Genomic DNA, 115,343 nt, shown 5'->3' with positions numbered 1-115,343 from the left:
TAACGGCACATACAGTTTGGCGCCATCGCGCTCAAACAGCAGGTCGTCGTCAGCGGGTTCACGGGTGAGATCCAGCACATAGGCAAACCCGGCGCAGCCTGACTGCTTCACTCCGAGCTGTAGCCCCTTCACCTGCGGATCCTGCTGCATTAATTTAGTAATTTGTTGTACGGCATTATCACTGAGCAAAATGCCTTGCCAGACATTTTCGTCCAGAGAAAAGGTGCCGACATTTTCCGTTTGCATATGGCCTACCTCACACTCGTGTTTTTCCACAGCCAATCTGGGTTGCTACTATGTTAGTGATAACAATTATCACTTCAACCGTTTGTTTTGCGGGGGTATCCGCCAAAAACCCGGATTTTCGTTTCGGCATGCGGCAAGCGCGCGGGACAGTCAGCGACACAATCGCTGCAGGTCGGCAAGGGGATCAATTTATCCCTATGAATTTACAGCACATCCTGTACTACCTTCGCGCTTGCCTATTGGCTCGAACGCTTTACAGATCCGGATTTTTATTTTGCTTTAAACATTCATAGAAAATACCTATTTCTGAATTTTGTCTGTCTTAAAAATGCGTTTATCGACAATAAGGGACTTTTCCCACTCTTTCGCGCTTCACTGCAGGCAGACAATTCGCACGCTCTATGACTAAAGTTTAGTCGTTACTGACCATATTGGGTCGCCACGCGCTCAATGCACCCCCCTGCCGCGATAAAAATTTCAACAGAATGATTGATCGTAAACGCTCCTGTAAATATGATAATGATTATCATTCAATTACAAATTGAGCGCGGGCAAATGAATATCTCGATGAATGCGTGGCTGCTGGGCAAAATTGATGACTATAAGTTCAGCGTGCGTGACGCTACGGTAGATTTCTACATGGCAGAAGCGTCGCTCAAGCGGCCGGAATGCAATATCAACCACCTGAAACGCTACAACAACGTCAGCCTCAACATGGCCAATCTGTGCCTGGAAAACGGCGATGATGAAAGCTATCTGCACGCGTTGAGCAAGCTGCATAATCGGCTGATCGTGGAAATCAACAATCCGCAGCGCTGCCAGCTGTTTCGGGTTCAGAGCTACCATTTTGCCCGCCATACCCTGACCCTGATCTGCCAGAAATACGCGATGGAAGGCACCTGGGAGAAAGCCAACGCCTTCCAGAAGGACTTCGTCAAGCGGGTGCCGTTTCAGCTGTAACCCCGCCGACTGACAAGAAACCCGCAAGCCGGAATGCCTGCGGGGGAAAGAAACTTAATCGATCACTGCGGTGGTTAAACGCGAAGTGCAGCAAAGGCGGTCGCGCGAATCGAAGATTTCAATCTGCCACACCTGATGCCGACGGCCAACATGCAGTGCGCGACAAACCCCGCGTACCTGGCCTTCAAACACCGCTCGCAGGTGGTTGGCATTGATCTCCAGCCCTACTACTTTCTGATCGCCCTCGCTGCACAGGTAACCAGCCATCGATCCCATTGACTCCGCCAGCACCACCGAGGCCCCACCGTGCAACAAACCAAACGGCTGCCGCGTACGGTGATCCACAGGCATGGTAGCCTCAAGGTAATCCTCTTCCATTCGGGTAAACTGGATCCCCACATAGCTGACCATACAGCCTTCACCGGCCTGGTTTAATTGTTCCAGCGTCGTTTCTCGTTTCCACAGTTTCACTCAATCATCTCCAGAAGTGCCTGTAATGGGTGCCGTACACCGTTACCCTCAATGCGTTTGACCTGGCTGCGACAGGAGTAACCGGTCGCCAGACAACGTTGCCGCGGCAAACGTTGCAATGCCTGGTGCCATGATAGCTCATAAATGCCGAGCGAATTCTGCAGGTTCTTCACTTCATGCCCGTAAGTACCCGCCATGCCGCAGCAGCCTACGCTGACATTTTCCAGCCTGGCGCCGAAGCGAGCAAAGATCGACGTCCAGTGCTGACCGCTGGCCGGTAAGGCGGTGGTTTCAGTACAGTGACCGAACAGATACCAGGCCTCACCGGTAGCAGGCTGTTCAGCCCGCTCGGCCAGCAGTTGCTGCAACCATTCGTGTACCAGTTGCACCTGGAAGTCCCCGCGGGTTTCCCCCAGGATCTCGTTATATTCATCGCGATAACACAGCACCAGCGCCGGATCGACCCCCACCAGCGGCATGCCGAGTTTTGCCACCCGATTGAGGAAGTCGGCGGTTTTGCGCGCAGTACGAGCAAAGCGCGTCAGGAATCCTTTGATATGTTGGGCCTTGCCATTCGGAGAAAACGGCAGCAGCACCGGCCGGTAGCCGAGCTTTTCCACCAGCCGTACAAAGTCCGCCACCACTTTGGCATCGTAATAGCTGGTGAAGGGATCCTGCACGATCAAAACGTGCTGCTCACGCTGTTCGGCATTCAGCGCTTCCAGCTGTTCCAGCGTCATGGTCGTGGCACCATGGCCGGAAAGCTGTTGACGCAGCGTAGGGCTGGAGAGCATCGGCAAATCAACCATGCCGACAGTATTGCGGCTTAGCTCACGCACCCAGGGCTGACGGAAGAAGAAGTTGAACACCTTGGGCGCTTTCGCCATCAGCGGCGTATAGCTCTCTACCCCGGCTACCATATAGTCACGCGCCGGCCGCAGATAACGCGTGTGGTAAAGCTGCAGGAAACGCGAACGGAAGCCCGGCACGTCAATCTTGATCGGGCATTGGGTAGAACAGGCTTTGCAGGCCAGACAGCCGGACATCGCCTCTTTCACCTCGTGCGAGAAATCATATTCGCCTTTGCCGGCGTACCAGCTGTTACGGGTTTTCTCGATCAGCGTTCGGAAACTGAGCCGCTGCTGTGGCAGCTGTTTTTCCAACGCCACGGGATCGACGCCCTGCTCGGACAACAGACGCAGCCATTCACGCACCAGCGCGGCCCGGCCTTTTGGCGAATGGATACGATTGCCGGTGATTTTCATCGACGGGCACATCGGGCTACGCACGTCAAAGTTGAAGCACAGACCATTGCCGTTACACTCCATCGCCCCCCGGAATGAAGTACGTACCTCGACAGGAATGCGGCGATCGAGGGTACCGCGCTTGACGGCGTCCACTTTCATCATTGGTGCTTCGACGCCCAACGGCGAGCAAATTTTGCCGGGGTTGAGGCGGTTGTTCGGATCGAATGCGGCTTTGATGCGACGCAGTTCCAGATACAGCTGCTCGCCGAAAAACTCCGGGCTGTATTCGGCGCGGAAACCTTTACCGTGTTCACCCCACAGCAAGCCGCCGTATTTGGCGGTCAGTGCCACCACCTGATCGGAGAGCTGTTTCATCAGCACTTCCTGCTGGGGATCGCACATGTCTAACGCGGGACGCACATGCAGCACGCCGGCATCGACGTGACCGAACATGCCGTAGCTGAGGTTGTGGCTATCCAGCAACTGACGGAATTCGACGATGTAATCGGCCAGATGCTGAGGCGGCACGCAGGTGTCTTCGGCAAAGGGAATCGGTTTGGCCCGCCCTTTGGCGTTACCCAATAACCCGACCGCCTTTTTGCGCATGTTATAAATGCGCTCGATGCCCACCAAATCACCACAGATCTGATAGCCAATCACGCCGCCCTGCCTCTCGGAGATCAGTTCGTCCAATCGCAGGCACAGACTCTCCATCTGCTGGTCGATCAGGGCCTGGTCGTCACCGGCAAATTCGACGATGTTCAGGCCCAGCATCTCTTTATCCGGCACGTTGGTGATCAGTTCGCTCACCGAATGCCAGACGATATCCTCACGCGCCAGGTTCAACACCTTGGAATCGATGGTTTCTACCGACAACGCCTTGGCTTCAACCATAAAGGGCGCATTACGCAGCGCGGAATCAAAGGAGTCGTATTTAACGTTCACCAGGCGGCGCACCTTCGGCAGCGGCGTAATGTCCAACCGCGCTTCGGTAATAAAGGCCAGAGTTCCTTCGGCGCCGGTCAGGATACGCGTCAAATCGAAGGTTTGCAGATCGTCGCTAAACACGTGCCGCAGATCGTAGCCGGTCAGGAAGCGGTTTAGCTTGGGGAATTTCTCCAGGATCAGCGCGCGTTGGTCACGGCAACTGTTGAGTACCGTTCGGTAAATCTGCCCCTCAAGGGTTTCCTCACAGGCAATCGTTTCCGCCAGTGGCGTCGGCATGGCGCGAGTGTCGATCATGTCGCCGCCCAGCAAAACCGCCCGCAGGCCCAGTACGTGATCGGAGGTTTTACCGTACACCAGCGACCCCTGGCCGGAAGCGTCGGTATTGATCATGCCGCCCAGCGTGGCACGGTTACTGGTGGAAAGCTCCGGCGAGAAAAAATAACCCAAGGGCCGCAAGTACTGGTTAAGCTGGTCTTTGATCACCCCAGCCTCCACCTTGACCCACCCCTGCTCGACGTTGATGTCCAGAATACGGTTCATGTGGCGCGACATGTCCACCACGATGCCGCTGTTAAGCGACTGTCCGTTGGTGCCGGTTCCGCCGCCGCGGGGGCTAAAGGTCAGCGCGTTGAAACGCTCTTCAGCCGCCAGGCGTGCAATCAGCGCCACGTCTGCGGTGGAGCGGGGAAACACTACCGCGTCGGGCAGCAACTGATAGATACTGTTGTCGGTCGCCATCGTCAGCCGGTCGGCGTAACTGGTGGCAATATCGCCATTGAATCCGTTTTGCTTTAAGGCTTCCAAAAAGTCGAGCACCCGTTGAACGAGGCCGGGTGCCTGAGAAATCTGTGGGATCATTCGCTTTTTGACCCTGTCTGTCTATTTTTTATGCGCTTATGCACGCTGAATCAGGCCTTTATTCAGACCCACCCTACTTTTTATTAGGCATAAAAACTAACATACTCGTTTAGTGAAGGCATGCACATTATTAGGTCGTCAGACGACGCGCAATAAAAGGTGCGGCGCATGATGAAAAGTGACGAAAATGCACCATGCTTAATCTAAACAAAGGAATTAACTTACCAGGATGAGAACCCATTCATGACAATCCCCCAGTCCCGATACGATTTGCCACGGATTATTTTTGGCGTGCTGTTTATCGCCATTATGATCGTCGCCTGTTTTTGGGTCATTCAACCGTTCATTCTCGGCTTCGCCTGGGCCGGCATGGTGGTTATCGCCACCTGGCCGCTGCTGATCAAGCTGCAAAAAATACTTTGGGGCCGCCGCTCGCTGGCCGTGTTGGTCATGACGTTGCTGTTGATCCTGCTGTTCATCCTGCCGATTTCTCTGCTGGTCAGCAGCGTGGTAGACAACAGCGCGCCCGTGGTTGCCTGGGCCAGTACCCCCGGCAAGCTGCATATTCCCGATCTGGCGTGGCTGCAATCGATCCCGATGATCGGCGATAAGATTTATAACAGCTACCATACGCTGGTAAGTGCCGGCGGCACCGCCCTGGTGGCGAAAGTGCAACCCTACTTCGGCCAAACCGCCACCTGGTTTGTGGCGCAGGCGGCGCATATTGGTCGCCTGTTGTTACATTGCACGCTGATGCTTTTGTTTAGCGTATTGCTCTATGCCCGTGGTGAGCAGGTTGCCCTGGGCATTCGCCACTTCGCAACGCGTCTTGGCGCCGAACGAGGCGATGCTGCCGTCGTGCTGGGTGGTCAGGCAATCCGTGCGGTGGCTTTGGGCGTGGTGGTGACGGCGCTGGTACAATCGGTATTGGGCGGTATTGGCCTGGCGGTGACTGGCATTCCAGCCGCCACCCTGCTGACGGTGCTGATCTTTATCTGCTGTGTCGCGCAATTGGGGCCGCTGTTGGTGCTGGTGCCGGCTATTATCTGGCTGTACTGGAGCGGTGATACCACCTGGGGCACCGTGCTGCTGGTCTGGAGCTGCGTGGTGGCTACGCTGGATAACGTATTGAGGCCTGTGCTGATCCGCATGGGTGCCGATCTGCCGATGCTGCTGATCTTGTCCGGTGTTATCGGCGGCCTATTGGCTTTCGGCATGATTGGCCTGTTTATCGGCCCTGTGGTACTGGCGGTGTCTTATCGCTTGCTCACCGCCTGGATGAACGAAGCGCCGGAACCGACGACCGATCTGGAAGAAGTCGCCAAAGACCTGGAACAGATGTAATCCGGATCTCTGCCCGGCTCCCCGGGCAGAATCCTTTCTTTATCCATATCCATTCTCATTGACTTCAATCCGTCGCGGCGATAATTAATAAAGTCCCTCTGAATGCCGGGCTAACGTGCATTAATTAAACATACCGAATGAATACATCTTTTTAGCCTGAAGATAAAATTGAGCAAGGTTTAAAATAAATGGGAACCTGGATCTTGATTAGGATGATTCTTAATGACTAATTTCGTTTAAATATCTAGTATTATTGCCATCTATTGCTTCAAACATCTGATTTAAAGCAAGATTTCCAAACAATGTAATGCCATACATGTGAATTGCTGTGTGTAGTCTTTGCCCGTCTCCTATGATGGGCTTTTTTTTATTCTTTTTTTGGCCAGGGTTAATGCCGAAATCCATTCTATTTACATTCGGAAATAATAAAGCCGTAACCTGAGCTACGGCTTTAGAGTTAATGCGGAATCTTATGTCGAAGAATTACTTTTTCTTCGACAGATTGACCCAGGTTTGCACCACGGTATCCGGGTTGAGCGACAGGCTGTCAATGCCCTGCTCCATCAACCACTCGGCGAAGTCCTCATGATCGGAAGGGCCCTGCCCGCAAATACCGACGTATTTGCCATGGCGTTTAGCCGCTTGAATCGCCATCGACAGCAGCGCTTTAACCGCCTCGTTACGCTCGTCAAACAGTTCAGACACCACGCCCGAATCGCGATCCAGGCCCAGCGTCAGCTGGGTCATGTCGTTGGAGCCGATAGAGAAGCCATCGAAGTGTTCCAGGAACTGATCGGCCAGCAGGGCATTGGACGGAATTTCGCACATCATGATCACTTTCAGGCCGTTTTCGCCACGCTTCAGACCCTGGCGCGCCAATTCGGCGACCACCGCTTCCGCCTGCGCTACGGTACGCACGAAAGGCACCATGATTTCGACGTTGGTCAGGCCCATTTCATTACGCACGCGTTTTACCGCGTCGCATTCCATCGCGAAGCAATCGCGGAAGCTGTCGGCGACGTAACGGCCAGCGCCACGGAAGCCCAACATCGGGTTCTCTTCATGCGGCTCGTATTTCTCACCGCCCACCAGGTTGGCATATTCATTGGATTTGAAGTCAGACAGGCGCACAATCACTCGCTTCGGCCAGAATGCCGCCCCCAGCGTGGCAATCCCTTCCGTCAGGCGGCCCACATAGAACTCGACCGGATGGTCGTAGCCTTGCATCAGCGCCTTGATTTCCTGCTGCAGTTCTGGAGTCTGTTGATCAAACTCCAGCAACGCCCTCGGATGCACGCCAATCATGCGGTTGATGATAAATTCCAGCCGGGCCAGGCCCACGCCTTCGTTCGGCAAGCGCGCAAAGTCAAAGGCGCGGTCGGGGTTACCGACGTTCATCATGATTTTCAGCGGCAGCGACGGCAGCTCGGTCACTTCGGAACTTTGCACGCTGAAGTCGAGCATATCGCTGTACACAAAGCCGGTATCGCCTTCCGCACAAGAGACGGTGACCTTCTGGCCGGCCTTCAGCAGATCGGTAGCGTTACCGCAGCCGACCACGGCAGGAATGCCGAGCTCGCGCGCGATGATCGCCGCGTGGCAGGTACGGCCGCCACGGTTGGTGACGATTGCCGCGGCCTTTTTCATGATCGGTTCCCAGTCCGGGTCGGTCATGTCCGTCACCAGCACGTCGCCTGGCTCGATCAGGTCCATTTCGCTGATATTATGGATGACTTTTACCGGGCCTGCGCCAATGCGGTGGCCGATGGCGCGCCCTTCCACCAGCACCGGGCTGCTGCCGTTAAGCTGGTAACGCTCCATCGTCTGTTCGTTGGAACGCACGGTTTCCGGACGGGCCTGAACAATCAGCAGCTTGCCGGTATGGCCGTCTTTGGCCCACTCGATATCCATCGGACGACCGTAGTGTTTTTCGATCAGCAGTGCCTGATGCGCCAGGCCCTGTACTTCTTCGTCGGTCAGAGAGAAACGATTGCGTTGCTGCTCTGGCACGTCTTCAATTTGTACCTGCTTGCCGTGATCCTGCGAAGGTGCGTACACCATGCGGATTTTCTTCGACCCGAGGTTACGACGCACGATAGCCGGCTTGCCTTTCAGCAGCGTCGGTTTATGCACGTAGAATTCGTCAGGGTTTACCGCGCCCTGCACCACCATTTCACCCAAGCCGAAGGCGGAAGTGATAAACACCACCTGGTCAAAACCGGATTCGGTATCGATGGTGAACATCACGCCTGAAGACGCCAGGTCAGAGCGAACCATGCGCTGCACGCCGGCCGACAAAGCCACGCCGCGGTGATCGTAACCCTGATGCACGCGGTAAGAGATGGCACGGTCGTTAAACAATGAGGCATATACGTGCTTGATCGCCACCATTACGGCGTCGATGCCCTGCACGTTGAGGAAGGTTTCCTGCTGGCCGGCAAAGGAAGCGTCCGGCATGTCTTCTGCGGTGGCGGAAGAACGCACGGCAAAAGAGGCTTCCGGCTCGCCGTCGGCCAGTTGCTGGTAAGCCAGGTTTATTTCGCGCTCGAACTCTGCATGGAACGGCGTGTCGATGATCCATTGACGGATTTGCGCGCCGGCCTTGGTCAGTTGGGCAATGTCGTCAACGTCAGTTTGATCCAGTAACTGATAGATGCGCTGGTTAACACCGCTTTGCTCGAGGAAATCGTTAAACGCCTGCGCGGTGGTGGCAAAACCGTTTGGCACGGCTACGCCCAAATCGGAAAGATTGGTGATCATTTCACCGAGGGAGGCATTTTTGCCGCCGACACGGTCAACGTCGTGCATGCCGAGCTGGTTGTACCAAAGCACATTACGCAAGTCTGGGCCATTGTTGGACATCGAGACAATCCTTATTGCTATCAGTAGGGTATAGACGGATTTAATTCGCTTGCTTTCTCAGCGCCGCTAAAACGGTGCCGAATCAGACTAGCACAATGATCCATAGGAAATGGAAAGGTGAATCGATCAACCCGGCGAAGAAAATGGATTTTAGGAAAACTTCCTGAAATGAAAAATGAGGATGGAATCGTTCCCTGTCGCACTAATAGCTTAAATCTCAACAAATTAAGTAATTTTTAAACTTGATTTTTAAAAACCATATTATTACTAATGACTTTGGCGAAAATAACATCGTTCTGTAGAACCATTCTTCAAGAAAAAGAAATCCCTGCTTTTCATAAAATTTAAAATAGCGTTTCAATCAATAACGCTTCGACGAAAGCTTATTCCCTTCTGGCGAAATTAATCGACGACTCTGCCCTCACTATCACATTTTTTTTGCCCGCCCCTTTACCGCTCGATCATCTCAAGCCCATGATAAGAGCAAGCAGATGCGATAACTGCATCACCGTTTCAGGTAAGGAGCCTCGGGTGGAAAGAAGCGTTTTTTATATTTCGGATGGCACGGCGATCACCGCCGAGGTTTTGGGCCACGCCGTGCTGTCTCAATTTCCGGTGAAGGCCACAACCTTTACGCTGCCCTTTGTCGAAACCGAGGCGCGCGCCCGTGGAGTCTGCCAGCAGATTAACGATATCTATCGAGATACCGGCGTGCGGCCCCTGGTGTTTTACTCGATCATTTCGCCGGAAGTGCGCAAAGTCATCACCCAGAGCGAAGGGTTTTGTCAGGATATTGTGCAAGCACTGGTCGGCCCGCTGCAGGGCGAGTTAGAGGTGGAGCCCACCCCGGTCCCTAATCGTACCCACGGCCTGACGGCCAGCAACCTCGGTAAATATGATGCGCGTATCGCGGCTATTGACTACACGTTAGCCCATGATGACGGCATTTCGCTGCGCAATCTCGACCAGGCCCAGGTCATTTTGCTCGGGGTTTCACGCTGTGGCAAAACCCCCACCAGCCTGTACCTGGCGATGCAGTTCGGTATCCGCGCCGCCAACTATCCGTTTACCGCCGATGATATGGACAATTTACACCTTCCCGCCGCGCTGAAGCCGTTTCAGCACAAGCTTTTCGGCCTGACTATCGATCCGGAGCGTTTGGCCGCCATCCGTGAAGAACGGCGCGAAAACAGCCGTTATGCCTCTATTCGCCAGTGTCGAATGGAGCTTGCCGAGGTGGAAGCGCTGTTCCGTAAAAATCAGATCCGTTATCTCAATACCACCAATTATTCGGTAGAGGAGATCTCGACCAAAATTCTGGACATTCTGGGCATGAGCCGCCGCATGTTCTAGTTTTCACGCGGTGGGCCGGTCCCCTGCCGCGTGCTGCTTATTTCTTCATTGGCGACGTTTTTTGTGCTTTTTTTAGCGATTCTGATCAACAGAACACAGTTTCTCCGGTTGAATTCATCGGTTTTTACGTTATTGTGATCGCCATCACTTCCCGGCACTCCTGCCGCAGCGAAGAAAAGTCTTTAGAGAAAATCATGCACAAAACAGATGAACTGCGGACCGCGCGCATCGACAGCCTTGTCACGCCGCAAGAACTGGCGGAGAAGTTGCCGATCTCGGCGGAAATCGCGGATAACGTGACGGCCTCCCGGCAACGCATTGAAAAAATCCTGACCGGTGAAGATCGCCGCCTGCTGGTGGTTATCGGCCCATGCTCGATACACGATCTCGACGCCGCCGTAGACTATGCCGGCCGCCTGAACCAACTGCGCATACGTTACCAGGATCGCCTGGAAATCGTGATGCGCACCTATTTTGAAAAACCGCGTACCGTGGTGGGCTGGAAAGGCCTGATCTCCGATCCGGCGCTGGATGGCAGCTTCCAGGTGAATCGTGGTATCGAAATGGCGCGTCGGCTGCTGCTGGAAGTGAACCAGCTCGGCCTGCCTACCGCTACCGAATTCCTCGATATGGTGGTCGGTCAATACATCGCCGACCTGATCAGTTGGGGCGCGATTGGCGCACGGACCACCGAAAGCCAGATCCACCGTGAGATGGCCTCGGCGCTCTCCTGCCCGGTGGGCTTCAAAAACGGTACCGACGGCAATACTCGCATCGCCATTGACGCCATCCGTGCGGCGCGCGCCGGGCACATGTTCCTGTCCCCGGACAAACACGGCCAGATGACTATCTATCAGACCAGCGGCAATCCTTACGGTCATATCATCATGCGCGGTGGCAAAACCCCGAACTACCATGCTACCGATATCGTTGCCGCTTGCGACAGCCTGCGTGAATTCGACCTGCCGGAACACCTGGTGATCGACTTCAGCCACGGCAACTGCCAGAAACTGCATCGCCGCCAGTTGGAAGTAGCAGAAAATGTTTGCCAGCAAATCCGTGCAGGTTCTGCTGCCGTGACCGGCGTGATGGCGGAAAGCTTCCTGGTAGAAGGCACCCAGAAAATCGTGGCCGGTCAACCGCTCACCTACGGTCAGTCAATTACCGATCCTTGCCTGAGCTGGGCCGACAGCGAACAGCTGCTGGCCATGCTGGCCGATGCGGTAGATACCCGCTTCTGATGCCAAAGCCGGGGCGCCCGTCCCGGCTTTTTCCCCTGTCATCCGCTCATCTATACTGTTAGCAATTCTCGCAGTCTCCCTGGAAAGGATTTGGAACCTCGACATGATCCACTCACTGTTATCCATCCCCTGCGTCACCCTGCAAGGGGAACACAAAACGCTGGGGGATTTCCCCGCCCGAGCCTATCTGGTGGTTAACACCGCCAGTAAATGCGGTTTTACGCCGCAATACCGTGGGCTGGAAAACCTGTGGCAGTATTACCGCGAACGGGGGCTGATGGTGCTGGGCTTTCCCTGCAATCAGTTCGGTTCGCAAGAGCCCGGTAATCCCCTGGAGATCGCCAACTTCTGCACTCTGAACTACGGCGTCAGCTTCCCGCTGTTCAGCAAGGTTGAGGTCAATGGCCCTGGGGCGCATCCACTGTTCAATGAATTGAAACGCCTTGCTCCGGGCGTATTGGGCAGCCAGCGAATCAAATGGAACTTCACCAAATTCCTGCTGACCGCCGACGGTCAACGGGTGAAACGCTTCGCACCGATCACCAAACCCGAGCGCCTGTTCGACCGCATTGAAACCCTGCTGAAATAACCTTGTTTTAGACGGGCTGAGCCTCTTCAGCCCCTGTCACCTTCCCTTCCTACAAAAAGGTTCCATCGGTAAGAAAATTTTCCTTGATGTAACCTTTCGTTCACATGATAATGATTCTCACTTTGATATTAATTACTATTTAACGGTCTGTTTTATAAACACATGACGATGGATAATCACAATCACGACTTACCTGCCAAAACCGTAAGCCCCGCGGTGAGTGGCCTGACCTCGCCTCCCTGCTACGACAGCGCACAGCTGCTTGATGCAGACGGCGTGGCGATCATCATCCATCAGGGCCAGCGCTACCAGCTGCGGCAGACCAAAGCCGGGAAATTGATCCTGACCAAATAACACCCATCCCTCAACGCCAGCCACCCCGATCGATATTGATCCAGGCAGCCAGCAAATCTATTGATATGTTAAAAACATACGGAGAGTTGCGACATGCCTCTGATCCCTTACACCCGGCTGCGTTTATCCGCATTGAGTCTGGCGATTGCCTGCGCTCTGCCGACGGTGACTTTTGCACAAACCAACCACACGGCTTCTTCTTCCAGTGATGTGTCGGCTAAAACGGACAAAGCTAACGACGAAACCCTGACCGTTGCCGCCACCGGCAATGCACGCAGCAGTTTTGAAGCGCCGATGATGGTCACCGTGATCGAAGGCAATAGCCCTGAAAGCCAGACCGCCACCAGCGCCGCCGACATGCTGCGCCGCGTGCCGGGCATAACCGTCAATGGCACCGGCCGTACCAATGGCCAAGATGTTTTCATGCGCGGCTACGGTAAAAACGGCGTACTGACGCTGGTAGACGGTATCCGTCAAGGTACCGATACCGGTCATCTTGGCGCCACCTTCTTGGATCCGGCACTGGTAAAACGCATTGAAGTGGTACGCGGCCCTTCGGCCCTGCTTTACGGCAGTGGCGCACTGGGCGGCGTAATTGCTTATGAAACCGTGGATGCCGCCGATCTGCTGCTGCCAGGTCATGACACCGGGTTCCGGGTTTACGGCACAGCGGGCAGTGGCGATCACAGCCTGGGTATGGGCGCCAGCGCCTATGGCAAGACCGACAACCTCGACGGCCTGCTGTCATTCGGCACTCGCGACGTTGGCGATTTGCGTCAGGGCAACGGTTTTGACGCGCCCAACGACGAGACCATCAGCAATGTGCTGGCCAAAGGCACCTGGAAGATTGATGATGCCCAGTCGTTGAGCGGCGATTTGCGCTATTACAATAACAGCGCCCGTGAACCGAAAAATCCCCAGGATCCTGATTACTCCAGCAGAAATCCGATGACCAACCGCTCCACCATCCAGCGCGATGCGGCATTGAGCTATAAATTAAAACCCCTGGATCAGGAGTGGCTGGACGCCGACGTCAAGCTGTATACCTCTGAGGTCAAAATCAACGCTCACAATGCGGCTTCCACGGACGAATTCCGCAAACAAACCACTCACGGTGCCAAGCTGGAAAACCGCACCCGCCTGTTTGCCGACAGCTTTGCTTCGCATCTGTTGACCTACGGCTCGGAAAGCTACCAGCAAAAACAACATCCTGGCGGCGCTACCACCAGCTTCCCACAGGCGAAAATCAACTTCGCTTCCGGCTGGATGCAGGACGAAATCACGCTGCGTGATATTCCTGTCACCCTGCTGGCCGGCACTCGCTACGACAACTACAAAGGTAGCAGCCAGGGCCACAACGACGTCGATGCCGACAAGTGGTCATCTCGTGGTGCACTGACTTATTCACCAACCGACTGGCTGATGCTGTTCGGTTCTTACTCGCAGGCATTTCGTGCGCCGACCATGGGTGAAATGTACAATGATTCTCGCCACTTCCCCGGCAACTATTGGGTACCCAACCCGAATCTAAGACCGGAAACCACCAGCACCGCCGAGTACGGTTTCGGCCTGCGCTTTGACGATCTGTTGATGGCCGGCGATAACCTGCAGTTTAAAGCCAGCTACTTCGATACCGACGCCAAGGACTACATTAGCCTGTACGTCACACGGACCCAGACTTCGTCGCAAAATATCTCACGCGCTAAAATTTGGGGCTGGGATACGTCACTGGGCTATCAAACCCAGTGGTTTAATTGGGATTTAGCTTACAACCGCACGCGCGGCAAGGATAAGTCACGCAGCGGGGAATTGAACGGCAACAGCGGTGAATGGCTGAGCGATATCAACCCGGATACCGTCACCAGTTCGTTGGACGTTCCGCTGGGTGAAACCGGCCTGTCTACCGGCTGGGTCGCTACCTTCGCCGAGCGCTCCACACATGTGAAAACCGGCACCGCCGAGCAAGGCGGCTACGGCGTCAATGATTTCTACCTGAGCTATAAAGGCCGCGATCGTCTGCAGGGCGTTACCACCACCGTGGTGCTGGGCAACGCCTTCGACAAAGAATACTACTCGCCGCAGGGCATTCCGCAGGATGGCCGCAACGCCAAACTGTTGGTCAGCTACCAGTGGTAACGTTTTGAATCCGGCGGGCAACCCGAATGCCCGCCGATTGCACCTCTCACAGGAGAACTATCAATGAGCAATACCCTCTACCAACGCTACCAGCAGGCAAAAATTGATAACCCAGGCAAATACGCGCGCGATCTGGCCGAGCTGCTTGGCGTTAGCGAAGCAGAACTGACCCATGCTCGCGTCGGTCAGGATACTCGTCGTCTGCAGGCCGATGCCCGCACCCTGCTGACCGAGCTGGAGCAGGTTGGCGTCACCAAATCCATCACCCGTAACAGCTACGCGGTGCACGAGCAGATGGGGCGCTACCTCAACCAGCATCTGAACGGCCACGCGGGGCTGATCCTCAACCCACGCGAATTGGATTTGCGGCTGTTCCTCAACCAGTGGGCCAGCGCCTTCGCCATGAGCGAAACCAACAAGCGCGGTGTGCGTCACAGCATTCAGTTCTTCGATCATCAGGGTGATGCGTTGCATAAGGTGTACACCACCGACGAAACCGACCTGGCCGCCTGGATGGCGCTGGTGGAACGCCACCTGAGTGCAGAAAACCCGGCGTTGGCACTGAAAGCCCCGGACGCCACCGTCAGTAACGCCGCACCGGACAACGAAAAGATCGACCGCGAATGGCGTGAAATGACCGACGTTCACCAGTTCTTCCAGTTGTTAAGTCGCAATAAGCTGACGCGTCAGCAGGCCTTCAAGGCCGTCGGCAACGATTTGGCCTACCGGGTGGATAACAGCGCCCTGTCCCAGTTGCTCAACGCAGCACTGGGCCTGCAAAACGAAATCATGATTTTTGTCGGCAACCGTGGCTGCGTGCAGATCTTCACCGGTCAGATCGAGCGTCTGATGCCGCAGGAAGGCTGGATTAACGTGTTTAACCGTCGTTTCACCCTGCACCTGATAGAAGACGCAATTGCCGAAAGCTGGATCACCCGCAAGCCAACCAAAGACGGCTTTGTCACCAGCCTGGAGCTGTTTGCCGCGGACGGCACGCAAATCGCCCAGCTTTACGGCCAGCGTACCGAAGGCCAGCCGGAACAAACCCAGTGGCGTGAGCAGGTTGCCGCGCTTGAACCCAAGGACATTGCCGCATGAAACCCTCATTGACCCGTCGCCTGGCGTTGTGCATTGCGCTGGCGTTACCCTTCTCCGCTGCGGCGGCGGAACGTATTGTCTCGATAGGCGGTGACGTCACCGAAATTGCCTTCGCACTCGGCGCGGGCGATGAGGTGATTGCGCGCGACAGTACCAGTCTGCAACCGGAAGCCGTCAAAAAGCTGCCGGATGTCGGCTACATGCGTCAGCTTAATGCCGAAGGTATTCTGGCGTTGAAACCTTCGCTGGTGCTGACGACCGAACTGGCCGAACCGGCGCTGGTGCTCAAACAGCTGGAAGAAAGCGGCGTTAAGATCGTACGCATTCCGGGCGATACCACGTTGCAAAGCGTGCCGGAGAAAATCGAGGTGATCGCCAATGCGTTGCAGCGTACCGAGCAAGGCAAAAAGCTGAGCCAACGGTATCAGCAACAGCTGGCGGCGGTGAAAACCGATGCTCTGCCGGTCAAGGTCCTGTTCGTCATGAGCCACGGGGGGATTACGCCGATGGCCGCCGGGCAAGACACCGCCGCCGACGCGGTCATCACGGCAGCAGGTTTGAAGAATGCGATGCAGGGATTCAGTCGCTATCGTCCCCTGTCGCAGGAAGGCGTGATCGCCAGCGCGCCCGACCTGCTGTTGGTCACCACTGACGGCATAAAAACGCTCGGTGGCCAACAACAATTGTGGAACTTGCCGGGCGTCGCACTCACGCTAGCGGGGAAAAACCACCGCGTGCTGGTGGTTGACGATATGGCGCTGCTGGGCTTTGGGCTGGAAACGCCGGCGGCGTTGGCCAAACTACGCCACGCGGCGGAGCAAAAGTAATGCGCAGTCGCACTTCCCCACGCGTGGCGATTGCCGGCCTGCTGGTGTTACTGGCGCTGCTGGCGCTGGGTGCCGCCAATATGGGGGCATTGCCCCTGTCGTTTCGCACTCTGTGGCAACAGCCGTTCAGCGACACCGCCTGGCATATCTGGTTAAATATCCGTCTGCCGCGCGTACTGCTGGCGGTGGTGATCGGCTGTGCATTAGCGGTATCTGGTGCCGTCATGCAAGGGTTGTTTCGCAACCCGCTGGCTGACCCGAGCCTGCTGGGCATCAGCAGCGGCGGCGCGCTGTTTGTCGCGCTGATTATCGTGATGCCTCTGGCGTTGCCTCCGGTGATTGCCCTGTATGGCCATATGCTGGCGGCGTTCCTCGGCAGCATGCTGGTGTCGCTGTTGATCTACGGTATCAGCCGCAGCGGCCACGGCAGCCTGTCGCGCCTGCTGCTGGCGGGGATTGCCATCAACGCCCTGTGCATGGCGGCGATTGGCGTGCTGTCTTACCTCAGCAACGACCAACAGCTGCGTCAGTTCTCGCTGTGGATGATGGGCAGCCTTAGCCAGTCGCAATGGCCGACGCTGGTGGTGTGCGCTTCCCTGATCCTGCCGACCACCTTACTGACTCTGTTACAGGCGCGTCGCCTGAATCTGTTGCAACTGGGGGATGAAGAAGCGCATTACCTCGGGGTCAACGTCCAGCGTGCCAAGCTGCAACTGCTGTTGCTTAGCGCCTTGTTGATTGGCGCTTCGGTGGCGATGAGCGGCGTGATTGGCTTTATCGGTCTGGTGGTGCCGCACCTGGTACGCATGCGCCTCGGCGGCGACCACCGCTGGCTGTTGCCCTGCTCCGCGTTGGGCGGTGCCTGCCTGCTGTTGGTCAGCGATACGCTGGCACGCACCCTGGTAGCACCGGCGGAAATGCCGGTCGGGTTGATGACCAGCCTGATCGGCGGGCCTTACTTCTTATGGCTGGTGATGCGCCAGCGGGAGCGTGTGGGTGGATAACTCCTCAAGCCTGACGGCGCAGCAATTGCGTTACAGCCTGGGTTCACGTCGGCTGATAAACGACGTTTCGCTCAGTATCGCCAGCGGCGAAATGGTGGCAATAATCGGGCCAAACGGCGCAGGTAAGTCTACGTTGTTGCGTTTGTTAACTGGCTATCTGGCTCCGGGTTGCGGCGAATGTCAGCTACTGGGACGACCGTTAGAGCAGTGGCAACCGCAGCAGTTGGCGAAGGTACGCGCGGTGATGCGCCAACACAGTGATTTGGCCTTTCCTTTTACCGTGGAGGAAGTGGTCAGCATGGGACGGGCACCGCACGGCAAACGCGATGCACGGCATGCGGTGCAACAGGTGATGGCGCAAACCGACTGCCTTGAACTGGCCCAACGCGATTATCGCCAGCTTTCCGGCGGCGAGCAGCAACGGGTACAGCTGGCCCGCGTGCTGGCGCAACTTTGGCAGCCACAGCCCACCCCGTCCTGGCTGTTCCTTGACGAACCGACTTCGGCACTGGATCTCTACCACCAGCAACATACGCTGAGGTTGCTGCGCACGCTTACGCGCCAACAGCCGATCGCGGTGTGCTGCGTGCTGCATGACCTCAATCTGGCCGCGCTGTATGCCGACCGCATTTTATTGCTGCATCAGGGGCAATTGGTCGCCTCGGGCACGCCGCAGGAGGTGTTGCAGGCGGAAATACTCACCCGCTGGTATCAGGCAGATTTGGGGGTAGTACATCACCCGGAAGTGGCGTTACCGCAGGTGTATTTGCGCCAGTAGTGGCAGTACCGGGCGCGGTACCCGCCGCGCCCGTCATCCTTTCATGTCATTGCAGTTAACTCGAGCAGGATATCTCCAGATGCTTGCCCCAATCCGGCGGCAATGCGGCGAGATCGTCATATTCCGGCGCGTCAGCAAACGGCGTCAACAAGGCCTGATGCAGGCGCGCCAGTTTGCTGACATCATCCCGTTCGGCACTTTCAATCGCCTGCTGCGCCAGATAGTTGCGCAGGATCAGCTTCGGATTCACCGCCTTCATCGCCTGTTGACGCTCAGCGTCGCTCACCTGTTCTTGCTGCAAGCGCTGGCGGTATTGTTGGTACCAACCGTCGAACGCAGCGCGATCGATAAATTCATCACGCAGCGGCGACTGCGCCTGTTGCTGTTCGGTATGACTTAATAAGCGGAAAGTTCGGCTATAGTCCCGGCCTTCTTGCGCCATCAGGCTCAGCAACCCGGTGAGCAAATCGTTATCCTGCTGCGATTGGGTGAAGAAGCCGAGCTTGGCGCGCATCTGTTCCCCGTAAGCGCGCATCAGGGCCGGTTCATAGGCCGCCAGCGCCTGCTGCAGCTGTTCGGTACTCATCAGCCCGGACAGGGTCTGTGCCAGCCGATGGAGGTTCCACAGCGCCACCGCGGGTTGATTATCGAAGGCATAGCGCCCCTGATGATCAGAGTGGTTGCAAATATAGTCGGGCTTGTAGTCGTCGAGGAAGCCATAAGGGCCATAGTCGATGGTAAGCCCCAGAATCGACATGTTATCGGTGTTCATTACGCCGTGAGCGAAACCGACGGTCTGCCAATGGGCGATGAGCCGTGCAGTGCGTTCGACAACGTCGGTAAACCACAGTAAGTAGCCCTCCGCCTGATCTTGCAACTGCGGCCAGTGACGGGCAATGACAAAATCGGCCAATTGCTGCACCTGTTCCGGCTGCTTACGGTAATAAAAATGCTCAAAGTGGCCGAAACGCACGTGGCTTTCCGCCACGCGTAGCAACATCGCTCCACGCTCAGGTTGCTCACGGTAAACCGGCTCTTCACTGGTCACAATGGTCAGCGCACGGGTGGTTGGAATGCCCAGATGGTGCAGTGCCTCGGAGGCGAGGAACTCACGGATCGCCGAACGCAGTACCGCACGGCCGTCGCCCATACGTGAATAAGGCGTCAACCCCGCCCCTTTCAGGTGCCAGTCCATGCTACGGCCGTCCGCCAGGCGTTGTTCACCCAGCAAAATTCCCCGGCCATCCCCCAACTGCCCAGCCCAAACGCCGAACTGATGGCCACTGTAAACCTGCGCCAACGGTCGCATGCCCGGCAGCAGTTTCTCACCCGCCCAAATCGGGGTTTTGTCCTGGGTAAACCAGCTTTCGTCCAGCCCCAGTTCGCGTGCCAGCGGTTCACTGTGATACAGCAAACGAGCGCCTTTCAGCGGAGTGGGATTCAATTCGGTATAAAAACCGGCTAACTGATGTTGGTAAGCGTTTTCAAACTGCGGCATAGGCCCTCCGTTGCACCTAGTGTAGAGCTTGAACGGGGCGATTAACACAGAGGAAATGCAGGGAGAACGCATCTGCCTGATACCTGGGCAGATGCGGGGATCAGCGTTTATGCCGATACGGTTTGAATGCCTTTTTACGCTGAGCGGGAAAATACCCGATCGGCGAGAAAATCATAATGAATAACAGCGCCGGAATCACATCTGACATCATCCAGTCCATTATTGGCTCCGTTGTGTGTTGTACTCTCAATTATTGTTATTGAACTCATCGGGTGTTACCCGTAACGCTGTCAGATTATCCACACCAACGCTAGGCCATAAAAAACCTTGTAGGCCAAAAACACCGGCGTGTCTGAGCTTATTAAAATATTCCCTCTTCTCAATTCCTCCGACGATTACCCCCTTACACAGTAGATTGATATTCTTTAATAACGAGTCAATGACCACGTCATATCCCTGATGGGTAAACAACTGCCAGTAAAAACGTTTGTCGATCTTCACGTAGTCGAATAACCCATCATACAAGGCGGTCAGGGTCGCCTGACCGGAACCGAAATCATCCAACCACAGCGAAAACAACTCGCTAAGCCGGAGGATTTTCTCATTGTTTTTGCCGGCCGAAAGATTCGGAAAGCCCTCACTGATTTCAAAGGCAATAAATGACCACTGCCTGATACGATCACAGAGTTGACCGTCAGCGAGTATCAAATCGACCAGGGTTTCTTCAATATTTAACGTCAACAAAACGTCGTTTTCGACAAACCAGGATGCATTCTGTTCTGCCAATTTCAATTGCTCATTAAATAACTCAATCTTTTGCTCAGCGGTCAGTAAATTAATCCCAATGTCAGCAGGCATAGCCAAATCACCGTCCAGACTATTAAAGCGGTTCAGAATTTCCACCGCTAACAGCCTGCCCTCCATTGAGTAAACAGGTTGAAAAACATAGCTACTAATAAAGTCAGCTTCGAATTGTATTTTCATTTCAATGCCACAGGCTGAATGGCGAGCATCTCATCGTATATCAATATATTTTATCGATCAATCCCTCTGAGATTAATCGGAAATATCAATGCAATTAGTGATAACTTATCATTTAATTGATAGATTAAAGCTATGTTGCGTCCACTGGGCGCAGAGTCAGAACCAATTTGGCTTATGGCAAAATTGCCATCACTTCGCTGAATTTAAGGTGTATTTAGGTTAAGTGGTATATTCACTCTAAAAATTTAACTTATTGTCATTGTTTTCATTAAAGAAATTCTTAAAAACATCTAAATATCAATTAAGCATGAAATCTGCACAAGCGCAAGCCTATCGCCAACTGATTAAATTTAATAACGCATCAATTCCGTACGTTATTCTTTGCATTGAAAATGCGAAAAAATGCCCACCTTGATTTTTAGAAAATTCATGCTACCTGGGATTTAGGTGGATTCCAGCCCCTAAGAATGGATAACAACAATAAAGCGCAGCCAACTTGAGATGTAAAAAAAGGATGAACACTGTCATCCTTTGATATTCAAAATTTGATTACTATTTGATCGTTTCTGCCAGCCATTGCCGCAGCTCGGCTAACTCGGTAGCCTGCTCCGGGAACTGAGCAATCAGCTTGTCGCAGCACTCAGCCAAGGCTTCACTGCGGTAAGCGCAACCCACCAGCATCTCTGCCAAACGCTGCAGCGGTGCCGGACTCAGGCTGTCGGTGAAAATCTGCGCCCGGCAGATCAACCCCTTTTCTACGTCAAAGAAGATATCCACCCCGCCCCAGACAAAGCGTTCATTCAGCAAATGGCTAAATGCCGGCGCCTTGCCGAAATTCCATTCCCAACTGCTCTGTTTGGCAAACTGCGCGGCGAAATCCGGCAGGTCGGGATAGACATCCGGTGAGATGATTTCCGCCGTAGCGGTCTCGCCATAGTAGTCAAAGAATGCCTGAGTCACCGCATCGCAGACCTGCTGGTGGCTGATGTCAGGTTTAAACTCCACCAGGTTAGCCACCCGGGAGCGTACCGAGGTGATGCCCTTGGCCTGCAGCTTTTTGGGATCCGGATTAAGATAATCCGCCAGACGGTTAAGATCGGCATTCAGTAGCAAGGTGCCATGATGGAATCCGCGATCCTGGGTTTCCCGATAGGCCGAGCCGGAGATTTTACGCACACCTTCCGGCGTTTCGATCACCAGATCATTGCGGCCCGATGCCGTGGCAGAAATACCCAACTGGGCCAACGCCTGCAGAATGATGCCGGTGGAAAGAGTTTTGTCATAACCCGGTTTGCCCGCCATAAAGGTAAAACAGGTGTTGCCCAGATCGTGGAATACCGCTCCACCGCCGCTGCTACGACGCGCCAGGCGAATGCCGTCCTGCTCCATTCGCCGGGTGTTGCACTCTTTCCATGGGTTTTGTGACTGGCCTATAACCACCGTTTCGGCATTGCGCCATAAGAACAGGATTTTCTGCGTGGTCATTTCGCGGAAGATGCACTCTTCCACGGCCAGATTGAACCAGGGGTCGTAAGAATCGGAAATCAGTAAGCGTAAGTTATTCATGGCGGTCCCCGCTAAGCACGTGATGCCGCCATGATACACCAAATCAACAGCTTAAGATTAAATGCGCCGCGCCTGCCAGTAGGCTTTTTTCCAATACACATTGTCCAGCGAGGATCGCATCACGCCACGGCTGGTGGAGGCATGAATAAACTGATCGTTGGTATCATAAATGCCAACGTGCAAACCGTTCTCACCGCCGCCGGTTTTGAAAAACACCAGATCGCCCGGCATCAGCTCATCACGCGAGACTTTGGTTCCCAGCGAGGTTTGTTCCACAGTCGAACGAGGTAGTTGCATATCGAAACGGTCGCGGAAGGTGCGATAAACGAAACCGGAACAGTCAACGCCGCCGCGATCGACCCCACCGTAACGATAAGGTGCGCCGTACCATTGACGCAGTTGCTCATTCAACTGAGCCACCACCACGATAGAGTCCGCCAGCCGACCGCTGGGCGGCGGTGCATGACTGCTACAACCGGCAAGAATTAAACTGGCTAATAAAAACCAAATACGCATCCGCATAATATCCCTTCATTGAACACGTTGCCGCATCATGCCGTCCGGTAAAAGCATACCGCCTGCGAGGCAAAGCCGGCACCACGTAAGGAAAGCGCTATTTGGGGCTAATTTATCCCCCAGCAGGGGAAAAAGGCAAGCACGGTGAAGGAGATAATCGCATTGGCGCCACTTTTTGCGCTATTAAGGCGTTTTTACCTTGGCCTGGCTGTTAATCAGCCACACGCCAAACAGGATAAACAGCGTTCCCAACGTTTTCAACAGGGTGGCGGATTCGTTAAACCACGGCAGGATCACCGCGGCCAGGTACACCAGCGCATAGCTCACGCTCAGCAGTGGGTAAGCGCGGTTTAGTGGCAGATGGTGCAGCGCGAAGAACCAGCATAGCATGGACAACGCATAACCGAAGATACCACCGCTGACCGCCAGTAGCGGCACCCAATACTGAGCAAACAGGTCTAACGTCACGTCGGCAAACGACATCAATGGGATCTGGGCCATACCCCACTTCATCAGTAGCTGCGCCAGCGTGACCAAGAGTACGCTGGCCGCGCCCCAGGCGTAGCCCCTCATGGATTGATACTCATCAGCAGGATCCCCAGCATGATCGACGCCACGCCGTACCAATGACGTGCGGTGGTGGGTTCGTTAAACAGCCACCGGGCAGCTAATGTCACCAACACAAAATTCAGGCTGAGCGTCGGATAAGCCAGGCTGAGCGGCAAACGCTGCAGCACGTTGAGCCAGACCGCCATGCCCAACCCCAGCAACAACACCGCCAGAAGCAGCCAGCGCAACGTCACCCCCCGTCTGACGTCGGGGGGCAATTGCCAACTCTGGGCCGCTTGTTTCTGGCACAGCTGCCCACCACAGGTGAGCAGGCTGACCACCAGCACCAGCAAGTAGCCGACTATCATGGCTGCTGTTGATACCAAAGCAGCGCTAAGCGGTTCATCTCAACCACTTTGTCCGCTGCAGGTAAGGTTTCCGGAACGTGATCCCCTCTCGACAGTTGCAATACCAATGAGACGTCACCCTGTTTACGCGCTTGAGCCAACCACTGCGGGAAGTCGGCATCGCTGATGAAATGGCTGCGGGAATCCGGGTAGGCCAGGCCATAAGCCACCTCACCTTTCTCGCTGAACATCAGCACATCGCTGCGCTTCAACTCCCAGGCCAGCCCTGCCGCTACCCCTGCGCTGTCGGTCAATACGTAACGGCTATGGCCCAACTGCGCCATATTTACGCTGATAAAGTTTTGCGGCAGCTTGGAGTCAGTGACCTGCTGCGGAATGGCGTAACCCACCAGCAAGCACAGCAGTAGCGGACAAGCCGCCGCCCAGCGCCAGCGTTGCGCATTATTACGCGCCGACACTATGGCAAATAAAAGCCAACCGCCGAACATAATAATGCCGATGACGATCTTCGGCCACTCTTGTGCCCCAAACAGCTTCACCTTCGGCAGCAATCCTGAACCCAGCACCAGCAGCGCCACCACGCAAATCAGACCAAACAAACCGTTCAGCAATGCGTTGATCTTAAACGTTTTGCTGCGCAAGCTTGCCGCATAATCCTCAGCGTAAGCGGCCATCAACAGCGCCAACGGCGCCATGCACGGCAAAATATAGGTCGGCAGTTTGCCTTTGGCGATGCTGAAAAAGATCAGCGGCATCATCACCCAACTCAGCAGGAAGAACAGCTCCGGCCGTTGGACGCGTTCACGCCAACCCTTAAGCAAAGATCCCGGCAACAACGCCAACCACGGCAATACCGCCGCCATCAAAATCGGGATGTAATACCAGAACGGCGCTTTGTGCTGGGCGTTATCCTCGGCAAAACGCTGAATATGCTCCACCCAGAAGAAGTAGTTCCAGAAGTCCGGCTCACGTTGAGCAATAGCCAGCGCCCAAGGCAGGCTAAGCAATACCGCGGTCAGGATCGCCAACGGGCCGTAGATCAAGAGATCCTTGATCCGCCGCTGCTGAATGACTATCGGGATCACCGCAATCACCGGCACCGCCAGCGCCAGGAACCCCTTGGTCATAAAGCCCATGCCGCAGGCCAGCCCCAGCAACACGTAACCGCCGACTTTACCCTTGACCGTGGTGGCTTTCAGCGTCAGGTAATAACTGACCATGGCCGCCACCAGCCACAGGGAAATCATCGGATCCAGCACGCTGTACGTGCCGATGCTGAACACCAGCACCATCGACAGGAAAATCAACGTCGCCAGGCTGGCGCGGCGCGCGTTGCGCCACATCAGCATTGCCAGCGCGAACACCAGCACGGCGGTCATGCCGGTGCTGAATACCGAGCCAAAACGCACCGCGAAGTTGGTATCGCCAAACAGCCACTGGCTGATGTTGTTGAACCAATATCCGGCAACCGGTTTTTCAAAATAACGCAGCCCAAGCAGATGCGGCACTACCCAGTCGCCGCGTTGCAGCATTTCACGGCTGATCTCGGCGTAACGAGTTTCATCCGGTTGCCACAGCAGGCGACCATTGAGGGGGATCAGGTAAACCAGAGCAAAAAAAATGGCCAACACAATGGCCCAGGATCCTTTTAGCGCCTTCATGAATCGTCCTTCACATCGGTTTGACAACCCAGCCAACCTTCGCGGCCAGGGAAAGGAGCACGCTCGACGCGGCCCAATGGCAATGACGCCAAATCTTGTGGCAACAAGGTGCTTAACGGGCAGAATTCTATGCCCTGCCGTTGCGCCCGTTGCAGTAACTGCTCAAACATTGCGGCCTGAGACATACCCTCAACTTCGGTATGAATGGTATAAACCGGCACGCCGCGATCGTTTTCAATCGCTCGTAAAATGTAATCGTTGAAGTCAGCCATATTGACTTCACTGCCAATCACCTCATCAAAGGTCGGTAACGTCACCGGGATCTGCACGGTTCCCACACGGCCATCGCTTAACAGCGGACGGAACGGATGGGTGCCACGACAATCGCTGTTGTAGTGAAAACCGAAGCGCTGCTTCACTTCCAGCACCCGTGTGTCCGCGCGCCAACCGGCAACGGCCGAGCATTTGACCGGCAGCCCGGTACTGGCAGTCAGCGCATCAACACCCCGCTGCACCTGTTGCGTCAACTGCGCCTCAGACCAACGGCCGACCTTAGCCTGCCAGCCCTGATGATCCCAGGCGTGCAGGCCCACTTCATGTCCGGCCTGGGCGGTGAGTTTCATCAATGGCCCCAAGGCACGGGCGATATTACGCCCCGGCCAGGCGGTGCCGGCCAGCAGAATATCCCAGCCGTACAGCGACGCGGCGTTCGAGCGCAGCATTTTCCACAGGAATTTCGGACGTAAAAGGCGCCACAGATGGCGCCCCATATTGTCCGGCCCTACGCTGAAGAAGAAACTGGCCTGAATGTTGTACTTGTCGAACAACTCCAGCAACTGCGGTACCCCTTCACGAGTACCGCTGAAGGTATCTACATCAACTCGCAGACCGACTTTCTTCATGCACCGTCACCTTCGTGAACGGTGGTGCGCAAGAAGTAGTCCAAGGTATCGGCAACGGTTTGCTGCATCGCGATGGTCGGCTGCCAATCCAGCAGGCGACGGGCATTTTTGATGCTTGGCGTACGGTGCTCAACGTCCTGATAACCCTTGCCGTAATAGCTGCTGCTTTCGACATCCTTAAAGCCGGCAAACGGCGGGAAGCGGTCGCGCAACGGGTGATTATTGAAGCTTTCGAGCAGCATTTCCGCCAGTTCGCGGATGCTGGCCTCGTTGGTCGGATTACCAATGTTGACGATTTGGCCATCGCACAGGCCGTCGCGGTTTTCGATGATGCGGAACAGCGCTTCAATACCGTCGTTGATATCGGTAAAGCAGCGTTTTTGCGCCCCGCCGTCCATCAGTTTGATCGGCGACCCTTCCACCAGATTGAGGATCAACTGGGTGATGGCACGGGAAGAACCGATGCGCGCTGCATCCAGGTTATCCAGGCGCGGCCCCATCCAGTTAAACGGACGGAACAGCGTAAACTTCAGCCCTTCTTTGGCACCATAGGCCCAGATGACTCGGTCCAACAGTTGCTTGGACACTGAGTAAATCCAGCGTTGTTTGTTGATTGGCCCGACGATCAGGCGGGAATGATCTTCGTCGAACTCTTTGTCGTCGCACATACCGTACACTTCGGAGGTGGACGGGAAGATGATGCGCTTGTTGTATTTCACGCAGTCACGAACGATTTTCAGGTTTTCTTCAAAATCCAACTCAAACACGCGCAGTGGATTGCGGGTGTACTCGATCGGCGTGGCGATGGCCACCAGCGGCAGAACGACATCACATTTTTTGATGTGATATTCGATCCACTCGGAATGGATACTGATATCCCCTTCCACAAAGTGGAAGCGCGGGTTATCCAGAAAACGGCTGATGGCATCAGAACCGATATCCAAACCGTAAATGTCGTAACGATCGTCACGCAGCAGACGTTCGGTCAGGTGGTTACCGATAAAGCCGTTAACACCGAGGATCAGTACGCGGGTTCTGCGCTTCATCACTGCGTTTGGCTTGGCGGCCAGACGTACGTCGGTGACGATGCCCATTTCCTGCGCCAGACGGCTACCCTGTACGTACAGGCCGGCATCGTTTTGACCGGCAACGATTTCCAGTGCGCCTTCGCCGCAGGCAATGACCAGCGGAGAAGTACTGAGCACGGTGCCAGGCTGCTTGTCATGCTGCGCATCCAGCACGCGTGCACGCCAGACAATCAATTTACGCTGGCCGAGATAGCTGAAGGCGCCAGGATAAGGTTCGGTCACGGCGCGGATCAGGTTGTTGATTTCCTGCGCCGATTTATGCCACAGGATCTCACCGTCTGCCGCAGTCCGGCGGCCAAAGTAGCTGGCTTCGGCTTCGTTTTGCGTACTGAATGTCGCCGTGCCGTTTTTCAGCTTCGGCAGTTCGTCCTTCAGCAATGACTGTGCGGCTTCCAGCACTTTTTTGTGCAGCGTCAGCGCCGTGTCGTCAGCGGTGATTGCCACTTTGCGCTGACAAACGATATCGCCAGCATCCGGACGCTTGACCATTTTATGCAGCGTAGCGCCGGTTTCTGTTTCGCCGTTCACCAGCGCCCAGTTCACCGGTGCGCGGCCACGGTAGCGAGGCAGCAGTGAACCATGGAGGTTGAAACCGCCAAGCGGCGCCAGCGACAGCAGCTCGTCGCTCAGCAGATTACGGTAATAGAAGGAGAAAATAATGTCCGGCTGCATCTGGCGAATGCGCTCGATCCACAGCGGGTGGTTAACGTCCTCCGGCGCATAGACCGGTAACTCCAATTCTGCACCCACACGGGCAACGGAGGAGAAGAAGTTGTTCTCACCAGGATCGTCGGTATGCGTGAATACTGCTTGAACGTCATAGCCTGCGTCAGTCAGCGCTTTCAGACCTGCGCAGCCAATATCATGGTAAGCAAATACAATAGCTTTCATCATTCTTCTTCCTGAGTATTGTGGTTCGGCTGTTCACCGACCACTTTCTGAACAAAATAACGAGGACGAGCACGCACGTCGGTATAAATACGACCGATGTACTCTCCCAACAGACCCATGCCGACAAATTGGGCGCCAATAAAGGAAAACAGCACGGCAAACAGGGTGAACACCCCGCCGCCCGCCCATTCAGGGCCCATGATCAAACGCAGGGCGATCAGCAATACCGCCAGCACGAAACCCGAAAGCGCAATCACGCTGCCCACTACGCTCAGCAAACGCAGCGGCGTGGTGGTCAAACAGGTGATCAAGTCGTACATCAGATTAATCAGCTTCATCAGGCTGTATTTAGAGTCGCCAAACTCGCGTTCAGCGTGCAGCACGTCAATTTCAGTAGTACGACGGGCGAAGGTATTCGCCAGGATCGGGATAAAGGTGCTGCGCTCGTGGCAGTTCAGCATCGCTTCGATAATGTGGCGGCGATAGGCACGTAACATGCAGCCATAGTCGCCCATCGATTTACCGGTAGCGCGCTGGATCATCATATTGATGATGCGGGAGGCGCTTTTACGGAACCAGGAGTCCTGACGGTTGGCGCGCACAGTGCCGACCACGTCGTAACCCTCTTCCGCCACCCGCACCAACCGCGGGATCTCTTCCGGCGGGTTTTGCAGGTCAGCATCCAGCGTGATCACCAGATCGCCGCTCACCTGATTGAAACCGGCCATGATTGCCGAATGCTGGCCATAGTTGCGGTTCAGCAATACGGCAATGACGCAACTGCCGGGCTGTTCGGCGGCAGCGGTCAGCATATCGGCAGAATTGTCGCTGCTGCCGTCATCGACCAGGATAATTTCATAGGGCTGGGCCAGCTGTTTACAGGCGGCGGAGGTACGTTCAAGCAAGGCAGGTAAACTTTCCTGCTCGTTGTACACCGGGATCACCACCGAAACTTTTTTAATCGGTTCAACGCGAGACACGTAACGACTCCACAACAGAAGACAAGGCTTTGACCACGCGATCAACATCAGCGTCGGTCATATCAGGGAATAGCGGCAAGGTGCACAAACGCGCCGAGTTCCATTCGGTATTAGGTAAGGACAATTGCGGATAGCGGTCGCGATAAAACTTCTGGGTATGCGCGGCACGGAAATGCAGACCGGTACCAATGCCCACCTCTTTCAGGCGTTCCATCAGTTGGTCGCGATCGATACCGCAACGCTCGGCGTCAACGCGCACCATAAACAGGTGCCAGGCGTGGTCATGCGGATAATCAGGCAACCCCAGCGGCAGGAAAGGTGAACCTTCCAGCGCGGTGAGATAACGCTGTGCCAGCTCTTTACGGCGGGCGTTCAACTGCGGCAGGCGCGCCAGCTGTACGACGGCGATGGCCGCGTGGATATCCGAAAGGTTGTATTTGTAGCCCGGCTCCACCACTTCGGCCTGCGGCTTGCGCCCCAGTTGCTGACGGTCGAAAGCGTCAACGGCCAGACCGTGAAACTTCAGACAGCGCAGACGATCCGCCAGTGCATCGTCGTCGGTGGCAATCAGGCCACCTTCGGCACAGGTCAGGTTTTTAATCGCGTGGAACGAGAAGATGGCCGTTCCTTGTGCGCCAACCCATTCACCGTTGTAACGGGAACCCACCGCATGAGCGGCGTCTTCAATCAGCGGCAGATTATGGCGTTTGGCCACGTCTCGCAATGCATCCATTTGCAGTGGCGCACCAGCGTAATGCACCGGGACAATGGCTTTGGTTTTGGTCGTAATGGCGGCTTCAACATCTCTGGCATTGACCATCAACGTATCGTGGTCAACGTCGATCATTACCGGCGTGGCGCCGAGCAACTCAATCATGTTGAGGGTTGAAACCCAAGTTTGTGAGGGAGTGATGACTTCATCGCCGGGACCAATGCCCAGAGCCATCAGGGTGATATGCATGCCTGCAGTAGCGGAACAAACGGCAATCGCATGTTTGCAGCCGAAGGTGGCGCAAAACTCACTTTCCAACTGCTGATTTTGCGGTCCGGTGGTGATCCACCCTGAGCGCAATACCTTTTCTACCGCCGCGATTTCTTCATCGCCGATCGCCGGGCGTGAGAAAGGTAAAAATTGATCCATAGTTAACCCCAAACGTATCAAATTTCTTTTAATGACACTGTAGATCTCTTTTATTTAACGAATATTAAACGCCAGAGAGAATCGTTCCCGGTGGATTAACTGCCAATGTACGGCCGCAAGCTTAACTAAACCTTAAGGCGAGATTAATTATCAGCGGACTATCTGATTTGCGAGGGCCATCATCATCATTTTATATTGATTTAAAAATCAATTAGTTATATTTATTAATAATTATTTACTTATTTTATTCGAACTAAATCAGCGTAGCACGTCAGCGACGGTTTTCAAGATTTATGAGGTGATTTTGAGCGAGGAGTGAAATAAAGCCGATGCTTACTCGGCTATTTATATCGAGTCCGTTTAATTTTCGTTTAGGCCGCATTTTCAATACGCTAACGCACTAGGCGGTTTTGGTCATAATCCAGCGTTGATCGCCCACTGCCTGCAAATGAAAATCGACGTCATAAATTTGTGACAGCAGAACCGGCTCCATCACCTCCCGCGTGCTGCCCTGAGCAACTAAGCGCCCCGCATGCAGCAGCCAGACCCGATCGGCCTGCTGTAAGGTGTGGTTGAGATCGTGCGCGCAAACCAAGGCACTGCGCCCGCTCTGGCAAAACTCTCTTAATAGTCGGTCCAATGCCACCTTCTGCGCCACGTCCAGGCTGTTGGTCGGTTCATCCAACAACAGCAGTTGGCTATACGGGTTAACCGTCGGCCAGACCTGCAGCAACACCGCGGCCAGACGTACTCGCTGCCATTCCCCGCCGGATAGCTGAGTCAGCATACGCGGCAGCTTGTCCATCAGCTTTAAACGCTGACACAGATAAAGAACGGTGCTTTCCAGCGCCTCTTCCGAAGCTCCCGCCGGTTGATGCAATGCCAGATACTGGAATACCGGCATCAACGCCACCGGGGGCTGCTGTTGGCTTAAATAACCACGACGCAGTGCCAGCTCATTGCCCTGAAAACTTTTCAGCGGATGACCGTCCAGCAGGATCTCCCCGATACCGGGCAAGATACCCGCCAGGCAGGCCAACAGCGTGCTTTTACCGGCGCCGTTCGGGCCAATAAGGTGAAACTGCAACCCAGCATCAACCTGTGCTGAAAACGGGGCCAAACGCCCTTCTACCCCAACCTGCCTGAGTTGCAGCATGATGTATTACCGCTCCTTCTTTAGTCGGCCAGCGCCTGTTTGACGGCGGCCAGCAACGCAGGATCTTCCGGCGTCGTATCCGGGGAAAAGCGCTCGAGGACCTTGCCATCGCGGCCAATCAGGAATTTCTCGAAGTTCCACAGGATATCGCCAGTTTGCTTTGGTGCCCGCCCCTTGCTGCTCATACGCGCCAGGAACTCACTGCCCTGTGGCGCAACGGCGTGCGGTTTGGCGGCGGTCAACGCCTGATACAATGGATGGCGGTTTTCGCCGTTCACTTCCAGTTTGGCAAACATCGGGAACTGAACGCCAAAGGTACCCCGGCAAAACGCCAGGATCTCTTCGTTGCTGCCCGGCTCCTGCCCCAGAAATTCGTTGGAGGGGAATCCCAGCACCTCAAAACCTTGATCCCGGTAGGTTTCGTACAGGGCTTCCAGCCCTTCATATTGCTTGGTCAGGCCGCATTCCGACGCCACATTCACCACCAGCAACACACGGCCTTTATATTGTGCCAGCGTGGTAGATTGATTTTCGATGGTGTTCAGCGGAATGTCATAAATAGCTTGAGTCATGGAGCCTATCCTCTTGTTTTACTTGCAGGTGAACAGAGAAACTACCTTACGCTTTTTACCCGAGTGAGCAACCAGATAAACAGAGGTGCCCCCAGGGTGGCTGTCACCACCCCGATGGGCAATTCAGCCGACAGCAGCGTAATACGCGCCACCACGTCGGCCGCCAGCAAGACGCCGGCACCGGCCAGTGCGCAACCCGGCAGTAAATAACGTTGATTGGTCAAACCGCTAAGGCGCAGCATATGCGGTATCACCAGCCCGACAAATCCGATCACCCCCGCCAACGCCACACTAACGCCTACCAGCCAGCCGATTGCCAGCACCAGCAGATTGCGCCACAAATGCAGTGAAAGCCCGAGCTGGCGGGCCTGTACCTCGCCCAGCGCCATAAAGTTCAGCGCCTTGCCCTGGCAACACAGCCACAGCACCACCGGCACCAGGGCCAGCACCAGCCATTTTTGGCGCCAGTCTACGCCGCCAAAGCCGCCCATCATCCAGTACATTAACTGGCGCAGATCCAGGCTGGAACTGAAGTACACTGCCCAGGTCATCACTGCGCTGCACACAATGCCCAAGGCAACGCCGACCAACAATAATCGCGCGTTGGTCAGACGCTTGCGACGAGCAAAGCTCAGCAGCATAAAGGTCATGATTAACGCACCCGCAATGGCGCTCAGACTCATCAACGCTACCGGCAGCAGGCCGTTGCCCAGTAATACCATTAGCACCAGTGCAACCCCGGCACCGTTAGCCACTCCCAATAAGCCAGGCTCTGCCAACGGGTTCTCAAACAAGGCCTGCATTACCGCACCGGCAATGGCCAGGCTGGCTCCGACCAACATCACCGCTAGCGCACGCGGCAGGCGTAATTGCCAGACAAACAGCTGCGCCGCATCACTTGACCACTGTGAGGGCCAAAGCCAGACATCACCCGCGCTGAGGCTAAAAACAAAAGCCACGGCAACGCCCAGCGCCAACAGCCATAAATGGCGTTTATCGCGATGACGCTGTTTGTGCAGTAATAAAGTAAAGGTCTGGCTGGTTGGCATAGGTGTGGCGATTCCCTGCGGGCCGCGAGCGGCGGTCGAATAATTGACGTCTGGGTCAAATATTAGGGGGTTAGCGCCAGAAGGGAAAGCCTTGCTTAAGGATTATGGCAGGAAAACAACGGCTGATGCTGCCCCCCTCCACTGAGGGGCAACACCAGACGTCGTACACTCAATTAGCGTCGCGGATCATTTCCGTTTTGTGGGTAGGGTTTACCGTGGTCATTGTCATTGCCGCGGCCCTTACCGTGGTCATTATCATGACGGTTGCCATCGTTACGGTTATCGCGTTCACCGTGGAACGGATTGCCGCCCCGCTCTGGACTCCGGTGATCGTTGCCGCGCGGCGGTGAGGGTTGCCAGCGACCACCGTCCCAGTACAAACCACGGCTATTACGCTCACCCACGCCGCGTCCCTGATGAGCATGCCACCACTGTGGCGGACGCCAGTCATAACCGTCCCAGTAGTAACCTCGCCGATCCTGATCCCCCAGATGGACCGAGACGCCCGGCACGTTGATATCAATGGAGACATCTGCCTGGGCCACGAGCGGCAGCAGCAGCGGTAAACACACCAGCAACAGGATCTTTTTCATTTTGGCACTCTCACTTTATTTTTTGCTGAGCTGGTTATATCAGCGCGATTATTTTACGCCTATCGCCTCAATGCCTATTTTCAGATCGTTTTCACCTCGCTTACATAATCCATACACTCTCATTTTTCAGATTAAATAAAACAGCTGCTAACAACGTTTAACGAATAGCTGACATACCGGATGCCATGCCGCTATTTATAATGACGCTGACACTTATCAAAGAGATATTATTATGATTAAACGCATTGGAATGTTGTTCACGATTGCCGTCCTGACCACCGCGCTCAGCGCCTGCTGCTTCGGCCCCCACGGTGGCGGTCATCGTGGCGGTGGTGGCCCGGGCCACTATTACAACCATTATTAAAAACCAGGATCCGAGGCTCCTGGTTTTATTTTAGGCAAAGCGATAATATTAATATCCATAAGAAAAATCCGCAAAAAGTTTATATCTTAATATTAAACACCAACCTACTTTATTTAATCGCATAGGTTCTTACGGCCATAATTTAGGAATAACCCGAATTTTTCTTCAAAAAAAGAAAAAGGCCGCAAAAGCGGCCTTTTTTGGTTTCACGCAACTTACTCTTTCGGGCTTGCGTTCTCTACCCGACTTTTCAGTTTTTGCCCTGGACGGAAAGTGACCACGCGGCGCGCCGTAATCGGAATGTCCTCGCCGGTCTTCGGGTTACGCCCCGGACGTTGGTTCTTGTCACGCAAATCAAAATTGCCAAAACCTGACAGTTTCACCTGCTCACCGTTCTCAAGAGCACGACGTACCTCTTCGAAAAACAGTTCTACCAGGTCTTTGGCATCCCGTTTGCTAAGCCCAAGCTTTTCAAACAGGTGTTCTGACATTTCAGCTTTAGTAAGCGCCATAGGTTCAATCCCTCAAGGATGCTTGGAATCGCTGTTTTAGAGCCTCTACACATTTTGCAACGGTAACGGCTATCTCCTCTTCTTCCAGTGTACGAGCGGTATCCTGCAATACCAGACTGATAGCCAGGCTCTTATAACCCTCTGCCACGCCCTTGCCACGGTACACATCAAACAAGTTTACGCCAACTACCTGATTTGCGCCAACTTTCTTACACTCTGCCAAAATATCTTCTGCGGGGACGTTTTCAGCCACCACAACGGCGATATCTCGACGGTTTGCCGGGAAGCGAGAAATCTCCCGCGCCTGAGGCACGGCGCGGCTTGCGACCTTGTTCCACTCCAGTTCAAACACCACCGTACGGCCGTTAAGATCCAGTTTACGTTCAAGTTCCGGATGAACCACACCGATGAAACCGACACGTTCGCCCTGGAAATAAATAGCGGCGCTTTGCCCTGGATGCAGGGCTGGATTGGTCTCTGCCTTGAACTGAATTTCGGATAATTTACCGGTCAGCTCCAGGACAGACTCCAGATCCCCTTTCAAATCATAGAAGTCGACCGGCTTACGCGCCAGATCCCAATGTTCTTCATGCGTATGACCGGCAATCACCCCTGCCAGCATGACATCCTGACGGATACCCAGATTTGCCGCAGTATCAGGCACAAAGCGCAGGCCGCTTTCAAACAGGCGCAGACGAGTCTGCTGACGATTCTGGTTATATACCACCGCAGACAGCAAGCCGGTCCACAGCGACAGGCGCATAGCGGACATCTCTACCGAGATTGGGCTTGGCAGGATCAGCATTTCTTCGCCCGGGTGCAGCAAGGCCTGAACCTTAGGATCGACGAAGCTGTAAGTGATCGCTTCCTGGAAGCCGTGATCGACCAGCATGGTTTTCACACGCTTGAGCGTCAGATCCGCTTCGCGATGCTTGGTCATGATCAGGTCAGCACGTACCGGCACGTCAGGAATATTGTTGTAGCCGTAAACGCGTGCGACTTCTTCTACCAGGTCCTCTTCGATTTCCATATCGAAACGCCAGCTCGGCGCGACCGCCAGCCAGTTGTCGCCTTGCTCGGTCACCTGGCAACCCAAACGACGCAGAATATCGCTCACCTGCTCGCTCGGTACCACGTGGCCGATCAGACGGTCCAGCTTTTCGCGACGCAGGGTGATGGTGGCACGCTTCGGCAATTCGGCTTCAGCTGTCACATCGATGACCGGGCCAGCCTGGCCGCCACAGATATCAATCAGCAGGCGGGTCGCACGCTCCATCGCTTTGTACTGCAATGCAGGATCAACGCCACGCTCGTAGCGATGTGAAGCGTCAGTGTGCAAACCATTACGGCGTGCACGACCGGTAATGGACAGCGGGCTGAAGAATGCGCATTCCAGCAGCACGTCCTGAGTAGTTTCATTCACGCCGGAGTGTTCACCACCGAAGATGCCGCCCATGGCCAGCGCCTTCTGGTGATCGGCGATCACTAAGGTATCAGCATTCAGTTTGGCTTCGTTGCCGTCCAGCAGCGTCAGGGTTTCGCCTTCGCTCGCCATACGCACCACGATACCGCCTTCAATACGGCTCAGATCGAAGGCGTGCATTGGCTGGCCCAGTTCCAACAGTACGTAGTTGGTCACGTCAACCACTGCGTCAATGGAGCGGATGCCGCAACGACGCAGCTTCTCGCGCATCCACAGCGGGCTTGCCGCTTTGACATCGATGCCTTTTACTACGCGGCCCAGGTAACGCGGGCACGCCTGTGGCGCGTCAACGCGAATTGGCAGCGTATCCGCAATAGTGGCCGCTACCGGGCTCATATCCGGCTCGGTCAGGGCAACCTGGTTCAGCACCCCAACGTCACGCGCCACACCGATAATGCCCAGGCAGTCGGCACGGTTTGGCGTTACGCTGATTTCGATGGTGTTGTCGTCAAGCGAGAGGTATTCACGGATATCGGTGCCAATCGGCGCGTCTTCCGGCAGCTCAATGATACCGTCGTGATCGTCGGTAATGCCCAGCTCGGAGAACGAGCACAGCATGCCTTCGGAAGGCTCGCCGCGCAGTTTGGCAGCTTTGATCTTGAAGTCACCCGGCAGTACTGCGCCTACGGTGGCAACCGCCACCTTCAGGCCGGTACGGCAATTTGGTGCGCCACAGACGATGTCCAGCAGGCGATCGCCGCCCACGTTGACCTTGGTCACGCGCAATTTGTCTGCGTTTGGGTGCTGACCGCACTCAACCACATGGCCTACCACCACGCCGTTAAAGGCGCCGGCAACCGGCTCCACGCCGTCTACTTCCAGACCGGCCATGGTAATTTGATCGGATAATGCTTCGCTGCTGATGGCCGGGTTTACCCACTCGCGCAACCAGAGTTCACTGAATTTCATGTGATATTCCCGCCTTACTTAAACTGTTTGAGGAAACGCAGATCGTTTTCGAAGAACGCACGCAGGTCGGTGACGCCGTAACGCAGCATCGTCAGACGCTCCATACCCATACCGAAAGCGAAGCCGGAATAGATTTCCGGATCGATGCCCACATTGCGCAGAACGTTCGGGTGCACCATGCCGCAACCCAGAACTTCCAGCCACTTGCCGTTTTTACCCATCACATCCACCTCAGCGGAAGGTTCGGTAAACGGGAAGTAAGACGGACGGAAACGAACCTGCAAATCTTCTTCAAAGAAGTTGTTCAGGAAATCATGCAGTGTGCCCTTCAGATTGGTGAAGCTGATGTCTTTATCGACAATCAGCCCTTCCATCTGATGGAACATCGGGGTGTGCGTTTGGTCGTAGTCATTACGATAAACGCGGCCCGGCGCAATAATGCGGATTGGCGGCTGCTGGTTCTTCATGGTGCGGATTTGCACGCCGGAAGTCTGGGTGCGCAGCAAGCGCGTTGCGTCGAACCAGAAGGTATCGTGATCGGCACGCGCCGGGTGGTGACCCGGAATGTTCAACGCGTCGAAGTTATGATAGTCGTCTTCAATCTCAGGCCCGGTCTCAACGGAGAAACCCAGTTCGCCGAAGAAAGCTTCGATACGGTCGATGGTACGGGTGACCGGATGCAGCCCACCGTTTTCCATACGACGGCCCGGCAGGGAAACGTCGATGGTTTCTGCTGCCAGTCGCTCGTTCAGCGCAGCCGATTCCAGCGTATTTTTACGCGCGTTCAGCGCATCCTGCACTGCCTGTTTTGCCTGGTTGATTACCGCGCCTGCTGCCGGGCGATCTTCTGCCGGCACGTCACGCAGCGATTGCATCTGCAAGGTAAAATGGCCTTTCTTGCCTAAATATTCGACGCGCACCAAATCCAACGCGGCAACATCCTGGGCATCTTCTACGGCTGCCTTGGCATTGGCAACCAGCTCTGCGAGATGTGGCATTGCTTTCCTCTTCCTCTGGCCGATATGGCTCTAAGTAATTGTTATCTATTATTCGAACACGCCTTTAGCACATCTTCAAAGCATTTAACGCTTTAACCCGGCTCAGAAGACGGCCAAAAACAAAAAAGCCTCCACAGGGGAGGCTTAGGCGCTACTTTTCGTTTCTTTTCTTACGCGCAAAGCCTCCTGAGATCAGGCGCTAAAGTAAAAGAAGAAACGAAAAATAGCAGCGTGCATGATTACGTTACCTTGTCGATGATTGTCCACCAGTGATAAAGCGGCGGGCAATAAAAGTCAATATTGTCTCTGAAAGCTAAAGATTAAAAGAGGGAGCAAGCTCCCTCTTCAACTGACTTACGCCAGTGCTGCTTTCGCTTTCTCAACCAGTGCAGAGAATGCCACTTTGTCGAAGACCGCGATGTCAGCCAAGATCTTACGGTCAATTTCAATAGAAGCTTTTTTCAAGCCGTTAATGAATTTGCTGTAAGACATGTCGTTCTGACGTGCAGCTGCGTTGATACGTGCAATCCACAGCTGACGGAACTGACGCTTACGTTGACGACGGTCACGGTAAGCGTACTGACCTGCTTTGATTACTGCCTGGAAGGCAACACGATAAACGCGCGAACGGGCACCGTAGTAACCTTTCGCTTGTTTTAAAATTTTCTTGTGACGTGCGCGTGCAATTACACCACGTTTTACGCGAGCCATATGCTCTCTCCTAAAGTCTTATTCTAGATTCAAAAAAAATGGCTTAAGCGTACGGCAGGCACGCGGTAACCAGGACCAGATCGTTTTTAGACACCATGCCTTTCGGACGCAGGTGACGTTTACGCTTGGTTGCTTTTTTGGTCAGAATATGACGCAGGTTAGCATGTTTACGCTTAAAACCACCGCTGCCGGTTTTTTTGAAGCGTTTGGCTGCACCACGTACAGTTTTAATCTTTGGCATTTTAATTAAATCCACTTCGCATTGTTAAACAACGAATCAGTGAGGCGAATAAAACCCACACAACGCAAGCGCTGCGCGGGTTCGATTACTTGGAAGCCTTACTGTCTCTTCTTCGGTGCGAGCACCATGATCATCTGACGGCCTTCGATCCTCGTAGGGAAGGATTCGACAATGGCCAAATCAGAATCTTCACACAGGTCTTTACGGACGCGGTTAAGCACTTCCATACCGATCTGTTGGTGCGCCATCTCACGCCCACGGAAACGCAGGGTGATTTTGGCTTTATCGCCATCTTCCAGAAAGCGAATCAGGTTGCGTAGTTTGACCTGATAGTCGCCATCATCGGTACCAGGACGGAATTTGATTTCCTTGACCTGAATAACTTTTTGCTTCTTCTTCTGTTCTTTTGTCGACTTGCTCTTCTCGTAGAGGAATTTGCCGTAATCCATGATTCGGCAAACTGGCGGTTCGGCATTTGGGCTGATTTCTACTAAATCAACGCCCGCTTCCTCAGCTTTTTCAAGAGCTTCATTCAGACTGACAATACCAATCTGCTCGCCATCGACGCCGGTTAGGCGAACTTCTTGCGCGCGAATTTCTCTGTTAATGCGATTAGGACGCGCCGGTTGAACTCGTTTTCCGCCTTTAATACTTTATTCCTCCAGTTGATGAAGACTACGGCTGCGAATCTCTTTTTGCAGCTTGTCTACGACTTCGTTTACGTCCAGGCTTCCCAGGTCTTTGCCACGGCGGGTACGAACGGCAACTTTGCCTGATTCGACCTCTTTATCACCGCAGACCAACATGTAAGGAACCCGTCGTAAAGTATGTTCGCGAATTTTAAAGCCAATCTTCTCATTTCTCAAGTCCGCTTTAACGCGAATCCCTGCGTCCTGCAGTTTTTTGGTCAATTGCTGGACATAATCAGACTGGCTGTCGGTGATATTCATCACCACCACCTGCACCGGAGCAATCCAGGTTGGGTAGAACCCTGCGTACTCTTCGGTAAGAATACCGATGAAACGCTCCATGGAGCCCAAAATAGCGCGGTGAATCATTACCGGGACCACGCGATCGTTGTTTTCGCCAACATACGATGCGCCTAAACGGCCAGGTAAGAAGAAATCGAGCTGCACGGTACCACATTGCCATGCACGATCCAAACAATCATGCAGAGTAAATTCAATTTTTGGTCCGTAGAAGGCACCCTCACCCGGCTGATATTCAAACGGAATCCCGTTTTCAGTCAGCGCCGCAGCCAGATCCTCTTCCGCACGGGTCCACATATCGTCAGTCCCGATACGCTTTTCAGGGCGAGTAGAAAGTTTGACCGCAATCTTGTCGAAGCCAAAGGTACCGTAGACATCATAGACCATACGGATACATTCGTTCACCTCGGCACGCACCTGCTCTTCTGTACAGAAGATATGGGCGTCATCCTGGGTGAACCCGCGTACGCGCATCAGGCCATGCAGAGAACCCGAAGGCTCGTTACGATGGCAGCTGCCGAACTCACCCATACGCAGCGGCAAATCACGGTAGGATTTCAGGCCCTGGTTGAAGATCTGCACGTGACCCGGGCAGTTCATCGGCTTGATGCAATACTCGCGGTTTTCCGACGAGGTGGTGAACATGGCGTCTTTATAGTTTTCCCAGTGGCCGGTTTTTTCCCACAGCACACGGTCCATCATAAATGGCCCTTTCACTTCCTGGTACTGGTACTCTTTGAGCTTCATGCGCACAAAGGCTTCCAGCTCGCGGAAAATTGTCCAGCCATCGTTGTGCCAGAACACCATACCCGGCGCTTCTTCCTGCATATGGTACAGGTCAAGCTGCTTGCCGATCTTGCGATGGTCACGCTTGGCGGCTTCTTCCAGACGCTGCAGATAGGCATTCAGCTGTTTCTTGTCTGCCCATGCGGTGCCGTAGATACGCTGCAGCATTTTATTTTTGCTGTCGCCACGCCAGTAGGCGCCAGACGTTTTCTGCAGTTTGAAGTGATGGCAGAAACGCATGTTCGGCACGTGCGGACCGCGGCACATGTCGACATATTCTTCGTGGTGATACAGGCCAGGACGGTCGTCATGGCTGATGTTCTCATCCAGAATCGCCACTTTGTAGTTTTCACCACGCGCGGCAAAGGTGTCACGGGCTTCTTGCCAGCTAACCTTCTTCTTGATGACGTCATAATCTTTGTCGGCCAACTCATGCATCCGCTTTTCCAGCAGATCCAGGTCTTCCTGCGTCAGGGTACGGTCGATATCAACGTCATAATAGAAACCGTTGTCGATCACTGGGCCGATAGCCATTTTGGTGTCTGGCCACAGCTGCTTGATGGCATGACCCAACAGGTGCGCACAGGAGTGGCGCATGATTTCCAGGCCTTCGGCATCCTTGATGGTGATGATAGCCAACTGCGCGTCTGATTCGATCAGATCGCCGGCATCAACCAGTTCACCGTTCACACGGCCGGCAATACAGGCTTTCGCCAGGCCAGGGCCGATATCGCGGGCAACATCCAAAGGGGAAACAGGGTGATCGAAATGACGCTGACTTCCGTCAGGAAGAGTAATAACAGGCATTAATAATTCCTTATCTACAGTGGTGACCCACACGACAGATCACATGCAGTACGAAAATTGAGTTTGGGTTTAGTCAGCCAGGTTTCAGATCTCGCCCACAATTGCCAGATTGAAACCTAACTTGGTACACAGAATGGAAAGCATACCTTCACAGCCATATTGGCTAAGCGGATAGTATCACTAAAATTGTTCCGGATAAATAAACTGCGGCACAGGCCCGGCTTTAGCGGGAAGCTGGGCGGTCCTTCAGGTAACCCAACGCGGCAATCAGGCAGAAGGCGTAACCCAACAGCTCGCAGCCCTCTTCCACCATGTTCTTCACCACTCGGTTGTAACCATCCAGCATCAGCATTTGCCACAGAGAATTCATGCCGAACAAGCGTGAAAATACCAGAATGCACAGCAGGCCTGCGCACATCATGCCGTAGCTCGGATGCGTCACGAAATGCGCCAATCCCTGCACCGAGGCCTCAATGTGGCGTGACGCATACCACAGGCATCCAAGCGTCACCGCCAAGGCGAACCACAGCCAGGAACCGTGCCACAGCATATCGAAGGCAAAATCCATCTCGCGGATCAGCATGCAAAGGAAGAACCCCCCCGCCAACACCCACGCGGGCCGATAGGCAACTTGCCGGCGTGCAGCCACAAAGAACAAGCCGGAGATGGCGGCCAGCATCACTTCCTGCGCCGATTCAGTTAAGGAGGTTTCGTAGACAAAATTATGCAGCCAGTGCACATCAATGGACATTAAGCCCATCAGCGCAGCCAAAAATGCGCTGTAAAGCAGAAAGGAGCCTATTTTTCCCAGTAAAATTTGCAGATCATGTTTCATAGTCATACTCGTTATTATTTAAAGCGCGACTATGGTATTCACCTGCGCAAGGGGATCGTAGCAATTGATGCGGAATAGGCTTACTTCGTGGCTGATTTGCCACTAAAGGGCCATAAAAAACAAAAATCCCCGGCAAATTGCCAGGGAGGATGCCAGTCTTTCCTGGCTGTCACCTCACCGTCGTGAAGATCCGGGCCTCTCATCCCGATACTGAGACGCGCAAGTAAGACCCGGCTTACTCCTTGTCGTCGTTATTCTCTCACCACCACGACACGGCTGTTGGTCTTAACGCCCCACAGGCCGGCCAACGCGCTGATGACTGCGCCAATCAGCAATGCGAAGAATGACCACAGGGCCGCATGAGACAAGGCCTTAGCCGCTTCCGCTGCCTGCTCGCGCGCTTTTTGCTTCAGCTCTGTATATTCCTGCTTAGCCTGATTAATTTTTACTTCCACGTCGTTCAAGCGCTGATTAACCAGCTGCGCCGTTTTGTTTTTCGCATCCACCAGATTTTTGACGGTCTGGTCAACTTCCTGCGGTGTCATATCGGTATTCTCCGACAGCGCTTTCTTGAGCGAATCCTCATCGACGTCCTGCGAAATGACCTCACCGTGTTTTTTCAATTTGGCAACCAGATCCTGAATAATTGCATCGCTATTGTCAGGCTGCAGCGCCAACGCTTTTACCGCGTCCCCCACTTCACTCTTGGCCGCGTCCAACTGTTGCTGCATAAACTCCGGCTGCAATGAAGGGATATCGCTTTTTTTCAGTGCCGCCACGACATTGTCTTGTAACTTTTCGGGTTCCAACTTGGTGTCGATACCCAACTTATCAAACACTTTGCCGCCGGCATCCGCGAGACCCGAAGCGCCTTTACCAATGGCTGACCCGGCACCGGAAAGCAGGCTACCGGAAGTTGAGGCAATAGCCCCCAGCGCGTTCCCGGTGGCTTTGACTGCAGAACCCACCAACAAAGCGCCCAACACCGCCGCTACAATCAGCGAGGTGGCCCAAACCAGGAAACCGTGGATTAACCCATCATTCGCTGCCAGACGACCGGCAATAAAGGCACCGGCAGCCAGGCTCAGGATGATCGAAATTGCAGACCAAACCACCACAGTAGTGCCGGCCCCGTTGACCGGATCGTCAGAGGTCGGATCGACGATGGAAAACCCCAGACTGGTCCCCAGAGTAGACAGCAGCAGCGACACCGCCAAAACGGTGATAACCCCGCCAATTACGCTGCCCCACGATATTTTTTTAACCGTTGCCAATTCGTTTGCCACTTGCATAGTAAAACTCCTTTTAAGCTTTTCGATTAAGTGAAACTGCCCGAAAGCCCTATCAGTATAGAATCCAATAAAAAAAGGGGTGGCTTAATGATCAAAAATATAAAATTAACTAATGATACATGTACTCTTTGTCCGTGTTTAGCCGACGTTTTGCTCACTGCACATTGCGCAAATCAGCGATGGCGAACATCTCTGGCTCCCGCTATCCTGATGCCATTAACGGCAGAGTTGAGAAGCACCCCGCATCATGAACCGGTTATTGAAATTACTCGTTGGCGCCTGCCTGGTGCTGACGGCTCTTTTTGTCCTGCTCCATCTGGGAGCAGACCGACATCCACGGGCCATCGCGGTGAATGAGCCGCCGATGGAATGTGAGGATACGCCGGAGATTGCCAATGATTGCGTGAACGACGATGACGCTAATACCGACGCCGTTCTTGAATTGCTCCCCCCTGGCAGTCCAGGTTAACGGTGTGAGAACATTTTATTAATTCATTGTATTTTAAGTAACTTATTGCGGAAGCAATTCGCATTTCATGGCAGGCGATCAGGTTGCGCTGTCGTGTTTTAACTGAAAACAGGGAGTTCGCTTTATGACAAGTATTCTGCAGTTATTCCAGGCCATCGGACTGGGTTTGGTGCTGCTGTTGCCACTGGCCAACCCGCTGACTACCGTCGCGCTGTTGCTTGGCCTGTCGGGCAATATGACGCGCGAAGAACGCAATCAGCAGTCGCTGATGGCATCCATTTATGTGTTCTTTATCATGACGGTGGCGTTCTACGCCGGCCAAGTAGTGATGAACACCTTCGGCATTTCCATTCCCGGTCTGCGTATTGCCGGTGGGTTGATTGTGGCATTTATCGGTTTCCGCATGTTGTTCCCGCAGCAAAGCGCAGAAGACGCGCCAGAAGTGGAAACCAAGTCAAACGAACTACGTAAGAAAACCTCGGCCAATATCGCCTTTGTCCCCCTGGCAATGCCAAGCACCGCTGGCCCCGGGACTATCGCCATGATCATCAGCTCCGCATCGAGCATTCACGAAAATACGCTGGGTTTCGCCCATTGGGTGCTGCTAGTGGCCCCGGTGGCGATTTTCTTCTCGGTTGCCTTTATCCTGTGGGTTTGCCTGCGCAGTTCCGGCGCCATTATGCGCCTGGTGGGCAAAAGCGGCATCGAAGCCATTTCGCGTCTGATGGGGTTCTTGCTGGTGTGTATGGGCGTGCAGTTTATTATCAACGGCGTGCTGGAAATCATCTCCACCTACGTGCCTGCGGCCTGACAATAAGGGCGCGGTATCAGCCGCGCCCTTCACGATGTTTACTTTCCTGCCGGTGCCTGCGCACCCAATATCCCCTTACCTTCCGGCACTTCGGTAAAGCGGCTGAGGATTTCGCTGTAGGTTTTCGCCGGATCCAATTCCTTGAACTGATTCGGATAGATAAACTTCGCCAGATATTCCAGCCCGACGATGTTGTACGGGTGGTTATAGAAGTTATGGTAAATGCCGTAGAAGCGCCCCTCCTTCACCGCCGTAACCTGAGCGAAACCCGGGCGTTGCTTCATCCGGTTAAAAGCGTCATCAACCTGCTGCTGCGTCACACCGTAACCAAAGGGCACGGCGGCATTGGTTTTGGTCGCCCATTGAGAGCCGGACACGATATAGGCGTCAGGTTTCATGCTGATCACTTTTTCCAGGGAGACGTCGCCGGTTGCGCCAGGCAACAATGCGGAGCCCAGGTTACGTGCCCCCACCGCCTCGATCATCCCACCCCAACCGACGTGAGAATGAGTGAAACAACAGGACTCAAGCCCGTTAAGACCGGCTTTTGCCTCGATAAATACCAACGGCTTTGGCTCGACGGCTTTGGTTTTATCCAGGATGTTCTGATAATGCTGCTGATAGAAGTCGGTGTACTGTTTCGCTTCGCTTTCGCGGTTGAGGGTCTCACCCAGCAGCGTGATGCTTTTCGGGGTGTTTTCCACCGGTTTGAGCATGGTGTCGATAAACAGCACCGGAATGTTGAGCGCTTTCAGCTTATCCAACACGCCAGTCTGGCTCAGTGAAGGCTTGGAACGCAGTTGAGCCACCATCAGATCAGGCTGTTTGGCGATCACGCTTTCCAGGTTGACCTCGCCCTTATCACTAAAGCCCATATCGATAATGCCGTTGGCTTCCGGCCACTTGCTACGCAGGATCTTCCAGGTTTCACCGTCGCTTTTCTTGAGCAGGTTATTCCAGGCCACCAGCCGGGCGAAAGGATCGGCGCGGTCGAGCAAGGCCAGCGTCAGAATATCGCGCCCGTCCTGCACCACAATGCGTTTCGGCTCTTGCTTGATGGTCAGGCTCTGGCCAGAGGTATCTGTCAGGGTTAACGGATAAGTAGTCGCCATCGCCTGAGCGGACAAACCGCAGGCACAGGCCAAAGCCAACAGGGTGATTCGACGGTGCACGTAAAACTCCTTAGCGTAGGAAATCAGTGCGGAAATAATAATGAGAACCGCTCCCATTATCAAAGAGAACCCCGGGTGCGTTTTCGCTTAATTGAAAAGGGATGTGAACAGGGAAAAAGTAGCGCACCGGATCCGATGCGCTACTGAGGTCAAATCAGGCCGTAAATCAGCGCCGACAGCGCTATCAGGCCCATCACCAGGACAAAGACGTTACTCAGCGCACGATAGCGGCGCATCGCGGGCACTGCACGCACAGCGTACATCGGCAGAATAAACAGGATCGCTGCAATCAGCGGACCGCTGATGGTTTCGATAATGTGCAGCGCACTTGGGTTCCACACCGTCGCCGCCCAGGTCAGCAGGAACAGCGATATCGCAGAAATCCGGTGCGTAATTCGCGAGCTCAAGGGTTTGCCAACCGCTCGCGTCAGGCCGTCGATCAGGCTGGTTGCCCCTTCAGTCACGCCCAGGGAAGTGCCGAGATAAGACTTGGCCATCGCCAGCATCGCCATCATTGGGCCAAGGTAGGCGATCAGCGGGTTGGAGAATTTGTTCGCCAGCGTGGTCAGCACGGTGATGTTTTGATCTTTCGCCTGCTGCATATCCTCATGAGACAGGCTCAGTACGCAGCTAAAGACAAAGAACAAGACGGTGACGCAGATCAGCACATAGCTGTAGCGCATGATACGCGCGCAGCGGCGTTCGGCCTTCTCACCGTACAGGCTCTTTTGCGTGGAGGCGAAGGACGAAATAATCGGCGCATGGCTGAAAGAAAACACCATCACCGGCACCGCCAGCCACAGTGAATGCCACAGGTCCGGGCTGCTGAACTGGGTGTTGGCCAGGCCGCTGACAAAGTTTGCCGTTTGCCAGGTGGGTACCAGATACAGCGAGATACCCATCAAAAACACCAGCAGCGGGAACACCAACATGCCCATCGCCGAAACGATAGCGTCTTTGCCGCGCAGCAACACCAGGTTCAGAACCACCACTACCGCCAGGCTCAGCCAGACACGCGGTAGCGGCGCCAGGTGAAACTGATGGATCAGGAAGCTGTCCAGCGCATTGGTGATCGAGATGCTGTACACAAGCACGATCGGGAAGAACGCCATCAGATACAGCACCATGATGATTTTGCCGGCCAGCACGCCAAAGTGCTCCACCACCACATCATGGATATTGCCGTCACGGCTGGAGCCTGACAGCACAAAGCGGCTCAATGCGCGGTGCGGTAAATAAGTCAGCGGGAAAGCGAACAACGCCATCAACAACAGGACCAGCGGGCCATTCAGACCTGCATTGATCGGCAGGAACAGGGTTCCTGCGCCGACAGCGGTGGCATAGAGCCCAAACATCCACACGGTATCGGTTTTATTCCATTTGGCAGCCTGGGTGGTTGCCAGCGTGCCTGAATCGGGAGAAATAGTACTCATAAGAAAGCTTACCTTACTCTTCAGCGACAACGATTGCGCTCAACGGGATATCCTTCTCCGCGAATTTTTAATATTAATCAGTGGATTAACGCAGTATTTCACTCTTGTTCCTGCTAAAAGGACGGCAAAGGATAATGAAAAATGCGGCTCTGGTCTATGTTTTATCGGCTGACAGAGTGATTTACGAGCAGAAAATGCTGCCAAAATCAGCACGCCCGGCCAAAAGAAAAGGGCCTCGAACGAGGCCCTTTCAGATTTACTTGTTGGCGTCCGGATGTTCCGGCACGGCGGCACTGCCCATCTCCTTCTCATCGCGGATCATCGAGCGGTCTTTACGCACGCTGGCCACGTCTGAGGCGTCGATTGGCTTGGCGCTGTTGCCCCAGCTTGAACGGATGAAGTTGACCACATCCGCTACCTGCTGGTCGTTCAGACGCCAGCCGAACGGCGGCATGGTGATGTTGGAAACCGCCCCTTTCACCGCCGGCGTGGTGTTACCTGTCAGCACGATATGAATCAGCGAAGTCGCGTCTTCGGTCTGTACCACCGGATTGCCCTTCAGCGCCGGGAAGGCGCGTTTATAGCCGACGCCATCGGTGCGGTGGCAGGCCGCGCAGTTATCGACGTACAGCGCCGCTCCGGGCTTGCTGTCGTTACCGCGCCACAGATCCTTGGCGACGCTGTCTTCGACCGGTGCCGCCTGCTGCTTGCCGTCTTTCGGCGGTAGCGTTTTCAGATAGCGCGAGATCGCCGTCAGATCCTCATCGCTGAGATACTGCAGGCTGTGCTCCACCACGTCGCTCATGCCACCAAACACGATAGACTTATCGTTGCGTCCGGTTTTCAGGAACTCCGTCAGTTCGGCTTCGCTCCAGGTCCCCAACCCATCCTTGTTGTCACCGCGCAGGCTGGAAGCCACCCAACCGTCGATCGGCGCATTGCTGCCGGACAGATAGGTGTCGCCGTCGTTATTGCTCAGCGCTTTTTCCTGCATGGTAAGGCTACGTGGCGTATGGCAGGCGCCACAGTGACCCAGCCCTTCCACCAGATAGCGACCGCGTTCAATCACCGGATCCGCCTTGGTGTCAGCCACAAAGTCGGCCGGTGAAGGCGCAAACATGCCGCGCCAGATGCTCAACGGCCAACGCATCGACAGCGGCCAAGGAATGTCGGAATCCTTGTTGGCCTGCTCCACCGGTTGCACACCGTGCATGAAATAGGCGTACATGGCGCGCATGTCATCCTCTTTCACCAAGGCAAACGACGGATACGGCATCGCCGGGTACAGGGTGCTGCCGTTTTTGGCGACGCCTTTGCGTACCGCATTGTCGAAGTCTTCGAAGCTGTAATCACCGATACCGGTTTTCTTGTCCGGCGAAATATTGGTGGAGTAGATGGTGCCGATCGGCGTTTCCATCGCCAGACCGCCTGCAAACTCTTTACCGCTTTTGCCGTTAGTGTGGCAGGCCACGCAGTCACCGGCGCGCGCCAAATACTCGCCGCGTTTGATCAGCTCGCTGCTGACCGTGGCGTCCTGCGCCCATACGGAAAAACTCAGTGCACTGAGAACCAGTGCGGGAACAAATGCTTTCATCAGTCGCCGTCCTTATGCCTGCACCAAAGGGCCTGGGTTTTTCAGATACTGCTCGCGAATGGCGCGGGCAGACCAGTAAGCCAACGCGGCCACGGTGCCGGTCGGGTTGTAACCCAGCCCCTGAGGGAAGGCCGACGCGCCGATCGAGAATACGTTATGCACGTCCCAGCTTTGCAGATAGCGGTTCACCGCGCTGGTTTTCGGATCTTCCCCCATCACCGCCCCGCCGTTCATATGGGTGGTCTGGTAGCTGGTGGTATCAAAGTGGCTATTGGCGTTTTTCGGGCTGCCGGCGATCAGTTTAGGGTTCATGGCCTTGGCGATAGGTGCCATTTTGTCGTACATGAACTGCGACATCTTGACGTCATTTTCCTGCCAGTCGAACGTCATGCGCAGCAAGGGCTGGCCGAAGACGTTCTTGTAGTTGGGATCGAGGTCCAGATAGTTGCTGCGGTACGACTGATGCGCACCGTGCGCATCCATCGATACATGGTGGGTATAAGCATCGGCCACTGCCGCTTTCCACTTGCTACCCCAGGCTGGCGTTCCTGGCGGCGTTGGCAAGCCGGAAATAGGCTTGGTCCCCGCCTGGTTGACCCAGAACGGCGAACCGCCGACGAAGCCTACTTTAGCATGATCAAAGTTATCGGCGTTGAAGTCGTCAACACCGACACCGTTACCGCCGGCGCCGATGAACGGGTTGGTGTATACGTCCTTGTCGAAGAACGCCTTGATGGTGGTCATGTTCTGATAGGCGAAGTTACGCCCTACCACACCTTCGCCGGTCACCGGATCGTAAGGTTTACCGATGCCGGACAGCAGCATCAGATGCACGTTGTGGAACTGGAACGCCCCCAGGATCACCAACTCCGCCGGCTGCTCGACTTCACGACCCTGCGCGTCAATGTAATTCACCCCGGTCGCACGGGATTTATCGGCGGTCAGATTCACTTTCAACACGTTAGCGTTGGTGCGCAGCTCAAAGCGTTTTTCCATACGCAGCGCCGGCAGAATGTTGACGTTCGGCGAAGCCTTGGAATACATGTAGCAGGCATAACCGCTGCAGAAACCGCAGAAGTTGCACGGCCCCATCTGCGCACCGTACGGGTTGGTATAGGAATCGGAGGTGTTGGCGGAAGGCAGGTTATACGGGTGATAACCTACTTCCAGCGCTGCCTTCTCGAACAGCTGGGCAGAGAAGGTATTTTTCTGCGCCGGCAGCGGGAAGTCGTCCGAACGGTCACCCGCGAACGGGTTGCCGCCCTTTTGACCCACTTTCTGGCCTTTGATGGTCCAGGCGGTACCGGAAGTACCGAATACTTTTTCGGCCTTATCGAAGAATGGCTCCAGCTCGGCGTAGCTCACGCCGAAATCCTGGATGGTCATGTCTTTCGGGATAAAGCTCTTGCCGTAGCGCTCTTCGTAATGGCTGCGCATACGCAATTCAATAGGATCGACCCGGAAATGGACGCCGGACCAGTGCAGGCCCGCGCCGCCCACGCCGGTACCCGGCAGGAACGCCGCCAACTGGCGGTAAGGCACCGCAGTCTGGCTGGTATTGTGACGAATGGTCACGGTGCTTTTCGACAGATCCTGGAACAGCTTGCGGCGGATGTTATAGGTCAGTTCGTCGATCACCTGCGGATAGGAACCGTCCGGATAGGTATCGCGCATCGGGCCACGCTCCAGCGCCACCACGTTCAGGCCCGCTTCGGTCAGCTCTTTGGCCATAATCGCACCCACCCAACCGAAACCGACGATCACCGCGTCTACTTTTTTCATTACCGTTGCCATTGTTACCCCCTATCCCCACGAATCGAGACCGGAGGTAAGGGATAACGTTCCCCTCGCTCAACCCAGTCCATAAAGTCGGCGCGCGCGCCCGGAAAATTAATCAGCTTCCAGCCGACCATGTCTTTATTGCCGCCATGGATCGGGTCGCTGAAGAAACCTTCGCGGGTGTTTTGCAGCAGGTAGGAGAAGAACAATTTTGCCGGCAACTGCGAGAATTCCGCCTCTCCGGACTCGAACTTCTGCAACAGCGCATCCTGCTGTGCAGCGTCAAGTTCAGCAAAGGGTTTACCGGCGGTTTTCTTGCAGTAGGCATCAGCATCTGCGATGCCAAGGTTATAGATCTGTTTTGGCACCAACGGCAGTTGATAACCCATTTCTTTCGGTGCATCCGGGTTAAACGGTCCCTGCATGTACCAAATAGAACCGGTGGCGTACGGGGTATTCATTTGACGATCGATAAACTCCGGCACGCCAGCCTCCAGCGCACCGGGGCCGCGATCATCCGCCGGGATCAGTCGCGCCGAAGCGGCTTTAACGAAGGCCCACTCTTCCGGCGTAAAGAAAGTCGGTTGGTAATCTGGCTGTTTTGAGGTGTCTGTTGCCGCAACCGCCGGGATTGGAGCTGTCAGCGCACTCACGCCACTGCCGCCAATCACTGCTGCGGGAATTAAAGTCATCGATTTCAACAGGAAATCGCGCCGTGAATTGTTAGTTTTATCGTCCGACATATCACATTCCATCCAAAGATAATCACAACTATTTAACCTCAACCTTGCGGTCGATGCGGGTTTTAAACACAAATTGTTACTTATTTGTATATTTATTGAAGACCAAAATGTGAACAAAAGCCAAAATGTTACCGGTAACTTATTGAATAAACGTAAAGATTTGATGGGTAATGTAAAGTTAACGATTCGTGCGGTTTTTTAGGTAACAGGATGGGAAATAACGAAAAATGAGAGATGTGTCGCGAATTTAGCGTAAGCCAATAAAAAACCGGCTGCTGACGCGGCCGGTTTTACGAAAAAATCTTGGCTAGGGTGACATCGCTTGGTAGGCGGTGGTCACTTTCCAGAGATAGCGTGGCGCCTGCGGGGCAGGATGCTTTTTCTGGATGTGTTGATAAAACTCATCCGGGCTCATTTGGTTGATGCGGTTCACCGCCACACGCTTGTCCGATGAGAAAGTGCGTAGCATAGCGCCCGCCCCATTCACGTAGGAAACGATGGTGGCGTAACGCAACGTCTGTGGGTTGTTGATCCCGGCTAGCTGCTGGCTTTGAAGAATATTGATATAGGCCGTTCCCAGATCAATATTGACCGCCGGATCCTTCAACTCACGCGAGCTTGGTTGCCCGCTTCTTCCTTTTAAACGATAGGCATCACGCCCGGCGGTTGAAGGCTTCAGCTGCATTAATCCCACTGCGTTCGAGGTGCTGACTGCGTTCGGGTTAAACCCGGACTCCACCTGAATAATCGCTTTAATCAGCGTTTCGTCAACGCCATAGCTGCTGGCTGCCTGACGAATGTAATCGTTGTAGGCTATCGGTGTCCCCGTGCGGTTAACCGGTGCCTGCGGGGGGGTCTTTAACCAACCGCCACGCGATGTGCCACTGCCTGAATTATTAGTTGCTGTTTGCGGGTCTTTGGCGCACCCCGACAAAAGCAAAATTGCCGTCAGGCAACCTATTTTTGTTTTCACAGAATCCCTCACTCCTTTCAATGAGTTGCGTAGCATATACAACTTGTAAGGACGCCTGTACGGTTTTTTTGGTCTATTCTCAAGCTACTCGTATACCAAGAGGTGATTTATGAGTCAATCTGCAACGACGTGTTTTGTGGTCACTTTTCGCTATCAGGAAGAAGGATTAGCTGATTTAGCCAAGCTGACAGGACAATTAACCCTGCAGGGATTTGTCACGTCAGTGGCCGACGAAAATGGCGTTCCGCACGAGCTGGGCAGCAACAGTTTTGCGTTAATAACCCCACTGGATCAAGAGGATGTACGGCAATTGGCCCAGAAGCTTGGTCAGGTGGCCTTGAGCAAGGCGCCGGAGGTCGACATCGTCACCTATGAGGACTACGTAAAGCGGTTACATACTGATACATAAAATGCTATAACTCACTGCTGGGTATTATTTCGCTTCGCTGTGGAAATAACCGGCAGTTTGCCTGCAGGTGACGCTTGACTTTGCTCTAATTGATATTGATAATCATTTTCATTTGAGCCAGGAGATGTCACCATGTTTTTGAAACAACGCGCTTTTCCCCGCCTATCCCTCGTTAAGAACAGGGCCTACTTCCGCCCTTTCGCCCTGCTGTGTCTGTTGTTGACCGCCAGCCTTGCCAGCCATGCCGAGTTGGCGGAAAAGAAGCTGCGCGTGGTGACCACTTTCACCATTATTCAGGACATTGCCCAGAACGTAGCCGGTGACGCCGCCGTAGTGGAGTCGATCACCAAACCGGGTGCAGAGATCCATGATTACCAGCCTACACCACGCGACATCGTCAAAGCGCAGCACGCCGACCTGATCCTGTGGAACGGTATGAATCTGGAACGCTGGTTCCAACGCTTCTTCGAGAACATTAAACAGGTGCCTGCGGCCGTGGTCACCGAGGGCATCACCCCGCTGCCGATCCGCGAAGGGCCTTATAACGGCAACCCGAATCCACATGCCTGGATGTCTGCCAGCAATGCGCAGGTGTACATCGAAAATATCCGCAAAGCGCTGGTGCAGTACGACCCGGCCAATGCAGAAACTTACAATCGCAATGCTAAAACCTACGCTGCCAAAATTGCCGCGCTGGATGCCCCGCTGCGCGAACGCCTGTCTCGCATTCCGGAAGCCCAGCGTTGGCTGGTGACCAGCGAGGGCGCCTTCATCTATCTGGCCAAAGACTATCAGTTGAAAGAAGTTTATCTGTGGCCGATCAACGCCGATGAACAAGGTTCACCGCAGCAGGTTCGCCGGGTGATTGACGCCGTGCGTGCCAACCACATCCCGGTGGTGTTCAGCGAAAGCACTATTTCAGACAAACCGGCCAAGCAGGTCGCGAAAGAAACCGGCGCAAAATACGGCGGCGTGCTCTATGTCGACTCTCTGTCCACCCAGGATGGCCCGGTACCGACCTATATCGACCTGCTCAACGTCACCGTACAAACCATTGCCAAAGGATTTGATCAATGACAAGTGAGGTTTTTGTCCGCCCTGAGTTGAGCGTGGACGACGTTACCGTGACCTACAACAACGGCCATACCGCGATCCACAACGCCAGCTTTACCCTGAGCGGCGGTGCCATCTGCGCCCTGGTTGGCGTCAACGGCAGCGGTAAATCGACCTTGTTCAAAAGCATTATGGGCCTGGTGCGGCCCACCACGGGCCGCGTACAGCTCAACGAGCAGCCAGTCGCGCAGGCATTGAAGAAAAACGTTATTGCTTACGTGCCGCAAACCGAGGACGTTGACTGGAATTTCCCAGTGCTGGTGGAAGATGTCGTCATGATGGGCCGTTACGGCAAGATGAACTTCCTGCGTATTCCTTCAAAAGAAGACCGGCTGCGAGTGGACAAGGCGCTGGAGCGCGTTGGGCTGAGTGAGCTGCGTACTCGCCAGATCGGCGAGCTTTCCGGCGGGCAGAAAAAACGCGTCTTTCTGGCGCGGGCACTGGCGCAACAAGGCAGCGTTCTGCTGCTGGACGAGCCTTTCACCGGGGTCGACGTCAAAACCGAGAACGCCATTATCGATCTGCTGCGCGCACTGCGTGATGAAGGCCACCTGATCCTGGTTTCAACCCATAACCTGGGGAGCGTACCGGAATTTTGCGATCGGGTGATCCTGATTAACCGCACGGTGCTGGCTGCCGGCCCAACAGAAACCACCTTTACCCAAAGCAACCTGGAACAGGCGTTTGGCGGCGTACTGCGCCATATCAATCTGTCAGGCCCGGATCTGCACGACGACAACGATCCGCGCACGGTCACGGTATTGACCGATGACGAGCGGCCAGCGGTGTTCTACGGCCATACCAAGAGCGATCCGCCGGCGCAAAGCCAGCCGAAGGAGAAACAACCCTGATGCTGGAACTTCTGCTGCAACCCTTCAGTTACAACTACATGGTCAAAGCCATTTGGGTCAGCGCCATCGTCGGCGCCGCCTGCGCGTTCCTTTCGGCCTACCTGATGCTAAAGGGCTGGTCGCTGATGGGGGACGCACTGTCGCACTCGGTGGTACCCGGCGTTGCCGGGGCCTATGCGCTAGGCCTGCCCTACGCCGCCGGAGCCTTCTTCACCGGCATGCTGGCCGCGCTGGCAATGACGTTGGTGCGCCACGTGACTCGCCTGCGTGAAGACGCCATTATCGGCTTTATCTTTTCCACCTTTTTCGCCGTAGGCCTGTTGATTGTGTCGCTAAACCCGACGTCGGTTAACGTCCAGTCGATTATCTTCGGCAATATCCTCGGCATCGCCGATGAAGACGTATTGCAGGTCGAGATTATCATCGGCGTTTCGCTACTGATCTTGTGTCTGGTGTGGAAAGACTTACTGGCAGTGTTCTTTGACGAAAACCACGCAGTTTCTATCGGCCTGTCGCCGCTGCGGTTAAAGATCCTGTTCTTCACCTTGCTCAGCGCCTGCACCGTAGCGGCATTGCAAACCGTTGGCGCCATTTTGGTGATCGCCATGGTGATCACGCCGGGGGCTACCGCCTACCTGCTGACAGACCGCTTCAGCCGGTTGGTGATTATCGCCATCGTGATTGGCGCACTAACCAGCGGCCTTGGCGCTTACCTCAGCTTCTTCCTCGACGGGGCTACCGGCGGGGTGATCGTGACTCTGCAAACGCTGGTATTCCTGGCAGCCTTTTTCTTCGCCCCCAAACATGGGCTACTGGCGTCCAAACGCCGCGTGGCACGTGAACAGACCGGAGGCCACTGATGGAAACCCTGTATCAACTGCTCAGCGAGCCCTTCGCCTATCCCTTTATGCAGCGGGCAATCCTGGCCGCCATCGTGACCGGCGTGGTGTGTGCGGTGCTCTCTTGCTATCTGGTGCTCAAAGGCTGGTCGCTGATGGGTGACGCCATCTCGCATGCGGTGCTGCCCGGTATCGTGGTGGCGTTCGTGCTCGGCATTCCGGTGGTGATAGGTGCCTTCTTCTCCGGTATTTTCTGTGCGGTGGCCACCGGTTACCTGAAAGAAAACAGCCGGGTGAAAGAGGACACGGTAATGGGGATCGTTTTCTCCGGCATGTTTGCCTTTGGCCTGGTGCTGTTTTCCCGTATCGATACCGATCAGCACCTCAGCCACATTCTGTTCGGCAATATGCTGGGCATTACCGATGCAGAGCTGAAGCAGACGTTGCTGATGGCTGGCATTACGCTGCTGGTGGTGTTGCTGAAACGCAAAGATTTGATGCTCTACTGTTTTGATCCCAACCATGCCAGGGTGATTGGCCTGCCGGTGAAACTGTTGCACTACGGGCTGCTGTGCCTGCTGGCGCTGACGATTGTCGCCTCATTGCAGGCCGTCGGGGTCATTCTGGTGATTGCGATGTTGATTGCTCCAGGCATCATTGCCTTCATGCTGTGCCGCAGCTTCGACCGCATGCTGATAGTCGCCACGGTGGTGTCTGTGTTCTCCTGCGTACTCGGCACCTTGATCAGCTTCCACATTGACGGTGCCACCGGCCCCTGCATTGTGATAGTCCAGGCCATTCTGTTCGTGTTCGCCCTGCTCTACAGTAAATTTAAACCGTTACAACGTCACGAAAATGGAATGCTCGACGCAAAACCTTGAAACAGGCGGCGGTGCCTAATGGCCCCGCCGCTGCTCATTACGCCTGCTGATAGATATCAGGTCGGACAATATGCCAGACAAAATCCTCGCGGTTTATCGCTTCATAACCCACCTTTTGATACAACCACGGCGCAGTACCGGTCACCAGCATAATCCGCCGCAGCCGCTGCAACACCGGGTGCTCCAGCGTGCAGTCCATCAACCAACGCGCTAACCCTTGTCCCTGGTAGTCCGGGGAGACAAACACATCGCACAGATAGCCAAAAGTGGCGTAATCCGTCACCAGACGCGCAAAACCAATCTGCTGGTGTTGATGGTACAGGCCAAAGCACAGGCTATTGTCGATAGACAACTGCACCGTCGGCAACGAAATGCCGCTCGCCCAGCTTGAAGTGGTCAAAAATGCGTGAGTAAAGGAGAGGTTCAGTTCACTTGTATCGCAGTTGATCCGGTATTCCCCTCGGTGCCACTGCCGGTTTTGCTCCATTGTTGTTCATCTCATTGATAATGATAGTTATCTGAATCCTGCCCCTGCCGTAATAGCTGACGACCTTATAAACATCGCTCTCACGCCGCCAAGTTGCAACAGACGTCGTACTTAAATTAATCAATAGCGTATATACTTTGAGCAAATGCGATGGCGATAAAATCGCCGGTTGTTGGTGCCAGCTGTGCGCCAGGTCGTGTTTTCACAGGGCTAAAGACGCTAACCTAATGAATTCGCAGGCAACACAGAGGGGGTGTACCATGTGGCAAGCCGTTAGCCGTCTGTTAAGTGAACATCTTGGCAGCGCAGAAATCCGCGAAAGGACCGAACTGCCCGGGGGAGAAATCCATCCGGCGTGGCGCGTGAGTTATGGTGACAATCAGGTGTTTGTCAAATGCGACGTTCGCGAACTGTTGCCCATCTTCACCGCCGAAGCCGACCAGTTGGCCTTGCTGGCGCGCAGTAAAACCGTGCGGGTTCCGCAGGTGTACGGCGTAGGCAGCGATCGCGATTACAGCTTCTTGCTGCTGGAATACCAAACCCTGAAACCTTTAGACGCCCATGGCGCTCACTGTCTTGGACAACAGCTGGCCCATTTACACAAGTGGAGCGAACAGCCGCAGTTTGGCCTCGACTTCGACAACGACCTGTCCACCACCCCACAGCCCAACGCCTGGCAGCGCCGCTGGTCAGAGTTTTTTGCCGAACAGCGCATTGGCTGGCAACTGCAGATGGCGGCAGAGAAAGGCATGACCTTTGGGGATATCGATGAGATTGTCGACATCGTGTATGTGCGTTTGCAGCATCATCAGCCGCAACCTTCTCTTCTGCACGGGGATTTGTGGCCGGCCAACTGCGCAATGACCGCCGACGGCCCACTGCTGTTCGATCCGGCCTGCTATTGGGGCGACAGAGAGTGTGATTTGGCCATGCTGCCGCTGTATCCGGAACTGCCGCCGCAGATTTACGACGGCTACCAGAGCGTCTGGCCGTTAGAGAGCGGCTTTATCGAACGTCAGCCGCTGTATCAACTGTATTACCTGCTCAACCGCAGTAACCTGTTCGGCGGGCAGCATCTGGTTCGGGCCCAACGCGCGGTGGAAGCGTTGCTGCATCCAGAGTCCCGATAAAATAAAGGCGCTGAAATCAGCGCCTTTTTAATGAGCAGCCGTTATCAGGCCGCCCCGGCCAGTTGGCCGAGCAGCTTGATCACAAACCAGCCAATCACCGCAATCACCACCGGCAAAATGTACAGCGGGAAGTATTGCAGCAAGATGGTATGGTGCGGCAGCGTAATGCGCTCTTCCAACTGCGCTCGCGTATGCCCTTCGCTGCCTTTAGCCTGTTCGAGGATCATCTGGTCTTCCAGGCCTTCACGGATAAACTTCACCTGACGTGACATACGTGCGCCAGAGGCCTGCAGCGCCAGCCCGACAAAAATCAGAATATAAATGATGATAAACATCAGGTTCGCGCCGCTGAACAGGCTTTTTTCTACGTCCGGTACCGGCGAGTTATACCAGAAGATATTCAGGAACGGGGTGTTAAAGCGCACCATATCTACCATTACGTGAACGAAATCCAGCATTACTGCGTTGATGCCTTTGGTCTTTTCGCTGTGTTGATACACAAACATCAGCAGCGAGATCAGCGTTGACAGTAACGCAGGGATGAAAACCACCCAGCCAAGAATACGTTTTAAAATGGCAATGCGCCCAGCCTGTTGATACGTCATGTGTTCCCCTTGTAAGCGACGTAACCGTAATGGGCTAAGTCTACCTGTAGTTATTGAAACTCGCCCACCGTTTTCTTCAGCACTGCTGTGCTACAAGCGTAGCCGGGATTATCCTAAATCAACAGCTTAACAGCGAGCGCGCGTTGCCGGTAAATAGTTATATAGTTAAATCAAACCGTTTAAACAGGGGCCTTCATGATTCGGCTGATTATCTTATTGCTGGGTGCGCAAGCGCTGCGGGGGCAACGCCGCCTGCTAATGCTGTTCGGCTGGGCGTGGATCGCCGTAGGCGCGCTGATGCTGTTCGATGTACTTCAGGACGGGCGTTCGGTGCTGGCGTTGGATGCGCTGGCGGTACTGCTGGCGCTGGAGGGATTAGTGGCGATTTCCGCCGCACTGGTGATCGGCTCATCCGCCAGTCGCCCGGTGTTACTGAAGGGATTGGGCTTTTTGTTTCTGGCCTTTTTAGTATGGGACGTGCCCGCCGACGACAACATCGTCGCCACGCTGGTGTTTGGCAGTGCGCTACTGCTTGACGGTGCGGTTCGCATTGCTTCTTCTACGGTGATCCAGCACAGCCGCTGGAAACCGGTCGCGCTGGCGGGCAGCGGCGAAATACTGCTTTCGCTGATGATTTTTATTGGCTGGCCGGTGCCGCATCGGATGACGGTTCCTTTTTGTATCGGCGTGATGATCCTGCTTTCCGGCTGGGCACTGCTACGCATTGCCCGCAGGCTGGAAAGCTTCTCGCTAAATCAGAACCCGCAGTTAGCCACTCAGCCGCAAACCAATGACGCTAATCCGCTCAGGGTGTATGTCTGGACACCGACAGGATCGGCAAAAGATGCCCGCAGGCGTTACATCGTCGATCGCTATATCGCGGCGGTGGACGGCAGCGGCAATATATCCACTGGCCATGCCGCCCTGGCGTTGGCACCGGACGTGTATATCAGCCACTATCCGCTTAACGAAATCAGCCAGTCTGCACAAGATTTCCGCCGGCTATTGCACTCCGGCGAACAAAACAACGTCGACGGACGCTTTCTGCCCGATTTGCAACAGGAAGTGGCAGCCTGGTGCCCCCCTGACAAAAGAATACAGTTTCGCCGTTACAACCCGACGGCATTACGCGCCTTCTGGCAGCGTTATCGTCAGGATGCCACTTACAATCTGACTCGTCGCAACTGCTCCACCACGGTTATTCAGGCGCTCGATAGCGCGCTGGAAGGCGTACTGGGCGATAAACATCTGTGGCGGCGTTTCCTGTTGCTGATACTCGATCCCAACCTGTGGATGTTGGCGGTGCTGCGTAGCCGTGGCGAAAGCATGACCTGGACACCGGGGTTGGTGCTTGATTATGCCCGCATGCTGCAACAGGTCACCGAACGCCAGCATCAGCGCTGGTGGCTAAAAGTGCAGGAGATGTGGCGCATCTTGCGTTTCGGCAAGGCTCAGCCACGCAGGCAAAAATTTTAGTCTCAACGCCGGCGATGTTAAAGTGTCGGGCACATTCACCGGCAGGAGTTAACCGATAATGGCCTATTCGCAACGCATTGAAACCGCTATTTTTGATATGGACGGTTTATTGATCGATTCAGAACCGCTGTGGCTACAGGCAGAGCTGGATATCTTTGGCGCACTGGGGCTGGATTTGTCAGACCGCCACAAACTGCCGGATACCCTGGGTCTGCGCATCGATCTGGTGGTGAAGATGTGGTACCAGGCCATGCCGTGGCAAGGGGTGTCGCAAGAAGAAGTCTCTGTACGTATTATCGAGCGCGCCATCGAGCTGGTGCGTGAAAAACGCCCCCTGCTGCCTGGCGTCCAACAGGCGCTTGAGCTGTGCCGCAGCCTGGATCTGAATATTGGCCTGGCCTCCGCCTCACCGCTGCACATGCAACAACAGGTGCTGCAGATGTTTGACCTCGAAGGCTACTTTGATCAACTTGTCTCCGCCGAATACTTGCCTTACAGCAAGCCGCACCCGGAAGTGTACCTGATCGCCGCCGAGCGCCTGGGCAGCGATCCCCTGCGCTGTATAACGCTGGAAGACTCGTTCAACGGCATGATTGCCACCAAGGCCGCGAGGATGCGTTCTATCGTGATCCCTGCGCACGAGTATCGCCATGATGGCCGTTGGGCGCTGGCCGACCACAAGCTCGATTCCCTTGAGCAACTGACCTCCGATCATCTGGCCTGATTTTCACGGCATCGGCTTACTGCCGGTGCCGCCAACCTGACTTCTCCCGTCATTTCGTTGCTTAAGTTCAAAATCTGGCTGCACGTCATAAAATAAATAAAACATTATTTCATTTTTATTGAGTTACTGTAGCGGCCTCATTATGCTGCAGTTCAAGAAAGTCGCCGGACGTTAGGCACAGGCTGTCACTGCCACGCAGCCTTACCCTGTCGTCCGGCGCTTTCCCCCACGCCCATCCCCTTACCGCAGCAAAAGCGTACAGCACTTGACCATTTAAGTAACAAGCCGTTGTAAAACCGGGAAAAATAAACAATTGGTTACAGGGTAACTGCTTCCACTACTGGGAATTTTCCCATATACTGGATAAATTAACAGTTTATCAGCCGGAACAGCAGTATGACCGCGGAAGGACATCTTATTTTTTCTGTCGCTTGCGCGATTTTCGCCAAGAAGGCCGAGGTGACCCCAGAGCTGGCAACGGGCGACTGGTGGCACATCATCCCTGCCGCGCTGTTGACCTCACTGCTGCCCGATATCGATCACCCCAAGTCGGTACTGGGCCAACGTTTGCGCTGGATTGCCATTCCGATATCGCGCGCCTTCGGCCACCGCGGTTTTACCCATAGCCTGCTGGCGATCGCCGGCGGTATGGCGTTGTTTCAGCTTGACGTGCCGCGCAGTTGGCCGATTCCGGCCGACGTCTTGCATGCCATGATCATCGGTTACTTCAGCCATCTGCTGGCGGATATGCTCACTCCCGCCGGCGTCCCCTTACTCTGGCCATGCCGCTGGCGTTTTCGTCTGCCGCTGCTAAATTCTCAGAAAGGCAATCAGCTTGAGCGCGCCCTGTGCCTGTGCCTGGTAGCTTTCGCTATCTATTGGCAGGGCGGATGCACCATCCCAGTGCAGTCTTATTTTGAGCAAATAAAAAATATCAGACTGTGATCACATAAAAGCGGACATTTAATAACCAAAGAGTGCATAAATTAAACAAATTTACGCAATGAGTTATATAAAATTCCATTTGGATATAAGTGAGCCGTTAAGCAAACTGTTACGATATTTAGTATCGCTACGCCATGGTGCATAGCCATTTTCATATAAGAAAAAATTTTGGAGACATTGGGGATGAATTTTCCGCTGGTTATTAACGTGGTGATTTTTGTCGCCCTCCTTTTTCTGTTGGCGCAAAGCCGCCATAAGCAATGGAGCCTGGCGAAAAAGGTACTGGTCGGCCTGGTCATGGGTGTGGTGTTCGGTTTGGCACTGCAGCTGGTGTACGGTTCGGACAATCCGGTACTGAAAGAATCCATCAGCTGGTTCAACATCGTCGGTAACGGCTATGTGCAACTGCTGCAAATGATTGTCATGCCGCTGGTCTTCGCCTCGATTCTGAGCGCGGTCGCCAAGCTGCATAACGCCTCTTCCCTGGGGAAAATCAGCTTCCTGACTATCGGCACCCTGTTGTTCACCACGCTGATTTCGGCGCTGGTGGGCGTGCTGGTAACTAACCTGTTCGGTCTGACCGCTGAAGGCTTGGTGCAGGGGGCGCAGGAAAGTGCGCGTCTGTCCGCAATCCAAAGCAACTATGTGGGCAAACTGGCCGACCTGACCGTACCGCAGATGGTGCTGTCCTTCATTCCTAAAAACCCGTTCGCCGATTTGACCGGTGCCAGCCCTACCTCGATCATCAGCGTGGTAATCTTCGCGACCTTCCTGGGTGTGGCGTCGCTGCAGCTGCTGAAAGACGACAAGCCAAAAGGTGAGCGCGTGCTGGTCGCCATCGACACCCTGCAGGCCTGGGTGATGAAGCTGGTGCGTCTGGTGATGAAACTGACTCCGTATGGCGTTCTGGCGCTGATGACCAAAGTGGTTGCCGGCTCTAACGTTCACGACATCATCAAACTGGGTAGCTTCGTCGTGGCTTCATATCTGGGTCTGGCGATCATGTTTGCGGTGCACGCTGCCCTGCTGGCCTTCACAGGCGTTAATCCGCTGAAGTTCTTCCGCAAGGTATGGCCGGTCATCACTTTCGCCTTTACCAGCCGCTCCAGCGCCGCCAGCATTCCGCTGAACGTTGAAGCGCAGACCCGTCGTCTGGGCATACCGGAATCCATTGCCAGCTTCTCGGCCTCGTTCGGCGCCACCATTGGCCAGAACGGCTGTGCAGGCTTGTACCCAGCGATGCTGGCGGTGATGGTGGCCCCAACCGTCGGGATTAACCCGCTGGACCCGGTGTGGATCGCGACCCTGGTCGGTATCGTCACCATCAGCTCCGCCGGTGTAGCCGGCGTGGGTGGCGGCGCGACTTTCGCTGCGCTGATCGTGCTGCCGGCAATGGGTCTGCCAGTGACGCTGGTTGCCCTGCTGATCTCCGTTGAACCGCTGATCGACATGGGCCGTACCGCACTGAACGTCAACGGCTCTATGGCTGCGGGTACCATCACCAGCCAACTGATGAAGCAAACAGACAAGTCCATTATGGACAGTGAAGACGAAGTGGAACTGGCTCACCAGTAAATCTCGTCGGCAATAAAAAACCGGGGCTTGTTCGCAGCCCCGGTTTTTTTTATATCTGCAATCCACTCAGGGCCGTTCGCCCGCCGCCAGTCGCTGATTGATTTCAGCAATCACATCCGGCAGTTGTGCCAATGTATCAACCACGTAGTGCGCACCGGCGGAATACAGTTTATCGGTTGCCAAAGCGCGCCGCTTGTTAACTTCCGACTCACTCATTTGTTGGTATTCCTGCCAGGTAGCCCCAAACTCGTTACCCGACAGCGCCAGCCCGATGCTCCACATGCCTGCATTCAATCCTTCGCTGATGCCCGGCACTGCATCATCCACTTTCACACAGTGCGCCACCGAATCGATAGCCAGCGTAATCACGTTTTGCAGCGCCATCCACGGGCCTGGACGCCCACCAGCAGCCAAATCGTCAGTCGCAACCCAGTGATCCGGCGCGTAACCTCGCAGCGCCGCTACTGGCGCCAGCACCTCCATCACCGCCCGCGGATAGCCCGAACAGGAACCTATCTTGATGCCCTGCTCACGCAATGCAGCAATCACCTGTGGCACACCCTCAATCGGATCGGCAAAGTCGACCACCTTGGCGATTTGCAACGGCATAAAAGCCTGATACAGCGCGTCAATGTCCTGATGACTCATGGAGCGGCCCAACTGCTGGCGCCAACGCGCATCCACCTCGGGCAATTTGCCCAAAGCCTCAATGTGCTGCCATTTGCCCAACCCCATCGGAATGCGCGCCTCCGCCAGGCTGATGTCGATATCAAAGGTCTGCTTAAAGGCTTCAACAAAAATCTGCGTTGGCGCAAAGGAGCCGAAATCTACCGTGGTGCCGGCCCAGTCGAGTATCACTGCGTTAATCTGACTCATGCTCATCCTCATTGCTTCCAGTACATTGCCTGCCCGACCGCGGCCAGCAAACGTTCGATATCCTGCGGGTAAACTTCGCCGATATTGCCAATGCGGAAGCAGTCGCTCTGCGATACCTTGCCCGGATAGATGACAAAGCCCTGCTGTTTCAGGCGCTGATAGAACTCGGTAAAACGGTAAGTGTCGGCCTTCGGGGAATAGAACGCGGTGATGATCGGCGAGTGCAAATCATCCTCCAACAAGGTTTCGAACCCCAGCGCGCGCATCCCAGCCACCAGCCGCTGCTGGTTTGCCCGGTAACGAGCGTGGCGGGCATCGATCCCCCCTTCTTGCTCCAGCTCGCGCAGCGCCTGAGCAAACGCCAGCACCGTATGCGTCGGCGAGGTAAAGCGCCATTTGCCGGCGTTATCTTCCATACAGCGCCACTGGGCATACAGATCCAACGACAGCGAACGCGAGCGCCCAGCGCACTTATTCAGCTCATTGCGGCGGGCAATAACAAAGGCGAAACCCGGCACGCCCTGAATGCATTTATTTGCCGAGCTGATCAGATAATCAATGCCCAGCGCATCGACATCCAGCGGGATACCGCCGAAACTGCTCATCGCATCCACGATCAGGGTTTTGCCATTTCGCGCCGCCAGACCTGAGACGCGCTGCAGCGGATTCAGCATTCCCGTGGTGGTTTCACAATGCACCATGGCGATATGGCTGATGCCTGCATCGCCTTTCAATACCGCCTCCATCGCCTCAACATCCGGCTCATTCACTTCACCACAGTTGAACGCATAGTGATTGATGTCCATCAACCGGGCCATTTCGATCATCCGCGCACCATAAGCGCCGTTATTGACGATCAGCAATTTGTCCTGCGGCCCCATTACCGTGCCCAATACCGCTTCGACCGCAAAACTGCCGCTGCCTTGCAATAACACCGAGGTGTAGCCCGTTGACCGAGTCGCCAGCGCCTCGAGCTTCTGACGAATGCTCTGCACCACGCCCAGGTTGTAATCTTCATCCCAGGTACAGCTATCGAACAGCATCGCTTCCTTCACCGTTTTTGAGGTGGTCAACGGGCCAGGGGTTAACAGCAAATAATCGTGCTCAGACATTTCATTCACCTAATTGGTCTATACCAGATGAGTATTATACTGACCGCAACCCGGCCTTCGGGTCAAACGCCAACCGCAGGTGAAACAAAAAATTCATCTGCGCATGTATAATGAGCGCGTGCCGTAATGCCATAGCGAGATGAAATGAAAGAACATCTGGGTGAGTTGCCCCACTACCTGCAAATCAAGGAACAGCTACAGGCGCGTATCACTCGCGGCGCGCTGCAGGCGGGCGATAAGCTGCCTTCCGAACGTGAGCTGTGCGCCATTTTCTCTACTACTCGTGTCACCGTACGGGAAAGCCTGGCGCAGTTGGAAGCCACCGGTGCCATCTACCGCGCCGACCGCAGGGGTTGGTTCGTTACGCCGGAAAGGTTGTGGTTGGATCCGACGCAGAACACCAACTTCCACCGGTTATGCCAGGAGCAGGGGCGCACGCCGCGCACTGAGCTGTTGTCCGCCGAAAAAACCGCGGTGCCACTCGACGTAATGCGACCATTAGCGCTGGAGCCAAATGACCCAATTTATCTGCTGCGCCGCGTACGCTATGCCGACGGCCGGGCTATTTGCTATTGCGAGAACCACTGCCTGCCGCAGCGGGTGCCTGAATTGCTCAACCAGGATCTTAACGGCAGCCTGACCGAGATTTATCAGCAACGGTACAATTTGATTTACCACCGGATGCACCTGTCGTTTTACCCTACCGCCCTGCCATACGCCGCCGCCACTGCGTTGGGCGCGATGGTTGGCCTGCCCGCACTGCTGCTACGCCGGTTAAACTACGACCAGCACGGGCGAATTCTCGATTTTGATATCGAATACTGGCGACATGACAGCCTGCGCATTGAGGTCGATACGCTATGATCTCTGCACTGTGCCAAACAAAAAAGGGCGCCGCCGGTGAATGGCTGCGCCCTTGATTTGCTCAACTGGCGGGATCAGTACGGGTAGTCGTGATAGCCCATTTGCTCGGAAATGTTGCGCGCGGCGGTGTGCAGACGTTTGACGTAATCTGCCCTGGCATCTTCAGAGTAACGAATCGACGGGAACGAAATGCTCAGGCCGGCGGTCACTACGCCAAAGCGGTCAAATACCGGCACCGCAATACAGCGCAGCCCTTCTTCTTGCTCTTCGATGTCCTCACCCACACCTTGCTCATGCACTTGATCCAACAGCGACAGCAGCGCCCCGGCATCGGTCAGGGTATTCGGTGTGCTGCGGGTAAATTCAATCTGCGACAGAATTTGCGCCACTTCCGCCCTATCGCGCCACGCCAACAACACTTTACCGATCGCGGTACTGTGCAACGGGTTACGCCGACCGATGCGTGAATACATGCGCAGGTTATATTGCGCGTCGATTTTATGGATATATACAATGCTGTCTTCGTCCAGCGCCCCAAGGTGAATGGCTTCCCGGGTGTGATTCGACAGTTCACGCATTTGAGCATCTGCAATACGAATCAGATCGACGTTCTGCAACGACTTGGCACCCAGTTCAAACAGCTTGAGCGTCAGGGCATATTTTTCCGTTTCCCCTTCCTGCGACACATAGCCCAACGACTTCATGGTCTGAAGAAAACGGTATACGGTACTTTTGGACATCATCACCCGCTGGGAAAGCTCAGTAATGCCAATCTCACGCTCTTCGCCCAGCGCCTGCAAGATACCGAATACCTTCAGCACGGAGGAAACCGCATCCGGTTGTTTATCTGGATCTGCGTTCACCATAGTCAAAATCCTACCCAGCTTTTGTGTTTTAAGAAATTTGAACAAGGGTTTCAGTATACGCGGTACCGCAGAAGCCACGCAATCGGCTGGGCTGAATGCACGCAGGGATCTCATCGGTTATTACAATTGAACGGAAAACTGTGGATGCAATCGCAGACGAACATGATTAGCATGGTAATACTCCCCCGGATTAATACCTTCGAGATCAACATGCGTTCTTGTACCGACGGCCTCCCCGTCCCGCAGCGCTATGGGGCAATCCTCGCCATTGCCCTCGGCATTACCGTTTCCGTGCTCGACGGCGCAATCGCCAACGTGGCCCTGCCGACTATCGCCCGCGATCTGAACGCCAGCCCGGCCAGCTCCATCTGGGTGGTGAACGCCTATCAGTTAGCCATCACCATTTCCCTGTTGTCACTGGCCTCGCTCGGCGATCTGATTGGCTATCGCCGCATCTATCAGGCCGGTTTGCTGGTCTTCAGCGTGACCTCACTGTTTTGTGCGCTGTCCGACTCGCTGACGACACTGACTATTGCTCGCGTGCTTCAGGGGTTTGGCGCCGCCGCCATCATGAGCGTCAACACCGCACTGATCCGCATTATCTATCCGCAACGTTTTCTCGGACGCGGTATGGGCATCAACTCGCTGATTGTCGCCTTTTCTTCGGCCGCCGGGCCCACGGTGGCAGCGGCAATCCTCTCGGTGGCCTCGTGGCAATGGTTGTTTGCCATCAACTTGCCGATCGGCATTGTGGCGTTGCTGCTGGGGATGAAATATCTTCCCGCCAATAGTCAGAAGAGCACCAATCAGCGTTTCGACCCAACCAGTGCGGTGATGAACGCCCTGACTTTCGGGCTGCTGATCACCGCCATCAGTGGCTTTGCCCAGGGCCAGAGCCTGACGTTGATTTTCAGTGAAATCGCCGCGCTGCTGGTCATTGGCTTCTTCTTTGTCCGCCGCCAGCTGCGCCAGGAATTTCCGCTGCTGCCGGTAGACCTGCTGCGTATCCCGATTTTCGCCCTGTCGATGGGCACCTCAATTTGTTCCTTTACCGCACAAATGCTGGCGATGGTCTCGTTACCTTTCTTTCTGCAAGGGACGCTGGGCCGCGATGAGGTCGCCACCGGGCTGTTGCTGACCCCCTGGCCGCTGGCGATTATCGTCATGGCACCATTGGCCGGGCGGCTGGTGGAGCGGATCCACGCCGGATTATTGGGTTGTATCGGCCTGGCGGTGTTTGCATTGGGGTTATTCTTGCTGGCATTGCTGCCGCATAACCCTTCCGATCTGGATATCATTTGGCGCATGGTGCTGTGCGGCGCCGGCTTCGGGCTGTTTCAATCGCCCAATAACCACACCATTATTTCCGCCGCCCCGCGCAACCGCAGCGGCGGCGCCAGCGGCATGTTGGGTACCGCCCGCTTATTGGGGCAGACTTCCGGTGCCGCACTGGTGGCACTGATGTTCAATTTGTTCCCCACTTCCGGTACCCACGCTTCGTTGATTCTGGCCGGTACCTTTGCCACGCTGGCGGCGGCAGTCAGCAGCCTGCGCATTACCCAACCGCGTGCGCAAGCGGTAGAAAACCGTGAGCAAGCCAAATAGCAGGCATAAAAAAACCCCGGCAAGCCGGGGTTTTTTACGTTCTTTGGGTTACTTCAGGTACTGGCCTGAACGCAGCGCTTCGATACGTTTATCGAGCGGCGGGTGAGACATGAAGAGTTCGCTGAACGACTTGGATTTGCCGTTAATGCAAAACGCCATCATGCTGCCTGCTTCCTGCGGTTCATAGCTGGTTTTCAGCCGTTGCAGCGCCGCGATCATCTTCTCGCGGCCCACCAGTTTGGCTGAGCCTGCGTCGGCGTAGAACTCACGGTGACGCGAGAACCACATGGTGATGATGCTGGCCAGGATACCGAACACCAGTTCCAACACCATCGACACGGCAAAATAGATCATCGGATTGCCGTTACCTTCCCCTTCACCGTCACGGTTACCCAGGAAGCCGGCGGCCACCTGCGCAATCAGGCGCGAGATAAAGATCACGAAGGTGTTCACGATACCCTGAATCAGCGTCATGGTGACCATGTCACCGTTAGCGACGTGACTGATTTCATGGGCGATAACCGCCTCCGCTTCGTCACGGCTCATGCTTTGCAGCAGACCGGTACTGACGGCGACCAACGAAGCGTTGCGACGCGCGCCGGTGGCGAAGGCGTTAATGTCCGGTGCGTGATAAATAGCGACCTGCGGCATGGCAATGCCCGCCTGCTGCGACTGACGACGTACCGTTTCCAGCAGCCAGTTTTCGGTTTCGTTACGCGGCTGTTCAATCACTTCCCCGCCAACGGAGCGCAGCGCCATCCATTTGGACATCAGCAGTGAGACAAAAGAACCGCCGAAGCCGAACAGACCGGCCATGATCATCAGGCCCTGAACGCTACTGGATTGGATTCCTGTCAGGCTGAGCACCAGCCCGAAAACCAACATCACCGCCAGGTTGGTGAGCAGGAACAGAGCTATACGCATCATAAAATGTTTACTTCCTCATAAATGTTAACAAAACGCTGCCTTGGATACCCTAGATCGTATGGGCATTCATCACAGTTTCAAGAGTTGCACGCCATTAACCTACTAAAAATACGAAACTTTACAAAAACGGCGCTTCAGCAATACTCCCCAAATTGTAAACGATTGTTGCGTAAAGCGGCGAGTTTTTATGGGAATTTTATCTGCGACCCAATCGGATCAACCGAACAAAATTCCGTCCCCTGCACAGGAAGCAAAGTGTCCGCCAGCCCCAGCCGGTAAGATTTACGTCACAAAGCGCTACCCTTACCGTCGCTCCCTGATCTATTTCCTCGCCGGCGGCGACTGGGCTTACGTAATCGCAAGAAAGCGGACTGCACACCGGCCTCACACTCCGAGGGGGCGGTATTTTAACGCTGTGGTTTACGTCCCAGCCCGCCCAGATGGGTATCTGCAAAGCCGCTAGCGTATTTCAGCCCATAACCCAAGGCTCGATCAAAACCGATATGCGCGCCCCAAATCAACGCCGCCATCAACCAGTGTGGCTGTTGGGTTCCCGCAAATACCAGGCCGCACAACGCGGGTCCAATATAAGAGTGGGCAAGGTTATAGCCGATGGCCCCCGCTTTTTTACCCAATACATAGGCCAGAAAAGAGATGTCGGGGATCAGGAAACAGGCGGCAAACAATCCCCAACTGTAGTGTTGTCCGTGGTATATCACCACGGACAGTATCAACACCAGCACGGCCTCAAAACGTAGTACAGCGCGCATTGGCGGGCTTAAGTCGCTCATCGTGACCTCACAAAACGTTTAATTTCGAGTCGGGGCCCTGAGTGCGCCCATTAAAAAACGCACCCGAAGGTGCGTTTTTCTTTTTGGTGCTTGGCTGCGTTACTTCGCTGCCGCTGGCTGCGCCTGTTCAAGGTGCGCCAGATCCAGAGCGATATGCACGGTTTCATCCAGGTATGGGTCGGGCTCCTGGTAATCCTTCGGCAGATCCTCCAGTTTCTTCAACGGCTTTTTACCGGCGCGCTGCAGGCGGTCATTAATGCGCTGCAAACGGGTAGCGTCATCATCGTGGTTCTCTTTCTCACGCTGGGCAAGATTGAGGGAAACGATGTTGCGCTTGTCCTTCAGTGCCTTGTAATGGGCGATATCTTGCGCGATGTACTGGAACTCAGGATCCTTGGCGATACGCTGCTCGTGATCTTTCAGCAATTCAGGATCGAAAGGCTTCAGATCGCCGGTTTTGGTGTAGGTCGCCGCATTAATACTGTCCCACGGCATCGCATTGTCTTCAAAGGCTTCACCGGTTTCCGCCGGATCAATGCCGCTCGGCATCAGGATATCCGGGGTTACGCCTTTACGCTGGGTACTGCCGCCATTCACGCGGTAGAACTTCTGAATGGTGTATTGCACCGAGCCTAACGCCGGCCATTCCGGACGCAGCATCTGGTCGTAAATGCGGTTCAGCGAACGGTACTGCTGGACGGTGCCCTTACCGAAGGTCGGTTCGCCGACGATCAGCGCACGGCCGTAGTCCTGCATCGCCGCAGCAAAGATCTCGGAAGCAGAGGCGCTGAAGCGGTCAACCAGCACCACCAGCGGCCCTTTGTAGTAGGTCACGCCGTCGGTGTCCGCGTCTTCACGCACCTTACCGTTGTTGTCACGCACCTGCACCACCGGACCGCTCGGAATGAACAGACCGGACAGTGATACCGCTTCGGTCAGCGCGCCGCCGCCGTTGGTGCGCAGATCGATGATCAGGCTCTTGACGTTCTGCTTGGCCATCTTCTGCAACTGAACTTTCACATCATCGGTCAGGCCAACGTAGAAGCCTGGGATGTCCATCACCGCGACTTTCTCTTTGCCGACGGTCTTGATGGTCATCTTCACCGCGCGATCTTCCAGACGAATACGCTCGCGGGTCAGTGTGACCACGCGGGTTTTGGTACCTTTGCCCGCAGGCAGGATATCCAGGCGTACTTTGCTGCCCTTCGGCCCTTTGATCAGCGAAACCACATCGTCCAGACGCCAGCCGATAACATCAACCATAGGTTTACCCGCCTGGCCAACGCCGACAATACGGTCACCTACGGTGATCGCCTTGCTCTTCGCCGCCGGGCCACCCGGTACCATAGAATTGATCAGGGTGTAGTCGTCATCCATCTGCAGCACTGCACCGATGCCTTCCAATGACAGGCTCATCTCAGTGTTGAACTGTTCGGTATTGCGCGGGGACAGATAATTGGTATGCGGGTCGATTTCATGCGCGAAGGCATTCATCGCCAGTTGGAATACGTCTTCGCTGTTGCTTTGCGTCAGGCGCTTAATAGCGAACTGATAGCGTTTGGTCAGCGTTTCGCGAATTTCCTTGTCGGTCTTGCCGGTCAGTTTGAGGTTCAGCTCGTCATATTTGACTTTGGCATCCCACAGGCTGTCCAGTTCGGCCTTGTCTTTCGGCCACGGCGCTTTGCTGCGGTCGAGATCGATAGTGTCGTTGCCGGTGAAGCTCATTGGCTTTTCCAGCAGCGACAAGGCATAGGTGTAACGCTCAAAACGGCGTTTTTGGGCCAGATTGTACAGCGCGTATGGCGTATCCAGCTTACCGCTTTTCAGCTCTTCGCCAAGCTGGTTGCGCTTGTCGGCGAATTGCGCCACGTCGGAGGCCAGCAACACGTTATGGTTGTAGTCCAGCATATTCAGGTAACGATCGAAGATCTTGCCTGAAAAGTCCGCATCGAGGGCAAACTGGCGGTAATGAGAGCGAGTGAAGCGCGAAGTTACGCGCTCACTCACCGTTGCATGTTGCGGTTCCTGCTTAAGCTGGGGCAGTTGATCGATGCGGATGTTGGCTGTGTCCGCTCCGTAACTGACGCCCGCCCACAACAGACCCGCGACTGCTGTTAATCTGACAAATTTGTTCATGCCTTGGTTGGCCTCCGTATCAGAACTGCAAGTGTTCTGCGCGCACAATCATCGCCAGACCGGAAGAGAGCTGCACACGTACGCCATCTTTAGCGATTTCGAGTACGGTAGCATCCATCGCGCTCTTGCCTGCTCTGACTTTGATTTCTTGGCCAATTTGCAGTTTAGAGATATCCGTGACTGGCACATGGCGCTGCTGGCTTTCCTCTTTGACTTCACGAGGTTGACGAGCGGGCTGTGGGCGAGTTTGTGGGCGTGGCTTGCGGTTCTCCGGTGCGGCTCCGCCTTCGCGACGTGCAGCAGGTTTTTTACCGGCTGGACGTGGACGACGCGGTTGCGCATCGGCTGATTCGCCGGCAGCTTCACGTTTTTTGGCGTTTTGTTCGGCACGCTGTGCCTGAACGCGCGCTTTCGCTTCTTCAAGCTGTTGGCGGGCATGATCGACATGCTGCTGTTCGAGTTCACCGCACGGGTTGCCGTCTAAATCGACGCGCTGCGCGCCAACTTTGACGCCGTACAGGTAACGCCAGCTAGAGGTGTACAGGCGCAGGGCAGAACGCAATTGCGTTTTGCTGAGGTTCTCTTCCCCTTGAACACGCTCGACCAGATCCTGAAAAATACCGATTTTCAACGGGCGAGCTTCGCCCTCGGCGCTAAAGCAGAGCGGAAAACGCTCGGCAAGAAAAGCAATGACTTCTTTACTAGAGTTCAACTTAGGTTGATTTTCCATGAAATTTCCTGATTACAACGGGTTTGCCAACCAGCGCAGGCATGAACAGGCGTCATTATAATGACGCCATCGGTAAATGCCACGTTAACCGTAGATCAACTTGCTGTCACAGTGACATATTTCGCACTATCACACTGTTCCAGCTGCGCACAAAGCCCCGCCACCACTGCTTCCAGGCCCCTTTCGTCCTGTTCGTCGAAACGTTGATAAACTGTGCTGTCGATATCAAGAACGCCGATAATCTGACCGCTAACATTCAGCGGCAGCACAATTTCTGCATTACTGGCTGCGTCACAGGCGATATGGCCTGGGAAAGCATGGACATCACCAACACGTTGCACGCGGTTTTCCGCCACGGCAGTCCCGCACACGCCCTTACCTACCGGAATACGTACGCAGGCGATTTTCCCCTGGAACGGACCGAGCACCAATTGCGCACCGTCCATCAGATAAAAACCTGCCCAATTGACGTCATCAAGGCGCTCGTTGATCAACGCACTGGCGTTGGACAACGCGGCGATAAAGTTGGTTTCCCCGTCAAGCAGCGCGCACAAATCACGTTTTAATTCCGCGTAGAATTGTTCTTTTGTCATGTGTTAACCATTAATACCGTGAAGATGGCCAGAAGCCCAAGTCTTAAGCCCTATAAAATAAGCATTAAATGCCTATAGCCACAAGGTTAATCATCTGTTGCTTCACAAAACCCTACCGGGCAAGGTATGTTTGCCGGTCTGAAACCCTGTTTTGCCGCCCGGCGCTTGAACCGATGAGCACGGACAGATTTATTTTTCAGCTACGCTAACTGTTGCGGCGAGCTATAGGGCAGCTTTTCTCATGATGAAAATACACGCTATCACCGGCCCACTTTCCAAAGCACGCCACCAGCGCTGTTGCGAATGCGACCTGCTGTTTGTGTTGCCGCCGCTGAGCGGTAAACAGGCAGCCTACTGCCCGCGTTGTGATGCGAAGGTGGTCAGCGGACGCGACTGGTCGATGACTCGACTGACCGCCATGGCGGTCACCATGTTGCTGCTGATGCCCTTCGCCTTCAGCGAACCGCTGATCAGCATCCGCTTGCTGGGCGTACGTATCGACGCCAGCCTGCTGGAAGGCATCTGGCAGATGAGCCGCCAGGGTGATCCTATCACCGCCAGCATGGTGGCGTTCTGCACCATAGGTGCTCCACTGACGTTGGCGCTGTCACTTCTGTACCTGCGTTTCGGCCATGCGCTGGGCATGAACCTGCGCCCGGTGCTGCTGATGCTGGAACGGTTAAAAGAGTGGGTGATGCTCGATATTTATTTGATTGGTATGGCCGTGGCAACCATCAAGGTCAAAGAGTATGCCGATATCCAGGCCGGCAGCGCCCTGATCGCCTACCTGTCACTCACCCTGCTCAGTATTCTGACGCTGATCCACGTCAATCTGGAACAGCTGTGGGAACGCTACTACCCGCAAGAGCAACCAGAGGGCCCGCCGACGGCACTGCATATTTGTCTGTCGTGCCATTTCACCGGTTATCCCGATGAGCGCGGACGCTGCCCGCGCTGCCATGTGCCCATGTGTCACCGTCAGCCCTACAGCCTGCAAAAAACCTGGGCGGCGCTGATTGCGGCAATGATTTTACTGATCCCGGCCAACCTGTTGCCGATATCGATCATTTACGCCAATGGCGCCCGGATGGAAGACACTATATTCTCCGGGGTGGTGTCACTGGCAAGCTCCGGCAATGTGCCGATCGCCGCCATCGTCTTCATCGCCAGCGTGCTGGTGCCCTTTACCAAGGTCATTGTGCTGATCACGATATTGTTCAGTATCCATTTCAAAACCTCGCACAGCCTGAAAACGCGCATTCGCTTGCTGCGGCTGGTGACCTGGATCGGCCGCTGGTCAATGCTCGATTTATTCGTTATTGCACTGATGATGTCGCTGGTGAACCGCGACCAGTTGTTATCTTTTACTATGGGACCGGCAGCCTTTTACTTTGGGTCTGCGGTTATTTTAACTATTCTTGCCGTAGAGTGGCTGGATAGCCGATTGATTTGGGATGCACATGCAACAGGAAACGCCGAATACACCGACTGAAGCGCGGGTCAAAAACAAGCGCCGCATTTCGCCATTCTGGTTACTGCCGTTTATTGCCCTGCTGATTGCGGGGTGGCTGGTCTACAGCAATTTCCAGGAACGCGGCACCACGGTGACCATTGATTTTCAGTCTGCGGCAGGCATCGTCGCTGGCCGCACCCCGGTGCGCTATCAAGGGGTAGAAGTCGGCACCGTGCAGAGCATCAGCCTAAGCAAGGATCTGCGCAGCATCGTGGTTGAAGCCAGCATCAAGAGCGATCTGGAAGACTCATTGCGCGACGGCACCCAATTTTGGCTGGTTACGCCAAAAGCCTCATTGGCGGGCGTGTCAGGCCTGGATGCGCTGGTCGGCGGCAACTATATTGGCATGATGCCGGGCAGCGGGCAGCCGCAAACCCACTTCACCGCCCTCGATACTCAGCCCAAATACCGGCTGAACACCGGCGAGCTGATGATTCACCTGCATGCCGACGATCTGGGGTCGCTCAATACCGGCTCGCTAGTCTATTACCGCAAAATTCCGGTCGGCAAGGTGTATGACTACACCATCTCCGAAGGGAATAAAGGCGTCACTATCGATGTGCTGATCGATCGCCGCTTTGCCAATCTGGTGAAGGGCAACAGCCGTTTTTGGAACGTTTCCGGCTTTAAGGGCGATTTCAGCCTGTCGGGCGCCTCGGTGCAGATGGAAAGCCTGGCCGCGCTGGTTAACGGCGCCATCGCTTTTGATTCACCGCTCGACGGTCAACAGGCCAAGGCCGATCAAAGTTACACCCTCTATCCGGATCTGGCGCACAGCCAGCGTGGCGTTAACATTACGCTTGATTTGCCCAGCGGTAACAGCCTGAGTGAAAATCACACGCCGCTGATTTATCAGGGGCTGCAGGTAGGTACTTTGACCAAACTGACGCTGGAACAAGACAGTAAGGTCACCGGCGAACTGACCATCGATCCGTCGGTGGTGGATTTAATGCGCAGCGGTACGCGGATCGTCATGCGCAGCCCGCGCTTGAGCCTTAACGACGCTAAACTCAGCCAGCTGCTGACCGGCAATACGCTGGAGCTGGTGCCGGGCGAAGGCGAGCCGCAGCAGCACTTCAACGTGCTGGACAGCAGCGAAACCCTACTGCAACAGCCGGGCGTGCTGACCGTAACGCTCAACGCGCCGCAAAGTTACGGCATCGACGTTGGCCAGCCGCTAGTGGTTCATGGTGTTAAGGTCGGGCAGATAATGAGCCGCGCATTGACCGACAGCGGCGTGGTGTTCACCGCCGCCGTGGAAGCCCAATATCGCCGCCTGCTGCATAAAGACAGCAAGTTCGTGGTCAACAGCCGCGTCGACGTCAAGCTGGGGCTCGATGGCATGGAAGTGCTGGGTGCCAGCGCGCAGGAATGGCTGGACGGCGGCGTGCGCATCATCCCCGGCAGCAAAGGCGATCCAGTCGGCCAGTATCCACTGTACGGCAACAGCGAAAAGGCCGAAGCCGGCATCGTCGGTAACAGCCCAACGCCGACCCTGACGCTGAACGCCGTGAGCCTGCCTGACGTTCAGGCCGGTTCGGTGGTGCTGTACCGCAAATTCCAGGTGGGCGAAATTGTTAACGTGCGCCCCAAAGCCAACGAGTTTGAAGTCGATGTTTATATCAGCCCGGAATACCGCAAGCTGTTGACCAGTGAAAGCATCTTCTGGGCCGAAGGTGGCGCCAAGGTGCAGTTGAACGGCAACGGTCTGACGGTACAGGCATCCCCGCTTAACCGCGCGTTGAAAGGCGCCATAAGTTTCGACAACCTGCAGGGCGTGACGCTGGACAAAGGCGCCAAACGCGTACTGTACGCCACGGAAACCGCCGCCCGCGCGGTGGGTAGCCAGATCATCCTGAAAACCTACGACGCCAGCAAACTGTCGCCGGGTATGCCGCTGCGCTATCTCGGCATCGATATCGGCCAGGTGGATTCGTTGAAGCTGGCACCAGAGCGAAATGAAGTGTTGGCCAAGGCGGTGCTGTATCCGGAATACGTCCAGACCTTCGCGCGCCTGGGCAGCCGATTCTCGATTGTCTCGCCGGAGATTTCCGCCGCCGGAGTCAGCAACCTCGATACTCTGCTGCAACCTTATATCAACGTGGAACCGGGTCGCGGGCGCGAGCTGCGCAGCTTTGAGCTGCAGGAAGCCAGCATCACCGACTCGCGCTATCTGGACGGTCTGAGCGTGATCCTTGACGCGGCCGAAACCGGCTCGCTGCAGATTGGTACTCCGGTGCTGTTCCGCGGCGTGGAAGTGGGCACCGTCACCGGTTTCTATCTGGGGGCCATGTCCGATCGCATCCACGTGGCGCTGCGCATCAGCAAGAAATACCAATATCTGGTTCGCAACAACAGCGTGTTCTGGCAAGCCTCCGGCTATAACCTGCAGTTTGGCCTGACCGGCGGCGTGATCAAGAGCGGCACCTTCCAGCAGTTCATTCGCGGCGGCATTGCTTTCGCCACCCCGCCGAGTATTCCGCTGGCGCCTAAGGCCACGCCGCACAAGCACTTTATGCTGAATGCGGAGGAACCTAAGGACTGGAGAGACTGGGGCACCGCCATCCCTAAAGAGTAAATAAGTCACCTTCTCAGGGGCTCAGCAATGCTGGGCCCCTACTGTTTCCAGCTTTGTGGTAAACTTCCGCCCTTATTTTGACAGCTGCCAGAGAGCTCACCCCGTGGCCAAACCTGCCTCCGTTTATTTGCCGCCCGCCTTTCTCGACGCGACGCGTGCCATCATGCCCGCCGACCTGTCGATGGACGATTTTATTGCCGCCTGCCAACGCCCGCTGCGCCGCAGCCTGCGAGTGAATACGCTGAAAATCAGCGTTGCCGACTTTTTGACGCTGGTGCAGGATTACGACTGGCAGTTGGAGCCAATCCCCTGGTGTACGGAAGGCTTTTGGATCGAACGCAAAGACGAGGAACTGCGGCTGGGTAGCGCGGCGGAACACTTGAGCGGCCTGTTTTACATTCAGGAAGCCAGCTCGATGCTGCCGGTCAGCGCACTGTTCGCCGCAGGGGAAACGCCACGTCGGGTGCTGGACGTCGCCGCCGCGCCGGGTTCCAAAACCACTCAGATTGCGGCCTTGATGAACAACCAGGGTGGCATTGTGGCGAACGAATATTCCGCCAGCCGGGTCAAGGTGCTGCATGCCAACATCAGCCGCTGCGGGGTTAAAAACACGGCGCTCACCCACTTTGACGGGCGGGTATTCGGCGCCGCACTACCGGAAAGCTTCGACGCCATTCTGCTGGATGCACCCTGCTCCGGTGAAGGCGTAGTACGCAAAGATCCGGACGCCATGAGCAACTGGTCGCCGGAGAGCGTTGCCTCCATCGCCGAGACTCAGCGCGAGCTGATCGACAGCGCCTTCCATGCCCTGGCACCGGGTGGCGTCATGGTCTACTCCACCTGCACGCTCAACGCGCAGGAAAACCAGCAGATCGTCAACGGGTTGCTGGCGACCTATGGCGACGCGGTCAGCGTCGAGCCATTGGGCGAACTGTTCCCAGGCGCCAAACAGGCCCTGACCGCCGAAGGCTTCCTGCACGTGTTCCCACAGATCTACGACAGCGAAGGCTTTTTCGTGGCCCGCCTGCGCAAAAATCACTCCGTGCCCGCGTTGGCGAAACCAAGCTATAAGCTGGGCAAATTCCCGTTCGCGCCGCTTTCCGCTAAGGACTCTGCTGAAATCGCCCAGGCCGCCGCTGCTTCCGGGTTGGTCTGGGATGAAACCAGCCGCCTGTGGGCGCGCGATAAAGAGATTTGGCTGTTCCCCGCCGAGCTAGAAACGTTCGTCAACAAAGTACGTTTTTCCCGCATTGGGCTGAAACTGGCCGAACGCTTCACCAAGGGCTATCGCTGGCAGCACGAAGCGGTGATCGCGCTGGTGGCGGCTGACGGTAAGCAGCGCTTTGAGCTGGATGCCACACTGGCGCAGGAGTGGTATCACGGCCGCGACCTATACCCGGACTCACCGCCGCTGACCGATGAATGTATTGTGACCTATCAGCAACAGCCACTGGGGATCGCCAAACGCATCGGCAGCCGGATAAAAAATAATCTGCCCCGCGAACTGGTTCGCGACGGCGCGTTGGATTTTCATCAGTAGATGCGCTGAAACTGGCCGGGAAATGCCGGCCAGTTAATGGCGCTAATAATATTCCGATAGGGGAATATTATTATTCTAATCATTTACCCTTTTCGGCATTATCCTCCCGACTTGCCAAATATACCGACACCTTTCAAAAATAAAGATAATTTTTGGCTCCTGACCAAGACAATTCAGCATTCTTATTCTATTAATTAAACTGTAAATAAATTAATGCGTTTAACCCGGTTCCGGGCGGCGCTTTTGTGGGGTTCTCCCTTACACAGCAAGGAAACTAATATGAAAAAAACTCTGATGGCATTGACCTCGGTAGCCACCCTGCTGTGCGCAAACGGCGCAGCTAACGCAGCAGGCACTATTCAGGGCAACCTGGGCGTAACCTTAACCATCGGCGCGGGTTGCGTAGTCGGCGGTGGAAACAGCGCGGGTAGCGCCAACGACTTTGGCGCCATTAGCTTCGGGACTTACTCTTCCCTGTCCAACATTATTGACGCCAGCGCAACCGGTTCCGGCGGTGCAGGTACCCTGTCGCTGACCTGTACCACAGGCACCGCCTATACCGTGGCGTTGAATAACGGTCTGCACGTGGGTGCCGGTAACCAACGCCAAATGGCCAGTACGGCGGGCGCGTTGATCAAATACAACCTCTATCAGGATTCGGCCCGCGCTACCGCCTGGTCTAGCGGCGCCAATGCCCTGACCGGCACCGGTACCGGCGCAGCGGTTCCATTAATTGTCTATGGCCGTGTCCCGGCGGCGGCCACTACGCCAGATCCTGATACCTACAACGATACCGTGACGATGACGGTAACCTGGTAACAGTGCGGCAAGCCCTTTTTGTTTTTGGGTTGCTGACGCTGAGCCTGGCGGTGAACGCGGATAGCAAAACCGCCACCATCGGCGTCAGTGCCACCTTGTTGAACGCCTGTGAAGCAGGCAGCAACTCGGGCGGCAATGTCAGCTTTGGTTCGCTGGACTTTGGTACGGTCTATTTCCTCACTACCAACGTCAGTATTGCCGGGCAACAAAACGCGGGCGCCATTCGTGTCAAATGCAACAACGGCACCAGTTACAACGTCCTGCTGGGCGGCGGGCAAAGCGGTAACACCGCGGCCCGTTACCTGAAAAGTACCGCTGGCCAACAGGTGAACTACAACCTGTATACCACCAGCGCCCACAGCACCATTTGGGATAATTTGACCGGAGTATCGCAAACCGCCAACGGTCAGGATAACTGGTTACCGGTGTATGGCATGATCCCGGTGCAATCCACTCCTCCGATCGGCAACTACACCGACACCGTGCAGGTCACCATCAATTGGTAAGGGTAATGCGTATTTTAAGCGGTGGTTTACTGCTCTGGATGATAACGCCGCCGGTACTGGGCGACACGGGGGTCAACGATCAGCAAAAAACCCAGGCGCTTACCGTCAACGCGACGGTAGTGAAAGGCTGTATTTTGGGCAGCGGCAGCAGCGATGTCACCACCTTCGGCAACCTCAACTTTGGACAGATCTCCTCGTTAGCCAGCAATATCAGCATAGTTTCCAGTTCGGGGGCCGGTTCCGTGCTGTTTCGCTGCAACCCAGGTCTGAGCGTCACGCTGGCGCTTGGCATCGGCAACAATGTCACCGGTTCTATCTCCGCCGGACGCAAATTGAAAAATACCCTGACCCCCGAGACCCTGATTTATCAGCTTTACCAGGACAGTAATTATTCCACCATTTGGGGCGATGGCAGTAACGGCGGCACCACAGAGGTCGTCGCCGCGACCGGTAGCACCCAGGAAATAAAAGTTTATGCCCGTTTGTTCTCGACCAGTACCCTGCCCACCAGTGGCACATACAGCGATACGGTCTTACTGACGGTCACTTATTAGTATTTTGAATAAGGATTTAGCCATGCGCATACCCTTCCGACTGCCACTGACGGCAGCGCTGCTGATTGTCGGCCAACAACAGGCTCTGGCCGCCGCGTCAATCCTGATTTGGCCCATCGATCCAGTGATTGAAGATCAACAACCCGCGACGGCGCTATGGTTGGAAAATCGGGACAGCAAGCCGGTCTATATGCAAGTGCGGGTGCTCGGCTGGAAACAGACCGCCGGCAAAGACGACTACAGCAACCAAAGCGAAGTCATCGCCAGCCCGCCGGTTGCCTCAATTGCACCAGGAAAACGCCAACTGATCCGGCTGGTTAAACAAACCCCGCCGCCCGCCGGGCAGGAGCGCGCCTACCGTATTCTGATTGATGAAGTCCCGGTAAAAGATTCAGGCAGTCAATCCGCGCCAGAAGGGGCGCAGATGGGGCTGAAATTTCAGATGCGCTATTCAGTCCCGTTGTTTGTCAGCGGTAAAGGGGTCTGGACCAAGCAAGACTCAGAAAAACCGCGCGATTACGCCACCGCCAACCAGCCGCAGCTCAGCTACCGTCTGTTGCAACAGAGTAGCCAACGTTGGCTGGAGGTGCGCAACCAGGGCATCGTACATGCGCGTATCTCCAAAGTGACGATGCAGGGAAAAACGCTTAATGCCGGTCTGATGGGGTATGTGTTGCCCGGCTCGCAGATGCGCTTTGCCCTGCCGGCATCGGGCAGTTTCAGCAGCGGTCAGTTGCAAGCCACGGTCAACGATAACAAACAGCCGATAACCTTAACCGCTTATTGAGCTTGATGTGCCGTTAACCAGGATACCGTCCCCCAGGCGTAACGGGTTCGGGCTGAAGCCGTTAGCATTCGCCGTACTGTGCGCAGTGGCCACGCCGTGGCTACCGTACGCTTGCGCCGACGATTTGCCGCCGCCGCCCAGCGCCATCAGCATGCCGGATACCACCCTGTATCTGGAGCCGGTGGTCAATGGTCGTCAGACCGGGAAAGTGGTGCCAGTGATCTATCGCGGCGGCCACTATTACCTCACACCGCAGCAGTTGCTCGACGCAGGCCTGCCGGTAGCGGATAAACAGGCGAAAGAAATCGCCGTCGACCAATTAGAGAAAGTGGACGTCACCTACAGCGGTGAAACCCAACAGTTGATGATCAACGTCCCCAACGACTGGCTACCCAATCAAAAATTCAACGCTCAGAACCCACTGGATCGCCTGCCGGCGCAGAGCAGCCTCGGCCTGCTGTTCAATTACGATTTGTACGCCAGCCAAAGCAGCGCCAACGGCCAGCCGGGCTCTCTTTCTGCCTGGACAGAACAACGGCTGTTCGATGGCTTTGGCGTGGTGTCGAACACCGGTATTTTCCGCGGCAGCTTTAACACCTCCGCCAACAGTGAGCAGGACAACCGTTATATCCGCTACGATAGTCAGTGGCGCTACAATGATGATGACCGCCTGCTTAGCTATACCGCCGGCGATCTCACCACCGGCGCCCTGACCTGGAGCAGTTCGGTGCGTATCGGCGGCGTCCAGCTGGCGCGTAATTTTGCTTCCCGGCCAGACCTGATCACCTATCCGCTACCGCAGTTCTCGGGCCAGGCGGCACTGCCCAGCAGCGTCGATCTGTATATCAACAGCTATAAAAACAGCAGCACCAGCGTTAACCCCGGTCCTTTCACCCTGGATACCGTGCCCTACATTAACGGCGCGGGCCAAGCCACCGTGGTCACCACCGATGCACTGGGCCGACAAGTCAGTACCGTGGTGCCGTTTTATGTCGCCAGTAACCTGTTGCAGACCGGCATGAGCGATTTCAGCCTGTCCGCCGGTGCCCTGCGACGCAATTATGGCATGAGCTCTGCCGATTATGGCCAGTGGGTGACCAGCGGCAGTGGACGTTACGGCGTCACTGACTGGTTGACTCTGGAAGGCCGCGCCGAAGGCGCAGCGGAATTGGCGGTGGGTGGCGCAGGTGCGAATATTCGCCTTGGTCAATGGGGCGTTTTCAATGCCTCGTACAGCTACAGCCAGGCCAGCGATAATGCCTTTAACGATTATCAACCTTCGCAACAACCCAACTACTACGATCCCCTGACCGGTCAACCTATCCCGCAGCCCGATCCGCAGCCGGTCTATCAATACAGCTCCAATCATGGCGATCAAAGCAGCATCGGCTATACCTACAGCAACCTCTATTACAGTCTGAATGCTCAGCGCATCCTGCGCAGTGCCGGCTTCGGTGATATTTCGGTGTATAAAAGTGACTATCGTCTGAGCCGTCGTACCGATCAACTGACCGGCAGTATCGGTCTGAACCGATTCGGTAGCATTGGCGCCGGCTATTTCGACGTCCGTGACGCCATTGGCCAACGCACTCGTCTGGTCAACTTTTCCTACAGCATCTCGCTGTGGCGCAATACCAGTCTGTATGCGTCAGTGAACCGTGAAATCGGCAGCAGCGGCTACAGCGCCCAACTGCAACTGTCCATTCCCTTCGACAGTTGGGGTACCGCCAGCGTCAGCGCCTCTCGTGACAACAACAATCGCTGGAACCAACGCGTCAGCTACAGCCGTGCCGCGCCGACCGACGGTGGTTTGGGCTGGAACCTGGCCTATGCGGACGGACAGAGCAGCGACAGCTATAGCCAGGCCGATATCACCTGGCGTACCCGCCTGCTCGAAGCCCGCGGCGGGATGTACGGCAACAGCAATGATTATACCCGCTGGGGCGAAGTGAGCGGCTCGCTGGTGGCGATGAAAGGCGACCTGTATGCCACTAACACCATCAATGACGCCTTCGCCCTGATCTCTACCGAGGGCTACCCGGACATCCCGGTCCGCTATGAAAATCAGTTAATCGGGGTGACCAACGCCAAAGGCTATTTGCTGGTGCCAACCGTCACTTCCTACTACCACGCCAAATTCCAAATCGATCCGCTCAACCTGCCTGCAGACGTGGCGGTTCCCACCGTAGAGAAAACCGTGGCAATCCGCGATCACAGCGGTTTTCTGGTCGATTTTCCCATCCAGCACATTTCCGCCGCCGACGTCAAACTGGTCGACGCCCAGGGCAAACCACTGGCTAATGGCAGTGAAGTGGCCGTTATCGGCAGCAAACAGCAAAGCTACGTCGGTTGGGATGGCATGGTCTATGTGGATCCGGTGCAATTGCAAAACCGGCTGAGCGTTATCCCGGCAGACGGCAGTGCCCCTTGCCAGGCGCAATTCAACCTGACCAAAACCCAGGGTATCCAAAGTATCGGGCCGATCGTGTGCCAGTAACTCATTATGGAGACAAATATGATCCGTGGAACCAAGGCGTTATTGCTGGCGCTGCTCTTGCTCACAGCCCGCCAGGCGCTCGCCGACTGTACCACCACCAACGGTGCCGTGACGCTGCCCGGCAGCAGCTCTTTTGCCGTCTACAACGGTTCGCTCAGCGCTCAAGGTACCGCCGGGCTCAACTGCAGCGGCCTTGGCCTGTCGCTGCTGACGCAAAACACCGTGACGGTTAAAATCAACTCGACCACCCACAATATGGCGCTGGCTAATACCGACGGTTCCGGCGATCAGATTCCTTATTTGATTTACCCCGATGCGAATTACCAATATCCCTACAGCGTCGGACAAACCATTGATTACAGTTCATTGAACCTGTTAACGCTGATCCTGATCTCGCCCAACGTCAATTTCCCGCTGTATATCAAAACTACCGCCGGGGCTAACGTGCGCGCAGGTACCTATACCGATACCGTCAACCTGGTGTGGAATTACCATATCTGCGGCCTGGGTCTGATTGGGCTTTGCATCTGGTGGGACGGCACCAATAAGCCCAGCACCGTTAACATCAGCCTGACGATCACTAAAGATTGTTTGCTGGGTACCGCGCAAAACGTCAATTTCGGCAGCATGGCATTGGTCGGTCAGTTTAATCCGGTGAACCAAAGCATCACCCTCACCTGCACTAAAACCGAGGGGTACAATACCTACTTTACCGATGGTAATAACCCCGTCACCGGATGGCGGCGAATGAAAAGTGGCACCAGCAACTATCTGCAGTATCAAATTTACCTGCCCAACACCACCACGGTGTGGAACAGCGCTAACAAGCAAGCAGGCTCTGGCACAGGGCTGGCGCAAAGCATTCCCTACCTGGCGCAAATCAACCAGGCGCAAACCGAAGTGCCGGTGGGCACCTACCAGGACAACCTGAGTTTTGTCGTGGAGTATTAAGCCCCTGCGCTAGCCGCTGAATGCTCATGTTGCCAGTTTGTATTTTTTATGTGGCATTTTTTGCTCATTTAGCTATGCTGATTAAGATGACTCAACTGGTCACACCTCATACCAGCACAGCAAGCAAGGAGTTCCAATGGGCAAAACCGTGGTGAAAATAGGCAGTTTCGAGGTTGATGACGCACATTTGTCCTCCTCGGCCGAGCAGGTCAGTACACTGGCGATCCCTTGCAAGTCGGATCCCGATTTGTGCATGCAGTTAGACGGTTGGGATGAGCACACCAGCATCCCGGCAATACTCGATGGCAAGCAATCGCTGCTGTATAAGCAGCATTACGATCGCCAGACCGATGCCTGGGTAATGCGGTTGGATTGAATGATGGAATATCTAAGAACGCGCGCTGTTTCGCTGGGAACAACGCGCGTTTTTTTATGCTATTGCGATACCGCGCCCGGCGAAAAAGCGGGCAAAGCTGCCCAACGGTAAAGTGACCTGTTTGCGCGATTGCGGCCGATCGCCAGACGGATTGTGGAATGTCACGCTCTGTGCCTCAGCGGCGGTAATCAACACCAGATGTCCGCCCCGCTGTGGCGGTGTCTGCTCGGGCCAGCGGATGCCAGGGTGCACCGAGGCCATAAAATAGCGTCGCTGCGCCAACAGCTGTGGCAGCGCTTGCGCCTCAATACCCACCTGAACCTCCGCCTCCAGGGCGAACTGCTCACGCACAAAGTCGACAAAGGGCGCATAAATCAGCCCCTTGATGCGATCCCCCTCACGCACGTAAGCCCCATAGGGCAAACTGCGGCGCGCCAGCTCCAACAGCGGCGGTGCATCGCCATCGCGGTGGCTCAACACCATTTTCAGGCAGGCCATACCGCAAACGTGATTCGCCCATTCGATATATTCAGCCCGGTCGTGCGCGCCGCTGAGCGCCCAGTTGGCGTCATCCGCCAGCGTCACGCGCCCGGCAATCAGGTCGGCCGCCAGCTCAGGCGTCGCCCATTGGCAGACGTAAGGAACGGGGGACGTCAAATCAGAAAGTCTCTGTGACTTTGAAATTCATCAGCACCAGCGTCATGTCCGGTGAGAACAGCTCATATTCTTCAAAGAAGCTCTGCAGCTCTTTACGCCAATAGGCCAGCGAACGGTCACCTTCCCCTTCGGCAAAAGCATGGGCCTCATCAACCTGATCGTAGGTTTTCATCTCTACCGACGTCAGTTCCACCGCGCAAACCGGCTGACCTTTACCATCCACCACCACAAATACATCACCAGCCAGCGGGATGCCTTCGCCGTCCAGATTGGAGCAGGTTGCCGTCTTGGTGCCGTCCAGGATCAGCTTAGCCACGTCGTCGGCCTGCTGCTCGGTCTTGCCGAACGCCCAACGCTCGGTGTTTTCATATTTCTTCGGAATTTCGCTCGCCATTGCCATACCTTTTTAAATAAATCATTGTGCAGACAGAATAGTACAACGTATCCGGCGCTGCCTGCACTGCCGAATTCAGCCCGTAGCCGCCTTATTGGGCTCTTTTAACGGCTGTTTGCGGTAAACCCCTGTGCCTATGCCGGGACAACAGGCATACTGTGAACGCAATTCACTCAATGGCTAACGGCCAGGCGGTAAAATGAAGAATGACGACAAAGACCCCGATGACACCTTCAGCGACCTGTTAAAAGTTCTGGCGGTGGTGATGATTGTAATCTTTGCTATCGGCGGCTGGTATTTCAGCTGATCACTAAAACAGGAGGTCACATTGGCCACCAAACGCATGCGCAGCAAGCACTGGAAGATGTTTTTAATATTATTGCTGATCTGTCTCGCCCTACTGTTATTGCGCTGGGCGGCAATAGTTTTCGGCTAACGGCAAGGAACAGGCCCCATGGCAAAACGAAATGGCAACGGCGTACAAATCGCCTTACTGCTGCTGGCGCTGGTTATTTTGGTCTGCGGTATTTTGATGATCACCACCGAGCTAGGTCACCAGGTGCTTGAAGAGATCGAAGATATTCTCGAGTAACGCCAGTCCGGCCGGATACTGACACGCCTTCTTTCAGTGTTCCCGCTTCGCGGGTTGCTTAGCCTCAGGCTCCAACAACTCGCGTAAATAGGTAATTCTCGCCTCCCCTTGCGGCAGCCATAAACGGTACAGCCAATGTTGCGCTTCAGCCCGCCGGCTCCGGCGATGGTACTCAGCCAGTTTATCGACCAGTCTCATCATTCACCCTCCAGATATTCGACACTGTTAGTATTGGACGAAAAAACCAGAAGAAATACTGATGGCTTGTTTTTTATGCATCCGGTTTTGGCATTGTGCGATCGGTACGGTGGCGCCCCCTGACCTCAACTGCTACATTGACCAAAAATCACCCAGCCGAGGTAACCCATGATGTTCTCGGAGCAGGAGATAAAAACCGTGTGGGATGAAGTGGCGCGTTTGATCGGCGACAGCGTGATGCAGTTGCGTCATCGCGGCGAGGTTTTATCGGTCGAAACGCTGGCAAAACACCTGGCGCAGCAACTGGCCGAAAGCAACGACATTGAACGCCGGATCCTGATAAGCGCGGCGATCAACATGCTGAAAGATGGAAAATGAATCGCCAACCGGATTGGTTGGCGATTCGGCAGAAGCCCGAGGTATGCAAGCCCGGCCTTCTGTGCGCTACTATGTCAGGCTAACGTGACGAAATTAATAGGAATTGTCGTGTTTTTCCCAATAAAGCACTATTTTTGTTGCCTGCAACCGTCAAACCAGCACGAAATCGCTCTCCACCAGCGGCTGGCCAATCACTTTCACCAGGAAGTCACTGCTGTCGAACCCACCTCCCAGATTGATTGCCACATCGTTGACGTGATTGAGCTCATCGTAAGTTAACAAGGCTTCACCGGCCTTACCGCTGAACTGACTAACGAACTCGATGCCATTGCTGCTGCCGGTGTTGAAAAGCGTCAGATCGATTTTGTCTTCACCGCTGACAAAATCCACGATCCAATCCGGCGCATCAGCACGTGATTCGTTGGCGGCGAAATAAACGAAGGTGTCCTTACCCTCATTACCAAACAGATGATCCGATTCACCGCCGCCGTACAGAATGTCGTCCCCCGCGCCGCCGATTAAAATGTTATTGGTGGCGTTGCCGATGATCACATCGTTGCCGGATCCCCCAAACGCATTTTCGATGGTCACGCCGGCGGCAATAGACACGTTACCTTCCAGGCCGCCCACGTCGGAGAAGGACTTCTCGTTGAGGTTAATACGTTGATTCTGGCTAAAACCTGAGAAATCAAAGGTGTCCGTACCGCCTGCATCCCAGGCGCTGAACACGATTTTATCCTGCGCGTGGGTGGCGGTGAGAAAATCACGATCGGTATTGGAATTAAAACCGTAAACCGTGTCGCCGCTGCGGGTAGACATATTGGCGCCATAGAACTGCTGGATCGCTGTAATGTCATTTAACAGCGGAGCCGAAGAGTAAGCGCCTTTGAAATCTTGGCCGGTGCTGCTTTCACCAAAGTAGCTCATCACGCTGTGGGCGCGGCTGTCTTCAAAATAGGTCGCGTCATTGTTGTAAGTGATGCTCACACCCGGGGCAGCGTTGTAATCCCCTGGGTGCTGGAGCCCCAGCGCATGGCCAATTTCGTGCGTCAACGTCTGACGGCCATATTCGTTTTCATGGATCAGGTTATTGGCGAACACATTGCTTGTGGCGTTGTACCAGGTTTGCCCAGCCACCGATGGGGAGGTGTCGGGGTTATAGGCGAAGGCATAGGAGCCGCGTGAACTGACATCGAACAGGCCAAATTTGATATTGGCACTTTGGGTATCGCTGGTTTCGGTAAACGTGATATTGGCCACATCCGACCAGGATTGCAGCGAAAGTTTCGCCTGTTCGCGCTGCTGTTCATTGAAACTGCTGAAGCCGCCGATCCCCATGCTAGACATGTTGCCTGGCGCCTGTTCCCAGAAGCTGTAACTCAGGTTAACCGCGGTATCGGTCACACCTTTGTCGTGCCAACTGCGGTCGCCGCGGATCAATTCCAACCCGGCATCTTCAAAACTTTTCGAAGGGTGAATGACGTTCAATTCATGATCGCTATCAGCCTTATAGGCTCCTTGAAGGGCCAATACGCTTGTAGCTTCTGCCGATGGGTTAACGCGTTGATTGCTTGATGACATTAGAGTATCTCCATATTCGTCATTTCAGTGAGTCGCTACGATCACTGTCGGATGGCCTTAATGGCCGTGTTCCGGTGCTGAATAAATACGGGGATCTCGCTAATGCGGTTGGCACCCTCCATGAGCACTCTTAATGAGAACGATAATCCCTTAAATAACAGGATAGACACTTTTCATTAAAATACAGAACTATCTGATTAAAATATTACCTTCAATTCCGACTCCGTTTGATTGCTTATTATTAGCGGCAGGCGAAAATAAAAAAACCGGGGCAATCCACCCCGGCAATCCTTAATTTAGCCCGGATTCAAATTAACCAACCCAATAACAGCGTGGCGCCGATAACGGTGGAAGCACCGCCGATGCGCGTGGCGATTTGTGCAAATGGCATCAGGCCCATCCGGTTGGATGCGGAGAGAATGGCGACATCGCCGGTACCGCCTAAGCCACTGTGGCAGCAGGTAACAATCGCCGCTTCAACCGGGAACATTTTCAGGTAAGGCGCAATCAGGAAACTCACCAGCCCCATCGACAACACCACCGAACCGCATACCACCACATAACCGACCGAGAACACCGCCACGACGCTTTCCAACGGAACATACAGCATACCGAGGCCAATCATCAGCGGCCACACCAGCGCGGTGGAGACGAACTTATAAAAACTGTGCGCACCGGTTTCCATTGAGGTTGGGATCACCCGGCAATATTTGCACAGCACCGCAAACAGAATCATCAGCACTGGACCGGGAATATGCACGATATGTTCGAACAGGCCACCGACGATAAAGAAGGCACAAATCACCAGCAGTCCACCGCCCATCAGCTGGAAATCGACGTTGCCACTGGTTTCCTTGATATCGAATACCGCGTTTTCCTCCGCTGAACGGATCAGCATGCCGTCACCGCTCAACGCCTTGCGTTTCATGCCCAGTCGCGCCAGCACTCCGGCCGCGACAATGGCAAAGATATTGCCCAGCACCGCCGCCGGCGCCAGTTGTGCAACGTACACGTCGGGTGTCGAACCCAGAATGGCGGAATACGCCAGCGACAGCGGCAAAATGCCCTCGCCGATACCGCCACCGATGATCGGCACGATGATAAAGAAAAAGGTGTGATAGAAGGTAAAACCAAACAGCTTACCCACCAGCAATCCGGTTGCCACCGCCGTTACCGTGCCCACCACCAGCGGGACGAACATACGGATCATGCCCTGGATCAGAATCACCCGGTTCATGCCAAGAATACTGCCGACCACCAGGCTGGCGATCACAAAGTACAGCAGATTGGCGTCTTTCATCAGCAGATGGACGGTGCCCATCACGTTCGGCTGGAAAAAATTAAAGTACACCAGCACCGAAGGTACCATCAGGCACAGAATGGCCGGGCCGCCAATATCACGCAGTACCGGAATGCTTTTACCTAAATGCGCCAGCGCAAAGCCCAGCGTCATGATCACCGCCAGGCCGCCGATCATATTCTTTGGCAGGAAGTTGGCGTAGGCCGATACGGCGACAATCGCGCAAATGGTGATAAACAGCGCAACCGGCACGGCACCGATATCCATTTTCCGCAGGTGGTTAATCAATCCTGATGAATCAGGTTGCGGTATCTCTTTCTCACAGGTCATTTCTGCATTTATCTGTTTCATTATTCACCCTGCTGACAAGCGTTCAGTGTGGAGCGGATCGACTAATGGCATATAAAATAATTTATAAGCTTTAAAAGGTACGTTTCGGAATGGGCTTGTTTATAATAAATAAAATAGTGGACAGCACTGACAATATGATAAAAAATAAAAATACAAAACCAAATTACCTTTTATTAATTCAATATTGTGAGCCCCCACCAATGTTGGTTTTAATTAATTATCGTCAGCGTTTTGTAATTAAATTAATCAGGCGCTAATTCACTGCTATGCTATAGATGGAAGTAAAAATCCGTGCGTTTATTAATGAGAACCGGAGCGGTAAATAGCTGAATCCGGTCAGCTTGTACCCGAGCCTTGCTCTGCACGCGGCACCGTGCGGAAAGCAGGCACATAATATATGCCCTATCACTTTCAAAGGCCGTGGTCAGAAAGGCGAAGGGCATAGAACTAATAAGGAAGTAGGATATGTCTTCAATCGCGATTACCCCACAAACGCTGGCCCGCTACGGTATCCACCAGGCTACCGAGATCGTCCATAATCCCAGCTATGAACAACTGTTTATCGAGGAAACCCGCGCCGACCTGCCGGCGCTGGAGCGCGGTACGTTAACGACGTTGGGCGCGGTCAACGTCGATACCGGCGAATTCACCGGCCGTTCTCCGAAAGACAAATACATCGTGCGTGACGACACCACGCGCGATACCGTTTGGTGGTCCGATAGCGGCACAGGCAAAAACGACAACCAGCCGCTGTCGCCGGAAGTGTGGCAACATCTAAAAACGCTGGTGGGTAACCAACTTTCCGGCAAGCGTCTGTTTGTGGTGGATGCCTTCTGTGGCGCCAACGCAGACACCCGCCTGAAAGTGCGTTTCATCACCGAGGTGGCCTGGCAGGCGCACTTTGTCAAAAACATGTTTATCCGCCCGTCGGATGAAGAGCTGCAGAATTTCGAGCCGGACTTTGTGGTGATGAACGGTGCCAAATGCACCAATCCTGACTGGAAACAGCAGGGGCTGCATTCGGAAAACTTCGTCGCCTTTAACCTGACCGAACGCATACAGTTGATCGGCGGGACCTGGTACGGCGGCGAAATGAAAAAGGGCCTGTTCTCGATCATGAACTACCTGCTGCCGCTGCAGGGTATTGCCTCGATGCACTGTTCAGCCAACGTGGGCGAACAGGGTGACGTGGCGGTCTTCTTCGGCCTGTCCGGCACCGGCAAAACTACCCTCTCCACCGATCCTAAACGCCAACTGATCGGCGATGACGAGCACGGCTGGGACGACGACGGCGTATTCAACTTCGAAGGCGGCTGTTACGCCAAGACCATCAAGTTGTCGCCTCAGGCTGAGCCGGAGATTTATCAGGCTATCCGCCGGGACGCGCTGTTGGAAAACGTGCAGGTGCTGGCCGATGGCAGCATCGATTTCGATGATGCCGGCAAGACCGAAAATACCCGAGTCTCTTACCCGATCAACCACATCGAAAACATCGTCAAACCCGTGTCCAAGGCGGGACATGCCAAGAAAATAATCTTCCTGACGGCGGATGCCTTCGGCGTATTGCCGCCGGTATCACGCCTGACACCGGAACAAACCCAATATCACTTCCTGTCCGGCTTCACTGCCAAGCTGGCCGGCACCGAGCGCGGCATTACCACCCCAACCCCGACCTTCTCCGCTTGTTTCGGCGCGGCGTTCCTGACGCTGCACCCGACGCAGTACGCAGAAGTGCTGGTCAAACGCATGGAAGCGGCCGGTGCACAGGCCTATCTGGTGAATACCGGCTGGAACGGCAGCGGCAAGCGTATTTCCATTAAGGACACCCGCGGCATCATCGACGCCATTTTAAACGGGGAGATCGAGCACGCCGACACCTTCAACCTGCCAATCTTTGGCTTGGCGGTACCGAAGGCATTGCCGGGGGTAGATCCTTCGATCCTCGATCCACGTAAAACCTACGCCGACGAATCGCTGTGGCAGGAAAAAGCCCAGGATCTGGCCCAGCGCTTTATCGATAACTTTGCCAAATACACCGTCACCCCCGCAGGGGAAAAACTGGTGAGCGCCGGGCCTAAACTTTAAGCCACAGCGCGCTTTATCATCCTTACAGGGGCCTGCTGGCCCCTTTTTACATCAGCGGCTTGGCCCCGACGCTAACCCCCGGGCAAATTCTGCCATTCTTATGCGGCGGACAAGGGTGACCTAAGTAAAGCTGGGAGCACTAAAGCCAACGCCGCCGCTATGCGAGTGTCGATATCGCTGCCCGGCGGCAACAGACCAAGCGCCATCTGGCGTAAGGGTTCTGCTATCACCATCGCCAGCAGCAGATCGCTGGTTTGCGCGCAATCCAGTTCACGCAGCCAACCACGCCCTTGCTGGCGCTGCAGCCAGTCAGCCACAATCGTCCTGCCCCGTTCAATGCCGTTGCGCTGATAAGCCGCCAGCAAATCTTCACGCCCCGGAAATTCACTCTGCAGCAGGCGAAACATCCCCACCGCCTGCTCGCTCAGCACCTGTCGCGCAATGGCCTGCAAGCCCTGCGACAACAGCGTCGGCAACTCTGTCGCCCGCTGGGCGTCCTGTTCAAACACCGGCGCAAAAGCGTCGGTCCAGCTAGCGATCGCCTGCGTCACCAGCGCATCGCGGTTCTCGGCAAAGCGATACAGGGTTTTCTTCGCCATGCCCGCCCGCTTCGCCACCGCGTCCACGGTGGTAGCGGTATAGCCCTGCGTCAGCAACAACGCCAGAGTGGCCTCCACTGCCGCCGCGCGTAACTCCCCTTCCGGAGCCGAAGGCCTTCCACGCGAACGGGGTTCGGCTTCCACTTTATTTACCATCACAGTTCCTCGAAATCGTTGACAGAGTCAGCATAGCGGCATAGCCTTATTTAGGAAACAAATATCGTTTCCAAATAAAAAAGGATGAGCGTGATGACACATCAATCACTGATGCTGCCCTGGGGCGTAAATGATATCAACGAGTTGCTCAAACCTGAACCGCTGCGGCTGGAGATGGGGCTGACGCGCAATAGCGACGGCTGGTTGACCGTGGCAATCCGTACCGATCTGCACGGCTGCAAGGGCCGCATGCTGGATTGGTGGTTTACCTTTTTCGAAACCACCCAGCACATCCGTTGGTGGCATCCGCACGATCATGTCGAACACCGCGGCTGGGACCAGCACTGGAGAAAAGGCCAAAGCTACGTGGGTGCCAGCATCAACGCGGTGGAATGGTTAGCCGAATTGCCACCGGTTCCGGCCCGCCTCAAATTCCACGCGGCAGAAGACTTTTTTGCCCCACAACCTTTGCAACAGGCGCGGGACGGTCAGGCGTTATCCGCCGCCGTATGCGCACGGATCGGCTTTGGTGAACAGGTGGCGCTGGACGATAACGGCGATCCGCTGGACGGTGAAATGCTGCATCTGGCACGCGACACCTCCTATGGTTGCGTGCTACGCAGCCGTTTTCTGTTGGGGAAATCCTGTGTCAACGCACATGAAGAACTGCCGGACGAGGTTGGCTTTAATCTGATGCGCCATTGCTACAATGAATTCAGCTATCTGGCGCAATTCCTGCCTTCGCTGTACTACGCCGAAAACGGCCATGAGGCTGCCCCCTTACCCTGGTAATCATTCACCCCGGCGTTTTATTTTTCGCCGGGGCCTTTATAGTAAGCTCAACCTACAGGCTACAAAGATAAACGACAGGTGAAGCGATGGAAAAACGGCGGTATTCAGGTGGCTGTCTTTGCGGGCATATCCGTTTTCAGGCCGTTGGGCAGCCCGGTAATCCTCACAGTTGCTCATGCGAGTTCTGTCAGCGCCACTCCGGCGCGCCAACGTTGTGCTGGGTTGAGTTTCCGCGTGAAGCCGTCAGTTGGATCGGTACCGGCGGCGTGCCTGCCCTGTACCGTTCTTCCGACTATTCCAGCCGCGCCTTTTGCCCACGTTGCGGCAGTACTCTGGGCGCTGTCGATGACGCACCGACCGTCGCGCTGGTCACCGGCAGTTTTGATCGCGGCGACCTGACGGCGCTGCGCCCCACTGCGCATTCCTTTTCCGATGGCTGCCCCGACTGGTGGAAAATCGACGACATCGTCTGAGGCCTTCACACTTCCCGCTTAAAATAATTGATTGTTTTGTCATAAGAATTTAGAACTGAATGACAATAATTCAAACGCACGGGAATGGGGATGGACACACAAACCACGGTTATCGACGCACGCCAGTCGCGTCAGGCCTTGCTGGCCGGATCGGTCGGCAACTTTATCGAATGGTACGAATTCGGCGTTTACGGTTTTCTCGCTACCGTGATCGCCGCCAATTTTTTCACCCTGCAGGGTGAAAGTGAAATTACCAGCCTGATCCTCACCTATGCCGCCTTTGCGCTGGCCTTTTTCTGTCGCCCGATAGGCGCCGTGATTTTCGGCCGCATCGGCGATCGCATTGGCCGTCGACCGACGCTGATCGCAGTCTTGTTGCTGATGACGGTGGCTACCGCCCTGATCGGCGTGATGCCGACCTATGCCTCCATCGGCGTTGCCGCCCCGCTGTTGCTGACCCTGTTGCGCATGTTCCAGGGGCTGTTCGCCGGCGGCGAGTTCGGCGGTGCGGTTTCGCTGATGACCGAGTTCGCACCGAAGGGAAAACGTGGCCTGTTCGGGGCCTGGCAGTCGCTGACCGTGGCCTTCGGGCTGTTGGCCGGGGCCGGACTGGTAGCGCTGTTGGCTGCGCTTTTAACCCCTGAGCAGTTACATGACTGGGGCTGGCGCATCCCCTTTCTGCTGGCGTTGCCAATGGGCGCGGTAGCACTGTGGCTACGCTTAAAACTGCAAGAGACGCCGACCTTTACCCAGGCGCAACAAAACCTCGGCACCAAGGTGCAAGCCCCCGAGCTGAAGTTAAGCGGCGTGGTGAAAACTATCGCGATTGGCATTGGGCGCATGATGGGCTGGTCCGCTGCCGGTTACACCTTTCTGGTGGTGATGCCGTCCTACCTGCAAACCTCGCTGCACGCCACCTTCCAGCAGGCGCTGGTGGCGACGGTACTGGCTAACGTCGGTTTCGCCCTGACCATTCTGCCCGCCGGCATCCTCAGCGATAAGCTGGGGCGCAAAACGGTGATGCTGACGGCGGTAGTGGCGGTGATCCTGTTCACCTTCCCACTGCTGCACCTGCTGCAGGATCCTCAAAGTTCGCTGCTGGCCAAAGGCATCGCGGTGATGATCGCCGGTGCTGTCGTCGGTTTGCTGGCCGGCCCCGGTCCGGCAATGTTGGCGGAGATGTTCCCGACGCAGGTGCGTTATACCGGCCTGGGACTGGCCTATTCGCTTTCCAACGCGGTGTTTTCCGGCTCTGCCGGGCTAATCATCACCGGCCTGATCAAACAGACCGGCAACCTCGATATCCCGGCTTACTATGTGGTCGCCACCTCGGTAGTCAGCCTGTTCGCGCTGATGACCCTGCGGCGCGACGACCATCTCCGTTCACTCAACGAACGTTAACCCTGCGGGGCGCACTGCGCCCCTGTTTTATTGACAGGTGATTTGGATCACACCAGCAAAATGTTAACGTTAACTTTTGTGATTAACATCGCAATCCCTGGCTTTGGCGGCTTTATTTGATCTAAAGTTAACGTTAACAATAGAGCCAATTTCATCCATCAGGGCATTCCCCATGAACCGCGAAACAAAAAAATATTATGTGCTTCTCAGCGGCCTGTTGTTTTTCTTCTTCTTCACCTGGTCATCCAGTTTTTCTCTGATCTCCATCTGGCTGAACCAAAAGATCGGCCTGAAAGGCACGGAAACCGGCCTGATCTTCTCGGCGATGTCAATCATGGCGCTGTGCGCACAGCCCCTGTACGGTTTTATTCAGGACAAGCTCGGGCTGCGTAAGCATCTGCTGCTGTTTGTCGGCGTGCTTCTGCTGCTGACCGGCCCGTTCTTTATCTACGTCTACGCCCCGCTGCTGCAAACCAACCTGGTGGCCGGTGCGCTGGTGGGCGGCGTGTTCGTCAGCCTGGCGTTCAATGCCGGCATTGGTGCGCTGGAGTCCTATACCGAAAGGGTCAGCCGGATCGTCGGTTTTGAATTTGGCCGGGCCCGCATGTGGGGTTCACTGGGCTGGGCCAGCGCGACCTTCTTTGCCGGCTTCATCTACAACATCAATCCGAATATCAACTTCTGGATCGCCTCGGCCTCGGCGGCGGTATTTCTGCTGTTGCTGTGGCAGGTGCGCGAACTGAAACCCAACGCCATGGCCGGTCTGGAATACGGCAAACCGGAAAATCTGAAGCTGCAGGACGCGCTGGCGCTGCTGCGCCTGCCGGGTTTCTGGGCACTGGTGGTGTTCGTACTCGGTACCAGCATCTACGGCGTATTTGACCAGCAATTCCCGGTGTATTTTGCCTCGCAGTTCGCAACGCACGAAGAAGGCAACCGCATGTACGGTTTCCTCAATTCGCTGCAGGTGTTTCTGGAGGCTGGCGGCATGTTCCTGGCCCCCCTGCTGGTCAATCGCATCGGCATCAAACAGAGCTTGCTGCTGGCCAGCAGCGTGATGGCACTGCGCATGTTCGGTTCCGGCTTTGCCAGCGGCGCATTGATGATTTCCGCCATGAAACTGCTGCACGCCGTGGAGTTGCCTATCCTGCTGGTGGCAATGTTCAAATACATCACCACCCGCTTTGACAGCCGCCTGTCCTCGACGCTGTATCTGGTGGGCTTCCAGTTTATCAGCCAGATCGTCGCCGGCATCCTGGCGCCGCTCGCCGGTTACGGCTACGACCGTATCGGCTTTGCCGACACCTATTTGCTGATGGGCTGCGCAGTAGCCGGTACCACGCTGATTTCCTGCTTCCTGCTGCGCGGCGAAACCGTCGCCCGCACGCCCCAATTTCAATCAACGATAAAATCAAGTGAGCCAACCCAATGAAAAATGCTTTAGCTCAGGCCGATCACGCGGTCGAAGCGCTGCGCGCGCAACGTCAGGACGATTACTATCCGCAATTTCATCTGGCGGCGGCCGCCGGTTGGATCAACGACCCCAACGGTCTGGTGTACATTAACGGCGTCTACCATGCGTTCTATCAACATCATCCCTATGACCAAAACTGGGGCCCCATGCATTGGGGCCACGCCACCAGCCGGGATCTGGCGCACTGGCAGCATCAGCCGATCGCCCTGGCTCCCGGCGAAAGCTACGACAAAGACGGCTGTTTTTCCGGCTGTGCGGTGGATGACAACGGCGTATTGACGCTGCTCTACACCGGCCACGTCTGGCTGGGCAAAGAAGGCGATGACGACCAGGTACGCGAAGTGCAGTGCCTGGCCACCAGCGAAGATGGCGTAAATTTCGTCAAACACGGGCCGGTGTTGCTGCCGCCGGAAGGCATTCAGCACTTTCGCGATCCGAAAGTCTGGCGTGCAGCTGACTGCTGGTGGATGGTGGTCGGCGCCAAAGAAAACGGGTTAGGCCAGGCTCGACTTTACCGTTCGAATGACCTGCGCGACTGGCAGTTCGATCGCGTCCTGGCGGGGGCACAATCGCCGCACCAGGGCTATATGTGGGAATGTCCGGATTTCTTCCCGCTCGGTGAAAAGCAGGTTCTGCTGTTCTCGCCGCAGGGACTGACAGCGCAGGGTTATCGCAATCGTAACCGCTTCCAGAGCGGCTATCTGCTCGGCCACTGGCGGCCCGATGAGGATTTCAGCGTCACCCAGTCATTCTGTGAGCTGGATGGTGGGCACGATTTCTACGCACCGCAAACCTTTACTGCCGCCGACGGTCGCCGCCTGCTGTTCGCCTGGATGGACATGTGGGAATCGCCTATGCCGAGCAAACCCCACGGTTGGGCCGGTGCACTCACCCTGCCCCGTGAATTGACGCTGTCATGTGAAGGCAACGTACTGATGAATCCAGCGCGTGAGCTGACAGCGTTGCGCGGCGAGCAACAGTCATTTGACGCCGTGTCTGTACGTAACCAGCGGCAGGTGTTGACTGACGGGGTGCAAGAACTGGCATTGACGCTAAACGTCGCCGCCAGCGATGCAGAGCGCTACGGCATCGTTATAGGCACCGCCGCACGGCTGTACGTCGATAATCAAACGCATCGACTGGTATTGGAACGTTTCAGTGAAGATCCGGGCCTGTGCGGCTGCCGCAGCGTGCCGTTGCCTGAGGCGGACATTTTGTCGCTGCGCGTCTTTATCGACCGCTCATCGCTGGAAGTGTTCGTTAATCAGGGCGAGGCCTGCCTGACCAGCCGTATCTACCCAACCGACGGGCAACGCAGCGTCACCCTGTTCGCCGAAGGCGGACTGGCGCAGTTTGGCGCGGCACAGGCCTGGGAACTGGAAAGCACCTGGGAGTGATCTGAGAACAACTCAATGTGCAGGGCGCGGCGGTGAATGAACTGCGCCCTGTTGGGTTACAGCGATCCACGCAGTAATAACGGGCAGGCCACCTTCACCCTGTCGCTATGATCCAATTGATTAATCAGATGCAGTGCCGCATGTCGGCCCAGCTCATAATGCGGTAACTGCACCGTGGTCAGCGGCGGAAGGAACAGCTGGCCAATACCAACCATATTGTCGTAGCCCAGCACCCCGACCTGTTGCGGGATTTCCCAGCCCTGCGCCAGCAACACCTGATACACCAAAAACGCCACCCGATCGTTGCCGCACACCACCACATCGCAGTCGCGCCGCCCCGGCGAGAAGTGCCGTTCCAGCAATGCCACGCTGTCGCGGTAATGCTCGTCGCCTTCGGTCAGATCGAGATGATATTGCCGTAATTGATCGACGTCTCCACCCGCTTCACGCCAGGCGCGCTCCAGCCCGCGGCGGCGCAACCCGGCCGCCAGGGTCGTTTCCGGCAGATGAATACACAGCGGTGCGCGATAGCCTTTGGCGATCAACGCGCGCATGGCGTCATACTGGCCCTGCTCGTCATCGGGAATGTAACTGGCTACCGGGTGTTCCGGGCTGATGCAGTTGGCCAGCACCAGTTTTTTATCCAGCAACTTGGCCGGTATATCTACCTGGCGTAGCCCCATGGTAGTGAAAATCACCCCGTCCGGTCGGTGTGCCAGCAGCAGGTCTATGGTGTGCTCCGCGCTGTCGTCGGCAAACAGGTTGACCACGAAGCTGTTCCAACCGTGTTCACGCGCCGTTTTTTCAATCGACAGGATCATCTCTACCGAGAAGGGGGTTGTCGCGGTATCCAGCGCCAGCACGCCGAGGGTCTGAACCCGACTGCTGTCGCCGCGAATGCGTCGCGCCGCAAGATCGGGCACGTATTCCAGTTGGTCGATCGCCAGTTTGACGCGTTGGTAGGTATCCGGCCGCAGCTTATCGGGCTCGTTGATGGCGCGGGATACCGTCATCAGGGATACCCCGGCAAGTTTTGCAACGTCTTTCAGCGAGGCCATGCGCCCTTCTCAATCTGGGATAAGTGTGGGATAGAAGTGCAGATCATCCCACAACTTAGCGCTGGACTCTAGCCCGGTTTAGCAGGCTGTGATGTCGGCCCACAGAATGACGCTATCTTCCTCCAGAGGGGCCAGCGTCCCGCTAAACACGCCCGCCGGCCACCAACCGCCCTGGCGTGTAGTCAGGGTAACGTCATCCGCCAGCAACCAGCGTCCCTGCAGCACGTACAGCACACCGGCATGCGGTACCGGCAGCTCGATTGCCTTCGTCACTCGCTGCACGTCGGCTGCCCAGCGGCCGCGACGGGTCATGATATTGAAGTCCTGGCTACTGCCGCCCAACAAGGTCGCGCCCAACGCCACATCGCCGGAGAAGGCGAACGGTTCGCCAACCTGCGATAAATGATGATCAACGTGCCCGGCGCTGAACAAATGCACGCCATCGCCTTCCAACAGCGTGATCGAACGATCTATGCCGTTGAAGGCCGAGAACGGGCCGTCTTGCGCGATGGTGGCGATACTGGCACGCCAGTCGAAATCCTGGGTGCCCACAGGCCAACTGGCGATCTCTCGGGTTTCCCCACCACCGTTGCGCCACGGCGTGACCGGCAGAGAAGCAAAATCAAAACGCATCAGGCTCATCACGCCTCCTGCTGGAAGGTTTTCAATACCTGCAAGAACTCGGCACTGCTGCGTTGCTGCAGTGCATGACGACCTTGCTCGATCACCTGTCGTCCACCGACGAACACATCGCGGATCTGCTCTTTACCCCCGGCGAATAGCCAGCGGTTGAGGATGGAGGCGTCCGGCGCCGCTGCCAGGTACGGATCGTCGCCGTCCAGCACCAGCCAGTCGGCACGGTAGCCGCTTTGCAGCCGACCGATCGGTGCACCGCAGGCCTGTGCCCCACCCTGCAACGCCTGTTGGTAGAGGACGTCAGCCACGGCCGGTTGCTCCGGCGTGGTCAGCCGGTTACGGCGCTGATCGCGCAGGCGTTGACCGTATTCGAACCAGCGCAACTCCTCCACCACATTGAGCGATACGTGGCTGTCAGAACCAATGCCCCAACGCCCCTGATGTTGCAGATAGGCGTCGCCGGGGAAGATGCCGTCGCCCAGGTTGGCCTCGGTAGTCAGGCACAGGCCGGCTACCGCTTGGCTGCGCGCCAGCTGCTCTAGCTCGTCACGAGCGAGGTGGGTGGCGTGTACCAGACACCAGCGCTGATCCACCGGCAGATGCTCGTACAGCCAGGCGACCGGGCGACGTCCGCTCCAGGCCAGACAGTCGTTGACCTCTTTCTGCTGCTCGGCAATATGAATATGCACCGGCAGCGAACTGTCCGACGCCGCCAGGATCTGCTGCATTTGGCCCAGTTCCACTGCACGCAACGAGTGGAAGCACAGGCCCTGATTCTGCAACGGTTGCTCTGCCAACTGACGCGCGATCGTCTGCTGTTGCTCCAGATAGCTGTCCGCATTTTGAATAAAACGCTTTTGCCCCGGCTGAGCGGGCTGGCCGCCAAATCCCGCATAGCTGTACAGCACCGGCAGCAGGGTCATACCGATCCCCGCCTGGGCCGCCGCCTGACTGAGTCGGCCGGTCATTTCGCCGCGATCGGCATAAGGGAGACCGTCGGCGCCGTGATGCAGATAGTGGAACTCGGCGACCTGGGTATAGCCCCCTTTCAGCATTTCGATATAGAGTTTACGGGCGATCACTTCCACCTGCTCCGGCGTTAAGCGCTGCACCAGGCGGTACATCAGATCGCGCCAGGTCCAGAAACTGTCCTGCGGATTGCCCGCCACCTCCGCCAGCCCGGCCATCGCACGCTGGAAGGCGTGGGAATGAAGGTTTGGCATGCCCGGCACCGCATCGCCGTGCAGACGGGTGCAACCTTCGGGATCGGCGTCGGCAGTCACCTGAGTCAGGTAACCTTGCGCATCCACGTCCAACCGGACGTTATGCGCCCAACCTTCAGGAAGCAGAGCGCGTGAGGCAAAATATGCAGGCATGGCAGTATTCCACTGTTAGTGTAACGGCTAATAACGCGCGATAATCGCGCATCCGAAAATATACGGGCCCAGCGCATTGCTGTGGCGGACCGGCCCTTAGTTGTATATACATATACATACGCCGACATCAACAGTAAACTGATGTTATTATTTTTTTATTTGACGAGGTTAACGTCGTGGTTGATCAACAGACCGTGCTGCAACTGGCTGCTGCAATGAGCGATACCCCCGCCCCAATATATCAACGGGTCAAGCAGGCGATCGTGAACCAAATCCGTGCAGGTCATTGGTTGCCGCACCAACGCGTCCCCTCGGAAAGTGAGCTGGTCGCCGAATTGGGCGTCAGCCGGATGACCATTAATCGCGCCTTGCGCGAACTGACCACCGAAGGTTATTTGATCCGCATGCAAGGCGTGGGTACTTTCGTCGCCGAAGCCAAGGCGCACACCGCGCTGCTGGAAGTGCATAACATCGCTGACGAAATCGCCGCCCGGGGTCATCGCCACAGCAGCAAAATCCTGCAGTTGAAAGCGCGACCGGCCAGCGAGGAAGAAGCGTTGGCGCTGGGCATTCAACCTGGCCAGCAGCTTTTCTATTCGCAGATTGTGCATTACGAAAACGATCTGCCGGTACAGGTGGAAGACCGCTGCGTGAATCCCCTGATCGCCCCCGACTACATGAAACAGGATTTCGACCGCGTTACGCCCTATATCTATTTAACGCAGGCCGCGCCGCTGACCGCAGGCGAACACATCGTCGAAGCGGTAGTGCCGACCCGCCAGGAGCGCGAACTGCTGCAGTTGGAAGACCACGAACCCGGATTACTGATCCACCGCCGCACCTGGTCCGGTAAAACCGTGGTCACGTCGGCACGCCTGCTGTACCCGGGCAGCCGTTATCAACTGTTCGGCCGTTTCACCAGCGAAGTCTGATCCCCTGCGGGTGCCGTTTTGGTACCCGCTCTTCCACAACGATCACATCCCGATAACAAATTTTTATCCCGCCCCTTGTGACAACCCGATGAATGCGCTAGGTTGTTTTTAATTGTATATACAACCATGTGGGAGCCACGGCTCCGGCGGAGAAAAGCCATGACCTCTGAGATTCACTGCGACAGCCTGTGGCACGGGGCCGACGTCGTCACCATGCGCGACGGTAAATATCACACCATCACCAACGGCGCGATCGCCGTGCGTGACAGCAAGATTGTCTGGCTGGGTGAACATGCGGCGTTACCGGCAAACTTGATAGCGGATGAAACCGTGAAATTCGACGGCGGTATCATCACGCCGGGCTTTGTCGACTGCCATACCCATCTGGTGTTCGGTGGCAACCGCAGCGGCGAATTCGAGCAGCGCCTGAATGGCGTAAGCTACGCCGATATCGCCGCCCAGGGCGGTGGCATCATTTCCACCGTCAAGGCTACCCGTGACGCCGACGAAGAACTGCTGCTGGAGCAAGCGCTGTTCCGGCTGCGACCGCTGCTGGCGGAAGGCGTGACCTGCGTGGAGATTAAATCTGGTTACGGGCTGACGCCGGAGAGCGAGCTGAAAATGCTGCGCGTGGCGCGCAAGCTGGGCGAACTGTTGCCGGTTGAAGTGAAAACCACCTGTCTGGCGGCGCACGCGCTGCCACCGGAATATGCCCATCGCGCCGACGACTATATCGATCTGGTGTGCAACACCATTATTCCTCAGGCTGCCGCTGCCGGATTGGCCGATGCGGTTGACGCCTTCTGCGAGCATCTGGCGTTCTCACCGGCGCAGGTGGCGCGCGTGTTCACCGCAGCGGAAAAAGCCGGTCTGCCCGTTAAGCTGCACGCGGAACAACTTTCTGCCCTGGGCGGGAGTGAATTGGCAGCGCAGCACCATGCCCTTTCCGCCGACCATCTTGAATATGCTACCGAACAGGATGCGCGCGCAATGGGCGATGCAGGCACCGTTGCGGTGCTGCTGCCGGGCGCTTATTACCTGCTGCGTGAAACCCAATGCCCACCGGTAGAGCTGTTCCGCAAACACGGCGTCGCCATGGCGATCGCCAGCGATGCGAACCCGGGCACCTCACCGGCGTTGTCCTTGCGTTTGATGATCAACATGGCCTGCACGCTGTTCCGCTTGACGCCGGAAGAGGCGTTGGCGGGCGTCACGGTGCATGCGGCCAAGGCGCTGGGCCTGCAGGCAAGCCAGGGGACGCTGGAAACCGGCAAGCTGGCGGATTTTGTGCACTGGCCGCTGTCCCGTCCGGCTGAACTGGCTTACTGGTTGGGCGGTCAACTGCCCTGTACGGTGATTTTCCGAGGAGAAGTACGTCAATGACCATTCGCGATGCTTTAGATTTCCACCCCGGCAGCCTGCCGCTGCTGATCAGTATTCCCCATGCCGGTACCCGATTGACACCGGCCGTCGAAGCCGGCTTGACCGACGATGCACGGCCACTGCCCGACACTGACTGGCATATCCCACAGCTGTACGATTTCGCTCGTGCCATGGGTGCCAGCATATTGGTCGGCAATTATTCGCGCTTTGTTATCGACTTGAACCGTCCAGCCGACGACAAACCGCTTTATACTACCGCCACCACCGGTCTGTATCCTGACGTATTGTTTGATGGGCGACCGAGCTTCCTGCCGGGGAAAGCCCCTTCTGACCAGGAGCGCACCGGCTATCTGGAACAGATCTGGCAACCTTACCACCAACAGTTGCAAGACGAACTGACGCGCCTGAAAGCCAAGCACGGTTACGCGCTGCTGTTCGACGCCCATTCCATTGCCTCCGTTATCCCACGACTGTTCGACGGTAAGCTGCCAGACCTCAACCTGGGCACCAACGGGGGCGAAAGCTGCGCCCCGGCGCTGAGCGATCGTCTGGTCGCCTGCTGCGAACAACAACAACAGTTCACGCATGTGCTTAACGGCCGTTTCAAAGGCGGTTATATCACTCGGGCTTATGGCCGTCCGCAAGAGCAGCAGCATGCCATTCAACTGGAGCTGGCGCAGGTGAACTACATGTCCGAACAGTATCCCTATGCGTTTGAGCCCGAGCGTGCCGCCTCTCTGCAACGCCTGCTAAAACAGATGATCGACAGCCTGCTTTCCGGTGGCGGTCAACTGCGTTGATCCTTTTCTCCTCCTGTCGCAGGGCAACGCTAATTGCCCTGCGACAATCAAGCCTTCAAGCAAGCACCCTCCCGCTTTAGTGCCCTGACGTTGCGGCACACAATTTGCCTCCTTGTTGCTTCCGTTTCAATTTGCGTACTGCATCGCAATTTTGACTGAAAATCAGTGAATCTGGTCGGAACAGCGCACAAAACAGCGGCCCGCCGTTTGCGCGGTACGCCACAATCTGGCGAAAAGCCCATCAAGGCACAAATAAATAAAAAATACTCTGGAGGCCCTCTATGTCCGAAATCCCGCTGAACTGGCGTGCCGCGCAGGCCGTCGCCAATAGACTGCTGGCTGATTGGCAGTTCGACAACCAACCCGGTGGCGCTATTACCCTGTTCGATGCCGCACAAGTACGCGCAACTGCCTATGCCGGGCGAGCCGATATGGCGCAAAATACCCCTTTTAACGCAGACACCGTGGTGCGCTACGCTTCCGTCACCAAACATATTTTCGCCACACTGGCGCTCAACGCTACGGATCAGGCCCTGAGCCTGAATGACCGCCTGGGTGACTTGCTGCCTGAGCTGCGAAAGCCGCTGGCAAATGTAACCGTCGGCCAGGCGCTGGATATGACCAGCGGGCTGCCTGACGTACGTGAAACACTGGGGCTGCTGGGCATTTCGGTGCATACCCGCAGCGAAGCGCAACCGGTCATGCAGTTCCTGCAGGGACTAGAGGGTCTGAACTACCCGGCCGGCAGCGAAATCACCTATACCAACACTGGCTACCGGTTGGTTGAAGCGGCCCTACAGGCCAAAGGCTATGACTTCGACCAACTGGTTCAGCAGCACATTGCCCAGCCGCTGCAGGTGCAACTGCGGGCACCGGAAAGCTGGTATGACGTGGTACCAGGGCTTGCCCCCGGTTACTGGCGTTCCGAGCAGGGCTGGCAGTTGGCCTGCGCCGGTCTGCACCTTTCCGCCTCCGGCAGCCTGACCGGCAGCGCCAATGCCCTCACTCGCTGGCTGCAAACGCTGCTGGCCAATCAAGGCCCTGGCCGTGGCGTACTGGCGCAACTGAGTGCCCCACGCCATCTTAACCAAGGGCAGGTCAGCGCTTACGGGCTGGGGCTGGCGCAAACGCCGCTCGGCGAACACCGTCTGCTGGGCCACGGCGGTTCGCATGCCGGCTACAAAACTTATTTCCTGCTGTCACCCGACCGGCAATCCGGTGTCGTTGTGGTGGCTAACCGGGAGGACTGCGACAGTTTCGACATGGCACTGCAGGTGATGGCCGCCTTGCTGGGTGAAGCCCTGCCTAAGCGCAGCACCGCCATTCCTGATGGCATTTACACCACGGTGGCAGATCCTTACTGGCTGGAAGTGAAAGACGGCAACGTCGCTTATCTGGGCAGTGAAGAGGCGCTGTATCAGGCCGATGACGGCTATGCGGTGTCGCTTTCCGCTCATATGCCGATGCGGCTGAAATGGACCGGTGAAGCGGTAGAAGGTGAAGTGTGCCACGTGCCGCGCAGCTTTCTGCCCGTCACGCCAAACCGCGATTGTCTGAAGCACGTGCAGGGCTTGTGGTACCACCCGCAGTACCGCACCGCCTTCGAGATCTGCGGCGATCGGGTGCACATTGGCGTGGGCCCATCATCGCAAACCGGGAAGATCAGTTCGCTGGGCCAGGGCCGCATGCTGGTAGAAAGCAGCGACGGCCCGTGGTTGAAACGCTTTTGCCTCTATTTCCGCGGCTACAGCGTAGATTTGATTGCCAATCGCAGCCGGGTGCTGACCTTCCAGCGCAGCAGCGTCGACCGCGATTAGCGGACGCCGGGATCATCCCGCCTTGGCGGCCCTGACGGCCAATAAGGCGGTGAACAGCCGCTGCTTGTCGGCCTCACTGAGGTTGTTCTGATCAATAGCCTGAATAAAATGACTGCGCGCACTCTCCGTCAGCGCCCCGGTTTTTAATTCCTGAGCCAGTCGCTGCAAAATTCGGCTGCTGAGCTCGGCAATTTGCGGCCGCACCTGTTCCAACGGCCGTGGCTGCCAGCCGCTTTCCGGCTGCGCCAGCCAGTCCGCGCGGTAACGGTATTGAATCGCCTTGGCGGCGTCCATTTGCGCGATGATAAACGGTCGAACCGAAAGCGGATCCAGCCCTAAGCGCCCCGCCTCTGCCTGCGTGCTTGCCAGTACCTTTGCCTCCTGCGCCAAATCCTCGATCGGCAAATGCTGCTGCGCCTTATAGCCAGCAACGTCTTTCATATAACCCAGACGCTGATTGACCAGTTCACCCAGTGCCGTCCCTCCGTTGGCCAAAGCGGAAAAACTGACCAGGCAGCAGGCAATCAATAACATCCTGAACATCACAATTTCCTTATGCACCAAAATTACAGGAAAAGAGTTCACCACGATCCCCCGTTGCAGGCAAATAAAAAGCCCCACCGAAGCGGGGCCTTAAAGCAGAGTCAGCGGGAATCAATCAAACACGCCGTTGATCACCGAGGCAACCAGTGCGGTACTCAACGCCACCAGCACCAGATCGTTACCGGCAATGCGCCACTCATAGCCTGGATAATAAGGCAGATCGTGCAGCATGGAGGATGGCACCATTTTTTTGGCGATGCCCGGAGGTAGAGGCTTGCCGCGCGCCAGATTTTTGGCGATCCCCGGTGGCAAAGAACGGTAGCCGGTCAGACCGTAGTTCAAGGCCAGAGAACGTGCACGCTCATGAGAAATACTGACGGAAACCAAGCCGCGGTCGCCATCGTTATCTTTGGCTTTATTGCCATGCTTGCCATTGTTGCCGTTATTACCATGATTGCCGCTGTTACCATGGCCGTTACCCCCGCCGTTACCGTTGCCGCCTTTATCGGCCAGCGCCGGTGCGGATGACAGCCCCAGAGAAACAATCAGCGCCAATACGGTGAAAGTAGTACGATGTTTGCTCATTTTGTTACTTCCTGCATGGGTTATTACCTTCACTATAGGCGCAATTCTCCGCACAAAGCATGAGGAAAACTCTGAGAGTTAGATGCCATACAGAGATCGGCATCAGGCCAAATGACAAAATATTATCCCAGCGCAAAACTATTCGAAAAAACCGAATTTCGGCCTAAGATTTTTCTTGCAGCGAAATAAGCCATGCAGTAGTTTGGCTAAGTCACAAAAAGAGTTAGCCCGCTCTTTTTCGTCGCACCTCAAATCATCTTTTTATCATCCAAAGTGATAATACTGAACCCTTCCCGCCTCTCCGTGCGGGATTCTTTTTTGCAGCTGAATCGACATTGCATGCACCACGACAGTGCTTTTTGTTGAGATTTGGTTGCCAATACTTTAAATTCGGCGTCTGAGAAACCTTTACCTCCCACGGTGGCCAGTTGGCAACGGGTGGGCGTTCAGGAGCAAAAGACATGCAAATGACCCTCATGGAATACATCACGCAGCACTTTAATGGCGATCTTCACCGCTACGCGCAATCCGAAGGCGTTAGCCGTGAACAAATCATCAATTGGATCGATAATGAATGCCACGTAATCAAAGGACGATTATTTATGCCGGTGCGGCATCTGCCCGGTGAACAAGCGCAGTGATGACGAAAAAAAACCCCGCCAAAGCGGGGTTTTCTGTTTCTGATACCACGGAAAATCAGAAGTTATAACCGGCCACGATGTAGTAACCCCAGCCAGTAGATTTGATTGGCCCCTGAGGAGTGCCGATATCCACGCCGTCCTGCCACTGGCCGCCGTTATGGAAGTAACGGGCTACGAACGAGTAGTGCCAGTGATCGTAGTTCAACGCCAGAATATGGCTGGAAGCGATAGAGTTGCTGGTACGCGCCTGACGACCGTTCACGGTGAAGTCGTCTTTGCCCAGATCGGAACCAAAGTCAAAGTTGGTGAAACCGATGTAGCTCAGATTGCCGCCCCACACCTGGGTCAACGGCACAAAGTATTTCACTTTGAAGCGGTAACCGTCCCAGCTGTTTTCGTTGGCAGCCTGGTAGTTTTCCCACTGGTATTTGGCATAGATGTTCATCGACAGGCTCATTGGCAAGCCGGTGTCGATGTCGGTACCCAGACCCATATACCAGGTGTTCTGACGGCCGTCGGCGTTGTGGCCCAGGTCATAGATGTAGTTGTTGGCGAAGTACCACTCTTTGAACGGGCCAAAGCTCAGATCGGTGCCGGTCAGTTTGTCGATGGAGAAGCGAGGCTCGATTTCCATAAACATCGGAGAACCTTTGTCCCAGATACCACGGTCAGGGGTGTTGCCCACGCCGAAGAATTTAGGCACGTCGATGTAGCCATAGAAGTCGAACCAATCTTTTTTGGCGAAGGCTTCATATTCCAGGTACAGATCGTTGTTCAACTGAGGTCCGAAACGGGTGTGGTAACTGCCCACCACGTTAACGCTTTGGTGCCACCAATCCGAGACGTATTGGCTGTCTTTGCTATCAGCCATTGAAGATGCACTGTAAGACGCTGCGAGCAGTACACCTGCTGCGAGAGCTATTTTTTTCATTTTATTACCACATGCTTAAAGGGCCATTTCCTGCCCGTTAGAAAAGATGACAATGAGTCTGACGACACCTGGCGTTGCCTCTGCTTACAAACTCTCGGGCGACGCGCGCATTATAGAAATCACTGGGTGTAAGAATCTGTGATCCAGTTATGCATTTCGCGAATAGGTAATCGATTGCGTTCACATTTGTCAAATTATGTTTCATGCAAATTCACGATCGCTGTGATTTTTGTCATGCCCGGTGATTTTTAAAGCATTTTTTGTGCCAATTGTAACCAGTTGATTACCGTTCTCATGACTGTGGCAAAACGCAAGATATCGGGATGTTACCTAAGCGGATGCAGAAAATAGATTTCCCAGCGGTCGGCTGGCTGCAGCAGGGGTTTGTCCGCCGGATTGTCATCCCACCAGCGGACTATCGAAAATTCAGGTTAATTAAGGGATGGCAATAAGGCAGGCGGGACTAGTCTAGAAGACTTCTCAATACGCGCTGTAGGAATGGCTTTTTCTTACGAGTGATCGGATTGCCATCATATTTTTCCTGAGACTGTTTATTGAAGCGGCCGTACGGCAACACATTGCGATACTGCTCCAGCGTATAACCGGCTTGCAAGGCTTCATGATAGTACTGCTCGAACAGTTCCCGTAGATCGTCGCGGTAGTGACGATAAATTTTTCCATCAAACCAGTGCTGGCGATTTTCAGCTTTTAGCCGCGGCAATGAGTAGTGGTGAGAGAACTGGCTTCCCATATCTGAATAATGTATCGCTTTCAGCGATTCCACAGGCAGATCATCGCCATCTAAGTTGCTGTACTCCGGTTTCAGCGGTGCAACAAACTCCGGGTGTTGCTCAAAAAATTGTTGCATTTTTTTATGGCCCAGGCGATCGCCTCGCAACTGTTCGAGTGAAGGCAAGAAACGTGCAGCCGCTTCACAATCCCACAGCATTTCACCCAGACGTAAATCCTTGCCAGTACCCGCAGCCAGTATGGCGGTACCCTCTTCCATCGGATGATGCCAAATTTCAGCGATATCACTGAGATAAAGCACGTCAGCATCAGAATAGAAAGCACGCCCCTGAAAATTACAATAAGCGGGAATTCCCCAACGAAAAGCGGAAAAAGGCGTTGCCCAGCATTCGGTCGTCCAGCCTTCGCCCTCACCATTCGAGAACCAAAAGCTGGCAGGATCCCGTGATAGCTGCATCCATACGATTTGAACGGGTATCGAAGCATGTTTACGCAGGCTGTACTCCAGAACCATCATCTGTTCCAGATCGCAATCATTGGGGTCGCAGCCGATAAAAACGCGCGCGATATCCGCAGGGTGAGTCATAACAATAATATCCCTATTTGGAGCTTCATCATTTCCATGATGTTACCAACAACTTTCGGAGCATTCTAATGGCAAATGAGATTTTTATCATTTGCCGGAATAAGAAATAACCAACATCCATATTTATCAGTCGATTATAGTGAATAATAAAAAAATTCTCAGAAAAAGCCCTGTGTGAGGGCAATTATACAGAGTTCGTGGAAAGCACTTAGTTTACCGAAGGCAGTGCTTTGGCAATATTTTCCTGGCGGAAAACCACCTCCTGCCCCGGAGCTATCTCCCACTCTTTGGGCGGGATATCCACTTTAGGTGCGGCGGCGATGACCGAGCCAAAAATCAGTTTGCCTTCCCGGCGTAAAATACTGACATCAAGCTGGTATTCGTGACGTAAATTGGCGGTGGTCAGGCGCACGGTATCACCGCGCATAAAACGTTCGTCGTCAATCACTGGCTGCTGAATGAATTGAATATCGTCTCTCATTTTTTATGTTCCTTCAGGCAGAATCGCTAGTTAAATTCTAGTTCAACATTGGGCGACAGGCAGATAATTTCCGTTAATTTCCTCGGGTTGCCCGCCAACAGATCAACGAACCTGCCGTGACCATCACCACACCCTGCCAAAAATTGGCGGTCAGTGCAGTATTCAGCACCAGCGCGGCAAACACCGCCGACAGCACCGGAGTAAAGTAAGACGCCGTCGCCAACAGCGTCATATTGCCGCGCAATATACCCACGTTCCACGCCGCATAGCCTGCTCCCATTGCCATGCCCGCGCATAGCAACGTCAGGGTTACCGGCAACGTGAATTGCATACCGCTTTCGCTGCTGAATGCATATTTCAACCACAGTGCCACGGCGGTCAGCGTAATGAACAACACCACGCCGTTATGGCCCTGGGCAATTTTCTTGGTCAGATTGCAATACAGCGCCCAAATAACCGCGCCGCCAAAAGCCAACGAATAACTCAGCGGATTGCTGCGCACGTTTTCCAGCATTTGCGCCGGCGACCAGCCGCCCTCGCCGCTCATGACCCAGCCAATGCCGAACAAGGACAGCAACAGCCCCGGCAGCAGCCACCACTTGGCTTTTTGCCCATTAAACACCAGGGCCATCAGAACGGTGAAACAGGGCCACAAGTAGTTGATCATTCCCACTTCAATCGCTTGCAGACGGGTATTGGCATAGCCCAAAGACAACGACAGGCAGATTTCATAGCTGACAAACAGCAGGCTGCCGAGGAGCAGGTAGGGGCGTGGGAACAGGCGTAAATTCGGCATGCGCAGCGCCAACAGCAAAAATACCGCGCTGACGCTGTAGATCATTGCGGCCCCGCCAATCGGCCCCAGCCCTTCGCTGACGCTGCGTATCAGGCCAACCACGCTGCTCCACAGCAGGATCGCCAACAGACCGAGCAAGGTGGCTTTATATTGGGCGGGCAGAGAAGACATGAAAGCGTTCCAATCAGTTATTTTTTATCAGGATTTTCACTCTACTGCCCGGTGATAAAAAAAGAAAGGCGGGAAAGCCCGCCTCGGAGTACCTATCGTTTCCTGGTGGGCGCGCTGCATGCTGCGCCCTATTGCATAATCAATGAGTTGAATCGGGGCGAAGATGGCCGCCCCCCTACCGATTTACCCCTGGATGGGTTCATCAACCGCCTTGGCCTTATTGCTGCGGCTGCCGTTCAAACTGCGGCGGCGGCTGACGGAAACGCCGGGTGAGATATACCAGGTAGGCAAAACCCAGCCCGGCCCAGATCAGCCCCATGGTCAGCGAGCTTTTTTCCAGGTTAAGCCACAGCACGCCAACCGTTAACGCCCCCACCAACGGCAGGAACAGGTAGTTAAATCGGTCCTTCCAGCTTTTGTTGCGCCCCTCGCGAATGTAGAAATGGCTGATCACCGACAGGTTAACGAAGGTGAAGGCCACCAGCGCACCGAAGTTGATCAGCGCGGTCGCGGTGACCAGATCGAAAGACAGCGCCGACAGCGCCACCAGCCCAACCAACAACACGTTCAATGAGGGGGTGCGCCATTTCGGGTGGATATAGCCGAAATACTTTTCCGGAAACACGTTGTCGCGCCCCATCACGTACAGCAGTCGCGAAACGCTGGCGTGCGAGGCCAGCCCCGATGCCAGGGTATTGATAAAGGTAATACAGAGGAAAATTGACTGGAACAGCTTGCCGCCCACGTACAGCGCGATTTCCGGTAGCGCCGCGTCCGGTTGATGGAAGCGCTGAATAGACGGGAAGAACAGCTGAATAAAGAAGGAAACGCTGATGAAGATTACCCCACCGTACAGCGCAGTCAGGAAGATGGCCTTCGGGATCACCTTGGCGGCATCGGGCGTTTCCTCACACAGGGTGGTGACCGCGTCGAAGCCGAGAAACGAAAAGCACAAAATAGTGGCGCCGGTGATAATCGGCAGCAAATGCGCATTCTCATTGATGAAGGGTTGCAGACTCCACACCGTCCCCAGTCCTTCACCGTTATGCAAGCCGCGCACGACCAGGAAGATAAACACCACGATGATCGCTATCTGGGCCAAAACAAACAGGGTGTTAAAGTTAGCCACCAAATTGACGCTTTTCAGGTTGATGGCGGTAATGATGATCACAAAGCCTACCACCCACACCCACGGCGGCACCTCGGGGAACAGCGCGGTCAGATAAATCTTTGCCAACAGGGTGTTGATCATCGGCAGGAACAGGTAGTCGAGCAACGAGGACCACCCCACCAAAAAACCGACGTGCGGGTTAATGGCCTTTTGCGCATAGGTATAGGCGGAACCGGCGGTCGGAAACTTGCGAACCAACTTGCCGTAGCTGATGGCGGTAAACAACACGCCGGCCAGCGCCAACAGATAAGCGGCCGGGACGTGGCCGTCGGTCAGGCCGGAGACAATGCCGAAGGTGTCAAACACCGTCATGGGCGTCAGGTAAGCCAACCCCATCATCACCACTTGCCACAGCTTCAGGCTTTTACGCAGTTGCGGCTTGGCCGCCTCATTAACCTCGATCGCATTAATCGCCATGGCGTTTCCCCCCTTTGTCCTCTGCTGGTAACCGTTTAACGTCATTCAGAGAGG

111 protein-coding genes, 1 other RNA gene and 1 other annotated feature (1 of these 113 running past the window's edge) are annotated in these 115,343 nt (G+C 55.3%); of the genes, 51 read left to right on the top strand and 61 right to left on the bottom strand.

Annotated features, from left to right (window positions below):
- On the bottom strand, window positions 1-246 hold the 5' portion of the coding sequence (gene sufA / locus AAZT04_RS06660) for a Fe-S cluster assembly scaffold SufA (RefSeq protein WP_020826654.1). Its footprint begins 126 nt before the window's first position; the window shows 246 of its 372 coding nt (coding positions 1-246); its start codon is at window positions 244-246; its stop codon lies off the left edge, out of view.
- Window positions 247-801: 555 nt separating this feature from the next.
- Between sufA and AAZT04_RS06655 the strand changes: the two genes are divergently transcribed.
- Window positions 802-1,206, top strand: a complete 405-nt coding sequence (locus AAZT04_RS06655; RefSeq protein WP_041415357.1) for a hypothetical protein — start codon at window positions 802-804, stop codon at window positions 1,204-1,206.
- A 54-nt stretch (window positions 1,207-1,260) separates the two neighbouring features.
- On the opposite strand, the gene menI is transcribed toward AAZT04_RS06655, so the two are convergent.
- Window positions 1,261-1,677, bottom strand: coding sequence for a 1,4-dihydroxy-2-naphthoyl-CoA hydrolase (gene menI / locus AAZT04_RS06650; protein ID WP_116690585.1), 417 nt, complete (start codon window positions 1,675-1,677; stop codon window positions 1,261-1,263).
- Window positions 1,674-4,730 (bottom strand): D-2-hydroxyglutarate dehydrogenase YdiJ, encoded by a 3,057-nt coding sequence (ydiJ, locus tag AAZT04_RS06645; RefSeq protein ID WP_434679362.1) that lies wholly within the window; start codon window positions 4,728-4,730, stop codon window positions 1,674-1,676. The genes menI and ydiJ overlap by 4 nt, the downstream gene beginning before the upstream one ends.
- 243 nt (window positions 4,731-4,973) lie before the next feature.
- Between ydiJ and ydiK the strand changes: the two genes are divergently transcribed.
- Window positions 4,974-6,074, top strand: coding sequence for an AI-2E family transporter YdiK (ydiK, locus tag AAZT04_RS06640; protein ID WP_020826650.1), 1,101 nt, complete (start codon window positions 4,974-4,976; stop codon window positions 6,072-6,074).
- 260 nt (window positions 6,075-6,334) lie between these two features.
- Window positions 6,335-6,445, top strand: an RNA gene (rprA, locus tag AAZT04_RS06635) — antisense sRNA RprA.
- A gap of 112 nt (window positions 6,446-6,557) precedes the next feature.
- Here the strand turns inward: rprA and ppsA are convergent.
- Window positions 6,558-8,936 (bottom strand): phosphoenolpyruvate synthase, encoded by a 2,379-nt coding sequence (gene ppsA, locus AAZT04_RS06630; protein WP_020826648.1) that lies wholly within the window; start codon window positions 8,934-8,936, stop codon window positions 6,558-6,560.
- A gap of 531 nt (window positions 8,937-9,467) precedes the next feature.
- Here ppsA and ppsR point away from each other — a divergent pair.
- The 9 genes from ppsR to AAZT04_RS06585 all read left to right on the top strand — a co-directional run bounded on the left by ppsR (window position 9,468) and on the right by AAZT04_RS06585 (window position 18,316).
- Window positions 9,468-10,289 (top strand): posphoenolpyruvate synthetase regulatory kinase/phosphorylase PpsR, encoded by an 822-nt coding sequence (gene ppsR / locus AAZT04_RS06625; protein WP_017892646.1) that lies wholly within the window; start codon window positions 9,468-9,470, stop codon window positions 10,287-10,289.
- A gap of 194 nt (window positions 10,290-10,483) precedes the next feature.
- The gene (locus AAZT04_RS06620) at window positions 10,484-11,530 is read left to right on the top strand and encodes a 3-deoxy-7-phosphoheptulonate synthase (protein ID WP_046373703.1); all 1,047 of its coding nucleotides are present in this window, start codon (window positions 10,484-10,486) and stop codon (window positions 11,528-11,530) included.
- Between the two features lie 103 nt (window positions 11,531-11,633).
- Window positions 11,634-12,119 (top strand): glutathione peroxidase, encoded by a 486-nt coding sequence (locus tag AAZT04_RS06615; protein ID WP_020826646.1) that lies wholly within the window; start codon window positions 11,634-11,636, stop codon window positions 12,117-12,119.
- Window positions 12,120-12,281: 162 nt separating this feature from the next.
- A complete protein-coding gene (gene hemP, locus AAZT04_RS06610; protein WP_172958947.1) occupies window positions 12,282-12,473 on the top strand; it encodes a hemin uptake protein HemP in 192 nt (63 codons plus the stop codon).
- A 93-nt stretch (window positions 12,474-12,566) separates the two neighbouring features.
- A complete protein-coding gene (locus tag AAZT04_RS06605; RefSeq protein ID WP_046373704.1) occupies window positions 12,567-14,609 on the top strand; it encodes a TonB-dependent hemoglobin/transferrin/lactoferrin family receptor in 2,043 nt (680 codons plus the stop codon).
- Window positions 14,610-14,672: 63 nt separating this feature from the next.
- Window positions 14,673-15,707: a hemin-degrading factor gene (locus tag AAZT04_RS06600; protein WP_020826643.1), complete on the top strand. Its 1,035-nt coding sequence runs from the start codon at window positions 14,673-14,675 to the stop codon at window positions 15,705-15,707.
- Window positions 15,704-16,534 (top strand): heme/hemin ABC transporter substrate-binding protein, encoded by an 831-nt coding sequence (locus AAZT04_RS06595; RefSeq protein ID WP_434679357.1) that lies wholly within the window; start codon window positions 15,704-15,706, stop codon window positions 16,532-16,534. Before AAZT04_RS06600 ends, AAZT04_RS06595 begins: the two co-directional genes overlap by 4 nt.
- A complete protein-coding gene (locus AAZT04_RS06590) occupies window positions 16,534-17,538 on the top strand; it encodes a FecCD family ABC transporter permease (RefSeq protein WP_122079087.1) in 1,005 nt (334 codons plus the stop codon). The genes AAZT04_RS06595 and AAZT04_RS06590 overlap by 1 nt, the downstream gene beginning before the upstream one ends.
- Window positions 17,531-18,316, top strand: coding sequence for a heme ABC transporter ATP-binding protein (locus tag AAZT04_RS06585; RefSeq protein ID WP_020826640.1), 786 nt, complete (start codon window positions 17,531-17,533; stop codon window positions 18,314-18,316). The genes AAZT04_RS06590 and AAZT04_RS06585 overlap by 8 nt, the downstream gene beginning before the upstream one ends.
- Before the next feature lie 55 nt (window positions 18,317-18,371).
- Here the strand turns inward: AAZT04_RS06585 and AAZT04_RS06580 are convergent, their stop codons facing one another.
- From AAZT04_RS06580 to AAZT04_RS06510, 15 genes are all read right to left on the bottom strand, one after another.
- On the bottom strand, window positions 18,372-19,814 hold the full coding sequence (locus AAZT04_RS06580) for a protein adenylyltransferase SelO (protein WP_046373708.1): 1,443 nt from the start codon (window positions 19,812-19,814) through the stop codon (window positions 18,372-18,374).
- 246 nt (window positions 19,815-20,060) lie between these two features.
- Window positions 20,061-20,798, bottom strand: coding sequence for an EAL domain-containing protein (locus AAZT04_RS06575; protein ID WP_020826637.1), 738 nt, complete (start codon window positions 20,796-20,798; stop codon window positions 20,061-20,063).
- 552 nt (window positions 20,799-21,350) lie between these two features.
- On the bottom strand, window positions 21,351-22,364 hold the full coding sequence (locus AAZT04_RS06570) for a lipoate--protein ligase A (protein WP_048762679.1): 1,014 nt from the start codon (window positions 22,362-22,364) through the stop codon (window positions 21,351-21,353).
- Between the two features lie 57 nt (window positions 22,365-22,421).
- Window positions 22,422-22,886 carry an NlpC/P60 family protein gene (locus AAZT04_RS06565; protein WP_041414519.1) on the bottom strand — a complete coding sequence of 155 codons (465 nt, stop codon included), beginning with the start codon at window positions 22,884-22,886 and terminating at the stop codon, window positions 22,422-22,424.
- A gap of 177 nt (window positions 22,887-23,063) precedes the next feature.
- On the bottom strand, window positions 23,064-23,453 hold the full coding sequence (gene arnF / locus AAZT04_RS06560) for a 4-amino-4-deoxy-L-arabinose-phosphoundecaprenol flippase subunit ArnF (RefSeq protein WP_046373746.1): 390 nt from the start codon (window positions 23,451-23,453) through the stop codon (window positions 23,064-23,066).
- On the bottom strand, window positions 23,450-23,797 hold the full coding sequence (gene arnE, locus AAZT04_RS06555; RefSeq protein ID WP_048762677.1) for a 4-amino-4-deoxy-L-arabinose-phosphoundecaprenol flippase subunit ArnE: 348 nt from the start codon (window positions 23,795-23,797) through the stop codon (window positions 23,450-23,452). The genes arnF and arnE overlap by 4 nt, the downstream gene beginning before the upstream one ends.
- The gene (arnT, locus tag AAZT04_RS06550) at window positions 23,794-25,458 is read right to left on the bottom strand and encodes a lipid IV(A) 4-amino-4-deoxy-L-arabinosyltransferase (protein WP_197820758.1); all 1,665 of its coding nucleotides are present in this window, start codon (window positions 25,456-25,458) and stop codon (window positions 23,794-23,796) included. The genes arnE and arnT overlap by 4 nt, the downstream gene beginning before the upstream one ends.
- A complete protein-coding gene (gene arnD, locus AAZT04_RS06545; protein WP_129940442.1) occupies window positions 25,455-26,360 on the bottom strand; it encodes a 4-deoxy-4-formamido-L-arabinose-phosphoundecaprenol deformylase in 906 nt (301 codons plus the stop codon). The genes arnT and arnD overlap by 4 nt, the downstream gene beginning before the upstream one ends.
- A complete protein-coding gene (gene arnA, locus AAZT04_RS06540) occupies window positions 26,357-28,339 on the bottom strand; it encodes a bifunctional UDP-4-amino-4-deoxy-L-arabinose formyltransferase/UDP-glucuronic acid oxidase ArnA (RefSeq protein ID WP_434679527.1) in 1,983 nt (660 codons plus the stop codon). Before arnA ends, arnD begins: the two co-directional genes overlap by 4 nt.
- Window positions 28,339-29,319: an undecaprenyl-phosphate 4-deoxy-4-formamido-L-arabinose transferase gene (arnC, locus tag AAZT04_RS06535; protein ID WP_262032876.1), complete on the bottom strand. Its 981-nt coding sequence runs from the start codon at window positions 29,317-29,319 to the stop codon at window positions 28,339-28,341. Before arnC ends, arnA begins: the two co-directional genes overlap by 1 nt.
- Window positions 29,306-30,460 (bottom strand): UDP-4-amino-4-deoxy-L-arabinose aminotransferase, encoded by a 1,155-nt coding sequence (gene arnB, locus AAZT04_RS06530; RefSeq protein WP_129940440.1) that lies wholly within the window; start codon window positions 30,458-30,460, stop codon window positions 29,306-29,308. The genes arnC and arnB overlap by 14 nt, the downstream gene beginning before the upstream one ends.
- Window positions 30,461-30,860: 400 nt before the next feature.
- Entirely contained in the window at window positions 30,861-31,616 is a 756-nt protein-coding gene (btuD, locus tag AAZT04_RS06525; protein ID WP_197820756.1) for a vitamin B12 ABC transporter ATP-binding protein BtuD, read from the bottom strand.
- Between the two features lie 20 nt (window positions 31,617-31,636).
- The gene (locus tag AAZT04_RS06520) at window positions 31,637-32,188 is read right to left on the bottom strand and encodes a glutathione peroxidase (RefSeq protein WP_262032875.1); all 552 of its coding nucleotides are present in this window, start codon (window positions 32,186-32,188) and stop codon (window positions 31,637-31,639) included.
- A 41-nt stretch (window positions 32,189-32,229) separates the two neighbouring features.
- Window positions 32,230-33,237 carry a vitamin B12 ABC transporter permease BtuC gene (btuC, locus tag AAZT04_RS06515; protein ID WP_020826625.1) on the bottom strand — a complete coding sequence of 336 codons (1,008 nt, stop codon included), beginning with the start codon at window positions 33,235-33,237 and terminating at the stop codon, window positions 32,230-32,232.
- Between the two features lie 173 nt (window positions 33,238-33,410).
- Window positions 33,411-33,830, bottom strand: a complete 420-nt coding sequence (locus AAZT04_RS06510) for a DUF2502 domain-containing protein (protein WP_020826624.1) — start codon at window positions 33,828-33,830, stop codon at window positions 33,411-33,413.
- Window positions 33,831-34,062: 232 nt separating this feature from the next.
- On the opposite strand from AAZT04_RS06510, the gene AAZT04_RS06505 reads away from it, so the two are divergent.
- Window positions 34,063-34,194 (top strand): hypothetical protein, encoded by a 132-nt coding sequence (locus AAZT04_RS06505; protein WP_048762671.1) that lies wholly within the window; start codon window positions 34,063-34,065, stop codon window positions 34,192-34,194.
- A 215-nt stretch (window positions 34,195-34,409) separates the two neighbouring features.
- On the opposite strand, the gene ihfA is transcribed toward AAZT04_RS06505, so the two are convergent.
- The 10 genes from ihfA to AAZT04_RS06455 form a co-directional block, all read right to left on the bottom strand.
- Entirely contained in the window at window positions 34,410-34,706 is a 297-nt protein-coding gene (gene ihfA, locus AAZT04_RS06500; RefSeq protein WP_004943604.1) for an integration host factor subunit alpha, read from the bottom strand.
- A 4-nt stretch (window positions 34,707-34,710) separates the two neighbouring features.
- Window positions 34,711-37,098: a phenylalanine--tRNA ligase subunit beta gene (gene pheT / locus AAZT04_RS06495; RefSeq protein ID WP_116690595.1), complete on the bottom strand. Its 2,388-nt coding sequence runs from the start codon at window positions 37,096-37,098 to the stop codon at window positions 34,711-34,713.
- A 14-nt stretch (window positions 37,099-37,112) separates the two neighbouring features.
- Window positions 37,113-38,096: a phenylalanine--tRNA ligase subunit alpha gene (gene pheS, locus AAZT04_RS06490; protein ID WP_020826621.1), complete on the bottom strand. Its 984-nt coding sequence runs from the start codon at window positions 38,094-38,096 to the stop codon at window positions 37,113-37,115.
- A 118-nt stretch (window positions 38,097-38,214) separates the two neighbouring features.
- Window positions 38,215-38,337: a sequence feature (Phe leader region), on the bottom strand.
- On the bottom strand, window positions 38,289-38,333 hold the full coding sequence (gene pheM, locus AAZT04_RS06485) for a pheST operon leader peptide PheM (protein ID WP_121626058.1): 45 nt from the start codon (window positions 38,331-38,333) through the stop codon (window positions 38,289-38,291). (Overlaps the previous feature by 45 nt.)
- A 113-nt stretch (window positions 38,338-38,450) precedes the next feature.
- Window positions 38,451-38,807 carry a 50S ribosomal protein L20 gene (rplT, locus tag AAZT04_RS06480; protein ID WP_020826620.1) on the bottom strand — a complete coding sequence of 119 codons (357 nt, stop codon included), beginning with the start codon at window positions 38,805-38,807 and terminating at the stop codon, window positions 38,451-38,453.
- A 43-nt stretch (window positions 38,808-38,850) separates the two neighbouring features.
- Complete coding sequence (gene rpmI, locus AAZT04_RS06475) at window positions 38,851-39,048, bottom strand: 50S ribosomal protein L35 (protein ID WP_004931418.1); 198 nt, start codon at window positions 39,046-39,048, stop codon at window positions 38,851-38,853.
- 98 nt (window positions 39,049-39,146) lie between these two features.
- A complete protein-coding gene (infC, locus tag AAZT04_RS06470) occupies window positions 39,147-39,698 on the bottom strand; it encodes a translation initiation factor IF-3 (protein ID WP_013812633.1) in 552 nt (183 codons plus the stop codon).
- Between the two features lie 3 nt (window positions 39,699-39,701).
- A complete protein-coding gene (gene thrS / locus AAZT04_RS06465) occupies window positions 39,702-41,630 on the bottom strand; it encodes a threonine--tRNA ligase (RefSeq protein WP_041414516.1) in 1,929 nt (642 codons plus the stop codon).
- A gap of 223 nt (window positions 41,631-41,853) precedes the next feature.
- Entirely contained in the window at window positions 41,854-42,465 is a 612-nt protein-coding gene (locus tag AAZT04_RS06460; protein WP_334647804.1) for a hypothetical protein, read from the bottom strand.
- Between the two features lie 251 nt (window positions 42,466-42,716).
- Window positions 42,717-43,757, bottom strand: a complete 1,041-nt coding sequence (locus tag AAZT04_RS06455) for a CAP-Gly protein (RefSeq protein ID WP_334647803.1) — start codon at window positions 43,755-43,757, stop codon at window positions 42,717-42,719.
- A gap of 247 nt (window positions 43,758-44,004) precedes the next feature.
- Between AAZT04_RS06455 and AAZT04_RS06450 the strand changes: the two genes are divergently transcribed.
- Together AAZT04_RS06450 and AAZT04_RS06445 are read left to right on the top strand one after the other, a co-directional pair.
- Window positions 44,005-44,226 carry a hypothetical protein gene (locus tag AAZT04_RS06450; protein ID WP_020826578.1) on the top strand — a complete coding sequence of 74 codons (222 nt, stop codon included), beginning with the start codon at window positions 44,005-44,007 and terminating at the stop codon, window positions 44,224-44,226.
- A 124-nt stretch (window positions 44,227-44,350) separates the two neighbouring features.
- On the top strand, window positions 44,351-45,037 hold the full coding sequence (locus AAZT04_RS06445; protein ID WP_020826577.1) for a MarC family NAAT transporter: 687 nt from the start codon (window positions 44,351-44,353) through the stop codon (window positions 45,035-45,037).
- A gap of 38 nt (window positions 45,038-45,075) precedes the next feature.
- Here AAZT04_RS06445 and AAZT04_RS06440 read toward each other — a convergent pair whose 3' ends face one another.
- The 6 genes from AAZT04_RS06440 to AAZT04_RS06415 form a co-directional block, all read right to left on the bottom strand.
- Window positions 45,076-46,209, bottom strand: coding sequence for an ABC transporter substrate-binding protein (locus AAZT04_RS06440; protein WP_434679344.1), 1,134 nt, complete (start codon window positions 46,207-46,209; stop codon window positions 45,076-45,078).
- Window positions 46,210-46,358: 149 nt separating this feature from the next.
- The gene (locus AAZT04_RS06435; protein ID WP_261103155.1) at window positions 46,359-47,642 is read right to left on the bottom strand and encodes an HAAAP family serine/threonine permease; all 1,284 of its coding nucleotides are present in this window, start codon (window positions 47,640-47,642) and stop codon (window positions 46,359-46,361) included.
- A 256-nt stretch (window positions 47,643-47,898) separates the two neighbouring features.
- Entirely contained in the window at window positions 47,899-49,236 is a 1,338-nt protein-coding gene (locus tag AAZT04_RS06430; protein ID WP_048762668.1) for a c-type cytochrome, read from the bottom strand.
- A 12-nt stretch (window positions 49,237-49,248) separates the two neighbouring features.
- On the bottom strand, window positions 49,249-51,030 hold the full coding sequence (locus tag AAZT04_RS06425) for a GMC family oxidoreductase (protein WP_129940409.1): 1,782 nt from the start codon (window positions 51,028-51,030) through the stop codon (window positions 49,249-49,251).
- Window positions 51,031-51,032: 2 nt separating this feature from the next.
- On the bottom strand, window positions 51,033-51,758 hold the full coding sequence (locus tag AAZT04_RS06420) for a gluconate 2-dehydrogenase subunit 3 family protein (protein ID WP_349525549.1): 726 nt from the start codon (window positions 51,756-51,758) through the stop codon (window positions 51,033-51,035).
- 307 nt (window positions 51,759-52,065) lie between these two features.
- Window positions 52,066-52,731 (bottom strand): transglycosylase SLT domain-containing protein, encoded by a 666-nt coding sequence (locus tag AAZT04_RS06415; protein ID WP_020826571.1) that lies wholly within the window; start codon window positions 52,729-52,731, stop codon window positions 52,066-52,068.
- 109 nt (window positions 52,732-52,840) lie between these two features.
- Between AAZT04_RS06415 and ghoS the strand changes: the two genes are divergently transcribed.
- The 5 genes from ghoS (at window position 52,841) to AAZT04_RS06390 (ending at window position 56,824) form a co-directional block, all read left to right on the top strand.
- Window positions 52,841-53,140, top strand: coding sequence for a type V toxin-antitoxin system endoribonuclease antitoxin GhoS (gene ghoS / locus AAZT04_RS06410; protein ID WP_434679340.1), 300 nt, complete (start codon window positions 52,841-52,843; stop codon window positions 53,138-53,140).
- A gap of 132 nt (window positions 53,141-53,272) precedes the next feature.
- A complete protein-coding gene (locus AAZT04_RS06405; RefSeq protein ID WP_434679338.1) occupies window positions 53,273-54,217 on the top strand; it encodes a metal ABC transporter substrate-binding protein in 945 nt (314 codons plus the stop codon).
- Window positions 54,214-55,104 (top strand): manganese/iron ABC transporter ATP-binding protein, encoded by an 891-nt coding sequence (locus AAZT04_RS06400; protein WP_020826568.1) that lies wholly within the window; start codon window positions 54,214-54,216, stop codon window positions 55,102-55,104. The genes AAZT04_RS06405 and AAZT04_RS06400 overlap by 4 nt, the downstream gene beginning before the upstream one ends.
- Entirely contained in the window at window positions 55,104-55,964 is an 861-nt protein-coding gene (gene yfeC, locus AAZT04_RS06395; RefSeq protein WP_046373759.1) for an iron/manganese ABC transporter permease subunit YfeC, read from the top strand. Before AAZT04_RS06400 ends, yfeC begins: the two co-directional genes overlap by 1 nt.
- Window positions 55,964-56,824: a metal ABC transporter permease gene (locus tag AAZT04_RS06390; protein WP_020826566.1), complete on the top strand. Its 861-nt coding sequence runs from the start codon at window positions 55,964-55,966 to the stop codon at window positions 56,822-56,824. The genes yfeC and AAZT04_RS06390 overlap by 1 nt, the downstream gene beginning before the upstream one ends.
- Before the next feature lie 37 nt (window positions 56,825-56,861).
- On the opposite strand, the gene AAZT04_RS06385 is transcribed toward AAZT04_RS06390, so the two are convergent.
- Window positions 56,862-57,311: a GNAT family N-acetyltransferase gene (locus AAZT04_RS06385; RefSeq protein WP_122079045.1), complete on the bottom strand. Its 450-nt coding sequence runs from the start codon at window positions 57,309-57,311 to the stop codon at window positions 56,862-56,864.
- A gap of 260 nt (window positions 57,312-57,571) precedes the next feature.
- Between AAZT04_RS06385 and AAZT04_RS06380 the strand changes: the two genes are divergently transcribed.
- On the top strand, window positions 57,572-58,441 hold the full coding sequence (locus tag AAZT04_RS06380) for a fructosamine kinase family protein (RefSeq protein ID WP_434679334.1): 870 nt from the start codon (window positions 57,572-57,574) through the stop codon (window positions 58,439-58,441).
- Between the two features lie 44 nt (window positions 58,442-58,485).
- Here AAZT04_RS06380 and AAZT04_RS06375 read toward each other — a convergent pair whose 3' ends face one another.
- Window positions 58,486-59,046: a YniB family protein gene (locus AAZT04_RS06375; RefSeq protein ID WP_020826563.1), complete on the bottom strand. Its 561-nt coding sequence runs from the start codon at window positions 59,044-59,046 to the stop codon at window positions 58,486-58,488.
- A 195-nt stretch (window positions 59,047-59,241) separates the two neighbouring features.
- On the opposite strand from AAZT04_RS06375, the gene AAZT04_RS06370 reads away from it, so the two are divergent.
- From AAZT04_RS06370 to AAZT04_RS06355, 4 genes are all read left to right on the top strand, one after another.
- Entirely contained in the window at window positions 59,242-60,522 is a 1,281-nt protein-coding gene (locus AAZT04_RS06370) for a protease (RefSeq protein ID WP_434679332.1), read from the top strand.
- 58 nt (window positions 60,523-60,580) lie between these two features.
- Window positions 60,581-61,246: a hexitol phosphatase HxpB gene (gene hxpB / locus AAZT04_RS06365; RefSeq protein WP_258089779.1), complete on the top strand. Its 666-nt coding sequence runs from the start codon at window positions 60,581-60,583 to the stop codon at window positions 61,244-61,246.
- Window positions 61,247-61,642: 396 nt separating this feature from the next.
- A complete protein-coding gene (locus AAZT04_RS06360) occupies window positions 61,643-62,191 on the top strand; it encodes a metal-dependent hydrolase (RefSeq protein ID WP_020826560.1) in 549 nt (182 codons plus the stop codon).
- Window positions 62,192-62,374: 183 nt separating this feature from the next.
- Entirely contained in the window at window positions 62,375-63,766 is a 1,392-nt protein-coding gene (locus tag AAZT04_RS06355) for an L-cystine transporter (protein ID WP_434679329.1), read from the top strand.
- 66 nt (window positions 63,767-63,832) lie between these two features.
- On the opposite strand, the gene phnX is transcribed toward AAZT04_RS06355, so the two are convergent.
- A complete protein-coding gene (gene phnX, locus AAZT04_RS06350) occupies window positions 63,833-64,642 on the bottom strand; it encodes a phosphonoacetaldehyde hydrolase (RefSeq protein ID WP_434679327.1) in 810 nt (269 codons plus the stop codon).
- Window positions 64,643-64,650: 8 nt separating this feature from the next.
- Window positions 64,651-65,754 carry a 2-aminoethylphosphonate--pyruvate transaminase gene (phnW, locus tag AAZT04_RS06345; RefSeq protein ID WP_434679325.1) on the bottom strand — a complete coding sequence of 368 codons (1,104 nt, stop codon included), beginning with the start codon at window positions 65,752-65,754 and terminating at the stop codon, window positions 64,651-64,653.
- 144 nt (window positions 65,755-65,898) lie between these two features.
- Between phnW and phnR the strand changes: the two genes are divergently transcribed.
- On the top strand, window positions 65,899-66,618 hold the full coding sequence (phnR, locus tag AAZT04_RS06340) for a phosphonate utilization transcriptional regulator PhnR (protein WP_122079031.1): 720 nt from the start codon (window positions 65,899-65,901) through the stop codon (window positions 66,616-66,618).
- 74 nt (window positions 66,619-66,692) lie between these two features.
- On the opposite strand, the gene kdgR is transcribed toward phnR, so the two are convergent.
- On the bottom strand, window positions 66,693-67,484 hold the full coding sequence (kdgR, locus tag AAZT04_RS06335; protein WP_434679323.1) for a DNA-binding transcriptional regulator KdgR: 792 nt from the start codon (window positions 67,482-67,484) through the stop codon (window positions 66,693-66,695).
- Window positions 67,485-67,694: 210 nt separating this feature from the next.
- On the opposite strand from kdgR, the gene AAZT04_RS06330 reads away from it, so the two are divergent.
- Complete coding sequence (locus AAZT04_RS06330) at window positions 67,695-69,089, top strand: MFS transporter (RefSeq protein WP_115061032.1); 1,395 nt, start codon at window positions 67,695-67,697, stop codon at window positions 69,087-69,089.
- Between the two features lie 48 nt (window positions 69,090-69,137).
- On the opposite strand, the gene htpX is transcribed toward AAZT04_RS06330, so the two are convergent.
- The 5 genes from htpX to AAZT04_RS06305 form a co-directional block, all read right to left on the bottom strand.
- Window positions 69,138-70,016 (bottom strand): protease HtpX, encoded by an 879-nt coding sequence (gene htpX, locus AAZT04_RS06325; RefSeq protein WP_020826553.1) that lies wholly within the window; start codon window positions 70,014-70,016, stop codon window positions 69,138-69,140.
- Between the two features lie 407 nt (window positions 70,017-70,423).
- Window positions 70,424-70,807, bottom strand: coding sequence for a DUF4260 domain-containing protein (locus tag AAZT04_RS06320; protein ID WP_116690653.1), 384 nt, complete (start codon window positions 70,805-70,807; stop codon window positions 70,424-70,426).
- A 99-nt stretch (window positions 70,808-70,906) separates the two neighbouring features.
- Window positions 70,907-72,943 (bottom strand): carboxy terminal-processing peptidase, encoded by a 2,037-nt coding sequence (prc, locus tag AAZT04_RS06315; RefSeq protein ID WP_020826551.1) that lies wholly within the window; start codon window positions 72,941-72,943, stop codon window positions 70,907-70,909.
- Window positions 72,944-72,962: 19 nt separating this feature from the next.
- The gene (gene proQ, locus AAZT04_RS06310; protein ID WP_020826550.1) at window positions 72,963-73,673 is read right to left on the bottom strand and encodes an RNA chaperone ProQ; all 711 of its coding nucleotides are present in this window, start codon (window positions 73,671-73,673) and stop codon (window positions 72,963-72,965) included.
- 95 nt (window positions 73,674-73,768) lie between these two features.
- Window positions 73,769-74,266 carry a GAF domain-containing protein gene (locus AAZT04_RS06305; RefSeq protein ID WP_046373769.1) on the bottom strand — a complete coding sequence of 166 codons (498 nt, stop codon included), beginning with the start codon at window positions 74,264-74,266 and terminating at the stop codon, window positions 73,769-73,771.
- Window positions 74,267-74,510: 244 nt separating this feature from the next.
- Here AAZT04_RS06305 and yebS point away from each other — a divergent pair, with 244 nt between their 5' ends.
- From yebS to AAZT04_RS06270, 7 genes are all read left to right on the top strand, one after another.
- A complete protein-coding gene (gene yebS / locus AAZT04_RS06300; protein ID WP_048762701.1) occupies window positions 74,511-75,758 on the top strand; it encodes a membrane integrity lipid transport subunit YebS in 1,248 nt (415 codons plus the stop codon).
- Complete coding sequence (locus tag AAZT04_RS06295; protein WP_020826547.1) at window positions 75,727-78,357, top strand: PqiB family protein; 2,631 nt, start codon at window positions 75,727-75,729, stop codon at window positions 78,355-78,357. The genes yebS and AAZT04_RS06295 overlap by 32 nt, the downstream gene beginning before the upstream one ends.
- A gap of 103 nt (window positions 78,358-78,460) precedes the next feature.
- Complete coding sequence (gene rsmF / locus AAZT04_RS06290) at window positions 78,461-79,897, top strand: 16S rRNA (cytosine(1407)-C(5))-methyltransferase RsmF (protein ID WP_434679319.1); 1,437 nt, start codon at window positions 78,461-78,463, stop codon at window positions 79,895-79,897.
- Window positions 79,898-80,176: 279 nt separating this feature from the next.
- Window positions 80,177-80,716, top strand: a complete 540-nt coding sequence (locus AAZT04_RS06285; protein WP_020826545.1) for a Csu type fimbrial protein — start codon at window positions 80,177-80,179, stop codon at window positions 80,714-80,716.
- A gap of 2 nt (window positions 80,717-80,718) precedes the next feature.
- A complete protein-coding gene (locus tag AAZT04_RS06280; RefSeq protein WP_434679316.1) occupies window positions 80,719-81,222 on the top strand; it encodes a Csu type fimbrial protein in 504 nt (167 codons plus the stop codon).
- Between the two features lie 5 nt (window positions 81,223-81,227).
- Window positions 81,228-81,776, top strand: coding sequence for a Csu type fimbrial protein (locus AAZT04_RS06275; protein ID WP_020826543.1), 549 nt, complete (start codon window positions 81,228-81,230; stop codon window positions 81,774-81,776).
- A 22-nt stretch (window positions 81,777-81,798) separates the two neighbouring features.
- Window positions 81,799-82,563, top strand: a complete 765-nt coding sequence (locus AAZT04_RS06270; protein WP_020826542.1) for a fimbrial biogenesis chaperone — start codon at window positions 81,799-81,801, stop codon at window positions 82,561-82,563.
- Here the strand turns inward: AAZT04_RS06270 and AAZT04_RS06265 are convergent.
- Entirely contained in the window at window positions 82,549-82,716 is a 168-nt protein-coding gene (locus AAZT04_RS06265) for a hypothetical protein (protein ID WP_020826541.1), read from the bottom strand. The genes AAZT04_RS06270 and AAZT04_RS06265 overlap by 15 nt on opposite strands.
- Between AAZT04_RS06265 and AAZT04_RS06260 the strand changes: the two genes are divergently transcribed.
- From AAZT04_RS06260 to AAZT04_RS06250, 3 genes are all read left to right on the top strand, one after another.
- Window positions 82,715-85,060, top strand: coding sequence for a fimbria/pilus outer membrane usher protein (locus AAZT04_RS06260; protein WP_434679313.1), 2,346 nt, complete (start codon window positions 82,715-82,717; stop codon window positions 85,058-85,060). The two genes, AAZT04_RS06265 and AAZT04_RS06260, sit on opposite strands and share 2 nt — an antisense overlap.
- A gap of 18 nt (window positions 85,061-85,078) precedes the next feature.
- On the top strand, window positions 85,079-86,011 hold the full coding sequence (locus AAZT04_RS06255) for a Csu type fimbrial protein (protein WP_020826539.1): 933 nt from the start codon (window positions 85,079-85,081) through the stop codon (window positions 86,009-86,011).
- 136 nt (window positions 86,012-86,147) lie between these two features.
- Window positions 86,148-86,387, top strand: coding sequence for a YebV family protein (locus AAZT04_RS06250; protein WP_020826538.1), 240 nt, complete (start codon window positions 86,148-86,150; stop codon window positions 86,385-86,387).
- Window positions 86,388-86,441: 54 nt separating this feature from the next.
- On the opposite strand, the gene AAZT04_RS06245 is transcribed toward AAZT04_RS06250, so the two are convergent.
- Window positions 86,442-87,044, bottom strand: a complete 603-nt coding sequence (locus tag AAZT04_RS06245; protein WP_256813789.1) for a hypothetical protein — start codon at window positions 87,042-87,044, stop codon at window positions 86,442-86,444.
- A gap of 1 nt (window position 87,045) precedes the next feature.
- Window positions 87,046-87,438, bottom strand: a complete 393-nt coding sequence (locus AAZT04_RS06240; protein ID WP_020826536.1) for an ASCH domain-containing protein — start codon at window positions 87,436-87,438, stop codon at window positions 87,046-87,048.
- Window positions 87,439-87,781: 343 nt separating this feature from the next.
- Between AAZT04_RS06240 and yniD the strand changes: the two genes are divergently transcribed.
- The 3 genes from yniD to AAZT04_RS06225 all read left to right on the top strand — a co-directional run bounded on the left by yniD (window position 87,782) and on the right by AAZT04_RS06225 (window position 88,606).
- On the top strand, window positions 87,782-87,874 hold the full coding sequence (gene yniD / locus AAZT04_RS06235) for a small membrane protein YniD (protein ID WP_369982358.1): 93 nt from the start codon (window positions 87,782-87,784) through the stop codon (window positions 87,872-87,874).
- A gap of 18 nt (window positions 87,875-87,892) precedes the next feature.
- Window positions 87,893-88,030: a hypothetical protein gene (locus AAZT04_RS06230; protein WP_017892602.1), complete on the top strand. Its 138-nt coding sequence runs from the start codon at window positions 87,893-87,895 to the stop codon at window positions 88,028-88,030.
- 366 nt (window positions 88,031-88,396) lie between these two features.
- On the top strand, window positions 88,397-88,606 hold the full coding sequence (locus AAZT04_RS06225; protein WP_041414492.1) for a hypothetical protein: 210 nt from the start codon (window positions 88,397-88,399) through the stop codon (window positions 88,604-88,606).
- Window positions 88,607-88,756: 150 nt separating this feature from the next.
- Here AAZT04_RS06225 and AAZT04_RS06220 read toward each other — a convergent pair whose 3' ends face one another.
- Entirely contained in the window at window positions 88,757-90,187 is a 1,431-nt protein-coding gene (locus AAZT04_RS06220; protein ID WP_115059033.1) for a serralysin family metalloprotease, read from the bottom strand.
- 307 nt (window positions 90,188-90,494) lie between these two features.
- Complete coding sequence (locus tag AAZT04_RS06215; protein ID WP_020826531.1) at window positions 90,495-91,838, bottom strand: 2-hydroxycarboxylate transporter family protein; 1,344 nt, start codon at window positions 91,836-91,838, stop codon at window positions 90,495-90,497.
- 465 nt (window positions 91,839-92,303) lie between these two features.
- On the opposite strand from AAZT04_RS06215, the gene pckA reads away from it, so the two are divergent.
- Window positions 92,304-93,923: a phosphoenolpyruvate carboxykinase (ATP) gene (gene pckA, locus AAZT04_RS06210; protein WP_122078997.1), complete on the top strand. Its 1,620-nt coding sequence runs from the start codon at window positions 92,304-92,306 to the stop codon at window positions 93,921-93,923.
- A 98-nt stretch (window positions 93,924-94,021) separates the two neighbouring features.
- Here the strand turns inward: pckA and AAZT04_RS06205 are convergent, their stop codons facing one another.
- Window positions 94,022-94,678 (bottom strand): TetR/AcrR family transcriptional regulator, encoded by a 657-nt coding sequence (locus tag AAZT04_RS06205; protein WP_048762652.1) that lies wholly within the window; start codon window positions 94,676-94,678, stop codon window positions 94,022-94,024.
- 93 nt (window positions 94,679-94,771) lie between these two features.
- On the opposite strand from AAZT04_RS06205, the gene AAZT04_RS06200 reads away from it, so the two are divergent.
- The 5 genes from AAZT04_RS06200 (at window position 94,772) to AAZT04_RS06180 (ending at window position 100,215) form a co-directional block, all read left to right on the top strand.
- Window positions 94,772-95,470 (top strand): DAPG hydrolase family protein, encoded by a 699-nt coding sequence (locus AAZT04_RS06200; RefSeq protein ID WP_048762651.1) that lies wholly within the window; start codon window positions 94,772-94,774, stop codon window positions 95,468-95,470.
- Window positions 95,471-95,556: 86 nt separating this feature from the next.
- Entirely contained in the window at window positions 95,557-95,943 is a 387-nt protein-coding gene (locus AAZT04_RS06195) for a GFA family protein (protein ID WP_048762650.1), read from the top strand.
- Window positions 95,944-96,033: 90 nt separating this feature from the next.
- Entirely contained in the window at window positions 96,034-97,344 is a 1,311-nt protein-coding gene (locus AAZT04_RS06190; RefSeq protein WP_048762649.1) for an MFS transporter, read from the top strand.
- 172 nt (window positions 97,345-97,516) lie between these two features.
- Window positions 97,517-98,776 carry an MFS transporter gene (locus AAZT04_RS06185; RefSeq protein WP_048762648.1) on the top strand — a complete coding sequence of 420 codons (1,260 nt, stop codon included), beginning with the start codon at window positions 97,517-97,519 and terminating at the stop codon, window positions 98,774-98,776.
- A complete protein-coding gene (locus tag AAZT04_RS06180) occupies window positions 98,773-100,215 on the top strand; it encodes a glycoside hydrolase family 32 protein (protein ID WP_434679306.1) in 1,443 nt (480 codons plus the stop codon). The genes AAZT04_RS06185 and AAZT04_RS06180 overlap by 4 nt, the downstream gene beginning before the upstream one ends.
- Before the next feature lie 56 nt (window positions 100,216-100,271).
- Here the strand turns inward: AAZT04_RS06180 and AAZT04_RS06175 are convergent, their stop codons facing one another.
- From AAZT04_RS06175 to AAZT04_RS06165, 3 genes are all read right to left on the bottom strand, one after another.
- On the bottom strand, window positions 100,272-101,273 hold the full coding sequence (locus tag AAZT04_RS06175) for a LacI family DNA-binding transcriptional regulator (protein ID WP_434679304.1): 1,002 nt from the start codon (window positions 101,271-101,273) through the stop codon (window positions 100,272-100,274).
- 78 nt (window positions 101,274-101,351) lie between these two features.
- The gene (locus AAZT04_RS06170; RefSeq protein ID WP_434679302.1) at window positions 101,352-101,915 is read right to left on the bottom strand and encodes a HutD/Ves family protein; all 564 of its coding nucleotides are present in this window, start codon (window positions 101,913-101,915) and stop codon (window positions 101,352-101,354) included.
- Window positions 101,915-103,285, bottom strand: coding sequence for a formimidoylglutamate deiminase (locus tag AAZT04_RS06165; RefSeq protein ID WP_434679300.1), 1,371 nt, complete (start codon window positions 103,283-103,285; stop codon window positions 101,915-101,917). Before AAZT04_RS06165 ends, AAZT04_RS06170 begins: the two co-directional genes overlap by 1 nt.
- Window positions 103,286-103,461: 176 nt before the next feature.
- Between AAZT04_RS06165 and hutC the strand changes: the two genes are divergently transcribed.
- The 4 genes from hutC (at window position 103,462) to AAZT04_RS06145 (ending at window position 108,217) form a co-directional block, all read left to right on the top strand.
- Window positions 103,462-104,217, top strand: coding sequence for a histidine utilization repressor (gene hutC, locus AAZT04_RS06160; RefSeq protein WP_020826513.1), 756 nt, complete (start codon window positions 103,462-103,464; stop codon window positions 104,215-104,217).
- 159 nt (window positions 104,218-104,376) lie between these two features.
- Complete coding sequence (hutI, locus tag AAZT04_RS06155) at window positions 104,377-105,600, top strand: imidazolonepropionase (protein WP_349525543.1); 1,224 nt, start codon at window positions 104,377-104,379, stop codon at window positions 105,598-105,600.
- Entirely contained in the window at window positions 105,597-106,400 is an 804-nt protein-coding gene (gene hutG, locus AAZT04_RS06150) for an N-formylglutamate deformylase (RefSeq protein ID WP_020826511.1), read from the top strand. Before hutI ends, hutG begins: the two co-directional genes overlap by 4 nt.
- A gap of 281 nt (window positions 106,401-106,681) precedes the next feature.
- Entirely contained in the window at window positions 106,682-108,217 is a 1,536-nt protein-coding gene (locus AAZT04_RS06145) for a serine hydrolase domain-containing protein (protein ID WP_349525542.1), read from the top strand.
- A gap of 12 nt (window positions 108,218-108,229) precedes the next feature.
- On the opposite strand, the gene AAZT04_RS06140 is transcribed toward AAZT04_RS06145, so the two are convergent.
- Entirely contained in the window at window positions 108,230-108,760 is a 531-nt protein-coding gene (locus AAZT04_RS06140; RefSeq protein ID WP_048762641.1) for a chorismate mutase, read from the bottom strand.
- A 111-nt stretch (window positions 108,761-108,871) separates the two neighbouring features.
- A complete protein-coding gene (locus AAZT04_RS06135) occupies window positions 108,872-109,345 on the bottom strand; it encodes an anti-virulence regulator CigR family protein (RefSeq protein WP_048762640.1) in 474 nt (157 codons plus the stop codon).
- 461 nt (window positions 109,346-109,806) lie between these two features.
- Here AAZT04_RS06135 and AAZT04_RS06130 point away from each other — a divergent pair, with 461 nt between their 5' ends.
- Complete coding sequence (locus AAZT04_RS06130) at window positions 109,807-109,986, top strand: hypothetical protein (RefSeq protein WP_020826507.1); 180 nt, start codon at window positions 109,807-109,809, stop codon at window positions 109,984-109,986.
- 55 nt (window positions 109,987-110,041) lie between these two features.
- Here AAZT04_RS06130 and AAZT04_RS06125 read toward each other — a convergent pair whose 3' ends face one another.
- The 5 genes from AAZT04_RS06125 to AAZT04_RS06105 all read right to left on the bottom strand — a co-directional run bounded on the left by AAZT04_RS06125 (window position 110,042) and on the right by AAZT04_RS06105 (window position 115,289).
- Entirely contained in the window at window positions 110,042-110,917 is an 876-nt protein-coding gene (locus tag AAZT04_RS06125) for a nucleoside-specific channel-forming protein Tsx (protein ID WP_041414482.1), read from the bottom strand.
- Between the two features lie 463 nt (window positions 110,918-111,380).
- On the bottom strand, window positions 111,381-112,253 hold the full coding sequence (locus tag AAZT04_RS06120) for a glycosyl transferase (RefSeq protein WP_434679295.1): 873 nt from the start codon (window positions 112,251-112,253) through the stop codon (window positions 111,381-111,383).
- 208 nt (window positions 112,254-112,461) lie between these two features.
- The gene (locus AAZT04_RS06115; protein ID WP_046373794.1) at window positions 112,462-112,734 is read right to left on the bottom strand and encodes a hypothetical protein; all 273 of its coding nucleotides are present in this window, start codon (window positions 112,732-112,734) and stop codon (window positions 112,462-112,464) included.
- A 73-nt stretch (window positions 112,735-112,807) separates the two neighbouring features.
- On the bottom strand, window positions 112,808-113,701 hold the full coding sequence (yddG, locus tag AAZT04_RS06110; protein WP_261279175.1) for an aromatic amino acid DMT transporter YddG: 894 nt from the start codon (window positions 113,699-113,701) through the stop codon (window positions 112,808-112,810).
- 217 nt (window positions 113,702-113,918) lie between these two features.
- Entirely contained in the window at window positions 113,919-115,289 is a 1,371-nt protein-coding gene (locus AAZT04_RS06105) for an APC family permease (protein WP_020826503.1), read from the bottom strand.
- Between the last annotated feature and the right edge of the window lie 54 nt (window positions 115,290-115,343).

Source organism: Serratia sp. Je.1.23.a (genome assembly GCF_051129805.1).
GTDB classification, from domain to species: Bacteria; Pseudomonadota; Gammaproteobacteria; order Enterobacterales; family Enterobacteriaceae; genus Serratia; species Serratia liquefaciens.
This window is presented reverse-complemented; position numbering and strand designations above follow the sequence as displayed.

Coding starts and splice junctions, on each gene's coding strand:
- phnX (WP_434679327.1), bottom strand. CDS start 64,642: ATGAGTCAGATTAACGCAGTGATACTCGACTGGGCCGGCACCACGGTA.
- AAZT04_RS06590 (WP_122079087.1), top strand. CDS start 16,534: ATGCGCAGTCGCACTTCCCCACGCGTGGCGATTGCCGGCCTGCTGGTG.
- AAZT04_RS06570 (WP_048762679.1), bottom strand. CDS start 22,364: ATGAATAACTTACGCTTACTGATTTCCGATTCTTACGACCCCTGGTTC.
- arnT (WP_197820758.1), bottom strand. CDS start 25,458: ATGAAGGCGCTAAAAGGATCCTGGGCCATTGTGTTGGCCATTTTTTTT.
- AAZT04_RS06595 (WP_434679357.1), top strand. CDS start 15,704: ATGAAACCCTCATTGACCCGTCGCCTGGCGTTGTGCATTGCGCTGGCG.
- htpX (WP_020826553.1), bottom strand. CDS start 70,016: ATGATGCGTATAGCTCTGTTCCTGCTCACCAACCTGGCGGTGATGTTG.
- proQ (WP_020826550.1), bottom strand. CDS start 73,673: ATGGAAAATCAACCTAAGTTGAACTCTAGTAAAGAAGTCATTGCTTTT.
- AAZT04_RS06145 (WP_349525542.1), top strand. CDS start 106,682: ATGTCCGAAATCCCGCTGAACTGGCGTGCCGCGCAGGCCGTCGCCAAT.
- AAZT04_RS06240 (WP_020826536.1), bottom strand. CDS start 87,438: ATGGCGAGCGAAATTCCGAAGAAATATGAAAACACCGAGCGTTGGGCG.
- AAZT04_RS06195 (WP_048762650.1), top strand. CDS start 95,557: ATGGAAAAACGGCGGTATTCAGGTGGCTGTCTTTGCGGGCATATCCGT.
- AAZT04_RS06135 (WP_048762640.1), bottom strand. CDS start 109,345: ATGAGCAAACATCGTACTACTTTCACCGTATTGGCGCTGATTGTTTCT.
- arnF (WP_046373746.1), bottom strand. CDS start 23,453: ATGAGGGGCTACGCCTGGGGCGCGGCCAGCGTACTCTTGGTCACGCTG.
- AAZT04_RS06330 (WP_115061032.1), top strand. CDS start 67,695: ATGCGTTCTTGTACCGACGGCCTCCCCGTCCCGCAGCGCTATGGGGCA.
- AAZT04_RS06140 (WP_048762641.1), bottom strand. CDS start 108,760: ATGTTCAGGATGTTATTGATTGCCTGCTGCCTGGTCAGTTTTTCCGCT.
- ihfA (WP_004943604.1), bottom strand. CDS start 34,706: ATGGCGCTTACTAAAGCTGAAATGTCAGAACACCTGTTTGAAAAGCTT.
- AAZT04_RS06260 (WP_434679313.1), top strand. CDS start 82,715: ATGCCGGATACCACCCTGTATCTGGAGCCGGTGGTCAATGGTCGTCAG.
- AAZT04_RS06255 (WP_020826539.1), top strand. CDS start 85,079: ATGATCCGTGGAACCAAGGCGTTATTGCTGGCGCTGCTCTTGCTCACA.
- yniD (WP_369982358.1), top strand. CDS start 87,782: ATGCGCAGCAAGCACTGGAAGATGTTTTTAATATTATTGCTGATCTGT.
- ppsA (WP_020826648.1), bottom strand. CDS start 8,936: ATGTCCAACAATGGCCCAGACTTGCGTAATGTGCTTTGGTACAACCAG.
- ghoS (WP_434679340.1), top strand. CDS start 52,841: ATGAGTCAATCTGCAACGACGTGTTTTGTGGTCACTTTTCGCTATCAG.
- AAZT04_RS06175 (WP_434679304.1), bottom strand. CDS start 101,273: ATGGCCTCGCTGAAAGACGTTGCAAAACTTGCCGGGGTATCCCTGATG.
- AAZT04_RS06295 (WP_020826547.1), top strand. CDS start 75,727: ATGCAACAGGAAACGCCGAATACACCGACTGAAGCGCGGGTCAAAAAC.
- ydiK (WP_020826650.1), top strand. CDS start 4,974: ATGACAATCCCCCAGTCCCGATACGATTTGCCACGGATTATTTTTGGC.
- AAZT04_RS06115 (WP_046373794.1), bottom strand. CDS start 112,734: ATGAGAGACGATATTCAATTCATTCAGCAGCCAGTGATTGACGACGAA.
- AAZT04_RS06305 (WP_046373769.1), bottom strand. CDS start 74,266: ATGACAAAAGAACAATTCTACGCGGAATTAAAACGTGATTTGTGCGCG.
- AAZT04_RS06375 (WP_020826563.1), bottom strand. CDS start 59,046: ATGACGTATCAACAGGCTGGGCGCATTGCCATTTTAAAACGTATTCTT.
- phnR (WP_122079031.1), top strand. CDS start 65,899: ATGAAAGAACATCTGGGTGAGTTGCCCCACTACCTGCAAATCAAGGAA.
- AAZT04_RS06360 (WP_020826560.1), top strand. CDS start 61,643: ATGACCGCGGAAGGACATCTTATTTTTTCTGTCGCTTGCGCGATTTTC.
- AAZT04_RS06620 (WP_046373703.1), top strand. CDS start 10,484: ATGCACAAAACAGATGAACTGCGGACCGCGCGCATCGACAGCCTTGTC.
- AAZT04_RS06180 (WP_434679306.1), top strand. CDS start 98,773: ATGAAAAATGCTTTAGCTCAGGCCGATCACGCGGTCGAAGCGCTGCGC.
- AAZT04_RS06580 (WP_046373708.1), bottom strand. CDS start 19,814: ATGCCGCAGTTTGAAAACGCTTACCAACATCAGTTAGCCGGTTTTTAT.
- AAZT04_RS06380 (WP_434679334.1), top strand. CDS start 57,572: ATGTGGCAAGCCGTTAGCCGTCTGTTAAGTGAACATCTTGGCAGCGCA.
- AAZT04_RS06355 (WP_434679329.1), top strand. CDS start 62,375: ATGAATTTTCCGCTGGTTATTAACGTGGTGATTTTTGTCGCCCTCCTT.
- AAZT04_RS06435 (WP_261103155.1), bottom strand. CDS start 47,642: ATGAGTACTATTTCTCCCGATTCAGGCACGCTGGCAACCACCCAGGCT.
- AAZT04_RS06565 (WP_041414519.1), bottom strand. CDS start 22,886: ATGCGGATGCGTATTTGGTTTTTATTAGCCAGTTTAATTCTTGCCGGT.
- AAZT04_RS06460 (WP_334647804.1), bottom strand. CDS start 42,465: ATGAAACATGATCTGCAAATTTTACTGGGAAAAATAGGCTCCTTTCTG.
- AAZT04_RS06230 (WP_017892602.1), top strand. CDS start 87,893: ATGGCAAAACGAAATGGCAACGGCGTACAAATCGCCTTACTGCTGCTG.
- AAZT04_RS06445 (WP_020826577.1), top strand. CDS start 44,351: ATGACAAGTATTCTGCAGTTATTCCAGGCCATCGGACTGGGTTTGGTG.
- AAZT04_RS06205 (WP_048762652.1), bottom strand. CDS start 94,678: ATGGTAAATAAAGTGGAAGCCGAACCCCGTTCGCGTGGAAGGCCTTCG.
- hemP (WP_172958947.1), top strand. CDS start 12,282: ATGACGATGGATAATCACAATCACGACTTACCTGCCAAAACCGTAAGC.
- AAZT04_RS06430 (WP_048762668.1), bottom strand. CDS start 49,236: ATGAAAGCATTTGTTCCCGCACTGGTTCTCAGTGCACTGAGTTTTTCC.
- phnW (WP_434679325.1), bottom strand. CDS start 65,754: ATGTCTGAGCACGATTATTTGCTGTTAACCCCTGGCCCGTTGACCACC.
- AAZT04_RS06250 (WP_020826538.1), top strand. CDS start 86,148: ATGGGCAAAACCGTGGTGAAAATAGGCAGTTTCGAGGTTGATGACGCA.
- pckA (WP_122078997.1), top strand. CDS start 92,304: ATGTCTTCAATCGCGATTACCCCACAAACGCTGGCCCGCTACGGTATC.
- arnD (WP_129940442.1), bottom strand. CDS start 26,360: ATGAAGAAAGTCGGTCTGCGAGTTGATGTAGATACCTTCAGCGGTACT.
- yebS (WP_048762701.1), top strand. CDS start 74,511: ATGAAAATACACGCTATCACCGGCCCACTTTCCAAAGCACGCCACCAG.
- AAZT04_RS06425 (WP_129940409.1), bottom strand. CDS start 51,030: ATGGCAACGGTAATGAAAAAAGTAGACGCGGTGATCGTCGGTTTCGGT.
- pheS (WP_020826621.1), bottom strand. CDS start 38,096: ATGCCACATCTCGCAGAGCTGGTTGCCAATGCCAAGGCAGCCGTAGAA.
- AAZT04_RS06450 (WP_020826578.1), top strand. CDS start 44,005: ATGAACCGGTTATTGAAATTACTCGTTGGCGCCTGCCTGGTGCTGACG.
- yddG (WP_261279175.1), bottom strand. CDS start 113,701: ATGTCTTCTCTGCCCGCCCAATATAAAGCCACCTTGCTCGGTCTGTTG.
- AAZT04_RS06385 (WP_122079045.1), bottom strand. CDS start 57,311: ATGGAGCAAAACCGGCAGTGGCACCGAGGGGAATACCGGATCAACTGC.
- arnE (WP_048762677.1), bottom strand. CDS start 23,797: ATGATAGTCGGCTACTTGCTGGTGCTGGTGGTCAGCCTGCTCACCTGT.
- AAZT04_RS06400 (WP_020826568.1), top strand. CDS start 54,214: ATGACAAGTGAGGTTTTTGTCCGCCCTGAGTTGAGCGTGGACGACGTT.
- hxpB (WP_258089779.1), top strand. CDS start 60,581: ATGGCCTATTCGCAACGCATTGAAACCGCTATTTTTGATATGGACGGT.
- AAZT04_RS06225 (WP_041414492.1), top strand. CDS start 88,397: ATGATGTTCTCGGAGCAGGAGATAAAAACCGTGTGGGATGAAGTGGCG.
- btuC (WP_020826625.1), bottom strand. CDS start 33,237: ATGCCAACCAGCCAGACCTTTACTTTATTACTGCACAAACAGCGTCAT.
- AAZT04_RS06575 (WP_020826637.1), bottom strand. CDS start 20,798: ATGAAAATACAATTCGAAGCTGACTTTATTAGTAGCTATGTTTTTCAA.
- AAZT04_RS06105 (WP_020826503.1), bottom strand. CDS start 115,289: ATGGCGATTAATGCGATCGAGGTTAATGAGGCGGCCAAGCCGCAACTG.
- AAZT04_RS06605 (WP_046373704.1), top strand. CDS start 12,567: ATGCCTCTGATCCCTTACACCCGGCTGCGTTTATCCGCATTGAGTCTG.
- AAZT04_RS06265 (WP_020826541.1), bottom strand. CDS start 82,716: ATGCTGATGGCGCTGGGCGGCGGCGGCAAATCGTCGGCGCAAGCGTAC.
- AAZT04_RS06190 (WP_048762649.1), top strand. CDS start 96,034: ATGGACACACAAACCACGGTTATCGACGCACGCCAGTCGCGTCAGGCC.
- AAZT04_RS06165 (WP_434679300.1), bottom strand. CDS start 103,285: ATGCCTGCATATTTTGCCTCACGCGCTCTGCTTCCTGAAGGTTGGGCG.
- AAZT04_RS06285 (WP_020826545.1), top strand. CDS start 80,177: ATGAAAAAAACTCTGATGGCATTGACCTCGGTAGCCACCCTGCTGTGC.
- AAZT04_RS06275 (WP_020826543.1), top strand. CDS start 81,228: ATGCGTATTTTAAGCGGTGGTTTACTGCTCTGGATGATAACGCCGCCG.
- AAZT04_RS06420 (WP_349525549.1), bottom strand. CDS start 51,758: ATGTCGGACGATAAAACTAACAATTCACGGCGCGATTTCCTGTTGAAA.
- AAZT04_RS06520 (WP_262032875.1), bottom strand. CDS start 32,188: ATGACTCAAGCTATTTATGACATTCCGCTGAACACCATCGAAAATCAA.
- rpmI (WP_004931418.1), bottom strand. CDS start 39,048: ATGCCAAAGATTAAAACTGTACGTGGTGCAGCCAAACGCTTCAAAAAA.
- AAZT04_RS06320 (WP_116690653.1), bottom strand. CDS start 70,807: ATGAGCGACTTAAGCCCGCCAATGCGCGCTGTACTACGTTTTGAGGCC.
- AAZT04_RS06130 (WP_020826507.1), top strand. CDS start 109,807: ATGCAAATGACCCTCATGGAATACATCACGCAGCACTTTAATGGCGAT.
- AAZT04_RS06200 (WP_048762651.1), top strand. CDS start 94,772: ATGACACATCAATCACTGATGCTGCCCTGGGGCGTAAATGATATCAAC.
- hutG (WP_020826511.1), top strand. CDS start 105,597: ATGACCATTCGCGATGCTTTAGATTTCCACCCCGGCAGCCTGCCGCTG.
- AAZT04_RS06405 (WP_434679338.1), top strand. CDS start 53,273: ATGTTTTTGAAACAACGCGCTTTTCCCCGCCTATCCCTCGTTAAGAAC.
- AAZT04_RS06185 (WP_048762648.1), top strand. CDS start 97,517: ATGAACCGCGAAACAAAAAAATATTATGTGCTTCTCAGCGGCCTGTTG.
- AAZT04_RS06510 (WP_020826624.1), bottom strand. CDS start 33,830: ATGAAAAAGATCCTGTTGCTGGTGTGTTTACCGCTGCTGCTGCCGCTC.
- ydiJ (WP_434679362.1), bottom strand. CDS start 4,730: ATGATCCCACAGATTTCTCAGGCACCCGGCCTCGTTCAACGGGTGCTC.
- AAZT04_RS06455 (WP_334647803.1), bottom strand. CDS start 43,757: ATGCAAGTGGCAAACGAATTGGCAACGGTTAAAAAAATATCGTGGGGC.
- btuD (WP_197820756.1), bottom strand. CDS start 31,616: ATGCTGCAACTCAGGCAGGTTGGGGTAGAAGGGCGTTTGGCCCCGTTT.
- AAZT04_RS06215 (WP_020826531.1), bottom strand. CDS start 91,838: ATGAAACAGATAAATGCAGAAATGACCTGTGAGAAAGAGATACCGCAA.
- AAZT04_RS06615 (WP_020826646.1), top strand. CDS start 11,634: ATGATCCACTCACTGTTATCCATCCCCTGCGTCACCCTGCAAGGGGAA.
- rplT (WP_020826620.1), bottom strand. CDS start 38,807: ATGGCTCGCGTAAAACGTGGTGTAATTGCACGCGCACGTCACAAGAAA.
- AAZT04_RS06505 (WP_048762671.1), top strand. CDS start 34,063: ATGATTAAACGCATTGGAATGTTGTTCACGATTGCCGTCCTGACCACC.
- AAZT04_RS06125 (WP_041414482.1), bottom strand. CDS start 110,917: ATGAAAAAAATAGCTCTCGCAGCAGGTGTACTGCTCGCAGCGTCTTAC.
- kdgR (WP_434679323.1), bottom strand. CDS start 67,484: ATGGTGAACGCAGATCCAGATAAACAACCGGATGCGGTTTCCTCCGTG.
- AAZT04_RS06120 (WP_434679295.1), bottom strand. CDS start 112,253: ATGACTCACCCTGCGGATATCGCGCGCGTTTTTATCGGCTGCGACCCC.
- AAZT04_RS06600 (WP_020826643.1), top strand. CDS start 14,673: ATGAGCAATACCCTCTACCAACGCTACCAGCAGGCAAAAATTGATAAC.
- thrS (WP_041414516.1), bottom strand. CDS start 41,630: ATGCCTGTTATTACTCTTCCTGACGGAAGTCAGCGTCATTTCGATCAC.
- prc (WP_020826551.1), bottom strand. CDS start 72,943: ATGAACAAATTTGTCAGATTAACAGCAGTCGCGGGTCTGTTGTGGGCG.
- arnA (WP_434679527.1), bottom strand. CDS start 28,339: ATGAAAGCTATTGTATTTGCTTACCATGATATTGGCTGCGCAGGTCTG.
- AAZT04_RS06170 (WP_434679302.1), bottom strand. CDS start 101,915: ATGAGCCTGATGCGTTTTGATTTTGCTTCTCTGCCGGTCACGCCGTGG.
- yfeC (WP_046373759.1), top strand. CDS start 55,104: ATGCTGGAACTTCTGCTGCAACCCTTCAGTTACAACTACATGGTCAAA.
- pheT (WP_116690595.1), bottom strand. CDS start 37,098: ATGAAATTCAGTGAACTCTGGTTGCGCGAGTGGGTAAACCCGGCCATC.
- AAZT04_RS06370 (WP_434679332.1), top strand. CDS start 59,242: ATGATTCGGCTGATTATCTTATTGCTGGGTGCGCAAGCGCTGCGGGGG.
- hutI (WP_349525543.1), top strand. CDS start 104,377: ATGACCTCTGAGATTCACTGCGACAGCCTGTGGCACGGGGCCGACGTC.
- arnB (WP_129940440.1), bottom strand. CDS start 30,460: ATGGATCAATTTTTACCTTTCTCACGCCCGGCGATCGGCGATGAAGAA.
- AAZT04_RS06220 (WP_115059033.1), bottom strand. CDS start 90,187: ATGTCATCAAGCAATCAACGCGTTAACCCATCGGCAGAAGCTACAAGC.
- AAZT04_RS06270 (WP_020826542.1), top strand. CDS start 81,799: ATGCGCATACCCTTCCGACTGCCACTGACGGCAGCGCTGCTGATTGTC.
- AAZT04_RS06655 (WP_041415357.1), top strand. CDS start 802: ATGAATATCTCGATGAATGCGTGGCTGCTGGGCAAAATTGATGACTAT.
- AAZT04_RS06390 (WP_020826566.1), top strand. CDS start 55,964: ATGGAAACCCTGTATCAACTGCTCAGCGAGCCCTTCGCCTATCCCTTT.